Source organism: Psychrobacter sp. 4Bb (assembly GCF_002836735.1).
Classification (GTDB): domain Bacteria; phylum Pseudomonadota; class Gammaproteobacteria; order Pseudomonadales; family Moraxellaceae; genus Psychrobacter.
The window spans coordinates 1-96,502 of record NZ_PJAS01000077.1 but is presented as its reverse complement, the minus strand read 5'-3'; the positions used below and the strand labels follow the sequence as shown (position 1 = coordinate 96,502).

Genomic DNA, 96,502 nt, shown 5'->3' with positions numbered 1-96,502 from the left:
CAAGTCAGCCAATGTGGCTTATCCTATTTAGCGAGCTGACCATCATATCATGTTTTAATAGTCTGTCAACTTCTTTTTTTAATTTGTTTCAACAAGTTAACTGGGTTATTAATGTGCAATCTACACACTAGCTACTTCCAGCTCGTCTTGATGAGGTGCGTATTATAGACGCTATATTTATTTAGTCAAGAAGTATTTTCTATTTAATTTAAACAATCTACATCGTCCAAATTAGTAAACCACTTCCCTTTCGACTGGGTGGCATTATACGGAGTTTTAGATAGAAAACAAGGAAACTCTAGAAATAATCTCGGTTATTTTATATCAGCGATACTCTATTTACCTAACCTATTGTTATCGCTATCAAACTTTAAATACTGTCTTTTATATCTACAGATTTAGCTTTTTTATAGTGATTAACGTATTTCAGCAGTATATATAGCGCGTAAAAAAAGGAACTCACCTGACGGTAAGTTCCTTTTTGTAGAATCCAAATACAGCGTTTAACCTTTCACTTTCGTTTTAATCGTAGTCACGATACCTGATAACGCGTAGATAATGCCGATCGCTAAGATACCAACAGGAATATCATAGAGCACGATGCTCATGACTAGCACCCCAATGATAAGCACTACAAAAGGTACTTTCTTTTTATCAAACTCTTTAAAGCTATAGTATTTGACATTGCTGACCATCAGTAGACCACAAATCACTACCCAAGCTGCAAACAATAGCATGACAGCTGTATCGTATTGACCAATCCACTCGTTATGATCGACTGCGACCATCACAGCGGACGTTACCAATATAGCAGCCAGCGGACTTGCCAAGCCAACAAAGTACTTTTTATCGACGATGCCGACTTGAACATTAAAGCGTGCAAGGCGAAAAGCAGCACAAGCGGTAAAGACAAACGCACAGCCAATGCCGATACGACCCAATGGCTCTAAAGCGAAGCTATAAATCAAAATAGCAGGGGCAACACCAAACGCTAGCATATCTGCTAAAGAGTCGTATTGCTCACCAAATGGACTTTGCGCATTGAGCATACGTGCGACACGTCCATCTGCGCCATCAAGAATAGCGGATAAAAAGATAGCCAAAGCTGCCTTATAGAACTCGCCTTGGGTACTCGCCAAAATCGAGTAAAAGCCTGACAGTAGCGACAAGGTAGTGATCAGATTGGGTGCCAAATAAACACCGCGACTAACTACTCGCTTACCTTCGGCTACTTCAGCTTCAATCACCTCAAATGTCAAACCATCATAGCTGTCGTTATTCGCTAGGCGAATATTAAATTCGTGCTCATCAATAAATGGTGGCTGAGTCGCTGCATTATCTTGCAGCGAGCCGTCGTTTAGCGATGAATTGTTCAAAGGTGCATTATTCGGCTGGCCGATAGGTGGCTGAGTCGTCATCTTAATATCCTTATTGGCCGTTATTGCTATTCGCCGACGAGCCAGCGCACATTGGTCGCACTATCAGGCGTCAAGTTTGGCGCGTCTTCTACTTTTAGTACTGGCTGTAAGAAACGTAATATCTCACGTGCATGGTTATCAAACTGCCATGGCGGATTGATAACCAGTAGACCTGTACCGTTCAGACCAACTGCAACATCATTAGGATAAATGTTTAGCTCACAAACCAGCTGACGTCTCATTTCAGTACGTTTAAGCTTTTTGTAGAAGAGCTCTACGGCTTCGATATTTTTGATTGGGAACCAAAGCGCATAAGTTCCTTGTGGCCACTTGTTATAAGCCGCGACTAATAAATCGATCAGGCGCGTAAAGTCTTTATGCTCTTGCTCATAAGGGGGATCAAGGAAAATCAAACCGCGCTTTTCTTTTGGTGGAATAACAGCGGTGATACCTTCAAAAGCATCACGATGCTGAATACCAATTGGCAACTTATGTAGCTGATAGTTCAACGCATCGTATTCAGTCGCTTTGGCTTCAAAAGCCTCAGCACGCACGCCAGCATCAGGCTTTTTAGCTGCGGTTTTTTCGACGTGATGGGCTACCCACCATGGCGAACCAGGGTAGACTTTATTGTCGTAAGTGAATTTGGCTTGCTTAATGCCTTCCATATAATCTTTGACAGCAGCTGGCGCCTTTTCGGTATCTGCTTTTAGAAAAGCTTGAATACCGCCTTTGGCCTCACCTGTTTTGCGCGCTTCTTCACTGCTTAGTGAATACAGTCCACGACCGCCATAAGCGTCAAGCACATAAAAAGGTTTGTTTTTCTGCCCCAGTTGATTAAGCAGTTGTACCAATAAAATGTGTTTAACCACATCAGCAAAGTTACCAGCGTGGTAGGCGTGTTTATAGTTCATAATCTCAAAAGTTTAAATAAGAAAAATTGCATCTATGGTAGCATAGGCAGAGTAAAAGATAATGTGGTTTTAGTAAGTGCTTTCAATAAAAACGTATTGAATGACGGTATATTGACAGCTGATTGATAATAATGAGATGAAATGACGCAGATTATTAGCAACCTTAACAAGACAGCGTTGGTCATTGATCATCCGATAGGTCAGGATAATCCACCATTACTGCTGCCAGATACTCATAATGTTAGCCAAGAAACTCCTACTCAGCACGTATTGCAAATGTCTGACTTTGCAGTGGACTGGGAAGATAAGCTGACGGATAAACAGCTCGATACCTTTGTCACTGACGGCTGGCTCATTATTGATGATGTATTCAATAGTACTGCCTTATTAGCATTACAAGCAGAAAGCGGTTTTATTGACTATCGTGATGCAGAGCTGACCGCTGGTGTTCGCATCAGTGATATTCGCGGTGATAGAATACGCTGGATTACCGAAGACTTTTTTGCAGGTTATTACTATCTACAAAGCATTAATGCTTTGGCCTCGCTATTCAATCGTAGTTTATTTGCTGGTATTCGCCATAGCGAAGCGCATTATGCGTGCTATCCGACTGGCTTTGGCTATCAATGGCACAGTGACAACCCTACTGGACGTGATGAACGGGTGATCTCGGCAGTGTTTTATCTTAATGATAATTGGGAAGCAACCGATGGCGGTGCACTAGAGGTCGTTGACAAACATGGCACGCACCATGAAGTGATGCCAGTTGCCAATAGACTGATCATTTTCGACAGTGATTTACGTCATCAAGTACAAACTGCGCATCGCCAACGCTACTCTATCGCCACTTGGATGCGCCGAGATGGTTTAATACCTTTTGTTGAAGTAGCCATTTAGCATTTATCCTCTACTCTTTATTTATATTTACCATTTTAATTTATTATACAAAAGGCTTATCCATGTCTGACTCTCATAACCAATCAAGCGCATCTCAACACACAACTCATCAGCAAGAAACCTTAGATTTAAGTATTGCACTGTTAGAGCGCCCTTCAGTAACGCCCGATGACGATGGTTGCCAAGATATGTTGTCAGCACGGTTAGAACAAGCAGGCTTTGATTGCGAATTTATGTATTTTGGTGATAGAAAACAAAGCGGTGAACATGCTGAAGTCAAAAACTTGTGGGCACGCCGCGGTACTAGCGATCCAGTGATTTGTTTTGCTGGTCATACTGACGTCGTGCCAACGGGTGATGAGAAAAACTGGACATACCCTCCATTTACCCCAACTATCGCTGATGGGTATTTATGGGCACGCGGTGCCGCCGATATGAAAACGGGTATTGCAGCTTTTACTGTTGCAGCCGAACGTTTCGTCGCCAATCATCCCGAACATAATGGCTCTATTGCTTTTTTAATCACCTCAGATGAAGAAGGCCCGTCAATTAATGGTACGGTCAAAGTGATTGAGACTCTAGAAGCGCGTCAAGAAAAAATCACTTATTGTCTCGTTGGTGAGCCATCAAGTACTGATACGTTAGGCGATATCATCAAAAATGGGCGTCGTGGCTCACTAGGTGCAGAGCTTACCGTTACAGGTAAACAAGGCCATGTCGCCTATCCACATCTGGCATCTAATCCAATTCATGCGGCGATGTCTGCCCTTGCTGAATTGACTTCTACCGCATGGGACAACGGCAACGACTACTTCCCAGCCACATCATTACAAATATCGAATATCAACGGCGGCACTGGCGCAACCAATGTCATTCCTGAAACGCTAAACGTGGTTTTTAACTTCCGTTTCTCAACTGAAACGACTGAAGATGAACTAAAGGCAAAAACGCATGCTATCTTTGATAAGCACTTTGCCAACAGTAAAGCGAGCTACGATATTCATTGGAAGTTATCTGGTCAGCCGTTTTTGACCCCTGAAGGAAAACTGGTTTCGGCCTGTCAAAATGCCATCAAAAAAGTGACCGATGTCGATACCACCCTATCGACTTCTGGTGGTACCTCCGATGGACGCTTTATCGCGCCAACTGGTGCCCAAGTCGTTGAACTGGGTGTACGTAATGCAACGATTCACCAAGTAGATGAAAAAGTAGAAGTCGATGATCTAGGAAAGCTTGCGCGGATTTACGAAGGCATTTTGGAAAATTTATTGTTGGACTGATTGTAATGTTAGTTGCACCTATCTAATTGATTATATCTATCCAAAGAAAAAGCGCTACCTAATTTAGGTTAGCGCTTTTTTTGTCATTGTTTTATCGACAATGAATTGAGTGGCTTAAATTACTTAAGCCACTTACTAGATCTACTCGATACCAATATAGACATCAACTTGACCGTATTCTAAGTTACCACCGATATAATGCTCAAAGTCTACATTGAACGTTCGGGTATGCTCGCAATCGGGCGCATTGAAATATTCCCAAGCACTTTCCCATGCATTCATCACAGTGTTAGGCATATAACCTTCTTCAGAAAATACCAAGTACTTTCCTGCAGGAATATCAACCGTCACTACATTACTAGCATTGGCCACATTGTCGCTTTCTGACTGAGCATCTTGCTCGCTAGCTACTTTCCAACTGGCCACAACGTCAAACGCCCCTGCCAGATCATCGCTTTCGTAGTTGTGATAGACACCATAAATGTCTTCACCTTCAGGAAGTTCACCCGCGTGATTTTGATAAAATTTCTGCCATAATCTACCAAGTTTGGCAGTGTCATGGCTTATCTCAGCGTTATTGGTAGTACGAACGCTGATACCGCTACAAGCTATCGCTTCTGGTAGCTCTTTAATTTGTGAGGTCATGATGCGGCCTTTTTTATCTGTTTATTTAGTTTTCTGTTTGTAGCAATGCTGGCAGATCGAATCGATTAATCGGCTTCATCAATCCAGTTCATTTGAATGGCTTCTAGGATGCCTTCATTTGATTTTTGTGGATCATCATCAAAGCCTTCAAGTTCAGTGACCCAGCGATGCAAATCAGTAAAGCGAATGTACTGTGGATCTGTTTCTGGAAATTTTTCATAAAGCTCAATCGCGATATCTAAGCTGTCTGTCCATTTTAATTTTTGTGGGGTCATAACGGTACCTTATTTTTAGTCGTTTTGAGAATCATCGTCTTAAAAGTAATGCCATCGTCCTAATACTGACGACTTGATGGGCTCTATCCTACCAAAATTCAGCAAATGATTATAGCCAAGTTATTTTACGATGCTGTTTTTCAATACTGGGTTTCAATAATGGTTTGCGATATGGCTTAGACTGATTTAGTCGATTTTACCGCGACTTGGTGCTCATTCCATGTGTTAATCGTATCTGTCAATTGCTCGCCCATCATGTCTAATACTTCTGGTGTGCGCATACCTTTACTATCTGTAAAAACAAACTTGGTCATCCCAACGCCCATCAGCTGATTTTTAACAAAGAACCGATGTTCAAAATACACGTATTTATGATCCCATCCTGCGACTGCACTGCTAAGCGTCATTTTATCCAAAAATTTAATTTGCTTAAGGTAAATCATCTCCTGCATGGCAATCACCCAATTCAACGGTTTAATGCCTTTTTGGTGACAGCACGCCTTTACCCAGCGTGTGACGTTTAGCTCGATAAATGATAAATAACGATAATTGGGCAGATGATCGCGAAATCCCATATCGTGGGGCAAAATTCGATAATGACGGACGGTCGGTGCAGTCAATGTCTCTAGACTGATAGTTTCGCTCGTCGATTGATGCTTGAGCTGTTGTTTAAGTAAGCTGACCATAATAAAAAAACGCAGTAACATGTTCATAAATCTTTCTCTTATTTCATCGTATTTATAATTGGTAATCGTAAATCGTTAAAGCAGTTCAAATTAGCTAAAAAATTAATCAGGCGCATACCGTATAGTGAGTACATAAAGCGCAGTTAATATTGTGATCATTAAAAACTGACCGTAATTGGAAATAATCTCAATCCATAGTCGGCTCATAAATGTCGCCCACTTTAACGCAAAAAAAGCCACCTCAGTGACTTTCTTTATCTAAAAACTTATCTGTGCATAACAAGGATTAAAAACATAGCTTAGAGATTAATGACCGCCGCCATTGATAGTACGTACCATCTCTTCCACCATTTTCTTGGCATCACCAAAGATCATCATGGTTTTGTCCATGTAGAATAAGCTGTTATCCAGACCAGCATAACCGGTACTCATTGAACGCTTGATGACCATGACCGTCTGGGCTTTGCTGACTTCTAGAATCGGCATACCAAAGATTGGAGAAGTAGGATCATCTTTCGCAGATGGATTCACAACGTCATTTGCACCGATAACCAAGACCACATCTGTACTCGCGAAATCTGAGTTAATCTCGTCCATTTCTAAAATATCATCATAAGGGACATCAGCTTCAGCCAATAGGACGTTCATATGGCCTGGCATACGACCCGCAACTGGGTGGATAGCAAAACGAACGTTAACACCTTCTTCTTTTAACAACTCATATAGCTCTTTTACTGCATTCTGTGCGCGGCCCTGTGCCATACCATAACCTGGTACAATGACCACGCTACTAGCATTAGACATGAGAAATCCTGCGTCTTCTGCTGAGCCTGCTTTGTAGTTCTTCGGTGCTCCATCATCGCCGCCTGCTGCCACCGCTGATGTGCCCATGCCACCAAACAAGACATTAAGTAGTGAGCGGTTCATGGCTTTACACATGATGTAAGACAAGATCGCACCTGATGAACCGACCAGCGAACCTGCGATAATCAGCATCGAGTTGCCAAGGGTGAAACCAATACCTGCTGCTGCCCAACCTGAGAATGAGTTCAATAGTGATACAACTACTGGCATATCACCGCCGCCAATTGGCGCAATCCACATCCAACCGAAGATAACTGCAATCACTGCCATCGCGTAAAATGCTGGTAATGAATCAGTGACGAAATACACGCCACCGAACCCAATCATCGCAATGAATAGTAGCGCTTGGACCGGTTTTACCCAGCCCCCAACCAATGTTTTCGCCCAGCTTTTCGCTGCTAATTTACCAAAGGCAAAGACTGAGGCTGAGAACGTAATTGCACCGATGAAGCAACCGATAAATAGCTCGATGCGGGCAACGGCGCCATGCTGCTGTTCAGTGTGCAATACCGTCGCAAGTGCAATCGCAACCGCTGCCAAACCGACGAATGAATGCATTAAAGCAACCGTTTCTGGCATTTGGGTCATTGCGACTGTTTTTGCTTTCCACATACCAACAAGGGCACCCAACACCATCGCACCGATTATCAACCAAAGCACAGGGCCTTCTGCTAAAAAGAAGGTAGTCACAACGGCAATTGCCATCGCTGCCATACCAAAACGGTTACCGCGAATCGCTGTCTTTGGGCTAGACAAACCACGTAACGTTAAAACAAAGAGGATAGCGCCGACTAGATAGAACCAATCTGCATTTGCCGCAATCATTGTTGAGAAATCATTCATGCGTCACCTCCATTTTCTGTTGCTACAGGTGCTTTTTTCACTTTCGGCTTAAACATCGCAAGCATACGCTCAGTCACCGCAAAGCCACCGAAGATATTGATACTGGCTAAAAATACCGCGAAGGCACCAAGCAAGCTGGTCGGTGTAAACATTGAACCATCAATCGTGACAGTCTGTAGCATCGCACCCACGATGACGATACTTGATAGAGCGTTGGTTACCGCCATCAATGGCGTATGTAATGCAGGCGTTACGCCCCAAACCACGTAGTATCCGACAAAAATAGCGAGCACAAATACAGTGAAAATCGCTACAAATGGTGTGCTACTCATGGCCGCACCGGCTGGCGCTGCAGCTAAAATAGTGGCAATCATCTAATTCTCCTAAAAATTTATTCATTACTGGCAAATGTGTAGTGACAAAGTATGTGGTAATAGACTGTTCAAACTAACGTTTGGCTAGTCGTACCTGACTGTCATGTGTCACTGCCAGTGCGCCCTGAATCTCGTCTTCCATGTCTACGTTAAGTGCCAAGCTGGCTGATGCGTCATCGCTAGCAGGTGCAATCAATGTCGTAATAAAGTTAACAAGGTTATTGGCATACAAATCTGAAGACTGGGCGGCTAGCATAGATGGAATATTGGCAGCGCCAACGATACGTACGCCGTTGTCTGTCGTGATGGTTTGGTCCGGCACACTGCCTTCGACGTTACCACCAGTACCAGCCGCCATATCGATCAATACTGAACCTGCTTTCATTTTAGCGAGGGTTGCACCATGCACCAGACGCGGAGCATTACGACCAGGAATTTGTGCAGTAGTAATGACGATATCCGCATTGCTCAAGGCTTTGTCCACGACTGCCGCTTGATCTTTGACATACTGCTCGGATGGTGTCCACGCATAACCACCGGTAGACTTGGCTGTTTCAGCTTCCTCTGCACTCATCGGCACATCTAGCCACTTACCACCGAGTGACTCTACTTGCTCGCGAGCGGTCGGACGTAAGTCACTGGCTTCTACCACAGCGCCCAAACGCTTGGCGGTTGCGATGGCTTGTAGACCTGCAACACCAACACCTAGGATAACGACTTTGGCCGGCTTAACGGTACCTGCCGACGTCATAAACATCGGGAAAGGACGTGAATACTCATTGGCCGCGAGCAATACGGCTTTATAACCAGCAAGGTTGGCTTGTGATGACAATACATCCATATTTTGTGCACGTGACAGGGTGCGAGGCAATAACTCCATCGCAAAGACTGTCGCACCTTTGGCTGCATAAGTGTCAAGCTGAGTGTTGCGATACGGGTCAAGCATGCCAATGACGATCTGACCAGACGATAAGCTTTCAGTGGCTTCCGCTGGTAGGTCATTGACGGTGGTAATAATCTTAGACTGGGTGATCACCTCGGTGCGACTACTGGCAATGTCGGCACCCGCAGCCTGATACAACTCATCAGCATAGTATGCTGCTTGGCCTGCACCTGACTGAATGACGACTTCAAACCCAAGTTTACGCAATTTTTTTACTGCGTCTGGGGTTATGGCTACACGGCTCTCGCTCGTGATATCTGCACTGATTACACCGATTTTCATACCGTCTCCTTACTTACGTCCAATGACTATATTTACGTCTCACGACTACCTTTAATACCCTCAACGCACATCTAAAAAGCACAGGGGACAAAACCCATTGATCATGATTAATCCATTACAGCGACCAAAGGTTATCAATTTAATAAATGATAGCTACTTTACCATCATGCCTTTTTATTATAGAGATATCGTTCGTCAAGTTTCATTGTCTAATGATGACCCACAAGTAAAATAAAAATTTAGGTATTTACACCATTGGCATACTTTTTGTTGGTATATTAAAGCCTTTTATTTTTCCGAAAAACGCTTAGCCCTTATAGATACAGGCCTACCTCCATTTATTCTCTAACCCTAAATCTATTTTTTTATTAAAAATATAACGTCAATAAACATAAAATAAGCAAGGTGAAGTCAAGTTCCACCCATGCATACCGTATAATAAGAATACTTGACACTCGAAAAAACCCGTCATCGATTCATTATAATAAGGAATAACTATGTATTTTTTGCTTTCCCCTGCCAAATCCCTGAACGAAACAGACGCTATACCATTGAATTTAGGCAACTACTATAGCCAGCCCGAGCTAATCAAGCGCTCACAAGAATTGATGAAAGTACTGAAGTCAAAAGAGCCTGTTGACCTACAAGAGCTGATGAGCATATCTGACGATTTGGCTCAGCTTAATGCCACGCGCAATCAACAATGGCATTGGAGTGAAGAGCAGCCGTTTACTAACGATGCCTCTGATAATGCCGCCAAGCCTGCAGGCTATTTATTCGATGGTGATGTCTATACTGGGCTTGATATGTATCATATGGACAAAGATACCGCTACTTATGTCAATGAGCATTTAGGCATTTTGTCTGGACTGTATGGAGTACTAAAGCCCTTAGATCTGATTCAGCCATATCGCTTAGAGATGGGCACCAAGCTGAAAAATGAGCGCGGTGACAATCTTTATGAGTTTTGGGACGAGGAAGTGACTAACGTTATCAATGCGCGTATGGCTGACAGCGATAACAAGGTATTAGTGAATTTGGCTTCTAATGAATACTTCAAGGCGGTAAAGAAAAAAGCACTGAAGGCAGATATCATTACACCACGATTTGAAGACGAGAAAAACGGTCAATACAAAGTGATTAGCTTTTATGCCAAAAAAGCCCGTGGACTAATGGTGAAATATGCAGCTGATAATAAGCTGACCAATGCTGAACAGCTAAAGCAGTTTGACTTGGCAGGCTATTACTATTGTGAAGAAGCGTCCGATAATAAGACATGGACGTTTAGACGAGATGCGGCGGATCAGTAGCTTGAGATAATACGAGTCAAAATTATAAAAAACCTATCATAAGCCGAAACTTATCATGGGTTTTTTATTCTCCAACCACTAAATTTTTTAGGTCCTATACTCTAAAGCGCAACTTATCCCTTGAAACATCCAGTACCACTGTTTCATTATAAACATTATAGGTATGGAGACGATCAATGTCAGTCTCCCAATTCGGTTCGATATAACGTACAAAGGTTTCCTTATAAGAGATCGGTGTCAACTCTTCTACTAGGTATAAAGCCACCCTACGCCCATATCTAAGAGTACCATCCTGGGCAGTACGAAAGAGCTGACCGTTTTTTCGGAATAATGCGCCTGCTAATCGCGATCCACGCACGTCAATTTTTAGAGGCGCCGAGGGATGAATGGTCCAATTATCTGCTTGCAGCTTGTCAGACGTATAAATATACAACTCTAAATCCATAGTAAATGCTGAAATTGAACCGTGGGTTGTGAAAAGATACCATAATCCATTATGCTCAATCACGGCGCTATCCACGGCCTGAACGTCTGAAACTAACTCATGAACTTTTTCCCACTTACACGGAAAATCTGTCGCTTTTAATAAGCTAATACAATTGGTTTTTGCAGCCTCTGGAATCATATAGACAGCATCCTCATACTCGAATACATTGGGAAAGCTTAAGTGCGTGCTAATACCCAAATCAGCTTGTCCTGAACCAATAACTTGATGGCTTTCATTCAGCTCTATCCACTCTATTCGACCAACATTCTCTTTGTAATTTAAGCTTTCAAAAAATATGTAACGTCTTGAGTCGTGTTCAATATAAAAAGGATCGGCCCAAAAACATCCCTTTTCAGGCAGTATCTCCATGTATGTTTGTATCGGCTGATCCATAGAACCAATAAAAATACTCCAATTGTTTAGATAAAGACTTTTATAAAACCTTTTTATCATGTAGTTTTTGAGAAAATTCTGCAAATGTCGTACTGCTGTTAACTGTGGAGGCGTTTTATAAAGTGTGTGATCGTTAATTAAATTAATAAAATTCCCACTTTCGACGCCAATTTCATTTTTACGGAAGTACCAATACAGTACTGATGCTGCAACCCCTTTTAACTTGTCCTCAGTCAAATTATAGTCCCAGTAAAACAAAGTGCCATAACCTCTACCTACCACTTTGTGTACATCATGGTCATTACTCAATAGTTGCAGTGTCACGACGCTGTTCTCCCATTGTTCAGCAAACTGCCAATACAACGCAGGCTCACCTCGCTGTATCCTTTCATCACCATAATGAAGTAAGAGAATGCCATGCTTCGTAACACCTAGCGCTTTCCCTATTAAGGTTTGGAAATCCATACTCAGCAGGTAATCTAAATCTGTTGCCTGCAGTCTCTTAATCACTGAGACTTCAATTTCATCAGTGGATTTATTCTGTCTTGGTATTGATGTAATGACAGGCATTTTGCCATTAGGGACTAAATCATGAATAGAATAACGCTTGGTAGTCTTTTTAGCTCGAGAAAGAATAGAAAATAACTTTTGATTGATAGACGGTATAATCTTGGATATATGAGAGGGGTTAGACTGGTGGTCTGCACTTCGTTGGATGGCAATACAAACCTCAACTATACCTTCATCTACTAGAGACTTTAATGGCATAAATTTGTGCCATGCTAATGTTTCATCTTCTACAAATATTCCAAGCCTAATTTTTTTCATCGTGATCACATTAGATGGCACACGATAATTTGCGCATTCTGACCCGCAACACGTGTCCAAACTCCTTTTAATTGAATTATCATTCCACTATATATTCAAATAATAGCATATATAGTAGTACATGTTAAAAGAAACTTACCATTAAATTAGACACAAAAAAGCCCTGCTATCTTTCGATAACAGAATTTATAATAGCCAAATAGACTTTATGACAAAATCATACTTTTAGCGAAACGCTATTCATCGAGAAAGGTGAGAAAATGGTCAATATAAAGTGAAAGGCTGAGCAGCTAAAGCAGTTTGATTTGGCAGGATATTATTACTGTGAAGACGCGTCTGATGATAAGACGTGGACGTTTAGACGAGATGCGGCGCATCAGTAGCTTGATATAAAAACTATATTTACTACAATCGCTAGAAGTCACTAGAAGCATTGTATTCAGTGCTTCTAGTCCAGTCATTTAATATCTTTTAGTTGAACATATGAACAGATTACAACAATCCTTCTTGTGCCATCATTTCTTGTACCGAGGCACGGTTTAGCATGGCTTGATAATGTGTGTTTAAATGTGTCCAATCCTGTGCTCGACTCGCATATCGCTGACTCCAATGAGCAATCATAAATAAATGAAAATCAGCACCACTTAATTTATCGCCTAACAACCATGGACCATTATTTACTAATCCTTTTTCAACAATATCCCAGCAGTGGGTTAGTACATCATTCGCTTTATCTTTCACTTGCTGCAAATTGTGCTCGCCGTTGATGTACTGCTCGGGATGTGCCCAGTGATTGGCAGCTTCTTGTAGGGTAGAAGACATCCAAAACAAATATTGGTAATAAACACCGCGCCTAGGGCATCCTATGTCAGGTGCTAGCCCAGACTCTGAGTGCTGATCTAACACGTACATTAAAATTGCCGCAGACTCATAAATGACCTGCCCCTGATGCACCAACGTAGGTACTTTGCCATTTGGATTAATGGCTAGATACTCAGCTGATTTTTGCATGTTCTTAGACAGGTCTATTTCTATCATTTCATAAGACGCGCCTAACTCCTCAAAGACAGCATGGGTAGCCATATTGGCACCACCCTTATCCCAATATAAAGTATAAATAGTCGTGTCCTTCTTGCTGTGGCGATTGATGGATAAAACCATTGTACTGAGCGATAAAAATTAACCTCTAACGTGAAATAATCGACATGATAGCGTCAGCCAGTTGAGGGATTTCCGTCATTTTCAAACCTGCAATATTGATTCTACCATTTGGCATGCCGTAGATAGCGAACTCATCTTGCAGTATCAGCATTTGATTTTCTGTTAGCGGTAATAGAGAAAACATACCTTTTTGTTGCGAAATATCCAAAAACTCTGCAGGTGCACCTCTATCTTTTAATGCTGCGCACAATGCTTGGCGAATAGTATCTACCCTACTACGGTAGCTGGCCAGCTCGACTAGCCAAGCGTCTGGTTTGTCTAGCAAATAAGATGCCACTGCGGCACCGTGATTGGGCGGCATAGAGTAGTTGGCACGTGTGATGGTTTCTAAGAGTGTCTGTATATCTGCGTGACGCTCATGGTTCGTCGTTACCACAGTGGCAATACCCGTCCGCTCATTGTATAGACCCATATTTTTTGAACAGCTGGCGGCGATAAATGCAAAGTCAGCGTCTTCAATCATTAAACGAAGCCCTGCAGCATCGGTATCAGGATCATCTCCAAAACCTTGATATGCCATATCAATAAACGGGACAATATTTTTCTGTTTACACACATCAGAAAACAGTTGCCACTGCTCTAAAGAAGGATCTATACCCGTAGGATTGTGGCAGCACGCATGCAATAGCAGTACGTCCCCTTCTTTTGCTTTTTCTAGCTCGGCAAAACACGCATCAATGTCTAACTGGCCATTTTTATTTTGCCAAGGATACGTATTAACCGTTAACCCAGCCCCTTCCATCAGCGGACGATGATTGATATAGCCAGGGTCGCTGATCCAAACGGTTGAATATGGAGAGAGCGTGGCGATCAAATCCGCAATGAGTCGCAATGCACCTGATGCCCCAACCGTCTGAATCGTGCATTGGTTTTTTAGACTTGGACTGTCACCCAGTACAAATTTTGCTATTTGTTGATTAAAATTAGCGTTACCCGATAACATACCATAAGCCTTCGAATGAGCTTCATAAGCAAGATGTATTTCTGCATCTTGCACGGTTTTCATCACAGGTGTATTGCCATGCTCATCTCGATAGACACCAACCAATAGATCTATTTTATATTTACGCTGGTCAGCGCGAAACCTACCTAACAATGCCCATAGTGGATCACCATTGATGATAGGCATATTGTTTAACATCATGATACTTCCTTAATTAGTTTATTTCGCTCGATTGGACAAGATGACCCCAATGGTACTGAGTACGATGCCGCATATCATAATGACTGATAGAGACTCATTGAGTATCAGCGTAGCCAGTATAGCGGTTAATCCTGGCGACAAAGAGCCAAGTAATAAGGTACGAATGGAGCCCAGTTGTTTGACCGCATAAGAAAACGCAATGGTTGAAACCACCCCCACACCAAGTCCTTGTACTAGGATAAACGGAAGCGCTTCATCAAAAGATACAGAACCTATATTCGTCTCTACCATACCAGACAGAACCATCACTAATGTCAGAAAGAACGAGGTATAAGAAAGTACGATAGCGATAGCTATTGGATTTAACTTGGTGCTTTTTAACCCCAAGGTATAACCCGCCCAAATCAGGCTTGCCATCAACAATAACCCCACACCGTACAGAAGACTATTAGGCACTGACTGTGCACGCCCGCCAATCATCGTAGCGATACCAAAGAGAATAAGGATTAATGCGGCAAATTTCCTCAATGATATTCGTTGACGATAAAAAATAAAAGACAATATTGCGGCAAAGAAGACTGGCGTACCTGTCAAAATAGTACCAACGTAAGCTGCTGGTACCGTACTTGCACCAAAAGCGGCTAATAAAAGAAAAGGCACGCCACCAAGTAAAACAAACATGATATCTGGCAGTCTTATGTTTTTTACTTCATGCCAACTAGAGAGTACCCAAGGAGTCAATAAGACCAGCGGTACACTGAAGCGAATGAGCATGACATCCGCAATAGTTAGCGACGAGGCACTAACCGCTCGCACAGTCAAAGCAAATCCTGACCAAATCAACAATACGACGCTCATCGCCACATAGCCTTTGGTTAGTGGCGACATTACAAACAAAGGATTTTTGCGCGATGAGGGGTGGAATATCGTATTCATAGTCGTGTCTTATGCTTCTATACAAAGACCAATTATCGATTAAAATACGCGCTTTTATCTTTATTTATTCATTGCAATTTTGCAAATATTTGGTGGATAATGCTAACTAAATCAAAATTATTGGCTTAAAAAGCCAAAAGGTAAATTATGGATAAAATCGATCGCCATATTTTGGAAGTGCTCCAAAAAGAAGCGCGCTTATCTACGGCGGAACTGTCCGAACGTATAGGGCTGTCGCCGTCTCCTTGCGCGCGACGCCTAAAGCGTTTGGAAGACGAAGGCTATATAGAGAACTATCAAGCAAACGTAAATAAAGCCAAAGCGGGTATTGCGATGAGTTTCTTTGTGGAAGTCAGTCTCAACAGCCACCAAGAAGAATCTATCGCAGCCTTCGAACGCGCTCTGTCCAATATGGACGAGGTGATTAATGGACATGTGGTATCGGGTTCTTACGATTATTTACTAGAGGTAGTGAGCCCCAATCTCGATGGTTATGAGCGGTTCACCCGTAAGCTACACAAGCTTGCTAGCGTAAAAGATATACACACTCATCTATCGGTAAGAAAGGTAATCAATAAGACAACTTTACCTATTTTTGTGTGAGATTTTTTTATACCGACTAGCAGTACAATGTCTCGCTCGATAATTCGTGAGTAGCAAAACCCATAGTAAGTTCATTTGGATCTAACTAGATACGGTAAATTAGTGGATAGTAGCAGAGAAGATGTATATCTTATATTCCTTTTCTTGTATCAACCTTAATGATTTTTTAGTTTCTCTTTGAGCTGTTTCAGTGTAAGCGTAGGGTTATGGCGATGAATCATACGATGACAGTTTGAACAAAGTACACAAACATCGTCAGTTGAACTCTTATAGGAATCTTTTCTTTCAGATAAAGGGTTTAAATGATGGCACTCTATGTAATGTTTACCTAACTCTCCATAAGCTTCTTCAAAGTTGAATTTGCAAGCTTGGCATGTATAACCATAAATGTCTTTAGCAGCTTTTACTAACTGAGGATTTCTTGCAAAATAAGATACTTCCCTAAGCTTTCGTTCACCTTCTTCATATTCACTAGAGTAATCAGGGGCATCAATTTGGTACTGTGATACTGACTCACTTATCTTTAATCCATTTATTAAAAAATCAATGTATTTTTTAACATTGCCAAAATTTGATAGTTTATTGTCTGCTTCCTTAACTCTATACACATTACCACTAGGTCTAAAGTTCATCTTATAACCAACATGCTCTTTAAATTGATTCCAAGTGAGTTCAATTTCTTGTGTTTTAAAGAAAAAAACAAAAGGATAATGCCCACTCTCCCAGAGAAAGTTAGACAGTTCTGGCATTGGTTCTCGCCAAAACTCCTTAACTATGCAAAGAACTGGCAAATCTCCTAAACCACTTGTTGTTCTTATTAACAGCATTGCATCATTAATATTCAGATTTTTAACGACACTTTTAGCACCTTCAGGAACACCCCATACGTTGCAGAAACCATCAGGAAACCTCTCTCTTAATCGCTTACTCATTTCATCTTTTAAGTGAGTTGGAGCGTTCTGAAGAATATGCTCTACTGAGATTTCACTGAAAATAGTTCTAGGAAAATCTCTTGCTGAACCTTTCAAGCCAACATCATGGAAAAATAACTGCATATTTACTCCTTTAAAAACTTATTCATAATTATCTATATTTTAAGTCTAGTTTATACAATTATAATAATTTTATTTAAAATAATCGCTCGGTATGAAATTTAAACCTAAAAAACCCCAATAAGCCAATACTTATTGGGGTCTCATTTAGCAGAGTGCTATGAAACGAAAACTATAACACTAAGCCTTATATATGAATGGCATAAATTACATCATGCCGCCCATTCCACCCATACCGCCCATTCCAGCACCGCCGCCCATAGCAGCCATACCATCATCCCCTTGCGGTAAGTCAGTGATCATAACTTCAGTCGTTAGCATTAGACCTGCAACAGACGCTGCGTTCTCTAGCGCTGAACGAGCAACTTTAGCTGGATCAAGGATACCCATCTCTAGCATATCGCCATATTCGCCAGTCGCTGCGTTGTAACCGTAGTTACCACTGCCACTCTTCACTTCGTTAACCACAACTGAAGCTTCTTCGCCAGCGTTGGTTACAATTTGACGTAGTGGTGCTTCCATCGCGCGACGTAGGATGTTCATACCCGCGTTCTGGTCATCGTTGTCACCGCGTAGTTCAGACAATGCATTCATCGCACGAACTAAGGCAACACCGCCGCCAGGTACAACGCCTTCTTCAACCGCTGCACGAGTTGCATGTAGTGCATCGTCAACACGGTCTTTTTTCTCTTTCATTTCAGTTTCAGTTGCTGCGCCGACTTTGATCACTGCTACGCCGCCTGCTAGTTTAGCAACACGCTCTTGTAGCTTTTCTTTGTCATAGTCAGAAGTAGACTCTTCAATTTGACGGTTGATAGACTCAACACGGTTTTCGATGTCAGCTTTGTTGCCAGCGCCATCAACGATAACAGTGTTTTCTTTACCGACAGTCACTTTCTTAGCAGTACCAAGTTGCTCTAGAGTAGCAGTCTCTAGGCTTAGACCAATCTCTTCAGAGATTACAGTACCGCCAGTTAGCGTTGCGATGTCTTCTAGCATTGCTTTACGACGATCGCCGAAACCTGGTGCTTTAACGGCACAAGTTTTCAAGCCGCCACGCATGTTGTTCACAACTAGTGTTGCTAGTGCTTCGTTTTCTACATCTTCAGCAATGATTAGCAACGGCTTGCTCTGCTGCATTACTTGCTCAAGTAATGGCACGATTTCGCGAATGTTGCTGATTTTTTTGTCAACTAGCAAGATATATGGGTTTTCAAATTCAGCAGTCAGGCTGTCTTGCTTATTAGCAAAATACGGGCTGATATAACCACGGTCAAACTGCATACCTTCTACAACTTCTAGGGTATCTTCGAAGCTTGAACCTTCTTCAACAGTGATAACGCCTTGCTTACCTACTTTTTCCATCGCTTGCGAGATCAGCTCACCGATTTTGGTGTCTGAGTTTGCAGAGATAGAACCAACTTGAGCGATTGCTTTGTGATCGTCAGCTGGCGTTGATAGTTTATGGATCTCTTTAACTGCTTCACGTACCGCTTTGTCGATACCGCGTTTAAGATCCATTGGGTTCATGCCAGCAGCCACTGACTTCATGCCTTCTTGCAAGATTGACTGAGCCAATACCGTCGCAGTGGTTGTACCATCACCAGCGACATCGTTAGTGCGACTAGCCACTTCACGTACCAGCTGTGCACCCATGTTTTCAAATTTGTTTTCTAGCTCGATTTCTTTGGCAACGGATACACCATCTTTAGTGATGGTAGGTGCGCCAAATGATTTGTCGATAACAACGTTACGACCTTTAGGGCCTAGTGTTACACGTACTGCGTTTGCTAGAACGTTTACGCCGTCCATCATTTGTTTACGGGCATCAATGCCGAATTTTACGTCTTTTGCCATGTTAAATTACTCCACTATTATAAGTATGAGAATACAATTGATTGATTTGATAGTTGCTTATCAAAAGCGATTATCAGAAACTGCTATCAAAATGTGCTGAGTATAAAATAATACTCAAAAGGACTAGCCTTCTAGCACACCCAATACATCAGACTCTTTCATAATCAATAGTTCTTCACCGTCAACCTTTACGGTTTGACCAGCATATTGACCGAACAAAACTTTGTCGCCAGCTTTTACATCTAACGCACGAGTTTCACCGTTGTCACGAACTTGACCATTACCAACTGCAAGCACTTCACCTTGTGAAGGTTTCTCTTGTGCTGAACCAGGAAGCAAGATACCACCAGCAGTCTTTGTTTCTTCTTCTATACGGCGGACGACAATACGGTCATGTAAAGGACGAATGTTCATCGATATGACTCCAAAAGTTGGTTAATAAAATTAAGGGTTTATTTGAATTAATGGTCTCAATACCAGTATCTATAGGGAACACTGCCAAAAACAACGCTTTATAGATAAGCCTTGAGCTTGTAACAAAAAGTGGGGGCAAGGTGAGTTCGGTTCAAGTGTAAAGCCCAAAAATTTACAAGATTATTTTGCAAAAATTGATCAATCAACATCTCATATCGATGCTTTACGTTTAATAAAGCCGCTATGCTAGTTAGGTAAAGGACAAGAAGTAGGAATATTTAAAGATATTGAAGAGCTGAATTTGTATTTTAACCAATACTAAATTAACTATAGAAACATTTGCTACAAGCTCTACACGAAGCAGTATGACACCACGCTTGAAAATGTAACAGCGTATGACCATTATAGGTCTGGTAAACATAATAAGAACGAACGAAAAATAATTGCTATATCGGCAATAAATTACTGAAGGGGTATCTATGAGTTTTTCATCAATGCACAAAAAGTCATCAGGCGACAATGTTGATAATGCTAATAACGCAAAACGTAGTCCATCTAAATTTTTATCTGCCTTGGTAACAGGCATCAGTATCTCTACCGTTGGAGCTTTGAGTATGACCGCACCTACCCTTGCCAGCGCAAAAACTGTTCAACCATCGACTGCCAATTATAGTTTTACCGTTGAGGACAAATACAAAGGCACAGCAACTCGTACGCTAAGCAAATCTGGTAATACGTGGAAATATAACGTTAAGGCTCGCGTCGCTGGTGTGGCTAGCGCCTCGCAAAACAGCACTTTTATGATTAATGGCAACAATGTCAGTCCTACGCAGGCGAGCACCACTTACAAACTACTTGGCATGGGTCGCACGCATAAACTAGACTTCAACCCAAGCAGCAAAAAAGTCACCAGTAACTATAAGGGCAAGTCGACGACTATGAACATGTCGCAACAAGCCTTTGATGACTTGAGCCTTGAGGTACAGATTCGTCAGGATTTATTGAACGGTAAATTCTCTGGTAACTACTACATGGCGAAAAAAGACAAAATCGAGAAGACGCCATTTAAAAAATCAGGCAGCACTAAGATTACCGTACCAGCGGGTACCTTTGATACAGTACGTGTTGACCGCATCCACGATGACGATAGCCGCTCTACCAGCTTTTGGTTAGCCCCAAGCTTGGACTATATGCCAGTTAAAGTTAGCCAAATTAACGATGGCAAGAAAATGGATTTAGAGTTAACTAAGATTAACTAATCTACTTATCTTGAAAGTTATAAACAAAAAAGCGGTGCTCCAGACGGGGCGCCGCTTTTTTATGGCTTTAGATTAATGGATATAATTTATTAGGCTTCAGATAACTTCAATTATTGGCGAGGTTTCTTCACAACGTTGTTCATCGAAGGCAAACGTTTGAGCAAAATAAATAGCCAAATATTGATAGCAAGCAATAGTAGGAAATCCGCTAAATACACGGCGATTTCTGCCCAACTACTGCCATATATACGAGTAAACAGCACCACACCACTCGCACCCAAATATACCAAAGTAAACATACTGCTTATCAACAATGCATAAGGTGAACGACCGCGCAATATCCATGGCGTCAAAATCAACGCGGGCACTAGCCATAATGCCTGCCAAGCAATACCGCCAACAATATCAGGGCTACTAGGATTAAAGAAACTAATAAAAATAGGCAATCCGAGCAGTCTATAAACTAGCCAAATTAACCACGTCACCTTTAAGCGCTGTGCAATAGGTGCGATAGGCTTAACCGTTTTAAGAGGCTTTGTATTAGAGCGGGTTGTGGCCATTAGATATTTTGATTTCCTAAATGAATAATATACTGCTGAACATGAATAAGTAGCTCTTTGTTATAACCACTTGCTTGTAATCAGGTGGTTATAAACATTCAGTCATAGACTCTGAGACTCAGACGCTTCTAGACAGCAGGTTTATAAAAGTTACTTATAAGCTCCAATTAGCCTGTGCTAATGCAGCCGCCGTAATCGCTAAACGGCGACCCTGCGCAATACCCAAATCTCGCTCGTCAGCAGATATAGGCTGATCATGTGATGCACCGCTGACATGGCTGGCACCATAAGGCGTGCCGCCGCGATGAGTGCGGTTCAATGCTGGCTCTGCATAGGGCACACCTACGATGACCATACCGTGATGCATCAGTGGCAACATCATCGTCAACAATGTCGTTTCTTGGCCGCCATGCATAGAGCCTGTCGCCGTAAATACTGAAGCTGGTTTGTTTTGTAGGTTCCCTGCCAGCCATAGGGTCACGGTATTATCCCAAAAGTACTTCATGGGTGCGGCCATATTACCAAAGTGCGTTGGGCTACCAAGCGCAAGACCGCTACAGTCTTTTAGATCGTCCATTGTACAGTACAAATCACCTTCATCAGGTATCGCAGGCTTGCTTGACGTGGTTTCAGGTGCCACTGTCGGTACCGTACGGATACGCGCGGTCATGCCAGCATCCTCAATACCTTGAGCGATAGCATATGCTAATGTCTTAGTCGTACCGTAATTAGAATAATAAAGCACCAAAACATAAGGGTCGGTCTGACTCATTAGCAAAGCTTCCTTATAAAATCGTTTACCATACTAGCCACCAAAAATGCGGCGAAATATATGACTAACTGGCATTGTAGAATATGTGCACATTATGCCCGAGTCATTCACTGTCATGCAAATAACCATGATTGATAACCTGATTTATATTGTATCTGATGTGCTACGCAGTGCATTTTGACACAATTAAACCGCAGATGATAACCGTTCATCTTTGTTACACTATTGTCACTCTTACTTTTGCTTAATGGTCGACATGGAAAAATTATCTCAAAAACTCCCGTTTTTACAGCAGCGCTGGTTTCAGTTTTTACGGTTTTTGACTCGGCATTTTTTTGAAGATAATTGCCAGCAAAAGGCGGCTTCACTGACGTACACCACTATGCTGTCGATTGTGCCTGTATTGACGGTATTACTGATGATTTTATCATCCGTACCAGCACTCGCATCGGTTAGAGCGCAGATTTATGATGTCATTTATAGCAATTTGTTGCCGCAATCGAGCATGCAAGTTAGTGAGTACATTAATAGCTTTGCCGAAAAGTCATCTAACCTAACCATTATCGGTGCCATGATTTTATTCTTTACGACTATTATGACATTGACCACTATCGAGCGCGCGTTTAACCAGATTTGGCGAGTAGAAGATCGCTCTGGTGGCATCAAAAGCATGCTGCGTTATTGGACTATCGTTACTTTGGGACCATTGGTATTGGGCACCGCTTTTATCGCTTCAAGTACTGTACAGAGTCTGAGTTTTCTTAATCGTCAAATTGCTGGCTACGGTATCGACTGGAGCTTTTGGGTACAAATGGCATCGATTGGTATTACGATGGCGGGTTTTATCGGTATGTACTGGTTTATTCCAAAGGCGCGAGTACCAGCAAAAAATGCAGCCATCGCTGGCGTGTTCGTGGCCATTGTCTTTGAATTAATGAAGCATCTGTTTGGTACAGTGATGGCTAACTTTACTAGCTATGAAGCGATTTACGGCGCTTTTGCTGCCTTGCCTATTTTTCTACTATGGATTTATCTGTCGTGGAATTTGATTTTATTAGGCGTTGAAATCAGCTATACCTTGACGATTTTTGAGACAGAAGAAGTCTACCCTCGTCACCCGTTACTCAGCTTGTTAGATATGTTGAACTTGGTCTATACCCACCACTTAAAAGGTGAAGCCGTTAGCGAACAAGCGCTGCGTAATGTCTTAGGTCGCAAAGAGCTGCCGAAATGGTATACCTATATCAACTACCTGCAAGACAGCAATCTTATTACTATGACAGATGATGATGACTATGTACTCAAAAGAGACCTGAGTAGGATGACGTTATGGGACTTTTATCGTACCTTGCCCTACCCACTTCCTATCAAGGACGAGTTGGATGAGATGAAATTGGAAGGTCAAAAGCCTTGGCTAAGTTTATTGGTCAAACGTTTTGAGAATACTGAAGCGTACGCCAAACAGCAACTGCATCTGCCGCTAAATGCTATCTTTGCCAATAGCGAACCGCGTAAACAATCTACTAGTAAGCATGGCGATGACCGTAAGCTATTTAGAAAAACCTCTGCCGCCACTGAAAACGTACAACGACATGATAATCTAAATAGACATGGTGAGAGTGCTTACAACGGTAATAATCCACATCTAGAAGCCTCATCGCATCTAGAACCGATGGCTTATGACAAAGACAGTGATATTGAATATGACGATCACGACAATGAAGCCATCATACCTCTAGGGACTAGTGATAGTCATACTGAGACAGATATGACCAGACGTATGCACAAAAACGCTATTATTACAGAAGCAGATAACCCTAAGGCTCATCACAGTGAATAAAAATGATGGAGACAGTATCTGGATGCGTACGATCAATGCAGGTCAAAACAGGCTTAAGCAGTTCACTAAGTTGTGGTCAATACAAACGCTGACTGACTTACCTGATCGCCTAAATAATTTGTGGCAATGGCTGATTGGCTCCTATTGGTTTATTCCAACCGCTTGTGTCATTGTCGGTATTTTACTTGCTCCTTTGCTAGTCGCGATTGATCAGCATTTTGATCGTGAAACGGTAAAAGAGATCTCCTTTGCCTTTACTGGTGATGACGAGGCTGCGCGCGCGATTATGACTGCTATCGCTGGTGCGGTATTGGGCGTGGCCGGTACGACATTTTCGATTACAATCGCCGTCCTGTCGATGGCATCCTCACAGTTTGGTCCAAGACTGCTACGTAACTTTTTGACCGACACACCAAATCAGTTTGTCCTTGGCGCTTTTATCGGTACATTCAGCTATAGCTTACTGGTACTAAAGTCTATCCATAAGTCTGACGTGGCTTTTGGTGTGCCGCAATTGGCAGTGACCTTTGCTATTATCATGGCGATTATCTGTGCGCTGCTCTTAGTTTATTTTGTACAGCATATGGTGCATGCTATTCAGGCGTCACACGTCATTCAAAATGCTAGCAACGATGCAATCGCAAACATTTACTATTGGTATAATGATCGATGTGATATTCAACATCAACGCGATGCTGAGCACCATGATATCGAGCAGTTCCAAAACTGGCCTGCTATGCCGATTTATTCACCAAATTCAGGTTATCTACAGCAGATTTATCTTGAGTCATTGATTGCGCTGTCACAAGATTATGGTGGCGTGGTACAGATGCATGTCAACCTCGGTAATTACGTCACTGACAAAAACGTCATTGGTTACTTTTATCAGCGACCTGCATCTCATCCAAATAACCAACAGAAGACAGCGACCCCGCATCTAGCAGTAATACCGCGAGCGCCTGATGGACTATTTTTGCAACGTCTTGCAGGTTGCCTACGACTTGAGCAACGATTGGCGCACTCTAACGACATTGCCTATAGCTTAGGTCAGATGACGGAGATTGCTGTACGCGCGTTATCCCCTGGTATCAATGATCCAAAGACTGCGGTCAATTGCGTCCAATCTCTAACCAGCTGTCTAAGCATTATGATGCGTCGTCAGCCACCAAGCCCTTATCATTTTCACATACCGCAGTCAGACACTAACGATAGCTCTGAAACTACTATCAAACAGAAGCGACTGGCCATATTGGCACTAGTCACTCATATTCCAAAGATTTCTGACTTTATCAATGTATCACTCGGTGAGATACGTCGTTACGCAGCTGCTGACCTAATGGTCTTAAAAGCACTATGTCAGGCAATGGTCAATTTGAACTATGCACAAGTAAACAGCGCACAGCAGCAAACGCTATTACATGAATTGCATCTGATTCAGCGAGCTGGTGAAGAGAATTTAAATTATCAGGAGCTGGTCGATGATTTGGTCGCTATGTGCGAACAAGCCAAGCAATTTATCCTTGATAAGGATGCGCAGCACAAGCATTTTATTTATGTTAGCGAGTTTGAAGCGGATATTCGTCAAGCGTTACAGACACAGTCTAGTTAATGATATGACCAATTAGCTGTTTAAATATATGGCAATATCAGCCCTTATAAGCACTTTACTTATAAGCACTTTACTTATAAGCACTTTACTTATAATCACAAAACCGATAGCTAAAAACACTTATAACGTCCCTATAAGCCCTGCGCTTTAGATACTTTTTATATTCATATGAGACCTACTTTTTATGGCATCTGCAACCAGCCTTACTATCCTAGAAATCAGCGCCATATTTTTGTCGATTACTGCTTCGTTAACTTATATTAATCACCGTTTTATTGGTCTGCCGACCACTATCGGTGTCATGGTCATCTCTATCTTACTGTCAATCGGTGCGATATTTTTGGGCTTCTTAGGGTTTGATCAGCTGATTGATTACGAAGTCAGTTTATTGGAGCAACTTGATTTTACCGAAGTACTCTTAGACGGCATGCTATCGATGTTGCTATTTGCAGGCGCATTACACGTCAATATTGGTGACTTGAGACGCTACAAGCTACCTATCGGCATCCTTGCAGGACTTGGTACGATCATATCGGCGATGCTCATTGCGACCGCAATTTACTTTATGTTGCCGCTCTTCGGTTTCGGCCTGCCGTTTCTCTGGTGTCTGTTGTTTGGGGCGCTTATCTCCCCTACCGATCCTATTGCCGTCATGGGTATCCTGTCGTCAGCAGGCGCTCCAAAGAGCATCGAGACCGTCATCGCTGGCGAGTCATTGTTCAATGATGGTATCGGCGTGGTTATTTTTGTCTTACTGCTGGGGATTTTATCTAGCGGTGATATCCCTACTGCCAACTACGTCGCTCATACATTAGCGGTTGAAGCTGGTGGCGGCGTTGTATTCGGACTGGTACTTGGGGCGATTTTGTATTACTTGCTCAAGAGCATTGATAGCTATCAAGAAGAGGTGCTATTAACATTAGCAGGCGTCATCGGTGGCTACGCGCTGGCCAGTCATTGGCATTTATCAGGGCCACTCGCCATGGTCATGATGGGCCTAATGGTTGGTAATCGTGGTCGCGAGCTAGCCATGAGTGATAAGACACGGCACTATATTGATTTGTTTTGGGAATTGATTGACGAGATTTTAAATGCCATTTTGTTTGTGCTCATCGGTCTAGAAGTGGTGATGATTGCTTATTCAGGCAATTTATTTATCGCGAGCGGTTTGACGATTTTGATTGCGCTCGTTGCACGGTTTATCGTGGTAGGCATGACGACAAAAACCTTTCATCGTCAGCTTGATTTGCCTACGGGCGCATGGAAAGTCCTGACATGGGGCGGTTTACGCGGAGGTATCTCAGTCGCGTTAGTATTACAGCTACCGATCGGGGCTGAACGAGAGATTTTATTGGCACTCACTTATGCAGTGGTGATTTTCTCCATCTTGGTACAAGGTTTAAGCGTTGGAAAAGTCGCTAAAAGCATTCGTACGGATGAAAAAACAGTAGACGTATAAGCCAAAAATATAGCAGGCACAAAAAATCCAGCATAAGATACTTGTCTTATGCTGGATTTTTTAACTTAAATTTAAACGCTATATCAAGCCCTTTCGTTTCATATTACGATAAACCACAATAATAATGAGTAGATTAGAAACCAATATCCCAAGCTTAAACCAATCAAATGGGCTAACGATCAGATAGTAAATCTCTATAGGAATAAATACCCCGTAGCCTAATACCCCAAACCAATACGCCCATGTTTTGTCATGCCATAAGCCATAGGCTTCTAGGAAGCGCAAACTGGCATAAGCGAATATCAATAATAAAAACATCGGCCAGTTTTTACTTGCCTGCTGAGCAATACGTACGGCACTGTCAATTTGCGGGGCAAGCATATGGCCGAAACTGTGCTGCCAAGTAACGGTTGCGGTCGTCAGCCAATGCTCAAGATTGGTATGCCACCACCATAATGCCCCTGCTCCTAGTAACGCACCAACACCTTTGACTACCTCATAAATGGCCACCGCTTTGATAGACTCACTCGCCGTACTGCGCGATTTTTCTTGCTGACCATTCATAGTAACCCCTTTATCCTTCAAGGATGGCGGCAGACGGTCATCCTGTCGGGGCAAATTAGCCAAAGAATGTCTCCACAACACGTCCTTGCAACTGCTGATTGAAAAATGGCGTGTTTTTACCACTTGATAGCATAGATTGTGCCGTTACTTGCCACTCAAGGTTAGGATCGACTAATACTGCACCGCCGATAGCTTCATACTGCTCGCTAATACCTGCGATTTTTGCAGGATTCAGGCAGATTTTATCTACTAATTGCGAGAGTGTTAATACCTCATCATTGACCAGCTGACAAGCCAACGCCATAAACGTATCAAAGTTTGAGATACCGGGCGTACTCTCAGCAAACGGTGCTTTTTTGGCGGTACTATTCAGTGGCTCGTGATGACTACAGATAGCGTCGATAGTGCCATCTTTTAATCCGCGGCGGATTGCCTGCTGGTCCGTGTTACTACGCAGTGGTGGTAACACATATGCCTGAGCATTAAAGCCTTCAAGATTGTCATCAGTTAAATACAGCTGATGCATCGCAACATCACACGTAACAGGCAAGCCTTTATCTTTTGCCCAGCGCATAAGCTCAATGGAAGACTTACAGGATAACTGGCTAAAATGAGCAGCGATTCCGGTCTCTTCAACCATCAGTAGCTGCGTAGACAGTGCAACAGTTTCCGCAATCCAAGGAATCCCTTGCAAACCATGATAAGAAGCAATATAGCCCTCATGTGCCACGCCATCTCCAGACAGACTTGGCTCATCAGGATAAAAGAATACTTTCATACCAAAAGTTGCCGCGTACTCTAGTGTACGTAGCAATACTAAATCATTGCGAAAAGGTCTACGCGCATTAGATACTGCGATACAGCCGCCCTTTTTAAGCCCTGCGATATTAGACGGTCGTTCGCCCTCTAACCCTGTGGTCAATGCACCCAAAATATGCAAGTAAATCCCGCCATCACTCAAGGCTCGCTCACGTAAACCTTTCAAGAGTGAGCCATTTTCTAAAATAGGATTGGTATCAGGCGGCGTCACTACATGCAAAAACCCATTACCACGAGCAGCGCTGCCTTCTGATTTTAGCGTACCGTGTTGCTGTTGGCCTGGCTCACGCAAGCGCGCGCATAGATCTACCAATGGTGGTAATAACCACATCTCACGGCCAGAATCGAGTGTAGACAGTTTTTCTATTGCAGTTTGTGGCAATGCATCTTTAAATGCTTTTGGTAAATGGTCAAGAATGGGTGCATCCGTATTAAGCATGGTAGACATAACGTTATTACCGTATCAATAAAATGAAATAAATGAGAATAAGTCGCGCGGCAGCCTGTTACTTGCCAGCCGCTTGATGAGCACGCTGACCTTCCATCGCAAGTGATAAGACCGCCATACGAATGGCAATACCGTTATTTACCTGCTTTAAGATAACGGATTGCGCGCCATCAGCCACACTAGAGGCAATTTCAACACCGCGGTTCATCGGCCCCGGATGCATCACTAATGCATCAGGCTTAGCGAGAGCTACCCGCTCTGGCGTAATCCCATAATGCTTATAGTATTCACTTGAGGATGCCAAGAGCGGCGAACCGATACGCTCATTTTGTATTCTTAATCCCATGATCACATCACAGTCAGTGACACACTCATCCATGTTTTCATATACTTGTACACCGAAACGCTCGATACCTTTGGGCAGTAGAGTGCGCGGCGCACAAACACGGATGTCTGTCACACCTAGCGTTTGCAGTGCACTGATATCAGAGCGTGCTACGCGTGAGTGTTTAATATCACCAACGATTGCGATAGACAGCTCTTCAAATGGTCGCGGTGCTTCACGGTGAATGGTCAACATGTCGAGCATTCCTTGAGTAGGATGCGCATGCCAGCCATCGCCACCATTAATAATAGCAATATCAGGCGTCACTTCTGTCGCCATAAAATGCGCGGCACCTGATGCTGAATGTCGAACCACAAAGATATCCGCGGTCATTGCCTGTAGATTCCAAAGCGTGTCGCGCAGACTCTCGCCTTTTTTGGTACTAGAACGTTCGATATCGATATTGAGTACATTGGCACCCAAACGTTTTTCTGCCACCTCGAATGTCGTCCGTGTACGAGTCGATGGTTCAAAGAACAAATTCATGACCGTATAGCCGTCTAACTCAGGACGATTAATTAACTGTCCGTTTTCATCAAAGAAAGTCTCTGCTTTTGCGATAATAGCTTTGAGCTGTGCTTTGTTAAGACCTTCAACACCTAAGAAATGCCGGATACTGCCATCAGTGTTGAGCTGCGGACGACTTAGTGAAGTATTGAGCCTTTGATGAATCGTATTGGGATCAAATTTTGCATAATCAGTCGGTGAGACTGGTTGTGTAGCGCTACTATCGATAGGATTTGACATAATGGCGAGTCTTTATTGTGGGTTTATATGAGTCTATAGTAATCACTTATTCATCTTTGTTCGATCATTTATCACTGATAGGCATAGATACAAAGGACATTTTGACGCTTATTTGCTACAATTTACCGTAATCAAATTCGACCGAAAAATAGCCTCAGCAGACAATCAGAAAGCGTGAGTAGACATGCTGTATTCTCATAGAGAATAATTCTGACAAAACTATAAATGAATAACAATAGATATAGTGTAGCCGATTTTGTGGTCGGGACAAAGATGCCGTATTAGCTATTTAAGAATTTACCTATTTCAGGTGTGCTAAATGCCACCTACTTCTTTACTTTGACATCTATCCGTTCTTTTACTTTCCATACCATTTATTAGGAAGCCTTATGACGACCTTAGCAGACTATCTAAACCAACATGCCACTAGCCCTGCACTCAATGACGTGATTACCACTGTCACTGATGTCGGTAAGACGATTTCACAGTTGCTCAGAAAAGGCGCTCTGGCAGATATCTTGGGCGAAGCAGGTAATCAAAACGTCCAAGGCGAAGATCAGAAAAAGCTCGACGTACTAGCCAATGACTTATTGCTAGATGCATTGGCAAAAAATATACATTGTGCTGGTGTCGCTTCAGAAGAGCTTGATGACGCGACCCCTGCTAATGACGATGGTAGCCTATTGGTACTATTTGACCCATTAGATGGCTCATCAAATATCGATATCAATATGGCAGTAGGTACGATTTTTTCTATCTTACCGTATGAACGTCAAGGTCAAACCAGTGAAAACAGCGACTATCTACAGGCAGGTAACAAACAGCTAGCAGCCGGTTATCTGCTATATGGTACCTCTACTGTCCTAGCGTTAACCGTCGCTGATAAAGTTGTGATGTTTAGCCTAGATCCAGAGACTTCTGACTATGTGCTGATAGAAGACAATGTTCAAATCGATGCCGATACGAGCGAGTATGCTATCAATAGCTCAAATTATCGCTACTGGCGTGCGCCGATGCAGCAGTACATTGATGAGTTAATCGCTGGTGAAACAGGTGTACGTGGACGCGATTTTAATACGCGCTGGGTAGCAGCCATGGTTGGTGACGTCCATCGTATTTTATGTCGCGGTGGTCTGTTCACTTATCCGTTTGATACCAAATACGCTCATAAAGCGGGTAAACTACGCTTGATGTATGAAGCCAACCCAATGAGCTTATTGATTGAACGCGCGGGTGGCGGTGCGACAGACGCGGTCAATCGTATCTTAGATATCGAACCGACTGATATTCATCAGCGTGTTCCTGTGGTACTCGGTAGCAAAAACGAAGTCAATTACGTGAAAGACTTACACGTCAATTATTCTGAATAAATAATTAGGGCGTGTCCTCAATTCAAACGAGTGTCCTCTAAATGGGCTAAAAACAGCTAAATTTTGCCAAACATCGTCAAATAGTTGGTCAATATCTCGATATTATCTGCACTATTTTCCTCGTTTGACGGCAATTTATCTCATTTTTATCACCATTTTTAAAATGAGGACACGCCCTAATTTGCGCACCTGTTAAGAACAGCCAGCAGAATGCTAAATTAATAATAGGCATTGTGTTGGTTATCTAAACGACTCCTTTACTCTTCTCTAAGCGATCCACTATGGTATTAAATCCCACCGAGCTGATTACCTCAGATAAGAACACAACAGTGAAGCTTGTAAAAGCACTGTTGTCCCAAGCACGCCAGCGTAAAAAGAACGGTCAGACAGTCATAGAAGGCGTCCATTTGATAGATGCTGCGCTGCGTAGTGACTATCCTTTCGCCCAAATACTACTGTCTGAGTCAGCGCGTAGTCACCCTGAAGTTCGGCAGGTATTGACTCGCCTGCCCACTTATACGCCTATTCTTACTTTGTCAGACGCACTTTATGAGAGTATTCGTAGCTTAGGTACTGGCATCGATATCATGGCAGTGATCAAAGTGCCAACGCCTAGCCTATCGATGATCGATGAGGACTGCTTAATCTTGAACGACGTACAGGATAGTGGGAATGTTGGTACGCTACTACGCACAGCTGCAGCCGTTGGTATCCGCAATATCTTATGTACCAGTGCGACCGCTCAAGCTTGGTCTCCCAAGACGCTACGAGCAGGTATGGGTGCACAGTTTGCCCTGACTATCTATGAGGGCTTGAGTACGCAAGATATTTTGGATCACGTACAAGTGCCGCTTTTGGCGACTAGCTCACATACAGATACTATCATTTACGATCACGACTTATCTGCGCCTGTAGCTTGGATTATGGGTCATGAAGGCCAAGGCGTTAGCGACGAGCTAATGCAATGTGCCACGCCGATAGCATTACCGCAGCCAAATGGTCAAGAGAGCTTAAATGTAGCGATTGCAGGGTCTTTATGTCTATATGAGACCTTACGCCAAAGACAATACTCTTAGCCTGCATTTATAACTACTATCAAAACCCTATCTATCAAGCATAAAAAACCCACTACCAATTGATAGTGGGTTTTTTATTATACGTCTACTACTGATATAGTCAAAGAAGTCTAAAACGGATACAAGGCAGCCGACTACAGATTATACAAGTAGTAAATCTAAGGAGGGTAACGCCGTAGCCGTTTAGTAGTTCTGTGACTATATATTAAACCTTGCTAGTTAGCTCAGGCAATGCTTCGAACAAATCGGCTTCTAAGAAGTAGTCAGCAACGCTAGCGATAGGTGCTTCTGGGTCATTGTTGATAGCAACGATGACTTTAGAATCTTTCATACCAGCCAAATGCTGAATCGCGCCTGAGATACCAGCTGCGATATATAGCTGCGGTGCAACGATTTTACCCGTTTGACCGACCTGCATATCGTTTGGTACATATCCTGCGTCAACAGCAGCACGTGATGCACCAACAGCAGCGCCTAGCTTGTCAGCCAATGGCTCAATGTACTTGGTGAAGTTTTCACCGTTTGCCAAGGCACGACCACCAGAAACAACGATACCAGCTGAGGTCAATTCTGGACGATCAGACTTAGCCATTTCTTCGTTAACGAAGCTAGCTTTACCAGTTTCTTGTACGTTATCGATAGTTTCAACAGTAGCTGAACCGCCTTCGCTCGCCACTGGGTCAAACGCAGTAGTACGTACTGTTAGTACCACTTTGTCTTCTGTGGTTTTTACTGTCGCTGTTGCATTACCTGCATAGATAGGACGCTCAAACGTTTGCGCATCTACTACACCTGATATTTCAGACAGCATGCTGACGTCAAGTAACGCAGCAACGCGTGGCATAAAGTTTTTGCCAGTCGTGGTCGCAGCCGCTAGGATATGGCTATAATCACCAGCGATATCAGCAACCAATAGCGCCACGTTACCTGCCAATTGATGCTCATAAGCAGCATTGTCAGCCAATAGTACTTTAGTCACGCCTTCTGCTTTTGCCGCTTCATCAGCAACAGCTTGGCTACCACTACCAGCAACCAATACATGGATATCATCACCCATTTGTTTAGCAGCAGCGATGGTGTTTAAAGTTGCCTTTTTTAGACTGGCATTGTCATGTTCTGCATATACCAAAATTGCCATGGTTTTAGTCCTTTATATATTCGTATTATCTATTCATGCGGTTGTTTGCGTACAAAGCTATTTGAGCAACTATCGTTTAATATAAGATAAAGCAGTCAAATTTATAGCCTTGTACAGGATATGCCGTAGCGAAGTATCCAATCATTAAAACATTAAATGACTTTTGCTTCGTTTCTTAGCTTATCGACCAACTCATCAACTGACCCTACTGTAATACCAGCTTTACGGTCAGCAGGTGGCACGACTTTAATAATCTCTTGCTTAGATGTCATATCAACACCGAAATCAGCTGGCGTTTTCTCATCAAGTGGCTTTTTCTTCGCTTTCATGATATTAGGCAATTTAGCATAACGTGGCTCATTCAAACGTAGATCAGTCGTGATGACTGCTGGCAAATCAAGTGCAACAGTTTGTAGGCCACCATCGATTTCACGCGTTACGTTTACTTTATCGCCTTCAACTTTCATTTCTGATGCAAACGTACCTTGACCGATACCCATCAATGCCGCTAGCATCTGACCCGTTTGGTTGTTGTCATCATCAATCGCTTGCTTACCTAATAGGATAATATCAGTGCTTTCAGCTTCAGCGATACTTTTTAGAATCTTAGCAACTTGTAGTGGATATGGTTTTTCGTCACTTACGACTAATACACCACGGTCAGCACCTAGCGCTAGGGCTGCACGAATCTGCTCTTGTGACTCTTTTGGACCGATTGAAGCAACAATGATCTCATCAATGATGCCAGCTTCTTTTAGACGAACCGCTTCTTCTACTGCGATTTCATCAAAAGGGTTGATTGACATTTTAGTGTTTGATAAGTCAACGCCAGAGTTGTCGGCTTTTACACGAACTTTTACGTTATAATCAATGACACGCTTGACCGCTACTAATGCTTTCATACGTTCCTCGTTTATTAATGTTATGAGTTAAAAATTGTCAGTTAAGAACCAAAGGTTCGTTGTGGTTCAAATTGTCGTTCAAAATACTGCTCAAGGTTATTACTACATCAACAGAATATAGTTAACTAAGAAAGATGAGCCAATACCTAAGAGCATATTAGCATTGTATCTCTTACTAATGAAATCTGCTAAAGCTAAGCCGACCGTTATTATCAGACCTATGTATCTTGCGTCAGCAGGCAGATAAGGTCAAGACAACGCCGTGAATAATGCGTCATAAATTTGTCAACACTCTACAATAAATACTCTATAAGCGCATCGTTTCAAGATTTTTATGGTTCAACAGCTCAAAATGCTCATACCCTTTATAGCATTCTAAGCCTTAGCTTTACTTAATATTTTGTTATTATTTATCTCTTCAAAGTTAACGGATAAGAATAGTTAATCGAGTCAGACCTGCGACTTACCATTCTTACTAGCACCAAGCAATAATTCGCTATCACGTATATCGTCAAATAAAGACCAATCAGGTTCGACATCATTGTTCTTGATGACACTCATATCACCTGTCGTCTCCATAATCACTGCAAACACTTCTGTTTTCGCTTTGATACCATTTTTACGTAGCACTTCCTGCACATCGCTGGTACTAAGATTAGCCTCTTTTAGATTATCATCTAAATACTCGCCATGAGCCATTAGGATAATAGCTTGATTATCTATCAGAGCTTTTAGTGGTTTTATTTTGCGTCTGATAATTGAAATAACACCCTGTATCAAGAATAGCACCGCAACAGCAAACAATCCTTGAAGTAGAGAGGGCTTATCTGACAACACTGTCGACGCTAATATACTACCAATACCAACGGTCATGGCAAAATCATGGCTTGATAACTTAGAAAAACTGCGTAAACCCATCAATCGAGTAAACAACATCAGCCCTACATAAAAGCCTACAGCAGATAAAGAAATCCCGAGCACCTGTTGCCAGTCAATTGAAAGCCAATTTTCCCACTTCATAATACAACCTTATCTATTACATTTTTATTAAATCATTGTTCGCTATTACCTGATGATGTTGACCGTCAAAATCAATAGTACCTTACATTACCAACACTTTGTCATGCCAAAAAAGCCCCATAAAAAAAGCAACCTGATAAGAGGTTGCTTTTTTTTAAAGTCGATACAGTATTTTTATTGTTTTAACAAACAAAGTAATCAATGCGTATTGATAATCTTATTGTCATTAAGCTTACTGGCAAGCAGTTAGCCTAATAATAAATGAGATTAGATAGCTTCGATTTGCTCAGCTTGTGGGCCTTTTTTGCCATCACCTAAGATGAAAGACACTTTTTGGCCTTCGGCTAGAGTTTTGAAACCGTTACCTTGGATAGCGCTGTAGTGAGCGAATACGTCTTGTCCGCCGTTGTCTTGAGCGATAAAACCAAAACCTTTAGCTTCATTAAACCACTTTACAGTGCCTTCAACTTTATCTGACATAAATTTTCCTGACTCTTTAACTGTTGGCGAGACTTGTGTCATCACCGATTAATTGATATATACCCTAATATTTTCTGCTAAATGCGGCGGCCAAAAATGCTAAATAATCTTAAAGAAAATTTGCATTTTTTGCCTCAAATATTTTGAGTACAGTCTGATTATAACAGTTTTCTATGGTAGGAACAGTCTAAATTGCTGATTTTTGTAAATAAATACTCACTATTGTTGCAAGCTAACATCGATATTAATCAGATCCATATCTTATTGATATGAAATAGTTTTTATTTATAAATGCACCATAACTCCATCAATAAACCACTAATTAAATAAGTCGACATAGATGATAGTAGGTTGGAATATCAATCACTGCAATGGTGATGTTGGTAACCATGCTGAACTCAATACGAGCAAACATAACGCAAAAAACACCAATGAAAATGACTGACTGTAGGCAATATATTTCGCTGGAATGACCAAGTCTTTAGGAGAGTCAGGGATGCCTTTACGCTTCAGTAGCTTGGTACCATATATCCAGCCAAAGGTCGTGTATATGCCATATGCTGCTGGCACTGCGATAGCTAATGGGGTCAAATCAATAACGTATAAAATCACCACTGATATGAAGAACCATAGAGTATCTAACAATGAACTGACTTTGAAGAATTTAGATTGAGGCAGTTTGCCATCAGTCTGTTTGAGCATCTCCCCTTCTATCCAAATTAAAACTGCTACCACAGCGCTAAGAGTAATATATACGAATTGCGGCGTTAGCCAGTCTGAATAAGATATTTGCACAGCATACAACCTATTATCTATAGAAAGTGAGAATGAAGCATCCGCCCGCTTCGAATATTTAGAAACGGGTAAGAACAATGATAAATGTTGATCGCAAAGGCGCTTTGGCCAATGTTAAGGTGCCTGCTTATATTGGGTAGCAATTAATAGTTTTCAACCGATAACCCCGATTCAAATCAAAGCGCAAAGCGCCTATCAAATACTTTGCATAAAAAAACCCATGCTATCAAGTGATAACATGGGCTATTTAATCTAAATCAGATTTTTATCTAAATAAGACTTTCATTTGTATAAAACTTAGTTTTTGTCTTTATCGATGATTTTGTTACCACCGATCCATGGCATCATGCCACGTAGCTTAGCACCAGTGATTTCGATTTGATGATCAGCGTTGTTACGACGACGCGCAGTCATTGATGGATAGTTGGTTGCGCCTTCAGAGATGAACATCTTCGCGTATTCACCAGACTGGATGCGTTTTAGTGCATTACGCATGGCTTCACGTGACTGCTCGTTGATAACTTCAGGGCCAGTAACATATTCGCCGTATTCAGCGTTGTTACTGATTGAGTAGTTCATGTCAGCGATTCCGCCTTCATACATCAAGTCAACGATAAGCTTTAGCTCATGTAGACATTCGAAATAAGCCATTTCTGGTGCATAGCCCGCTTCTGTTAGTGTCTCAAAGCCCATTTTAACTAGCTCTACTGCACCACCACAAAGTACGGCTTGCTCACCGAATAGATCCGTCTCAGTCTCATCTTTGAACGTTGTTTCGATGATGCCTGAACGACCACCACCTACGCCAGCAGCATACGATAATGCTAACTGTTTGGCTTGACCAGAAGCGTCTTGATAGATAGCGATAAGATCAGGAATACCGCCGCCTTTAGCGAACTCTGAACGTACAGTATGACCTGGTGCTTTTGGTGCAACCATGATGACATCAAGATCACCACGTGGGACAACTTGGTTGTAATGGATTGCGAAACCGTGAGCAAAAGCTAATGTCGCGCCTTCTTTAATGTTTGGCTCGATCACATCATTATAAAGCTCTTTTTGGAACTCATCAGGCGTCAAAATCATGATAACGTCAGCAGCTTTTACCGCTTCTTCTACTTCAGCGACTTTTAGACCCGCATTTTCAGCTTTTTTCCATGAGCTTGAGTTTGCACGTAGACCAACAGTTACATCGACGTCTGAATCTTGTAGGTTAAGCGCGTGTGCATGGCCTTGTGAACCGTAACCGATAATGGCAACTTTTTTACCTTGGATAATAGATAGGTCACAATCTTTGTCATAATAAACGTTCATAAATAGAGTCCTTGTTCTCAAGCATGGCTTGCCATGGATAGTAAACGCTTATGCTGTAGTCAATATAATAACTAAGATAAGCGCTTTGTTGATTAGATAAATAAATATTGGTTTAAACTGGTTTTGATAAATAATTAAATGCTTAGAGTCTTTTCACCGCGGGCAATACCGATAACACCTGAGCGAACCACTTCCATAATGCGCTCACGGCCAATCACATCGATAAAACCATCAAGTTTGGCTTTGTCACCCACGATTTGAATCGTATATAAGTTAGAATTTACATCGACGATTTGTGCGCGGAAAATGTCTGCGCTACGTTTAATCTCTTCACGCACACCGCCTGTTGCGCGGACTTTGATGAGCATCAATTCACGCTCAACGTGTACGTTCTCCGTCAGATTAAGCACTTTAACCACTTCAATCAATTTATGCAATTGTTTGGTGATCTGCTCAATTCTTTCAGGTGACGTAATGGTCGTAACTGTTAGACGTGAGATACTTGGATCATCAGTAGGCGCGACGTTCAAAGTTTCGATATTGTAGCCACGTTGTGAGAACAAGCCGACTAACCGCGACAACGAACCCGCTTCGTTTTCCATCAATACCGAAATCAGATGTTGTTGTTGCATTAGGTACGCTCCCCTTTTGTTAACCACATATCACGCATGGCCTGTCCAGCGATTTGCATTGGATATACATGCTCATTACGATCGACGTAAACATCGATAAATACCAGTTTGTCTTTCATAGCCATTGCTTCAGCCAATTGTGCTTCCATGGTTGCAGGGTCAGTAATTTTGATACCGACATGACCATAGCTTTCAGCCAATTTGACAAAATCTGGTAAGGAGTTCATATAAGACTGGGCATGACGACCTTCATACAGCATATCTTGCCACTGCTTCACCATACCAAGCTGCGCATTGTTAATGTTCAGAATTTTAACTGGTAAGTTATACTGTAAGCAGGTCGATAGCTCTTGGATATTCATCTGAATAGAGCCTTCACCAGTAATACAAACCACATCACGCTCAGGATTGGCAAGTTTGGCAGCCATTGCATACGGCAGACCAACACCCATGGTACCAAGACCACCTGAATTCAGCCATTGACGTGGCTCATTGTAAGTATAGTAAAGAGCTGCGAACATCTGATGCTGACCGACGTCACTTGTGATAATAGCGTTACTATTAGTCACTTTATCTAGAGCTTGTACGACACTTTGTGGCTTAATGCCATTATCTGTGCTGGTGTCATAACGTAAGCCATGACGCTTACGCCACTCATTAATTTGTGACCACCAATCGAGCAATGCGTGCTGCTCTAGCTGCTTGTCTTGACCAACAATCTCTAGCATGTCCGTTAAGACCGACTTCACATCACCTACGATAGGAATGTGCGCAAGAATCGTTTTTGAGATCGAAGCAGGATCGATATCGATATGAATGATGGTTGCGTTAGGGCAGAATTTTTTAACGTTGTTGGTCACACGATCATCGAAACGCGCGCCGACGGCCAAAATCACATCAGCATGGTGCATACTCATATTGGCTTCGTAAGTACCGTGCATGCCAAGCATACCTAAGAACTGACGATCAGAGCCAGGGAACGTACCAAGACCCATCAAGGTGTTGGTCACTGGTAAATTCAGACGATGTGCAAGATCTGTTAATTCTTCGTGCGCATTGCTCCAAATCACACCGCCGCCTGCATATACAACTGGACGCTGCGCTGCTAATAGCGTTTCAATGGCTTTTTTGATTTGACCACTATGACCTTTGAGTGAAGGCTGATACGAGCGTATAAATACTTCTTCTGGATATTCGTAAGCAAACTTTTCGCTAGGCGCAGTCATGTCTTTTGGCACATCAATGACTACAGGGCCTGGGCGACCAGTCTGGGCAATATAAAATGCCTTTTTCACAATCATTGGAATTTCGCTAGCATGGCGTACTTGAAAGCTATGCTTAACGATAGGACGTGATACACCTACCATATCTGTTTCTTGGAAAGCATCTTCACCGATTAGGCTGCTTGGTACCTGACCTGCGATTACAACCATTGGTACAGAATCCATAAAGGCAGTAGCAATAGCTGTCACGGTATTGGTCGCACCAGGGCCTGATGTGGCCAACACGACACCAGTATTACCAGTCACTCGCGAATAAGCATCGGCCATGTGGCCCGCTGCTTGCTCATGACGTACTAAGATGTGCTCAATATTTTCTTGCTGAAACAGCGCATCATAAATGTGTAAGACCGCACCACCTGGATAGCCAAAGATGTATTCGACACCTTCGTCAGTCAGTGCTTGCACCAGCATTTCAGCGCCCGATAGCATCACAGGCTGTGCACTACCTTCTGCAAGACGTTGTTGCTTTTGTTCAAAATTTTTGGCGGCATTACCCGTTTGGGTATGTCCCGTCATGTTCGGACTTTGCGTGGTTTGCGTCACTGTCATCACCTTTTTTTGCGGCGAGAATTTGCGGGATTCTATGAGTAAAAATAATTACTTACCGTCGTTATTTCCACTTACTGAATGATCGCTAATTCTTGTCCATATCAAGAATATCTGCCTAATAGGTTTAATTAACACTGTCTGATAGGACAATACTAATCAAACATAGCAGTGTATTTTAGGTCAGCTTTGTGATGGATGTTTATCGATATACAGTGACAAGATGCGAGTGCATCTATAAAAGAAGACGCTTATTATTGAGATTCGATACTAGCAAGTACCTATTGTGACTTTATTCGTGTGACTTTATTTGTACAGATGCATCGATATACACAGATATACACAAGCAAAAAAACTTCATAACCAATGCTAAATTATAAGATCTTTAGAACTTACAACAGGCTTTAGTGAAACCTCTTAACGGCGTACTATATCGCGTTTGATACAACTGCTAAAAACACATTTAGCACATTTCAAATAATAAGTTTATCTTAGTCATTGTAGACAGATAAGTCCGGAGACAATGTATCGCTATCAACAGTGGTCGTTATGCCACTATGCTTGCTATATCATTATCACAAAGGAAATAAAACTGCGTAAGCTACCGATAAGTAACTCGTCGTTTTCTTTCTCAAGTGCCACGGCAACATCGTAAAAGCCGCTCACTGACCAATCAACTGCTATTATATTCGATGGTTTACGAGTTATTGTCAAGAAAAACTTCTAAAGCCTATCCCAAACTATTAGTTATTAAATAATATACATTGATAAGTATTATTTGCTAGAATCGATAGTCGATACATTATTACTACCAATAAAACGTTCAAGTGTTATATTTACACCCATATACATTTGATTTTTATTAAATAAAAGGATTGCTACTATGGCATATGCGTCTAAGATAAATACCGCTGCCAAACTGTTGATGAGTACTGCGTGTATGCTAATGCTGTCCATGAATGCCAGTCAGGCTATTCAAGTTTATAAATCTATTGGGGCACATGGTGAAGTAAAATATAGCCAACATGCGCCGCAAGTCGGCAAAAATATTGAACTGATTGAGTTTCGTAGTGACGGCAGACAGAACAATGCAGGACAAATGGCAGGAAAAACAGATCCCAACCAGAGCAGCAATGCTCAAACGGCAGAAGAACAACGAGTAGCAGCACTTGAAGCACGTATTAAAGAACAAGAAGCTCAGGCTAATGCTCAACGCTGCCAATCACTACGTAACAATTTAACTAACCTCAATGTCGGCGGCCGTATCTATGAAATGGATGCCAACGGTAAACGTCAATACCTAGATGGCCGTGAGATTGAGCTTAAGCGCGAGCGTGTACAGCAAGCAATTACTCAGTATTGCTCCAACCCTTCTACCTAGTCAGACCTCTTGAAAGCAAATATTAAATTATCATAAGCTGCATGACGTGACGAATGGCTGCTGGCATATCTTGAGCTTGTAGCCCTCTTTGCCCCACTAGCAATGTATTGATATCGCTATTCGCTTGATTCACCAATACATCTCCTGCAAACCCATGTATAAGAACTGCTTGATGTAAGCTACGTGCCTCTGCTGATAAATCTTGCTGTGCCAATAGTCCAGCGGTTACCCCAGATAGCACATCACCCATGCCAGCGGTTGCCATACCAGCATTACCCACATCACAGACGTATACATTCTCTCTTCCCTCTTCTTGTTCTAGCACTAATGATCCTGCCCCTTTTAATACCCAGTTACCACCATATATTGCAGCGCACTGTTTTATAGCTTGCAGTCTATTGGACTCAATCTTACTTATCTTTTGATCAAGTAATCTAGCTGCTTCCCCACTATGTGGCGTCAAGCAAACCCGATGATTAGTACTATATTCTCGTAGCTCTGCTATTAGCTCATGATTGTCCATGTGCAGCGATGCCAAGTGATAAAGTCCATCTGCATCGATCACAATTGATTTTTCATTCTCTATAGCAGCCTGTACATAATCAATAAATAATGCTTTGGCTTTTTCGTCACGGCCAAGTCCCATCCCAATAGCAACGACACTAGCCTGCTTAATCAGACCTTTTACGCCGCTTGCGTCATGTAGATTAATAGTCATCGCATCTGGCAATGAAGTCAGTAACGACCCATGAAAAGCCTCATGACAGGCAACTGTTATTTTACCAGCACCTGTCGCCATCGTACTGGCCGCAGACAGTATGGCAGCTCCGCCCATACCTTGAGAGCCATCGACGCGATTTCCGCCAATGATTAATACATGACCATAGCTGCCTTTGTAGCTGTTCTGGCGACGTGGCTTCATACTATGTGCAGCCGTCAGCAGCGTAGCAACTGGCTCAAATGCTTGACTGGCATTTTTCTCAGCTATCGTATGATGGCTAGCTATTTGCTGGCATGCTTTTTGATAAGGTATCAACGGTATATCGATTACGTCTCCGCTATAATCTGTACCATCTTTAGTATGCAGACCAAACTTACGCGCAATCAAACATAGAGTCACGTCAGCTTGTATTGCTATGCGCTCGAACACTTCACCAGTAGAAGCCACTAAACCACTTGGAATATCAACTGCTATTGCTAGTGCGTTATTTTGCTGAGTAACGTTGTTAAAAGCGTTAATAGCTGCTTTATAGGCTCCCTCTGGTGCACGATCTAAGCCAATACCAAATAATGCATCGATATAAATGTCAGCTGGCAAGTTTACTTTATTCGCATCATCGTGATTAACAATGTCTTCAAACCGTTGATAGTGACAGCTGCTAGCTAGGGCTATTCGTAACGCCCTTGTCGCGTCAGTAATATTGCTACTATCGCTATCTTTATCGCTAGGAGTTTTAGAAGTTACTGATTGATCATGGAGATCAAAATCATCTTTAATAAAACCAACCGTTATTACTTCTACTTGCCAGCCAGCTTGCTGTAAATAATGAGCGATGAGCCAGCCATCACCACCATTGTTGCCTTTCCCTACCCAGATACTTGCTCGACGTGGATGAGCACTACGGTGATAAACGTTAGTATTGGCAGAATGGCTGGCACTGACGGTTTTTCGCTCATAAATCTGCTCTATTTGCTGTGTCATTTGCCAAGCGGCTTGTTTCATCAAACCAAAACTATCGTACCCCTCTGCAAACCAAGCCTGTTCCATCGCATAAATCTGCTTACTACTATATAGCGCAATAGGTTTTGTATTTTTTATAGGTGATAAATTGGTATTATTTCTCATAACTTATCCTTGGTGTTTCTACTCATTTTTTATTTTATCTAAATTTGGTTGCTCATTTCTCATATCAGCTTAGCAAAAGCTTATCTCGACTTATGTATCAATATGAATATGAGTTTATTTTCTTTTATACTTGCACTCATTGCTCACTGGCTTATCATAGCGGTATTTACATTATCTCTGATTGTCAGATATGAATAATCTGATTAAAACAAACGAGAAAACCATCTAATAAGCACCTACTATCTATGCCTACTGATAAAAACAAAATCACCATTACGAACCCAACTGTATTTGCAACCACAGCAGATGTTAAGCAGTGGATCAAAGCGCAAGCACAAACGCTGGGATTTGCTGACTGTGGATTTTTATCTGTCCACCATCCTTTGTTCACCCAGCAAATTGAACAGCTACAGCAGTGGCTCGGTAAAGGCTACGAGGGTCAATTACAGTTTATGCATAACAATCATCATCTGCGTGCTCACCCCGAGGAATTAGTAGATGGTGCAAAGACCATTATCAGTGTACGAATGGATTATCTAACTCAGGCACCGACACCACGTGCTGTCGCGGACAACGATCACCCTAATCAAGGCATCATCGCACGTTACGCCAGAGGACGTGACTATCATAAGACGATGCGTAGCCGTTTGAAGCAGTTGGCCTTGAATATTGAAGCAATGCTTCCTGCATGGCAACATCTAGGTATCGGTGCAGAAAGAGAATTTGTCTTCAGACCTTTTAGCGATTCTGCGCCTATATTTGAGCGGCCTATCGCAGATGCTGCAGGTCTTGGCTGGACAGGCAAGCATACGTTATTAATCAATAAACAAGCGGGCTCATTCTTTGTGCTGGGTGAGTTGTTTTTGAGCCTTGAGTTACCCGATGACGAACCTGTCAAAGAACACTGTGGTAGTTGCAGCGCTTGTATTGACATATGCCCTACTCAAGCAATTGTAGCGCCCCATGAGCTCAATGCATCTGCCTGCATCTCTTATTTAACGATTGAGCACGACGGTATTATCGATACTAAGTACCGACGCGCAATTGGCAATCGGGTTTTTGGCTGTGATGATTGTCAGTTAATCTGTCCATGGAATCGCTATGCAAACCTTACGACCGTCAATGACTTCGCACCAAGGCATGGATTGGATAATAGTAGCTTGCTTGAACTATGGCAGTGGCAAGAAGCCGACTTTATGAAGAACACTCAAGGTAGCCCACTAAGACGCACCGGCTATGTGAATTTTTTGCGCAATATTGCGATTGGTCTTGGTAACGCTAATGCCAGTTTAGAGGTGGTTGAGCAGTTGAAGTCCAAGTTAACTCTACATAACACTATGCTTGACGAACATATCGAATGGGCTCTAGCTGAGCAACATAATAAGCTAGACTTAACCAATTAACCAATTGTTTTATGATTATCAAATCTCCCTGAGATAAAATGGTTATTTGAAGTGTACAACATAAAAAAAACCTCTTAATAATAAGAGGCTTTTTTTATTAGAATATCATATTTAAAGTATTATTTTTCTATACGCTTCTCTTAACATTATGGCTTAGGAATACGTAGTACTTGACCTGGATAGATTTTATCTGGATCAGATAACATTGGCTTGTTCGCTTCAAATATTTTCATATAGTCGCCAGATGAACCATAAACTTCTTTAGCAATCTTAGATAAGCTGTCACCAGACTTTACCGTATACATTGTAGATTCAGGTGCATCTTCTTCAATATCGATGTTATCAATAACTTTTGCAACGTTTTGCACGTTACCGATAGCGATAATTGCTTTTTCACGATCAGCTTGAGTTTTAGCATTACCACTGATTTCTGCAGTATCTGTAGAACCATTATATTTGATTTTTAGGTTACTGATATTGAGGTTTTGCTGCTGAATACGGCGCAACAAAATATTTGCCACTGATTGTGCACTCGGCTCACTGCTTTGTACTGGTGTATTGGCATCTGCTTTCGTTTCTGTCTTAGCATCATGCTTTTCGTCATCACGGTTAAAAATCTTATCACCGATATCTTTTGCAAAGCTAAACATACCCATATATCTACTCCTTGAAATATTATTATTTATCATTCTTTTCATAAAACACATAGTCAGACAATATACTGAAAATCTAACTGGCGTCTTTTTCTACGACTTACTGTTATGAGTATAGATAAAAGGAGTCGATGTAGATAGTAATAGTATGTTGAATAATGTTGAATTGACGTAGTCAATGTTAAATTCGATTGCTGCATTTGAAAATAACAATCACGCACCCATAAAAAAACCGCCTATCTAATCAGATAAGCGGCATTATAAATCTGCTAAATAAGTAGCAAATTATAGTTGGGCTTGTACGTAATCGATTGCTTTTTGAACAGTAGTCAATTCTGCAGAATCTTCATCAGGAATAGTGATACCAAAATCACTTTCAAATGACATAACCAATTCAACTAGATCTAAAGAATCTGCACCTAGGTCTTCCATGAATGAAGCATCGTTGTTGATGTCTTCAACATTCATACCTAGTTGCTCAGCTACTGCTGCTTTTACTCTTAGCTCGATATCATTACTCATGTAGATCACTCCGTTATCATCTATTATTTTTAATAAACTGCTATATCGCCTTATTTAACGCTATAGCATGGTATATAAAATGCGTTTGCCAGACCAGCAATGCTGTCTGAGTACTCTATGACATGTTATACAGTTTGTCTGATGTCTAATAAAGCCCTGTTATCATACAGGGCTTTGACTCAAAAGTATCCGTCATTATAGCACCCTTTATTATAGTTTACACTCGTTCACACAGTTTTTTATTATAACTATGTAACGCTCGTATATTGACTACATATACATGCCACCATTGACAGGAATGACAGCACCTGTGATATAGCTGGCCTCATCGCTAGCTAAGAAATGTACCGCTGCAGCGATGTCTTCTGGCTGACCAAGACGACTAATAGGTACAGCATCTAACATAGAGTTCAATAGACGCTCATCAAGCTCATCTGTCATATCCGTTTCGATCAAGCCTGGTGCCACGCAGTTAATGGTCACTTGGCGTGAACCAATCTCACGTGCAAGCGTACGGCTAAACCCTTCTACGCCAGCTTTGGTCGCCGCATAGTTAGATTGGCCTGCATTGCCCATTTGAGCTACTACTGAGGTGATGTTGATAATACGGCCGCGGCGTGCTTTCATCATACCGCGTACGGCACGTTTGCTCATGCGATATACCGATGTCAGATTGGTATCAATAACGTTTTCCCAATCTTCATCTTTCATGCGCATCAGTAGACCATCTTGAGTGATACCGGCATTGTTAACCAATACTTGTACCGCGCCATAAACGCTTTCGATCTCTTCAAATAATTTGTCAATTTGAGCAGTATCACGTACGTCTAAAACACGACCAATACCACCAGTGTCATGAAGGTAGTCATCGATAAGCTCTGCGCCCTTTTCAGTGGTCGCAGTTCCAATGACAAAATGTCCTTCTTTAGCAAAACGTTTGGCCACTGCTTTGCCAATACCTCGGCTAGCGCCAGTCACTAATGTAATCGTACGGCTCATAATAACACCTCCAATAATTTTTCTAGACGGGCAGGCTTATCAGTAGGATAGCTTGCGATTGGCTGCGCTTGACGCTTCGCCAAATTGCTCAGTACATTACCACTGCCACATTCGATTAAGATATTGATTTGCTTGTCAGCTAACTCTTGCATGGTTTTTGACCACAGTACTGGCTCGCTCAGCTGTTCGGTCAATGCTTGCTTGATACCGACCGCACTGGTTTCAACGCGTGCATAACGATTTTGTATAACAGGAATGGTTGCCTGATCAAACTTGATACCCGCTAGTATTTCAGCCAATGCATTGCTGGCAGGTTCCATAAGTGCGCAATGAGACGGCACACTCACTTTTAGAGGAACAGATTTTTTGCCAGTATTTTTGACTTTATCAATAACAGCATTGACACCAGCAGCGTTACCCGAGATAACCACTTGTCCTGGACTATTAAAGTTGGCTGCACCGACTACTGCATCTTCGACATGTTCGGTTGCTTGCTCACACAAGTTTTCGACTCGGTTATCTTCTAGTCCTAATACTGCAGCCATAGCAGTATCAACACCTACAACGGCCTCTTGCATCAACTGACCGCGCTTATGTACTAAAGTGACTGCATCACCCAGCGATATCACATTGGCAGCACACAGGGCACTGTACTCGCCCAAAGAGTGACCAGCTAAATAACAAGGCGTCTCTTCTATTTTTTGTTGTAGGACACGCCAAATAGCAATACTAGCTGTCAAAAGCGCAGGCTGAGTATATTGGGTTTGATTGAGTTTTTCTTCGTCCTGACAGATTGCCCACAAATCCTCACCAAGCGCCTCACTCGCTTCGGTAAATGTATCGCGTATCTCTGGATAGATTTCAGCAAGCTCACTCGTCATTGCGACTGCTTGAGATCCTTGTCCAGGAAAAATAACCGCGATACGAGCGGGTTGCTTTTTTACCATATCGGGTACAGAAGCCATAACCAATATTCCTTATCTGATTAGAAATATCCCTAAAAACAATGGGGTGTATTATATTATTAGATGCTATACAAAGCCGCTACTTCAAGTATTTATGCAAGAAAACGGATTGTCAGTAAACTATACACTGACAGACACTATTATCATAGCGGATGCAAACCAAACAGCAAGAGTAACGCTGCCCAAATTAAACGAGCAGATTATATCAGCACATTTTTAAATCTACTAAAAATAACAAGCGAATTAAACAACAAGCCTAGCTATAAATAACAAAAAGCCAAGTTATCCAGCCACATAATATATGATAGCGAAATAACTTGGCTTTTTTTAGCTCAAAGCTTATTGACTAATAATAACTAGGCAAAAACAATAATAGTCACCAGTACTATTACTATCTTCGCCTAAGCTATCGTAGAGCCAATGTCTTAGGCGTCTTGGCTGACTTTGAACAGTTGACGACCACGGTAGAAACCATCTTTAGTCATGTGATGACGACGATGTTTTTCACCAGTAGTAGCATCTACGCTTAGTTCAGCAATTTCCATACGGTGATGTGAACGGCGCATGTCACGACGAGAACGGCTTTTACGACTTTTTTGAACAGCCATGATATAGCTCCTATACTTAAAAGGGATAAGCTTGAAATTCAGCTTAAGTCGATACTGACAGAGGCTATATAATCACAACAACCTAAGTCTTAAGCATCATTAGTTAAATAGATTGCCACTCACATAAAGCACTGACCAAGGCTGAATCTTATAAAAAATTTACCCAGTCAGTTTCTATCAGCAAGCAACAGGTTGCTCGAATGCAATAAACCGGACATTATACGCATGTTTATTAAATTAATAAAGCCCTGCCTCGCACTCTTCTGTACAAAGCTGATAAAAGGTTTTTTAAATGCATCGAGTAGATAGTTTTAGTGCTTATAGTTTGCCTTTTAGCGAGGCTAAAGCAGCGAAAGGATTTTCACCTTCCTCTTCTTCTGGTATTTCACCAAACTGCTCAACAGACATTTCACAATCGTCATGCTTTGGTGCCATTGGTGTTTTGAGCAAGATTTCGTCTTCTACCAATTTCTTAAATGGTAACAGACGCTCTGGAGATTGCTCGGTAACGATTTCATCCAGTAATAAATAATCTTGTTCATCTTTAACTAAACGAACCTGACTGTCGTTTTCGAGTAGCGCGATGTCATAATCATCAGACAAGTCTATCGCGATTGGTTGTAAACAGCGCTGACAAGTTAGCCAAACATCACCTGTCAAAGTAAATGCTAGATGCAAGACGTTGTTACGACGATATAAGTTAGCGTTGAGCTGTATGTCTGACTGCTCATGTTCAGTACTCAAAGTAGTAGCAAGACGATCAAACGAGCTTGGCTTGACCTCTCCTGACCATTCGTAACCAGTGTCTGCCCACTTATCTAAGGAGATGTGCTCAGGCATGCCAGTAGATACAGGCGCTTTTTTATTGTCAGCGTGAGGTGCTGACGGTTTAGTTTCTGGAGTGCTTGACATGCGCGGCCTCATTCATAAAAACGGTGTATAATATTGCCTGCCATACTAACGGAAAGTGCCATATTCTGCTAGCGCTAGTATGTTAAGATTTTTTGATAGTAAATTTGTTTAAGCTCTTCTACTACTTACCTTTTACCTAAAGTTTTTTGTCTTTAGTATTTATTAAGTCAATGTCTTCTCTATGAATCTATCCGATAATAAAATTAATTTTTCTGATTTACTTTCTTCTACTGGAGCAAGTTCATTGCTACAACAGCTCATTCAATTAAAGAATCATACTGAAAAATCATCTAACAATATACTCTCTCACAATAAAAATGAGTATTTAAAAGAATGGAGAAGTCAGTGGCAAAAATTGTCTAGTACTCAATCTGACAATACTCACACAGCAGAATTGATAATTGATAGCGAACGATTAGCTACCGACTGGCTCATACAATTATTTAATACTTTATTCGCTGATCAGCAAGTTATATTGGCTCGTAGCAATGATGAACCCGAGTATTTTCCAGCTCAAGATAATGAACCCGCTCGAATTGAATTTGCTCACGGATTTTTTGCCAGTGCTCTGCATGAAATCAGTCATTGGTGCGTAGCTGGTGACGCTCGTAGACAACTATCTGACTTTGGTTACTGGTATGCACCAGATGGACGATCAGCGGCGCAGCAACAAGCGTTTGAGCGTGTAGAAATCAAACCTCAAGCATTAGAGTGTCTATTCACCTTGGCGTGTGGACGAAATTTCCAAGTCTCACAAGATAACTTGTTTGCCGACTTCGACACCAGTAGTAGCACCTTTGCTATTGATGTCTATCAGCAAGTCCAAAGCTATATAGCCAAACCTCATACTCTGCCGCGTGACGCTAAGACTTTACTGATTGCTTTACTTAGCGCTTGCATTTCTCCATCTGAAATCAACGCTTAATTCAAATTACTAAGTGTTCCTACTTATTAACGATTTTCTACGGTTGGTAACGCCTTGCCACTAAACTTATATCTACTTTGAGCTATACTGATAACTGAAGTGGTATTTTGAAAATATTAATCTGCTTTAGTTCTAGAATAGTTTTTCTAATATATCCAGTGATTGAACCACATCTAATTAATGAAAAATTTGTCTCAATTAAAAACCAATAATTATAAAATAAGGAACCACTATGGAAGTCTTTTATATTCATCCCGATAATCCGCAGCCACGTCTCATTGAGCAAGCCGCTGACCTATTGCGCAGAGATCAGTTAATCATTTATCCAACGGATACCAGTTATGCTTTTGGTTGCCGTTTGGGTGCAAAGGATGCCCTAGCTAAACTCAAGCAAATCCGTGAACTCGATGATAAGCATCAATTTACCTTGCTATGCCGCGACCTAAGCGAAATTGCCAATTATGCAACAGTTGATAACGTGCAATTTAAACAGCTGAAAGCCCACACACCTGCCCCAATTACTTTTATTCTTACTGCCACCAAAGACGTACCGAAAAAACTGGCGCATGCAAAGAAAAAAACCATTGGTATTCGTGTACCTAGTAACCCCATTGCTCAAGCATTATTAGAAGCGATGGATGAACCTATCTTAACCAGCTCACTGATTTTGCCTAATCGAGACGATATTTTGGATGACCCATTTGAGATTGAAGATTTGCTAGGCAATCAAATCGACGGTCTCATCAATGCAGGTATAAAGACAACCAAGCTTACTACTATCGTGGATATGACTAGCAGCGTTCCTGAAGTTATCAGACAAGGTGCTGCCAATGTCGATTCGTTGTTACTCTAAACAGCTAGTTATTGCTTTAAACAACTACTAGTATATCTAGTCAAATTTAAGACAAAAAAAAGCTCCAATTGCATTGGAGCTTTTTTATGGGAATATGTCTTAGGTGTAAAACTAGTCACGATCAACCAATTCTACATAAGCCATTGGCGCATTGTCACCATCACGGTAACCGCATTTTACGATACGCAAATAACCACCTGGACGCGTCTGGTAACGAGGACCTAACGTGCCAAATAATTTGCCTACCATAGCTTTGCTACGCATACGGCTGAACGCTAAACGACGGTTAGCAACGCTGTCTTCTTTAGCCATAGTGATCAATGGCTCGGCAACGCGACGTAGTTCTTTAGCTTTTGGTAAAGTTGTTTTGATCAGTTCATGCTCAAATAATGAGTTAGTCATGTTCTGAAACATTGCCTTACGATGACTGCCGGTACGACCCAGCTTGACTCCACTCTTACGATGGCGCATAGTCAAAAATCCTTAAAGTTTAACGGCTACGATAAGAAAAGCGATCATCAACACGTAAATCAGCTGGTGGCCAGTTATCTAGGCGCATACCGAGCTCTAAATCTTTAGACGCTAATACGTCCTTGATTTCTGTCAATGATTTCTTACCAAGATTTGGGGTTTTTAGAAGTTCAGTCTCTGAACGCTGTACCAAATCACCGATATAGTAAATGTTTTCAGCTTTCAAGCAGTTGGCTGAGCGAACCGTTAGTTCAAGATCGTCCACAGGGCGTAATAGCACCGGATCAACCTCTTCTTTCTCTTTCACAGGCTCAGGCGCTTCTTCAGCTTCTAGGTCAACAAAGATAGAAATCTGTTGTTGTAAAATAGTGGCTGCTTTACGAATTGCTTCTTCTGGATCTATAGTGCCATTAGTTTCAAGCTCAATGATAAGACGATCAAGATCAGTACGCTGCTCTACACGAGCGTTCTCAACCTGATAAGCAACACGAAGCACAGGACTAAAACTTGCATCAAGCTTTAAGCGTCCAATTGCTTTAGTATCACCATCTTCACGGCGCTGGTTTGCTGGCTCATATCCACGACCCATCACTACACGCAAACGCATCTTAAGATGACCACGATCGCTCAATGTACCCAAGACCAATTCTGGATTGATGATGTCAACATTGTGCGGCAACGCGATGTCTGCAGCAGTAATAGTGCCTGGACCTTGTTTATCCAAGGTCAAAAATACTTCATTTTGGTCATGAAGCGTAATTGCTAAGCCTTTTAGGTTCAAAAGCAAATCAAGTACGTCTTCTTGCAGGCCTTCAAGCGTTGAGTATTCATGGTCAACACCATCAATCTCAGCTTCAATGACTGCAGCACCAGGTAATGAAGATAACAAGATGCGACGCAGAGCATTACCTAGGGTATGCCCAAAGCCGCGTTCTAACGGTTCGAGCGTGACTTTCGCAATCGTTTCGTTAACCGTATCCACATTAATGGCATTCGGCGTTAGAAACTCAGTTGCATTTAGCATCATGATGTCACCTCGATTTATTAAACTGGTTTAATTAACGTTAATTGCTCAATGCCATTTTCATAACATTGAGCATTACGTCATTACTTAGAGTATAGCTCAACGATCAAGCTTTCGTTGATTTCAGCAGGTAGATCAATACGATCAGGCGCATGTTTAAACGTGCCTTGTAGTTTGCTGTGGTCAACATCAAGCCATTCTGGAATACCACGTTGTGTCGCTAATTCGATAGCGTTTTTAATACGTAGCTGTTCGCGAGATTTCTCTTGGATAGCGATGACATCACCATCTTGAAGCTGAATTGAAGGAATGTTCACACGAACAAACTCATCACGACCAGCTTTTTTTACCATAACAGTACGATGACTGACTAGCTGACGTGCTTCTGCGCGAGTTGAGCCAAAGCCCATGCGATATACAACGTTATCTAGACGGCTCTCAAGCATTGCTAGTAGGTTTTCACCAGTAGCGCCACGCTTACGAGCAGCTTCTTTATAGTAGTTCGCGAATTGACGCTCTAGTACACCATAAATACGCTTAACTTTTTGCTTTTCACGCAACTGTAGAGCATATTCTGAGGTCTTATTACGGCTTACGCCATGCTGACCTGGTGGACGGCCAGCTTTCTTCGTTTTTACGTCATACGGTTTAACGCCAGACTTAAGGCCTAAATCCGTACCTTCACGACGTGATAATTTCAGTTTTGGTCCAATATAGCGGGCCATTGTTATGTCTCCTATAAGCTTTTAGTATAAAAAGCTTCGTCTTTAATATTAGACGCGGCGCTTTTTCGGCGCACGGCAACCATTGTGTGGGATTGGGGTTACATCAGAGATGCTGTTAACTTTATAACCCAATGCACCTAGTGCTCTTACCGCAGACTCACGACCCGGTCCTGGTCCTTTGACCAAAACATCGATATTCTTAACACCATATTCTTGGGCCGCTTTACCAGCGACTTCAGCTGCAACCTGAGCTGCAAATGGTGTAGATTTACGTGAACCACGGAAGCCTTGTCCACCTGAAGTGGCCCAAGCCAATGCATTACCTTGACGATCGGTAATCGTAACAATGGTGTTATTAAAAGACGCATGGATATGGGCAATGCCCTCCGATACTGAACGACGAGCCACCTTTTTGCGACTGCGAGTGTCTTTTGCCATCTTTTAGCTTCCTAAGTTAATTATCTTTTGAGAGGGCGTGTCGGACCCTTACGAGTACGAGCGTTGTTCTTGGTGTTCTGACCTCTAACTGGTAGGTTACGACGATGACGGATGCCACGGTAACAACCAAGATCAACTAAACGCTTGATGTTCATTGAAACTTCACGACGAAGGTCACCTTCAGTCATGTAGTTTGCAACTTGTGCACGGATAGCATCTAACTGTGTATCATCTAACTGACTGACTTTAGTAGTAGGGACGATGCCAACTGCTTCTAAGATTTTCTGAGCAGTGGTACGACCTACACCAAAGATGTAAGTTAGTGAAATAACAGCATGCTTATTATCCGGAATGTTTACGCCGGCAATACGAGCCATTGATTTCTCTCCATTAAAGAAAAATAAGCGTTATCTAGCGATAAGGCTTTACTCTTCAGATTTGTTGCTGTTAATACTAGAGCTTTTATAGTCATTATCGATGTTTTGACTATAAGTCTGCTCATCGATTCTATTATAAAAGATTTTGTATAAACACGGCAAGTGGCGGATGATATCGCATCCGCCGTTATTTTTCAAGTATTAATTTAATTAGCAGCGAAAACTAGATGTTTTCTAATACTAAATATTAACCTTGACGTTGCTTGTGGCGAGGTTCTGCTGTACAAATAATATGTACACGGCCTTTACGGCGCACAACTTTACAGCTACCACAAATCTTTTTAACTGATGCTTGAACTTTCATAGCATGCTCCTTGAAATATCGTACCGCTCATTTAAGGTTGAGTGGGCGATTGAATTAACGTCTGATCATGATATTGATGGGTCATCAAATGCGCTTGAATCTGCGAAATGAAGTCCATTACCACAACCACCATAATCAGTAAAGACGTACCACCGAGTTGAAACGGCACACCAAACGATGACTGGACGACCATTGGCATTAAACAAATAACCGTCATATACATCGCGCCAATAAAGGTCAGTCGGTTTAATACATGATCGAGGTAACGCTGAGTTTGTTGTCCTGGGCGAATACCTGGGATATACGCACCACTACGTTTAAGGTTCTCTGCTACTTCACGCGGACTAAATACCAATGCCGTATAAAAATAACAGAAGAAGATAATCATTGCGCCAAACAGTACTAAATATAGCGGCTGTCCTGGAGACAACACCAATGCCATATTTTGAAGTATTTTCTGTACAAAGGTAGGATCAGTCGATTGACCGACCCACTGCCCTAAACTTGCAGGAAACAATAACAAAGAACTGGCAAAAATAGCTGGGATAACCCCTGCCATATTTAGCTTAAGCGGCAAATGTGATTGCTGCTGAGCATAAATTTTGCGACCTTGTTGCTGTTTTTGTGCGTAGTTCACAGGAACACGGCGTTGAGCACGTTCAATATAAACGATACCCGCAGTAACCGCGATACCTAGCAGTACAAAAATAAATAGCACAATCAAGTTCATCTGACCTTGATTGACCTGTTCAATAGACTGCGAAATGATACCTGGAGTACCAGCCACAATACTCGCAAAAATGAGCATTGAAATACCATTACCTACGCCGCGTTCTGTAATTTGCTCACCAAGCCACATTAAGAACATTGCGCCTGCTACCAAAGAAGTAACAGCTGGAATATAAAAGGTAAGACCAGTAGATAAAGTAAGGTTTTGGCTGATTAAGCCGGCACACATTCCTAATGACTGTACTAGGGCTAAAGCAAGCGTTCCCTGACGGGTATACTTGTTTAACTTGCGTCGTCCCGCTTCACCTTCTTTTTTGAGGGCTTCAAGCGATGGCAATACTGCAGACATCATCTGTACGATAATCGATGCTGAGATATATGGCATAATGCCAAGTGCCATGATAGACATACGCTCTAGCGCACCACCTGAGAACATATTAAACATGCTCAAAATGGTGTTTTCGTTGCGCGAAAACAGATCAGCCAAGTTAACTGGGTTGATACCCGGAACTGGAATATGTGACCCTAAACGATAAACAATCAATGCGCCGATTAAAAATAATAAACGCGTCCATAACTCATCATACTTACGTATAAATGCGAATGGATTAAGCGGTATACCAGCCGATGACATTGATTGTTTTGACACGTTACTACTCCTCGATGCTACCACCAGCAGCTTCGATAGCTTGCTTAGCACCTTTAGTCACTTTAATACCTTTGAAAGTATAAGCTTTAGTGACTTCGCCTGATAGCATTACACGAGCACGTTTCATATCGTGACGGATAAGGTTAGCAGCTTTAAGTGTTTCAAGGCTAACTACATCGCCTTCAATTTTATTCAGTTCAGAAAGACGTACTTCAGCAGTCTTCATAGCCAGTTTACTGGTAAAACCAAATTTTGGTAGACGGCGATATAAAGGCATCTGACCACCTTCAAATCCTGAGCGAATGCTAGAACCTGAACGAGATTTCTGACCTTTTACACCACGACCACCAGTCTTACCAAGACCTGAACCGATACCACGACCACGACGTTGGGCAGTTTTCTTTGCGCCAACACCTGGTGATAATTCATTTAATCTAAGACCCATTACGCTTCCTCCACTTTTACCATGTAGTTAACGCGATTGACCATACCACGAGTCGAAGGAGTATCTTCTACTACTACAGTATGATTAATGCGGCGTAAACCCAATCCTTTCAAGCTCGCTTTGTGGCTCTTTAGGCGATGGGCACCCGATTTAAATTGAGTGACTTTCATTTTTTTCATCGTAACTCACCTAGTCTAAGTTAACCCAAGATTTCGTCTACAGATTTACCACGTTTAGCTGCCATCTTCTCTGGAGTTGACATATCACGTAAACCGTTAAACGTTGCGCGAACAACGTTAGCAGTATTGGTAGAACCATAACATTTAGTCAAAACATCTTTGACACCAGCAACTTCTAATACAGCACGCATTGCGCCACCAGCGATTACGCCAGTACCTTCAGATGCAGGTTGCATGTAGACTTTACTAGCACCATGACGTGCTTTGATTGGATGATGCAAAGTTGCATCATTTAGCTCAACAGTAATCATATTACGTTTGGCAGCTTCTAGTGCTTTTTGGATAGCAGCTGGCACTTCACGTGCTTTACCGCGACCAAAACCTACACGACCATTGCCATCGCCCACTACAGTCAATGCAGTGAAAGAGAAAATACGACCACCTTTAACAACTTTCGCTACGCGATCAACGGTAACTAAGCGTTCTACTAGACCGTCAGTCTGTTCATTTTTATCATTTTTATCATTTCTAGCCATGATTAAAACTCCAATCCGTTTTCGCGAGCAGCTTCTGCTAAAGCTTTAACTCGACCATGATATTTGAAACCACTACGGTCAAAGGCAACTTTAGTAATGCCAGCTGCTTTTGCGCGTTCTGCGATCATTTGGCCTACAGACGTTGCTGAATCAGCATTACCAGTCGCGCCTGAACGCAAGCTGCTGTCTAAGGTAGATGCCTGAGCAATCACTTCACCACCATTTGGAGAGATAATCTGGGCATAAATATGTTTTGACGTGCGGTTAACCGTTAAGCGATGAACGCCTAAGAAACGGATATGCGCGCGTGTTTTCTTAGCTCGACGCAGACGAGCTGCTTTTTTATCAAACATTTCAACTCACCTTATTTTTTCTTAGCTTCTTTGCGAATCACATGCTCGTCACTATAACGAATACCTTTACCTTTATAAGGCTCAGGTGGGCGGAAACCACGGATGTTGGCGGCTGCTTGACCAAGCTGCTGTTTATTGTTTGATTTCAAAACAATTTCAGTTTGCGTTGGTGTTTCAGCTGATACACCTTCAGGTAACGTATACTCTACTGGATGAGAATAACCAACGTTCAAGGTTACCTTGTTACCAGTAACTTGCGCGCGATAACCAACACCAATCAACTGAAGACGTCTTTCAAAGCCTTCATTTACGCCAGTAACATAGTTGTTAACAAGAGCGCGCATGGTGCCAGTGTGCATCATAGCTTCTTTTGAATCGACTGTAGGTGAGAAAATGATAGCATCATCTTCCTGTTTCAGCTCGACCAATTCATGCAGGCGTAAAGACATAGAACCGTTCTTGCCTTTAACTTCGACCTGCCGATCGTTCAAAGTAACGCTTACGCCGTTTGGCAGCGTCACTGGGGCTTTAGCCACACGAGACATAGGAATATTCCTTAAAAAATTTAACTTCTTTATATTAGCGAAAAAACTAACAGGCTAAAAAGCGTGTTAGTTTAGCATAGTTGACTGTGTTAGACATCTATCAATTCAAAATAATTTAATATTACTCAACCGATAGAAGCCTAACAACCATCAAATAGACTTCATCGTCGTATAGCTTACGCTACAAATGCGACGATTTCACCACCGATACCAGCAGCGCGTGCAGCACGATCGCTCATGATACCTTGGCTAGTAGATACGATAGCAACACCCATACCTTGCTTAACAGTAGGGATAGCGTCTTTACCGCGGAACTGGCGTAAACCAGGACGGCTATAACGTTGGATAGTTTCGATGACAGCACGGCCTTCGAAATATTTCAATTCAATAGTAAGGGTTGCTTTGTTGTTTTCTTCTTCAGCAACAACAGCGCTAGCCACATAACCTTCGCTAACTAGTAAATCAGCAATTGATTTACGTAATTTAGAGCTCGGCATTGCTACCGATACTTTGTTAGCCATTTGTGCGTTACGGATACGGGTTAGCATATCCCCAACGGTATCTTGCATACTCATATAGTTACTCCTTACCAGCTTGCTTTACGAACACCAGGCACATCGCCTTGCATGACACGCTCACGCAGCATATTGCGTGACAAGCCAAACTTGCGGAAGTAACCGTGAGGACGACCGGTGATAGCACAACGATTACGCAGACGTACTGGTGATGAGTTACGTGGAAGAGCTTGTAGCTCTAACATCGCTTCCATACGAGTTTCGTCACTTGCAGTCATATCACTGATAGTTTCTTTTAGCTTGATACGCTTTTCAGCATATTTAGCAACCATTTTTTCGCGCTTTAATTCGCGGTTAATCATGCTCTTCTTTGCCATAACGTCTTTACCTTATTTAAATGGGAAGCCGAATGCTTTAAGCAACGCACGACCTTCTTCATCAGATTGAGCTGACGTAGTGATTGTCACATCCATACCACGGATACGATCAATCTTGTCAAAATCTACTTCTGGGAATACGATTTGTTCTTTGATACCCAATGAGTAGTTACCACGTCCGTCAAAGGCTTTAGGTGAAAAACCGCGGAAATCACGAATACGAGGAATTGCAATGGCAACGAGACGATCTAAAAATTCGTACATTTGCTCACCGCGTAGCGTTACTTTACAGCCAATTGGCCATTCTTCACGAATCTTAAAGCCAGCAACTGATTTACGCGCTTTGGTGACAACAGGTTTTTGACCAGCAATCGCGGTCATATCAGCTACAGCACCTTCCAACAATTTCTTGTCTTGAGACGCGCCGCCTACACCCATGTTAAGTGTGATTTTAGTGATTTTAGGCACTTGCATCACATTTGCCAAACCAAGCTCTTCTTTGATTTGCTGCTTTAGTTCATCGTTATATAAAGATTTTAATCTTGCCATTACCATTACACCCTTAGTGTCTTACGCAGTCGCCACTACTTCACCGCTTGAACGATAGACGCGTTGTTTCTTGCCGTCTTCGCCAAACTGATAAGTAATACGGTCTGCTTTTTGGGTTTGCGCATTTAAGATTGCGACATTTGAGATATGCAGAAAAGCTTCTTGCTTAAGAATGCCACCTTCAACGCCAGTTGCCTGATTTGGCTTCTGATGTTTAGTAACAATATTAATGCCTTCAACTTTAATACGATCGTTTTTTACAGCTTGTACAGTACCTTGCTTGCCTTTGTCTTTCCCAGCAATCACGATAACTGTATCGCCTTTACGTAATTTTGACATGGATTACCTCACAATACTTCTGGTGCTAGGGATACAATTTTCATAAACTGATCACCACGTAGTTCACGAGTTACCGGTCCAAAAATACGAGTTGCAATCGGTGCTTTGTTTTGGTTCAACAATACCGCAGCATTGTCATCAAAACGCAGAACAGAACCATCAGGACGACGAACGCCTTTTTTGGTACGTACAACTACTGCATTCATCACGTCGCCTTTTTTAACACGACCGCGAGGAATGGCTTCTTTAACCGTTACTTTAATAATGTCGCCAACTGATGCATAACGACGATGAGAACCACCCAGTACTTTAATGCACTGAACTCGCCTTGCACCGCTATTGTCTGCAACTTCCAGCATTGACTCAACCTGAATCATAGCGTTACTCCACACGTATGAGCAATAAAAACCAGTTGCTGCCGCTAGCACAGAATGAGTAGGACGGCATTTTAATATAAATAACCGCGACTTACTCTTAATGTGAGTGATATACGCTCGGCGCAATCAGCATCCTTAAAAAGGCGGCTATTCTAACAGCTTCTGGCTTTTAATGCAATTTACTTAGATTTTTTCTACTTTTTCAACCACATCGACTAAAGTCCAAGACTTAGTTTTTGAGATTGGACGCGTTTCTTTGATGCGGACAAGGTCGCCTTGTTGGCAAACGTTGTTCTCATCATGAGCTTTGATTTTCGTAGAACGACGAAGCTGCTTGCCATACAAAGGATGACGAACCAGACGCTCAATCAAAACTGTGATGGACTTGTCCATCTTGTCGCTGACAACTCGTCCTGTCAATACGCTAGCATTGGTAGCTGTTTGATTGTTATCGCTCATGAGTCGCCTCGTTGTTTCTCGTTAATCAAAGTCTGAAGCTGGGCAATCGTGCGACGATTGGCTCTAACTTCATGGGTATTACCCAACTGACCAGTTGCTTTAGCCATACGAATACGGAAAGCATCAAGTTGCTTTTCATCAAGTAACTGGGTCAGTTCTTCTAATGATTTATCACGTAATTCACTGATCTTCATTACATTATCGTCCGCTTAACAATGGTAGTTTTAAAGGGCAATTTTGCTGCAGCGAGCGTTAATGCATCACGAGCAAGCTCTTCAGATACCCCTTCAATTTCATATAGCACTTTACCAGGTTTGATTTCGCATACCCAATATTCTACTGGACCTTTACCTTTACCCATACGTACTTCTAATGGTTTGTTGGTAATTGGTTTGTCAGGGAATACACGAATCCAAATCTTACCGCCACGCTTAATTTTACGAGTGATGGTACGACGTGCTGCTTCGATTTGACGAGCTGTCATACGACCACGCGTCAATGATTTTAGACCAATTTGTCCGAATGCAACGGTGCTTCCACGATGAGCTAGCCCAGTGTTACGACCTTTGTGCATTTTACGAAACTTGGTACGTTTTGGCTGTAACATAGTTTAACCTCTGTCTGAGTTTCGACGGTTTCCACGACCACGGCGTTTTGGCGCACGAGTCTGCTCTTCTTTGACGGGATTATATACACTGTTCATACCGTCAAGGATTTCGCCACGGAAAATCCAAACTTTAACACCGATGGTGCCGTAAGTTGTCTCTGCACGAATTGACGAGTAGTCAATATCAGCACGGAGTGTATGCAATGGCACACGACCTTCACGGTACCATTCACTACGAGCAATCTCAGCACCGCCTAGACGGCCAGACAGCTCAACCTTGATACCTTTAGCACCAGAACGCATGCTGTTCTGTACCGCGCGTTTCATCGCACGACGGAACATAACACGACGCTCAAGCTGGCTACCAATGCCGTCTGCTACCAAACGTGCATCAAGGTCAGGTGACGTGATTTCTTCAATGTTGACCTGAGCAGGTACGCCCATAATTTTGGTCAATTCTTTTTGAAGTCTTTCGATATCTTCGCCTTTCTTACCGATAACAATACCAGGACGCGCAGTGGCGATGGTAATCTTAGCAGCGCCAGTAGGACGCTCGATCATGATGTTGCTGATCATAGCGTTGTCTAGCTTTTTGCGTAGATATTCACGAACTTGAATGTCGTTGATTAGGTATTCTGAGTATTGTTTAGGGTTAGCATACCAGTTTGCGTTATGCTTTTTTACAACACCAAGACGAATTCCGATTGGATGTACTTTTTGACCCATAACTTATTCTCCTACCTTTATAGTGATGTGACAAGTACGCTTACTGATACGATCAGCACGGCCTTTGGCACGTGGTAGGATACGTTTTAGCGTAATGCCTTCATCAACATAGATAGTAGCGACTTTTAGGTCGTCAATATCTAAGCCGTGATTATGTTCGGCATTGGCGATGGCTGAGTTAAGGCATTTCTTAACAAACACAGCGCCTTTTTTATTGCTATACGTTAGGATATCCAAAGCACGCTCAATAGATTTGCCACGAACTTCATCAGCAACGAGTCTAACTTTTTGTGCCGATATGGCGGCACCGCGTAATTTTGCAGTTACTTCCATGGTAAGCACCTTATCTCTTAGCTTTTTTGTCAATGCCGTGACCACGATACGTACGAGTCGGGGCAAATTCACCTAGTTTATGACCAACCATCTGCTCGCTCACGATAACCGGTACATGAGTACGGCCGTTGTGAACAGATAAAGTTAGGCCAACCATTTGTGGCAGAATCATCGAGCGGCGCGACCAAGTCTTAATTGGCTTGCGTGAGTTGGTGTCTAATGCATTCTCAACTTTAGCAAACAAGTGCGCGTCTATGAATGGACCTTTTTTCAATGAACGAGGCATGAAATTCTTCCTTTATTTCTTCTTGGCGCGACGGCGGATGATCATGTTGTCAGTACGCTTATTGTGACGCGTTTTAAGTCCTTTAGACTTCTGACCCCAAGGGCTGGTTGGATGGCGACCTTTGTTACGACCTTCACCACCACCGTGCGGGTGATCAACCGGGTTCATAGCGACACCACGAACAGAAGGACGAACACCACGCCAACGTGAAGCACCGGCTTTACCAAGTGATTTCAAGTTGTTTTCAGTGTTAGAAACTTCACCAATAACAGCGCGGCAATTTACGTGTACACGGCGAGTTTCGCCAGAACGCATACGTAGAATAGCATAAACACCGTCACGACCTAGTAACTGAACGCTAGCACCCGCAGAGCGAGCCATCTGTGCACCTTTACCGATTTTAAGCTCGATATTGTGAATCACAGTACCCAATGGGATATTTTTTAGCGGTAAGCAGTTACCTGGACGAATTGGAGAAGTCTCGCCTGACATTACTGTATCACCAACTACTTGTTTCTTAGCAGCGATAATGTAACGACGTTCGCCATCAGCATACTTAAGTAAAGCAATATGAGCAGTACGGTTAGGATCGTATTCGATACGCTCTACCGTTGCTGGGATATTGTCTTTAGTACGTTTGAAATCGATAATGCGATAATGTTGCTTATGACCACCGCCAATGTGACGAGTAGTAATGCGGCCATTATTGTTACGACCACCTGACTTGCTTTTTGATTCTAGAAGTGCTGCAAACGGACGACCTTTATAAAGGTGTGGATGCACTACTTTTTCAACAAAACGACGGCCTGGTGATGTTGGCTTTGCTCTTACGATAGGCATGAGTGTAATCCTTATTCGTTATTCGCTGTTTCACTAGTAGAATCAGTAGTATTCGCTACTTCTTCACCAGCATCAGCCATTTGTACATCTTGACCAGCTTTTAAGGTAACATAGGCTTTTTTGTAGTCGTTACGACGGCCAATGCTTTTACCAAAACGCTTTGTCTTACCTTTAACATTCAAAGTGTTTACTTTAGTGACTTCAACACCTTCAAACATCAACTCAACTGCTTTCTTGACTTCAAGCTTAGTAGCATTAGAATCAATTTTAAATACCTGCACACCAAGTGAGTCGCCAAGCATTTGAGATTTTTCTGAGAATACAGGCCCTCTTAAGACCTGATAAAGTCTTGCGTTATTCATGCTAGTGCTTCCTCAAATTGTTTCGCAGCTTCAACTGACATGATCACTTTATCAAATGCGATCAAGCTCACTGGGTCCACTTCATTTGTACCAAGTACATTGACGTGTGGAATGTTGCGAGCAGCTAAGTATAAGTTTTCATCAACTTCTTTAGTAACGATTAGTGCGCGAGGTGCATTCAAATCGTTTAACTTAGCAATCAGTTCTTTGGTTTTCGGCCCAGAAACGCTCAACTCTTCTACCAAAATCAGACGCTCTTGACGAATCAATTCTGCTAGGATGCACTGCATCGCACCGCGATACATTTTACGGTTTACTTTCTGTGACCAATCTTGTGGTTTTGCAGCGAATGCACGACCACCTGAACGCCAGATTGGGCTACGAATAGAACCCGCACGAGCGCGACCAGTACCTTTTTGGCGCCATGGCTTAATACCACCGCCAGAAACTTCGGCACGTGTTTTTTGTGCGCGTGTACCTTGGCGAGCACCAGCTAAATAAGCGGTGACGACTTGATGCACTAGTGCTTCGTTGAATTCACGACCAAATGCCGTATCAGAAAGCTCAACCGCCGCACCTGTAACTGTTTTTAAATCCACGTTAATCCCCTTGCTTAGGCTTTGACTGACGGACGTACGATAACATCGCCACCGGTGGCACCTGGGATAGCACCCTTGATGACAAGTAACCCTTTTTCGGCATCAACCGAAATCACTTCTAGGCCCTGAACGGTAACACGTTTGTTACCCATCTGACCCGCCATCTTCTTGCCTTTGAATACTTTACCTGGTGACTGGTTTTGACCAGTTGAACCATGCGCACGATGAGACACTGAGTTACCATGAGTAGCATCTTGCATACTAAAGTTGTGACGCTTAACAGGGCCTTGGAAACCTTTACCTTTGCTCTGTCCTGTCACATCAACCATCTGACCTTGTTCGAACAAGTCAGCTAGAATCTCGCCACCAATCTCACGACCTTCAAGATCGCTTTCATTGGCACGGAATTCCCAAACACCACGGCCAGCTTTAACACCAGCTTTAGCGAAGTGACCCTTTTGTGCAGCTGTTACGCGGCTGTCACGACGAGTACCTGTGGTAATTTGGATGGCTTGATAACCATCTACATCAGTATTTTTTACTTGAGTAATGCGGTTTGCATCGACCTCAACAACTGTTACAGGGATAGATGCGCCTGTTTCAGTGAAGACACGGGTCATGCCGCACTTTTTACCGACTAAACCGATCGCCATTTTAGACCTCTTTATATCTTATATTAATGGGTTGGGTGTTTAATGTGCATTAACCCAAAGCAATTTGAACGTCAACACCCGCCGCTAAATCTAATTTCATTAGCGCATCCACAGTTTTGTCAGTTGGCTGAACGATATCAACCATACGCTTATGAGTACGGATTTCGTACTGGTCACGAGCGTCTTTGTTAACGTGTGGTGAGGTTAGAACGTTGAAGCGCTCAATGCGAGTCGGCAACGGTACAGGACCACAAACTTGCGCACCGGTGCGCTTTGCAGTATCAACAATCTCTTGTGCAGATTGATCAATCAGACGATGATCAAAAGACTTAAGACGGATACGGATTCTCTGGTTAGCCATGCCAGCAAGCTCCTAATATGTGCCTTTGTCATTCTTGCGTCGCAAGACCATGATCAAAAGCAGTTTGGTTAAATATTCACTTAAAGCGGCCTTCTGTTCTTAACCAGAATGAGTTCTTTATCCGAACTTATAGCGTGCCAAAAGCAAAATAGTTTAAAGCCCCGCCAACCCTCCTATTAAATGGAAAGTAGCAAAGGCATAATGAAATAGTGCTAGAAACGATGCTCTAGCTGTCATAGCGCCAGCTTTTTTTATTCAGCTGCGCATATATAATTCAGTGGTGTATATTATACATAGTATTTTGGGTATTGCAAGAGCAATCTCTAGTATCATTAGAGATGCTCCTTCTTATACTGGCCATTAACCAAACAAATATTTTCATCTAAAATTATCATTTGTTTTGAATAATATTAATCTAAAACAATATCATACTGCTCTTGGGTATATAGGTTCTCTACATCAAAAGTAATCACCCTACCCAGTAAATACTCTAAATCAGCCACTGTATCTGACTCTGTTGTAAGTAGTAAATCAATGACTGCTGCATGAGCCACCACTGTGAATTTCTTAGGAGAGTTATAAGTGCGCGCACAGCGCATAATCTCACGGAAAATCTCAAAGCAAACCGTCTCTGCCGTTTTGACGAACCCACGACCTTGGCAAGTTGAGCACGGCTCACAAAGCTGCTGACCCAATGATTCACGCGTGCGCTTGCGTGTCATTTCTACCAATCCAAGCTCACTGACCTGTGTAATCTTGGTTTTTGCATAATCTTGGGTAAGTTGCGCCTGTAAGCTCTCAAGCACATCATCTTTGTGTTGTTGCTCAAGCATATCGATAAAATCTAGAATAATAATGCCGCCTAGATTACGTAAGCGCAACTGTCGAGCGATAGCATGTGTGGCTTCTAGATTAGTCTTATAAACCGTATCCTCTAATGAGCGACCACCCACAAAAGAACCTGTATTGACATCGATCGTGGTCATAGCTTCGGTCTGATCGATAATCAGATAACCGCCAGACTTTAGATCGACACGGCGCTTTAGTGCGTCACGTAAGTCATCTTCTACACGGTGTACATCGAATAGCGACTGCTCAGCGGTATAATGCACGATTCGGTCATAGACGAATGGAACAAACTCTTTGGCAAAATATCTGACTTGCTCATAAATCTGCGTATTATCAATGATGACTTTTTCGGTATCAGCGTGAACCAAGTCACGGATAGAACGTAATGGTAATGACAGTTCTTGATAGATCAGCTCTGAGCTCTGATGATGATTAATCTCTTGACGACGAGCACAGATAGTACGCCACAGCTGCAATAGATAATAGATATCCTCTTCTAGCTTATCGACAGGGACACGTTCGGCTGCAGTACGGGCAATCAGTCCACCTTTTAAATTGACCGTTTGCATTAGGCTGCTAAGTTCGGTCTTTAATCGGCTACGCTCTTCTTCACCATCGATACGCTGCGATATGCCAATATGATCACTCGATGGTAAATATACTAAATAACGTGATGGTAGTGAGATGTTGGTCGTTAGACGAGCACCTTTGCTCCCCAACTGGTCTTTGGTTACCTGTACCAAAATACGTTGACTTTCATGCAGACGATGCTGAATCAATGTTTTAGACGCTGGTACGATCTCTGTGCTTTGCGCACTGACAATAGGCGGTGTCACAGCCAAACTATCAGCAGAAGCATTGGTAGTTGCATCGTCCTCATTTATCTCGTGCTTAGTGGCCTTAGCCGCTTTGTTTTTTTCTGCAACAGGACGTGGTTCGCGCTGCATATCATTGACATGTAGAAATGCGGTTCGTGATTGACCAATATCCACGAAGGCTGCCTGCATACCAGGAAGGACACGTACGACCGTCCCTAGATAGATATTGCCGACCAATCCCAGTTTGTGATGTCGTTCAATATAAATCTCGCCCAAAATACCATTGTCTAAAACCGCAACACGGGATTCCATTGGACTAATATTAATCAGCAGCTCTTCGGACATAGTTTTTTCTCTTATCTCTCAGCTTTCTTATTAGACGGTCATCGCCTATTAGATTGACAGTGTAACAAATGCGACTTGCTCTTGCCCATTACCCTACCGTGTCATTATGTGCATATCCCATTATAACGGGTTGACTGTGTCCATACTGCCTTCTGTCATTTCTTTGATTAGTGCCAGCGTTTGTGCCAGTGGCAGACCAACAACATTGGTGTAGCTGCCGTTGATACGACTGACCCAAGCAGCACCCAGTCCTTGAATGCCATATCCACCCGCTTTATCAGCGGGTTCGCCACTGTCCCAGTAGTCGCTCATCATCTGTGCCGTTAATGGTATAAAGGTCACTTCCGTACGCTCAGTGATTCGCTGCTGATTAATAATTTGCAAGGACTGTGTAGGTTCTGATGGGCTTGGTTCTGCTATAGGCAATAGCTGTACTTGAGTCGCTTGAACGGCAGTCCATACTTCGTGAACGTTATCAGACATACGCTGCCACATACTATATGCGTGCTCACGACCGACGGGCTTGACCAATACTGTCTTACCATCTGACAGCACGCCAATAGTATCAGAAGTCAAAATAATAAACGGCGATGTAGGGCTATCGTGATTTGCTTGAGATGTGTCACTTAATTGTTGTATCGCGGCATCGGCTTTGGTTGCGACCATGCGTTCGATATAGTCTGTTGGCGACTCATTATCTAACGGCGTCTCATCAATATCCACACTCAAGATAGTAAAGTCTAGTTGCGCTCTTTCTAGTAGCTCACGACGACGCGGAGAGCCAGACGCTAAAACTATATTCATCTATATTCTCTTTATTTATAAATTTATGGTATGTGTGGTCATACAGTCTTGTGGACAGAGCAAGCTAAACTGTTAATCAGAGTAATAGCTATAGCTAGTGACTCATTAACGCGAAAACTTGCGTAAAGCAAACAGCACGAGTGGCCAGCTAATAATACTCATAAACAGTGACAAAGCAGACTGAGCGACAAAGACGTTTTGAATAAACATCTGTAGTATCCATAGATTTAACTGAAAGACAATCAGCCCTAGACTAGCAATTAACCAAGCGCTAACGGTATTCAACTGTCTGACGTAGATACTGGTAATTTTGATAACCAGTGCAACCACAACAGCGGCGAAAGCTTGCTGTCCTAAATGGGTATCCATCAATAAATCAGCAATCAGTCCAACCGTAAATGCGGTAAAAATACCTACATAGCGCGGCTGAAACAGTAACCAATAGATCAACACCATGATCATGACCATGGGACGCAGTGTGGCCATGCTTGGGCTTAATGGATAGACATTGAGTGATGATGCAGCGATGAAACTCAGAACAATCACAACTATCAATAGTACCGTGGCATTCTCAGAATCAGGATACGACATGGGTACTTACCTTAGCGAGTGTTTGATGGTTGCGGTTATATTGTTGATTGGATATTGGCAATGTGAATACCATAAATGGAAAGCTTTAAAACATTAATAAGCCAGCTAATTAGCCGTCAATACCATGGCTTACGTCATTATCTATGGAGCACTAGCAGCAGCATTGTTCTCATTTAACAGCTTGTCTTGAAGTATTAAAACATAGGCATTGTCGATAAAGTTGGCTGCTGGAGTAACTTCGATCGTTCTAAAGTTATCGGTTTGCTCGTCTTTGACATGCGCGATACGCCCTACTCGATAACCTGCCGGAATACGTCCGCCCAATCCTGACGACACTAGCTCATCACCTACCCGCACATCCGATGTTTTGAAGACGTAATTGAGACTCAATGAAGATGGGATACCTTGGCCTGTAACGATGGCGCGCTGACCAGTACGCTTAACAGTAACCGCAACTGACTGCTGCTCATCTGTAATCAACAACAGACGGCTAGTATTCGGATAGACATTGATAATCTGTCCTAATACACCGTCTTCATCGATGACCGTTTGCCCAACTTGCACGCCATCTTGCTCACCTTTATTAAGCACCACAATCTGTCTGAGCAAGTTGGTATCTGTGCCGATGACTTGCGCCAAATTAAGATCGAACTGCTCAGGCTTGGTGGTAGATAAGATACCTTGCAGGCGTGCGTTCTGCGCCAAAATATAATCTTGCTGTTGTAACTTGGCATGCGCGTGTATCAATTGCGATTTTAGCTGCATGTTTTCGCGACGCAGTGCTTCTTTTGATTGCAGGCTGCCACCAGCCCAATGCTTGGCATAGCTTGGCAACAGAGACAGCTCATAGATTGGCTGCATGGCGGCATGGCTGGTGCTACGTACTGGCTTAAACCAATCAGAGTTTTTGCTATCAAACCACATCAAAATTAAGGCTGCTATCAATACAATAACAGTCTTACGAAGTGATAACGGCTGGCGCGCAAAAATACTTGGAGTCATAAGTCGTCTGATTTAAGGATTCTAAAATGAACAATAGCACTTATTTACAGCATGAGTGTTTATCGAGGATATTGGGTTCTAGCATAAATGAATACAATTAAAGGTAGCACAATCGGCTACCTTTAATTTTATATATAGTCAATTTTCTATAAATTGGATACGGTGTCAGTCTCGCTCAGCCTACTACTTATAGTACTTTCGCTCGGCTTCCTTATATCCAAATTATATTGAACCGACTATATTTATAGTTTCATCATTCAAATACATCATCATATATTGCCAAGGCTACAAGGCAATTAAGGATAAAGATGACTTAAACAAAAATCATGTTTAAACTTTTGTTATTGATGAAATCAAGCGCGATACCACCGCCACGGCTAACGCAGGTTAATGGGTCTTCTGCTACCGTTACTGGTAAACCGGTCTCTTGTGAGATAAGTTTGTCTAAGTCACGTAATAGTGCGCCGCCACCTGTCAATACAATGCCACGCTCAGCGATATCTGATGACAACTCTGGCGGAGTCTGCTCAAGTGCTACTTTTACAGCGCTAACAATACCGCTCAATGGATCAGTCAACGCTTTTTGCACTTCTTCTGAGTTGACAGTAAAGGTCTTTGGCACACCTTCTGCCATGCTACGACCACGCACTTCTACTTCTAGTTGGCTGTCTTCATTCAATGCAGAACCGACTTCTTTTTTGATGCGCTCAGCGGTTGTCTCACCGATGACACAGCCATGCGTACGGCGTACATGAGTAATGATCGCTTCATCAAACATATCGCCACCGATACGAATAGACTCAGCATATACGCAACCAGATAGGGCGATAACAGCAATCTCCGTTGTACCACCACCGATGTCCACCACCATAGAACCACTGGCTTCATGAACTGGCATACCAGCACCGATAGCAGCAGCCATCGGCTCTTCTAGCAATAGGACTTTGCTCGCACCTGCTGATGACACTGCTTCACGAATCGCCTTGCGCTCAACTAGAGTAGACTTGCATGGTACACAAACCACAACATTAGGCTGTGCCATAAAACGCTTGGCTTTTACTTTAGCGATAAAGTGCTTAAGCATTTTTTGCGTCACTTCAAAATCAGCAATCACACCGTCTTTTAACGGGCGAATTGCTGTGATGTTCGCAGGCGTACGACCTAGCATCTGCTTGGCATCGATACCAACAGCGGCGACGGTCGGGTTCTGAGTACGATTGCTTCGTAACGCGACCACCGTAGGCTCGTCAAGCACGACGCCTTTATTAGGAATAAAAATTAGGGTGTTCGCAGTACCGAGGTCGATAGCGATATTATTTGATAAAAATCCAAACAGGTTCATGACTAATATATCCAGCGTCTTACGAATGAGGCGAATGAGATTGACTGAGGTGTTACTCGTCAGTGTTGAGCAGGTCGTCGTTAAACATTACTTGTGGCAACAATTAATCATCCCAACAAGTCAAAATCCAAACAATAATGATGAAATGAAAAAACTGAGCTAAATTATACCGATTTAGCTAAAAAAAAACATAGATATTTGCATCAGTAAGTAAGGATTTTTGTCTTAGACGCCAAAAGTTGTTACAAAGTTTGAAATAGTAGTGAATATCATTCAACTCAATGAAACATCATTTAATCTGATAACTAACAAGGCTCTACAGGCAGATGAATGTTTTGCTTAATAGCAGATGCATACTGTAACGTATTTTAGAAGCTAATTGGAGAGCAATTAAGGAACAATGATGAATTAGGGGGTCAGTTTTGCAATTCTCTGTAAATCATTGTGTCTGAATTGGCATTATGGCTCGGCTAGCACTATATCTTATTTAATATTACGTCTTTATCAATTCAGGCTGTTGGTTGAGATTGTGCATCAATCAAGCGTCATGCTCTGTAAACTTGAGTCAGATGCTTTATAATAAGCCCACTTACTATTTATTTCTATTTTAGTTGTTTCTATTTTAGCGCTTACGTATTTTCGTTTTCGTAATCAACTACTCTAACAAAAACTGTCCTTAACTGGAGAAACTATGTCTCAGCAACCAGCAACGTCTGACAGCAACGTCAGCCGTGAAGAAATCCTAGAAGTTGCCAACCTTGCCCGCTTAGGTGTCGATGAAAGTACAGCCGATAGCTATGCTGATGATATCAGTAAAGTATTAAAACTGATGAATACGCTATCTAACGTTGATACCACAGACATTAAGCCACTAGCCAATATCCATGAAGCTTGCCAAGAGTTGCGTGCTGATGTAGCAAAACACGATATCAATCGTGAGCGTAATCAGTCAGTCGCGCCTGCCGTAGAAGAAGGCTTATACCTTGTACCTCAGGTGATTGAATAATAGTGGCTGAATAACACAATTACGCATTTGCCATTATCCTATTTTATTTTATGCTATTCACATTTTGACGGACGACACCTTATGTCTGAACTTCATTTATTAAGTACCGAGCAGCTCATTACTGGCTTGCAAAACAAACAATTTAGCAGCGCAGAATTAACCGAACACTACATCAAGCGTATCGATGCGCTAGATAGCAAGATTAACAGCTTTATCACTCATACTTCTGAGACAGCACGCGCACAAGCAAAAGCGGCAGACGGGATGCGTGCACAGGGCGACCAACGTCCACTACTTGGCGTACCAATGGCGCACAAAGACATCTTTTGTACTCAGGGCGTACTGACCACTTGTGGCTCAAAAATGCTACATAACTTTGTCTCACCATATGACGCGACCATCGTTTCTAACATCGACAAAGCTGGCATGATTAGCTTAGGTAAACTCAATATGGATGAGTTTGCGATGGGCTCAGACAACAGTAGCTCTTACTACGGCACGGTACAGAACCCTTGGAATCTAGAGCGCGTTCCTGGTGGCTCATCAGGTGGTAGTGCTGCTGCTGTTGCCGCTGGTTTTGTCCCTGTTGCTACCGGTAGTGATACGGGTGGCTCTATTCGTCAGCCTGCTTCATTCTGTGGCCTAACGGGTATTAAGCCTACTTATGGCCGTGTGTCACGCTTTGGTATGATTGCCTATGCCTCAAGTCTAGATCAAGCGGGTAGCATGGGACGCAGCGCTAAAGATTGCGCCTATCTGCTCCAGCCAATGATTGGTCATGATCCGCGCGATGCAACTTCTATCAAATACGAGATGCCTAACTACGTACAAGACATCAATGATGCCCAAGCTGCTGCTGGTGATAAGCCATTTGACGGTCTTCGTATTGGTGTAGCAAAAGAATACTTTGGCACAGGGCTTGATAGCGAAGTTGAGCAAGCCGCCCGTGCCGCTTTAAAGAAGTACGAAGAGCTTGGCGCAACAATTGTAGAAGTAAACATCACTGATCCTGAGATCACGCTTGCCACTTACTACATGCTAGCGCCTGCTGAAGCGTCATCGAACTTGTCACGCTTCGATGGTGTACGTTTTGGCTATCGCTGTGAAAACCCAACGGATCTGATCGATCTATACACGCGCTCACGCTCTGAAGGCTTTGGCGCTGAAGTACAGCGCCGTATCTTGACAGGGACTTACGCGCTATCGGCTGGCTACTTCGATGCTTACTATACCAAAGCACAGAAGATTCGCCGCTTAATCGTCAAAGACTTCGATGAAGCATTTGCTAGCTGTGATGTGATTGCTAGCCCGACTGCACCGACTGCGGCTTATAAGCTCAGTGAAGACCTAGATCCTGCAACGATGTACTTAGGTGACGTTTATACCATCGCGGTCAACCTAGCGGGTCTACCTGCACTCAGTCAGCCAGTTGGTTTGACGACAGAAGGCCTCCCTATTGGCTTGCAATTAATCGGTAAGCACTGGCAAGAAAGTCAGCTGCTCACGACTGCACATCTGTTCCAGCAGCATACCGATCATCACTTACAACACTCTACCATCGCAAAGGAGACGGTATAATGAGTACAGCTACTACTGATAACAATGCCGTCCGTGAACACGCCGTGCGTAAAGAGCTATTTGTCGATGGCTATGAAGTGGTCATCGGTATCGAGATTCACTGCCAGCTAAATACGGAAAGTAAGATTTTCTCAAGTGCGCCGACTGACTTTGGTCATGAGCCAAACAGTCAAGCAAGTATCGTCGATCTAGGTTTGCCTGGTGTATTGCCAGTATTAAATGCTGGTGTGGTCGATCGTGCATTAAAATTCGGTATCGGTGTCAATGCTGAGCTAGGCCTATTTAATACGTTTGACCGTAAAAACTACTTTTACCCTGACTTGCCTAAAGGCTATCAAATTACCCAGATGGCCAATCCTATCGTGGGTGAAGGCTACATCGATGTCGTGGTCAATGAGGGCGAAAAGAACGAATATCCGAAACGTATGGGTATCACTCGCGCACATCTAGAAGAAGATGCGGGTAAATCTGTCCATGACGCAGTCGATGGTATGACGGGTGTGGATTTGAACCGTGCTGGTACACCACTAATCGAAATCGTCTCTGAGCCAGATATGCGCTCAGCTCACGAAGCACTTGCTTATATCAAAGCCATCCATCAGCTAGTCACTTGGCTAGGTATCTCAGACGCAGTGATGGCCGAAGGCTCATTCCGCTGTGACTGTAACGTCTCTGTGCGCAAGCCAGGCGCTGATCTTGGTACACGTACTGAGCTAAAAAACCTAAACTCGTTCCGCTTTATCGAACGTGCTATCAATCGTGAAATCGAACGTCAAATCGATATCCTAGAAGATGGCGGCAAAGTCGTACAAGCAACGATGCTATATGATCCAGAGCGTGATGAAACGCGTACCATGCGTACCAAAGAAGACGCCAACGACTATCGCTACTTCCCTGATCCTGACCTGCTACCTGTCCGTATCGAGCAGCATACGGTTGATGCGATCAAAGCAGCAATGCCAGAATTACCAGTCGCTCGTCGCGCACGCTTTGAAGAAGCGCTTGGTCTGTCAGAATACGACGCTCGTATCTTGACTGGTAGTCGTCAAATTGCTGATTACTTCGAAGATGTAGTGGCTGAAATCGGTCAACAAGATGCTAAAATGGCTGGTAACTGGGTCATGGGTGACTTGCTCGGCGCGCTAAACAAAGATGACACAGATATCATCGACTCTCCTATCAGCGCCAAACAATTGGCTGGCATGCTCAAGCGTATCAAAGATGACACGCTATCTGGCAAATTGGCCAAAAAAGTCTTTAGTGCCCTATATGAGCGCGAAGGCGGCGATGGCGATGATGCAGCAGATAAAATCATCAAAGACAAAGGCCTCAAGCAAGAAACCGATACTGGCGCTATCAAAGCGATGGTCGAAGAAGTCATCGCAAAAAATGAAGCGATGGTAGAAGAGTATCGCGGCGGTAAGGAAAAAGCCTTTAACGGTCTAGTCGGTCAGGTCATGAAAGCCAGTCGCGGTAGTGCTAACCCACAGCAAGTGAACCAAATTCTAAAAGAATTATTGGGTTAACATTGGCTGCTAAACGATTATACTGACTATGCTAGGCAGAATAATATTGTAGATTTTTGCTGCTAGAAATAGCCCTTGCAATATACATAATTTTGCGTAAAATAGTCAGTCACTCGGGGCGTAGCGCAGTCTGGTAGCGCACTACACTGGGGGTGTAGTGGTCGCAGGTTCAAATCCTGCCGTTCCGACCAAACACAATAAAAGGGCAGACCGTCATTGACCGTCTGCCCTTTTATTTGCAAGCCATTCAGCTGAATCAGCCTTTTTTAAAGGCATTTGTTATCCGTTATAGAACGTGGTAATCCGTCTAAAATGTTGGTATTATACGATACCATAATAGATAATACCAACATGAGTCTAAATAATACACAGATAAAAAATCTTAAGCCTACCCAAAAAGCGATAGACTCAAAACGACCTGATAAACATAGTGATGGTCAAGGGTTACAATTATGGGTGCGTTATACAGGCGTTAAGTCATGGATCAGCGCCTACCGCTGGCAAGGCAAACAGCAAACCCTTACTATCGGTACTTATCCAGTAATGAGCCTACAAAGTGCACGCCAGCGCAATCTTGAGATCAAAAGATTAATAGTTGATGGCATTAACCCAAAAGACGATAAGAAAAAAACACGAGCAGAAAATGACGGATCAAAGGCTTTCGATACGATAGCTCAGTGTTGGCATAATGACCGTAAAGCACATATAGCACCTACTACCCATAGCCGTGACTACTCACAATATCAGCGCGACATTAAGCCCGTCATTGGTCACATGAATATAAATGAGATAACTGCGCCTGATGTTTTGGCTATTGGTAAAGCTATCGAAGCTAGGGGCGCTAGTGATATGGCAAGACGCGCAATACGTCAAACAGGGCAAATCTTTAAACAAGCCATACGTGAGGGCTTAACCAACCTCAACCCAGCCGACGACCTAACTGAAGCACTAAAACCGCATAAGGTAAAGCACCATAGTCGCATCACCAGCCAGCAATTACCAAAGCTATTACAAGACATTAACGCCTATGATGGTGATGTACTGGTAAAGCTAGGCCTATGGTTTATGTGCTATACGTTTGTGAGAACGCAGGAATTACGCTTTATGGAATGGAGCGAAATAGACTATAAAGACAAGTTATGGCGCATACCTGCCGATAAAATGAAAATGGATAGACCGCATTTATTGCCGCTTACACCGCAAACAATGGCGATCTTAGAGCAAATCAAGACGCTAGGCTTTTCGGACAAGTATGTCTTCTTTAATCCATCGACGCGTAAGCCATACAGTACCAATGCTTTTATTACTGCCCTATGGCGCATGGGCTATAAAGGCAGAATGACAGGGCACGGATTTCGCGGACTTGCCAGCACTACCTTACATGAACAAGAGTTTATGCACGAAGCTATAGAGCTACAGCTGGCACATGAAAAAGAAAACAAAATAAGCAAAGCCTACAATGGAGCTCAACACTTGCCTTATCGTACCGACATGATGCATCAATGGGCTAATTATATTGATGATGCGTTTGCTGGCAAGACTGAAGATAGGATAGATTGTTCAAAAGTGTAAGATGGTTGAGACATATGTGTTTAAGTAAACAAAAATATTGAGCCTTTCCTAAAAACTGTGTAACAGCTTATAATCTCCCAACAGGAGAATAAGCAATGACTACTCAATCTGACATTAAAAAACTGGCCGAGCAAATGGCCAGCAGCATGAGCAGCTTCGATGACATCAAAGACTTCCAAAAGCAACTCATGCAATCCTTTATAGATACCGCTCTCGAAGCTGAGATGGAAGATCATCTTGGCTATCCTAAGCATGAGAAAGCTGATAAACCCAATAAGCGCAATGGGCACACTAAAAAGACCGTCCGCAGTGACACAGGCGATCTTGAGATATCTACCCCAAGAGACCGCGATAGCAGCTTTGAGCCTGCATTAGTGCGTAAGCATCAAACCCGTATTAGTGGCCTTGATGATAAAATAATCATGTTTTATGCCAAGGGTCAAACCACCACTGAAATTGTTGAAACCATCAAAGACATCTACGACGTTGATATATCAAGCTCTCTTGTCTCAAGAGTCACTGTGTAGTGGCATAATAAACTTGGACAGCGCATAAGAGGTTTATACTAACCCAAAGAAGGAAAATAGTATGACCACCAAACGCAATCAATATACCCGAGAATTCAAATTAGAAGCCATCAGCTTAGTCGTTGATCATAAGCGTAAAATACCTGACGTGGCCGATTCTTTAGGAATAGGTAAATCCACTCTACAAAAATGGCTGAGTCAGTACCGTCAAGAAATGACTGGCCAAGCACCTAAAGTCGGCAACGCCTTAACGGATGAGCAGCGCGAGCTTCAAGAATTGCGCAAACAAGTTAAGCGGCTGACTATGGAGCGTAACATCTTAAAAAAGGCTTCCGCTCTGCTAGCCTTGGACAGCCTGAACGGCTATCGCTAATCAGTCAGCTTGCAGAGCAAGACAAGCATGTTAATAAAAGTCTTCTGTGCAAACTGTCTGGCGTGATAAAAAGCAGTTACTACTATGGCATGCAGCCCAAGCCCATCAGTCTTGAAACCGTCAAGCACAAGGCATTAATTCGTCAAATATTTAACGACTCAAAGCGCTCAGCAGGCGCTCGCAGCATTGCCGCCATAATAATGAATGAACACAACATCAAGCTATCACGCTATATGGTAGGTAAACTTATGGCGCAGATGAGGCTTAAAAGCTGTCAATTGAAGACGCACAAATACAAGCACGCTGACGAGGCGCATAAAACGCATGACAATATCCTAGCTCGCAACTTTAGCCCAACAGCGCCCAATCAAGTCTGGACGGGGGATGTGACTTACATTCGTATCAAGGGTGGCTGGTGCTACCTAGCCGTTGTTTTAGATTTATATGCTCGGCGTGTGGTGGGCTTTGCTGTATCAGATTCCCCTGATAGCGTGCTGACCGCTAAAGCCCTACAGATGGCGTATCACACTAGGCTCAAACCCAGTGGCGTGCTGTTTCATTCCGATCAGGGAACCCATTACACCAGTAAGACATTTGCTGAATCCGTTGCCAGTTGTGAGGGCATGACGCAAAGTATGAGCCGTTCAGGTGTCCTAAATTAGTTGACCACTACAATTGTGGGTGGCGGACAGCAAGATGGACTACGAGCTGGAACTCTGGCTACTCCTTTAATAGTCGGCTTTCAAAAAGCGGCTGAGATAATGTGCGAGAATAAAGAGGTAGAAGCTGAGTCGCTCAAGCAGCTACGCCAAATACTCCTCGAAAACTTAAGCAAGAAACTTGATGTTGAAGTTATTGGAGATGCTGAGAGCCGCCATCCAGGAAACTTGTATCTTGCAATATCAGGTGTAGATAGTGTTCAGTTATTGAACAACCTACAACCCCATCTTGCCTTTTCTCTTAGCTCAGCTTGTGATGGGCTGAATCGGGAATACCCTCCACTTTTAAAAGCAATAGGTATAAATAAAGAAAAAGCTGAAACGACATTACGAATTTGTGTGGGTCGTATGACTACTGAAGCAGAAATTACACAAGCAGCAAATATGATTGTTAGTACTGCGCATAAAGTAAATAAAATGACTTTATAATTAATGTTGGGGTTCTACCAGAATCTGAGATGGGCTCCTCCTCTTAGTTAGTTAACCCCAGTTCGGGATAAGAGATCCATTAAGCTACTGATAGTATTGATACTTCCTATCACTCTTGAAGATCAGCTAACTCTTTGAAGGCAAGCTTCCCTATAAACAACTGTCATAAGCATGACTTTCTAAGCTCAGATATTTATTATGCAAATAATATCAATAACTTAAAAACTAGCTTATCCCGAATTCAGGTTAGTTACTAACACCATCAACAAATATCCTAAGTACTTGAGCACCCCCGATGATGCATAATAGTGATCAGTGGTAGCCAAGTTTTTGTCAGAGTGTTTACGTTTTTTCTGTACTACCCTTACCTCATAGCCATGAAAACTCTCACGAGAACCGACACGTATTGAGCTGCTCAAACTCAAGTATTTTTTAACATCACTTACAGCTTGCTCGCTATATGCCCTAACCTGCCAATGACTGGCATCAATAAGCTGACAACCTACTACCATAAAACTCTGTAGCATCTCCAGCTGGATCTCCTTAATACCAAAATGAATCGATGAGTTATTTAAGTTTTGTTTGTGTGCAAATATCTTAATAAACATTTTCAACTTCTCAGGATCCTTTATAGACATCTGATATGCTCTATCTAATGCTCTAATTATTACTTCCTGATTCTTACTACCTTTAGGCCTACCTAGTAATAGCCTGTCATCGTCGAACAGCTCACTAGCGCGCAGATATAAACATTTAGATTCATTTAGACTTACACCATGTCTAATAGCAGCTTCAGGCAACAGCTGAACTCGAGAGTTTTCTTTTAACTCTTGTAGCTCCTCTAGAAAACCTATTACGTCCGCATATTTAGGATGAATGAAAATTGAATTTATATTTGACTCATTAAATCCATTCAAGTTACCGTTTAACAGTTGCTGGCTAGCATTGATATTAGGTTCATCTGCATTCTTAAATAATGGTGTTTTATTAACAGCTGTTTTTTTAAGAAAATATTTTCTTATCTTATTTAACTTTACAGTCTTTGTCGTTGCATCATAAGCAGTTTTGTCTTGCCTATAAATGATTGAGTAATCTAACCCTGTTATTAGCTCTAAAACTGTTATAGGTAGCTCCAAGCAAGCATTACTCAGCCGCTCCCCTGCCAGCAGATGAGCAGTATGAATATAGTGCTCGAAGGTTGTGTCGCACGTTAAATGTCCTGAAAGGCTGGCCAACCCAAACCAAGAGCCCTGCTTTTTATGATAGCCCAGGATACCTTTTATGACTTTTTCGCACTGCTCATTATCATAATCAGTCATCACCTGTGCTAATGGTGAATTACTTAGTACTAATGCCAGCTGACTAATAGCAGTATGCCTAAAGCTGTGAAATGTGAAGTCATGCTCCCCTAGCAATTTATCCCAAATCAGCTTCATGAGATTTCTAAAGAATATACTAGGTAACGGCTGATCGCCTGAACCTTGAGAAAATAAGTAATGACGCTTCAGTCTTTTCTGCTGACGATATAACTGAGTAAATTGTTCTAGCTCGTCTTTTTTAAGCAGGCAGTTAATTGGTATAAGGCGGCTTGCACTGCTACTTTTCAATCTCCGATAGCGATTTGGTCTTAACCATATTTGCGGCTGCTCTATTCGCTGTCCATACTCATCAATATAGATATCAGCTATATCACGAACTTTAACACCGATAAGTTCTTTGATACGCATTCCTGTTCGATACGCAAGACTTAAGACTACTAAGCAAAGGTTTTTCTGTTCATCATCTAAATCCGAGGTGACCAAATACTCTTTCATCGCATGATAGATCCGAGGTGATATCATGTTCGCATTTACCACTTGGCGTTTATTACCCCACGGAAAATACACAAACGGCGCATTATAGTACGCTCTCTGATAATCATGGAAAGCTCGTAGTCTGCCGTAAGTAAATTTTTGAGTATCTTTGAGCTTATCCAGATATGAAACTTTGTTTTTCTTTACGTGCTCATTCTTTAAGCCATTGAGACTACCTTTACTTAACACATCGTCTGTACAGCCAACTAAGTCATCATCCGCATCTAGATTGTCTTCGCCAAAGCCTGAGTCTTTGTTCAAAATAGACTGCTTTCTTCCATCCTTAATCTTACTTTGAATGATCTCCTCATATACAGCTTCAAAGTCCTCACCAGACCATTCATCAAGATTCTCATCCATTGTTAGCATCAGCCAATCCCGACCAATACATCCCAGATATTTGCTGATGGTATTTAACCTGTTATTGCTATCATTCAATAAGCTCTTTACCCATCCTAAAAGACGCATGCCGTTGGGTTGGGTTAACTCCTGCTGTAACAGCTCTACTTGTATAATAGCGGATGCTTTACTGCCCTTAAGTGCGTCTTGAACCTCTTTAATAAGATTCTTACCAAAGCTTGGATAAACCCTACTATTGGTACTTTTTTTGTCTGATTCTGAATAACTTGCTACAAATAACTCTTCCCAAGTGAGCGGCTGTGGGTTTGATTTAATCACCTCTTGATTATAATTAATAAGCTTATTTGTGGTTAAGCCCGTCGTTTTAATCTTGCCCTGTCTAACAATAGCCAGTGCAGTGTCTATATCGCCTCCCTTCATCTGCCGCCAATGATAGTCAGCGTATTTTATTAACTGTGATAAATGCGGTTTACTTTTATCTTTATTTTGTAGTTTTAGCTTCTTACAAATATCACTGATAATGGTTTCAAACGACTTCACATCTTCTTTTTTTAACTTTTTATCTTTTAGTGCGTATAAAAAGCAAAGTGTCATATCATCAGGTATGTACTCTACATAGCGCTGTAAGCTTGTAGCAGATACATCCTCTGAGGTATGACTTTGCGTATAAGAACAACCGTAATTGTCATCATCAATACTGAGCAAGATTAGCGCCAAACTCTTGCTGCTGACACCTGAACCTGGTAATTCATCAGTTGCTGGTAGCTGCAATTGATATATGTCACGTTCGCCTAGGAGCCATTGATACAGTGCTTTTAACACATCTATGTCATTCAATCCCCCATACATCACACTACAGTAGAGCACTGACTCAATCAAATCATTGTTTGAGAACCTTCTTTTCCGTTGCCATATCTCAATCATTTGCTGGCTAGCAAGGCTTACTTGAGCACCATTTACCATCCAATCATAGGATATTGTTAAATGATCACGCTCTGCTGTGACTGGCACAACTGGTTCATCTAGATTCAGTTCATGAGCTTTGTTGTAACTTCGTATGTATTCTAAAAAACCTTGCCTGGCTAAGTAATAGGTATGCGCAGTATCAAAATGCATCTCAAGCACGCTATCAATAGCTTGATAATATTCAGTTAAGTCTGTTCCTGTGGGTATGTGATTGTCATCAACATAAGACGCTATCAAAACTTTCGCCTCATTTTTGATACTCTCATGACTTTTACTTTTATTTGCTTCTCTTAACTGATGAGCAACGGCGTTATCCATATATACTCACCTCAAATTGTCGTAGGTTAAGCTCAACTGCAACTTTTTTATCTAAGTCAGCGGATAACGCTTTTAGCTCATTAATGGATAATGACGACATGGGATGCATAGTCTCTTGATCTGAATGTTCATGACCATATAAGGCGCAGATCAAATGCTCAGGAGACCTATTCGTGAGTAGTGCACGTAATTGATGTCTTAGCCAATTATCTTGATGACTAAAAAAATGTTTTATCTGATAGCGAATTTTACTAGGCGTGATACCGGTAAAGCCTTTGGGATTTTGGCTAAATAGCTGAATAAGTGGCTGACTAGAGTTCAAAATTTTATTTATAGGAAATTGATCATTGGGATATATAGAATTATGCATGACCGCAAATTGTTTGATATATTCAATATAATTCTGAATCGCTGTGATTAAGAAATCACTAAGAGGAATAAGTCTTCCCTGCCCTTGTCCCTGACGCTCTTCTTTATCCGACACCCATAATAGCTTTTGCCTAAAATCAAATTGATTTAAAAGCCCAGGCGCATGCTTTACAGGTCTAATCCCAGTCTGAATAAATATGATATGCCATAGCCAGACACCATAAGCATTAAACTGCTCAACATAACGGTCCTTCCTTATGCTTACGTTCCGCTTTAATCGACCGTTATAACTCTCAGCTGCCTCAGCAAGTTCATCAAAGAACTTTTGACAGATATCAGTATTTAAGGCCATGTCACTACCGACATATTTTTTATACCGATTACTTTTCGTGCTAGACATACTAAGCTGTCGCAGCTCACCTTGGCTGTCCGCAGTACAGTATTCGGTCAATAGCTGTATAGCGCTGTAGTAGGTCTTCTCTAAGCTTATCGTCTCAATACTGGTGTAATACAAGGGCGAGCTGTGCTTCACATCAACCCCAGTAATCATGTCGGCATGTAATGGCTCTTGCAGCTCATTCTTTATAACTATATATAAACAAGCGTCAATATGCTGATTAGATAACACTGGTAGCTCTAGTTGCGTTTTTAAGCTTGCTAGCACTTCAGAGACCTCATCACTATCCACCAAAAACTTATTTGCAATAACTGCTTGCAGCCTAGCAGGCAGAGGTAATTTAAATTCATTATCATGGCTTTGACGATGCGGTAATAAGTGGCTTCTACGATTCGAAGTTACGTTAATAGTATTACTCATAGCATAACTATCAACAGCCGAAGCGCTCTCATGACTCAACCACTTGCGCTGACTTTTATCCAATTCTAGCTCATAAATCACGTCTTGGATCTTCCGACCACTTAGAATTGATAGCAATATGACTGCATAAACCTGACGCTGCCTATAACTGACAATAATAAAAAGCTGCCACACCCGAGCAAATAGCATTTGATAGCTTAGTAGACTTAGTTGACGTAGATTGGTAGGAAAATGAAACTGATTACGGCGGGCATGTCGATAATTGTTTTTTAGCTTCCATTGCTGCAACTCTGAGGATTTAGCGGTTGTCCTGGAAGGTTTAAAGTCATTATCTAAAAGCGCAGGCGGGTCGTCATCAGCAATATTTTCAGCGTCCGCCACGTTATCATTTTTATGGGGTCTACCAAATATTGTGACTCGTATTGGCTCATCAGCACTATTAAGGTATCGCTTATTAGCGTGTTCCTTACTAAGCTCATTGTTTTGTGAGTTGGTATAGGTTTTACCTACAAACGCTTTGTTCTCTGCAACAACTTCATAAGCCAGTCTTATCTGGCTTATTTTTCCAGCCAGCTTTTGATTAACCACTTTGCCTGACTCTTCATCACTTCTTATCTTAGCTTCATATACGCGTAATGCTGCTAGTGCATTCGTCAGTGAAGCACGTTGCGCATGGATATCAATCAGTTTTTTAACAATCTCAGACTGTGGGTTATTATCTTTTAAGCCCATCCTTAGACGCACACTTAGCTGATTAACTTTGGCAGAGTGCTCATCCTTACGTATAGCAATCATAATGATTATTTGCAGATATGCACTCATAAACTGCCATGCTTCATTACCAGGAGGTACTTGGCCATACCTCTGGTAAAACAAGATCAGCATATAAGTGACTGCCCAATCTTCAATCTTTTTCTCTTTGATTACCATAGCGACAATAGCTTCACATTCAGATAATGCAAATACTGGCATATCTATGTTGGCCTGCTCACCAATATGTAGGCAAAAGCCTGGATTAATATAAAAAATATTAATAATCAGGTTTTGTACTTTTATACAGTACGGTGAATCTAGTGGCACTAGATGATCTAAAACCCTCTGTAATTCACTGTTATCAAACTGCTTGATATTCATTAGGGCGCACCACCCAACCAGCTCATACTTTGGGGTATACCTAGAACTCGCTCTTCTATCGCAAACTTACATTGGCGATATTCATAACTACTCTGGCTAATACCTGCAAAATGGCAATATTCCTTTACAGTCAGATGTCTAATTCCCATTAGCTGAAATATAACACTTTGAGGTGCAATACTTTTAAGTGCTTTAAACAAATCAGGATGGTGAATATCTTTCAGGAATATCAAGTCTATAACTTCCATCCATGCGAGATTTTGAAGATCTTTAATACTTTCAGGGATTATTAAACATGGGTAATCACTATTATTCTCAAGCCTTAAGACCTGATCGACTCTTTGGAAATCATTAAAGAAATAAAAAGCACTGCCCCCTCCATCAACTAAGCGCAGTGGTGGACGGTAGAAATTATCCAAAAACTTCATATTGATATAAGTCGTTTTAGGTCTCAATCTCTGCCAAACACATAAAGCGGCCCTAGCATACGGATGTACATACAAATCATCCTTACTAGGATTGGCAAGTTTTTGCCCAACCTTAAGTTTATTATTTTTCATCATTTTAATAATAATAGTGAATATAATTCATGTTATCCAATAATCACTTAGGTGTCAAACGCTTTATTATTGTGGGGCTTAATATCATAAAATAATCAATATTATTAAATAGTTAATATAATTTAAGACACAAAAAAACCCCTTAATACTATAAAAAATATAGCTTTAAGAGGTTATTACATTTTATGTTTTTGTTAGGTGCGAAGGTTAAACTCGGGGTTTGAATACTTTAAGTTTGCTTTTTCAGATTAGGGACACGCCCTAATATTTTATTTATGCATGACTAAAATATTCTAGATCAAACGCCATCATAGATTGGCTACCTGATTGAGCCATCTCTATATGCGTTTGCATTCGCGGTAAAACATGGTCGATAAAATAGTCTGCCAATTTAAGCTTATTGGCATAAAATACCTCTTTCTTATACTGGCTGGACGCCACCATCATGGCATACATATAGGCAAAACACAGATACCCAGTGGCGTGTAGATAATTGACCGCACAGCCATTCACATCATCGCTCCGCTCATCCATATTACCTAATAATGTATTGGTCATGCGCTCAAGGTCATCAGCCGCCGTCAGTGTGGCTTGCTTTATGCCATGTTCCCCTGACATATTGGCAATAAAACGGCGTATTTCAGTTAAAAAATCAAACAGCATGGCACCACCATCTTTGGCAACTTTGCGCCCCAGTAAGTCTAACCCCTGAATACCGTTTGCCCCTTCGTAAATTTGAGCAATGCGCGCATCGCGTACGATTTGCTCCATCCCCCAATCACAGATATAACCATGCCCGCCAAATACTTGCTGGCAGTCAACCGTTGCCTCAAATCCTTTATCACTCAAAAAGGCTTTGGTAATCGGGGTCAATAATGCGACACGCGCATTGGCCGTGTCGATCAGTTGCTTATCATGACTGTATTTTGCAATGTCCAATTGTTTGGCAACATACATCGCAAAGCAGCGCGACACTTCAGCATGAGATTTAGCATTGAGCAGCATGCGGCGTATATCGGCGTGATGGATCAAGGCGTCTGCTGATTTATCAGGGTTTTTTATCCCTGAATCACTACGTGACTGCAGTCGATCGTTGGCGTAGGCCGCTGCATTTTGATACGCCAATTCTGTGACGGCAATGCCTTGCATACCGATAGCTAGACGCTCGTAGTTCATCACCAGAAACATAGAGGCAAGTCCTGTATATTCTTCACCGACCATCCAGCCTTTGGCCTGATCAAAATTGAGCACGCACGTTGCTGAGCCTTTGACGCCCATTTTATGCTCGACAGCACCAACCGAAGCGGCGTTTCGTGCCCCAATTTGATAGTCACCACAACCATCTTCTTCAAGCAAATATTTGGGTACAATAAATAAAGAAATACCCTTCGAGCCTGCAGGGGCATTGGGTGTTTTTGCCAATACCAAATGAATGATGTTTTCTGTCAAGTCATGATCACCACCGGTCACAAAAATCTTGCTGCCAGTGATGTCGTAGCTGCCATCTTCATTAGGAACCGCTTTGGTTTTGATCAGTCCCAAATCGGTCCCCGCATGTGCTTCCGTTAAACACATCGTGCCTGCCCATTCGCCAGCGTATATTTTCTCCAGATACATGTCTTTTTGTACCTCGGAAGCTGACTTCAGTAAGCACAGGCCTGCACCCAACGCAAGGTTGGGGTAAAGCGCGAACGCTTGATTAGTACTAAACATCATCTCTTCTTGAAACATCGATACCATTTTAGGAAACCCTTGCCCGCCATACTCTGGCGTTGCCCCTAGGCCAACCCAGCCGGCCTCTTTATACTGATCATAAGCCTGTTTAAAACCCGTCGGCGTACTGACTGCGCCATAGCCTTCTTCATCATACGAAAAACTAACCCCTTCTTCATCGCCGCTGCGATTCAAAGGCAGCAATACATTTTTGGTGAACTTGGACAATGCTTCAAGCACGATATCCACAGTATCCATCTCAATATGGTTCAGGCTTTTGTTGACCTGCCAAAATGATGGGGCATCAAAAACATCCGTCAATAAAAAACGTATGTCTTGTAGCGGGGCATTATAGATATGCATAAATATTCCTTCTGATAAAACCTAACATCAAATAATGGGGCGTAATGATCTACTCAAGCATTTTTACACCTTACAGGCTTCACTAGCCGCTTTTACCTTCTCATATACTGCATCGGCATCGACCCCATTTTGATTTACAGAATTGAGGTATTTTTGCGTGCCTTGCTTTAAAAGACCTGACCATGCTGGGTCATTGAGTGGATCAGGAATATCAACAATAGTATTACCCGCATCTTTGGCAGCTTGCAGAGCTTCCCTATCGTCTTCAGTCAGCATGTCCCCCACTTTTTTGGCAAATACCATGCCAGAGTTATCATCAATAACTTTTTGCAAGTCAGGTGATAGTGAATCGTACTTGTCTTTATTCATATTGATGACCACGCTAGAGGAATAAAGCGGAATATTGGTGTGATTGTCGACCAGCTCATTCACACGAAATATGGGTACGCCATCCCAAGGCAAGCTCAACCCATCGATGACCCCACGCTGTAAAGAGGTATAGATATCGGTCGCAGGTAACCCGACTGGCGCGGCGCCCATACTTTCTATGATGTCACCAGCCACGGCAGAGGGGCGGCGTATACGTAGGCCTTTCATGTCGTCAGGTTTGGCAATCAATTTAGTGCTATGAAGTACGCCAGGTCCAAGACCGTAAAGCGATATGACATGAGAATCTTCATACTCGCTTGCGATAGTCCCGTTGTCATACAACGTCTGCATCAGACAGCTCATCTGAGACCCTGAGTTTGATAGACCTGGTAATTCAGCGATTTGTGACAATGGAAAGCGGCCACTAGTGTAACCCTGCAACTGTATGCCGATATCTACCCTACCGTTTACCACAGCCTCATACGTATCAGAGGGTTTGGTGAGTGTAGATCCAGGAAAATTCTCGATTTTGATACGACCATTGGATTCTTCTTCGATTTTTTTGGCCCAAGGTTCAAATATCTCCGCATTCATGGCCGATGGTGCAGGCATGAAATGTGACATACGCAAGACTACCACCTCATCCGCGCCGCCATTTTTGGCTTCTGAGCCACTGCTGCACGCCGTCAGACTCAGTGGTAATACCAGTGATAATGCCAACATAGAAAGGCCGTGGCGTAAATTGAGAGTAGCCTTAGTACGAGTATTTCTGAAATGCGCGTTATCGCTAGACATGATCAAATCCTTTTGATTAATAGAGTGAGGGCGACATCATATTTGTTTCTTGTATTACAAAGCGGATAACCCAAATATACCCTCTCATTTGAGCCTTAATTACTACGTAACCACTCATAATATTATAAACCTTCTTTATAATATAATTTTAATAATTAATCTAAAAACTTATAAATCCTTTATTATTGGTACATAATACGGTTTAACGTATAAATATGTCAAACAATTCTATAAAGAAGCTTGACAATTATTTAGATAAGTTGCTATCTTGTAATACGAGTTAACACAAACTTAATAACTGGTAAACAGCTGCATTGTTCTTATCAGTCATAAGGAGGTTTACTACGCGCTCAGTAGTACGTGTCATACACCGCTATCATCATACGGCGAACAATAAGGTTTTGTTTCCTGTCGTGATGTCATATGAGCGAGCGTTGAAGAGCTGTGGTTAGCGCATAAAGGCAGAAAACAAAAGGAATTGGTTAGTGCCAGATGACATGATCTGCACTATTTTTTTATAGGCTAAAGTCGCTATAAGCACTAAGCAGTAGCGAATAGCGCGCGTGATTTTTGGCACGCGTGACTTTGGTTTTAAAATAAACACGGAGTGTGAAGTATATGCGTAATCTAAAAACGGTATTGTTTGCGGTATCCACCTTATCCCTATGTAACCACGTACAAGCAATAGATGTTGTCACGACAGGTGATACCACGCTAAGCATCGGCGGTTATGTTAAAGCCGAAGGGATGTTTATTTCGCCTGATGACAAAGATTCTGATTTTGAAGGCAATATCAGAGAATCAAGGATCAATCTCAAAGCCACTACACTCGTGGATGACAAAAAACTGACCGGCTTTATTGAAGGCGATTTTTATGGCGATTTTACAGGCTATGATAGCGGTACGCCTGAATTAAGGCTACGCCATGCTTTTATGCAATATGACAAATTTACGGTAGGTAAGACCTGGAGCGGTCAGTTTTTTGCTGTTGCCCCGCGCCTCACAGAACAGCTTGATTTCTATGGCACAGGCTTTGGTACCATCGCGGGTAGTGGGCTTTATGTTCGTCCAGACCTGACATTTCATTATGTGAATGACGGACTACGAGTGACCGCGCAAGATCCTATCTATGACGATGCCAACTTACCCGATATGGTGGTCAGCTATAGCGACAATATTGCTGATTTTGGCTACACTGCCGCCGTGACTGGCCGTGAAGCGGGTACGAGTATTGAAGATGAGTCGGATTCAGACATCGGTATTGGTGCGTCATTAGCAGGTAAGTACAAGATAGGCAATGGGGCGCTACATGGTAGTGTCTATACTGGCAAAGGTATGGGAGTATACTCAGGCGTTTGTACGACAGGGGCGCTCACCCCAGTCAGTGTCAACTGTGATGCCGAGAATGGTAAGCTGGTCTCGCAAACGGGATTTAGCGTCGGCTATAGCCATACTTTTACGCCAAAATTGCGCGGTAACATGCGCTATGGTGAGGTCAATGTGGATGATGAGGCGGACAACTCAATCGATATAAAAAGTGCCAACCTTATTTATACCTACTTACCGGATCTTGATGTTGGTATTGAATGGCGCGATCGCAGCGATACCACCCTACCATGGCGCTTAAAAGGTCAAGAAGTCGAGGTGATGGCCAAATATAAATTCTAAGCGGTCATTCTTTTAAACCACACGCTGCTAAACCGCATAGCCACATAGTTATTAGCCCAAAATAAAACCGATACGTTGTCATAAACGTATCGGTTTTATTTATAGGTTTGCTTATACTTTTGAGTTTGTTTTGAGAGGTATCCCTATTTAAAAATGGTGATAAACTTTTGAATTAGGGACACGCTCTAGGCGTCTTGTTTTAAGTTCGCAATCAATCTCTGTATGGTGGCTTTTAGCATCATAACATTCTCAGCAGGCAGCCCCGCGAGCATCTTATTTTCAAAACCCATCGCTTTTGCCTTACATCGCTCGTACACTGCTTGCCCATCTAGCGTGAGACCGATCAGTAAAATACGTCCATGATTGGGATCGTCACTTTTACTGATCCACCCCTTCTCTTCCATCGTTTTGATGATTTGATTAGAGGCTTGCGGACTGATAAATGATCGTGAAGCCAGTTTGGCATTTGCCATTTCACCATGCAGATGAAGGTTTGATAGCATGGTGAATTGGGGCAAACTGACATCCAACTCTGAGAGTAATTCACTGAGCTGTTGACTAACGAGCTTGTCGAGCTTACCAACGCTATAGCTAACGGTTGGCGCATTGCCAGTAGGCTTGCTTGACTGTATGTTATTCAATGGATTTTCCTTGCTCGACAGTATTAGGTACTCTAGAGCGTGTCCTCATTTAGGCACTTTCGTTCAGATTGAAGGCACACTCTAGCGTGTCATGTTAAGCTATTTGGCCAAAAACCTCAATTTATCTGCTTTGTCTCCGTATAATTTATCCGTTTCTTTCACTCTATTATTGCGCAGTTTTCGTTGATTGAGAGTGCCTTTGTCGGTTTTCTCACCTTCAACCACATTGGGCGGAGTTTCCATCAAATAGATACGGGCAATTATTTTTGAGCTGGCTTCATAGCCGTCATTGATGGTACTCATGAAGTCGCTAAACCATGCCTGCAATCGATCATGCTCTAGCACCTGCTTAAGTTCAGTATCATGCAGCTCGGTTAATTTACGTGCCACTTTTTCTTTTACAAACACAAAAGCCCCAATTTCACTTTTTCCTTCACCCGTCAATACCACATCTTCGATCAGCTCCATACCTTTTAATACCATACGGTTACGCAGTTCGCCCACGTTGACAAAAGTTCCTGTGGTTAATTTAAAATCCTCAGCGATACGGCCATCATAGACCAAACCCTCTGAAAGATCGTTAGGGTTGTAAGGCAGTACGCCATCACCGCTGCAGTAAAATCCTTCGTCATCAAAACTGTCTGCTGCCTTGGATGTGCCAGTATCATGCCGCCAATACCCTGGCATCACATGGGGGCCTTTGATACGCAGCTCTATTTTGTCCTTTATCGGTACCAGTTTGATTTCAACACCTGCTGCAGGCACGCCCAAAAAGCTTGGCGTGTCGTTTGATAGACCCGTGGTAAAGGTACAAGACGGTGAGGTCTCTGTCATACCGATGCCCGACATAATGCGGATTCTTTCGCCGCAGTGTTGATAGCTGATATCGCCCAGCTGTTGCCACAGCTCTGCCGATAAACTGGCACCGCCAAAAAAGTACAAATCGACCTTTTTGAAAAAGTTATCGCGCAGTGCCTCATCTTCTTCTAAGGCATTGGCAAGCATCGACCACCCAACGGGTACGTTAAAGTACTTACTGGGAGAGATTTCTTTAAGATTGCGAATGGTCTCATCAAACTTACCGGCAACAGGACGACCATCATCAATATAAAACGTCCCGCCATTATATAATGCAATGCCAAGGTTGTGACTGCCACCAAAGGTATGATGCCAGCTGAGCCAATCGACTAATACCAGCGGATCTTCTTCTGTCAGACATAGTCCTTGCTTGAGCATTTGCTGATTACTGCACAGCATACGGTGGGTCGTGGGCACAACTTTTGGGTTGCCTGTGGAGCCTGAGGTAAAGAGGAACTTGACAATGCTGTCTGCTGACATTTGCTTATGGGTTTGCTCAACCGCATCCGTCGCCTCAGTTGCTAGCAAATCATTCAGATTCAGGCACGGCTCGCCATCAATATTGCCCGTCGATGTGATGATCGGTTTGTCCATCTGACCACAAGCCTTGAGCTGACGCAAAAACCCTTTGCCATCACCCGCATAAAACAGAGCTGGCGTGAGCTTGTCGATCACGTACTGCAACTTATCGGGGTTTTTGGCCACCAATGAATAGGCAGGTACGACCAAGGCATAAGGCACATTTGCCAGCATCGCGCCGCACATGAGTAAGAACACCTCAATTGAGTTCTCAGATAAGATCATCAATGGGCGCTCTTCTGAGAGATCATATTCAAGTAATGCCTGAGCAATGCTACGCGCCTTTTTTAACACATCGCTGTAGGTCAGTTTGACCCAATCGCCACGCTCATTGGTGGCGACATTTAGCTCACGTCGTGCAATCAGTACTCTATCGGGATATTTTTTGGCATATTCGTATAATTTATCAAATAAAAAATCGGGATAATCGTCCAGCGGTGTTGTAGCGTTTATGTAGTGAATATCGCCTTCTGAATCATACTTTTGATGAACGACAGCATCGCTGCTACCGACAGCAACGGCACGTTCTGGATAGCTGTGATAGGTAAATTGGGTCATGAAATATTCCTTTATTTCTAATTATTTGCTTCCTTTTCGTACTTTGTTTTTCCTTACATCAAATCGGATAATGTTTTGGCGTACTACGTATGGTGACCCAGCGAAGTTCAGTAAATTCGCTGATTGAAGCTTTGCTACCAAAACGCCCATAGCCGCTAGATTTGACACCGCCGAATGGCATAGGTGCTTCATCGTCTACAGTGGCAGAATTGATATGACATATGCCGCTTTCAATGCGTTTGGCAAGATTCATAGCGCGTCCAATATCTTTGCTAAAGATAGCAGCAGACAGCCCAAACTCTGAGGCATTGGCTTTCATGATTGCTTCATCATCGTCTGCTACTCGCTCTAAGGTACAGACAGGACCAAAAGACTCTTCCGTATAAAGCTGCATTTCTGGAGAGATATGCTCTAACAGGATTGGGCTAACAGCCGTACCGTTAAAAGTGTAATCAGTAATGGCATTAGCGCCTTTATCTTCTGCGTCTTTTACCAGAGCCTTGATACGATCAGCGGCTTGCTGACTTATCACATGGGCAATATGTACTTGGTCTGTTGGCAAACCAGTAACAAAACCATCAATCTTTAATTTAAGATACTCAATCAGTTTGTCCGCAACTTTCTCATTGACCAAAACACGCTCTGTACTCATACAGATTTGACCTTGATTAAAAAAAGCACCAAAAGCAATAGCATTGGCGGCTTCTTCGAGATCTGCATCTTCACAGACAATAACGGGCGCTTTTCCTCCCAACTCTAGGATGACTGGTTTTAGATACTCGGCACATTGTTTGGCAATGATTTTTCCGACATGCGTTGAACCTGTGAAGTTGATACGCTTGACGGCTGGGTGGGCGATCAGAGCCGTCACAACGCTTGGTGCATCTTCGCTACTATGCGTCACCAAATTAACAACCCCTTCACCCAAACCTGCCTCATTTAGCGTTTGGATCAATAGCTCATGGGTAGCAGGACAGTTTTCAGAGGCTTTAAGCACTACTGTATTTCCACAAGCCAACGGCATGGCAAGGGCCCGCGTCGCCAATATGATAGGCGCGTTCCAAGGCGCCATTCCTACCACTACGCCGCAAGGTACACGCCAAGCCATCGCCATACGGCCTTCGGCATCGCTCGGAATAATATCACCTTGAATTTGAGTGACCATTCCTGCTGCATCACGCAGCATATTGGCAGCTACCTGCACATTGAAATCGTACCATGCACCACTTGACCCCATTTCAGTCATGCCGATATCAATAAACTCCTCTGCCCGTGAGGCAAGTAAATCGGCAGCTTTTAGTAACCGTATTCTTTTTTCACTCGGTGGTAGCGCTGACCACATTGGAAAAGCGGCGGCGGCGGCCTCAATCGCTTTATTTGCATCATCAGCCTTTCCAGCAGCTGCTTTGGTGACAACGTCACCAGTAGTTGAGCCAATATGGTCAAAGGTACTGTTGTCGGTTGCGGGGCATGATTTACCATTAATAATCATTTGGACGTGATACATATTGGAGTTCCTTTTCCAGATAGAAGTAGACGCTATTTAGATTTTATCTTTCATTTTTTATTTAATAAAATACTGAAAGCCCTGTTATAGAAGGGCTTTACAGCAAAAAAACTATTGTATTTTTAATCGGTTATTTCACAAGTCTATAACTGCAAGACGCTTACCGCTTGTACGTTTGTAGCCCAGGCTTAATGCTTTTTTCGTCAAGGAACTGACGCATACCTTCAGCGCGTCCATTTTCTGGATCACGCATAGCGCACTGATCAATCTTGGCGTAGAGATAGTCTTCATTTTGATCCCATGTCAGCTCACGACAGCGCTTAAAGCCATTTTTTGCATAGCGCAGCACGACTGGGTTTTTTGCGAGTAGCACTTTTGCTACTTTCTCTACTTCGGCCTTTAGCTCATCAAGTGGGACACTTTTATTAACCAAACCCATCTCTGCCGCTTTTTTACCTTTAAACGGTTCGCCCGTCATAATGTAATACAACGATTCGCGGTGGCCCACCGTATCCGCCATCGCTTTACTGACTAGATTACCCGGTGGAATACCCCAGTTCACCTCTGACAGACCAAAGGTCGCTTCATCAGCACAATAGGCCAGATCACAGGCCACCAGCGGCGAGAAAGCACCACCGAAACACCAGCCATTAACCATAGCAATGGTCGGTTTGCTGTACATGCGCAGCAGTTGCCACTGCCAGCGGCAAGCGTCTCTGCGCGTTCTTTCTTGCACAATCTCAGGCTGGCCATCTGTCTCACGGAAGTATTCTTTTAGATCCATCCCAGCGGTCCATGCACTGCCTTCGCCGGTGATTACTACCACCCCTGCTTCTGGATCTTGCTCTAGCGTTTCTAGTATGTCGATCATTTCTCGGTTGAGCGTTGGGCTCATGCAGTTGCGCTGATCTGGACGATTGAAAGTCACCCAAGCAATATTTTCGGTCACTTCTACTTTGACGGTTGTCCAGCGGTTTTTATAATCTGACATAGTGTGCTCCATGATGTGTATTGTTACTTTCCTGATGGTATATAGATAAATATTATTCAAAGAATCAACGTCAATTCTTGAGCAGGCAACTAAGACTAGCTTAGATAGTCACTGATAACGTGCTGCTGATCTCGACTTAATATTATCAATAAAGTTGATAACATGTAAAGCTATTTCTAACAGGAATTTGATGTTTGAATACTTTATTTTTGATAAATATCTATATGAAGCGATAATACTTATCACTTTATTACCAAAAAAAGCGATTTACAGGGATTTAATTATCATTGAGTCAGAATACACACTATAATAGTTCTATGAATATCTATGACAATTAATATTTTTAATAAATCTAGTTGATAATAAACTGTATATTTATAGGATAAAAACGTATCAAACAGCAATAGTTACAGTGAGGTCAGCATAAATTTATTCCCCCTTATGTTATAAATCAAGTTACTGGAACCTTTGACTATCAACATGAGCTTAAAATACAAAAAAACCATGCCGTCATTGAGGCGGCATGGCGAAAAAATAGAGATAAGGGACTGAGCGAAGACCATTGCATCGTACTCAGTCCTATCAATAAGGCGTTAATTCAACAACACCAGCGAAATCGCAGGGAACGCTACT

At 42.5% G+C, this 96,502-nt stretch carries 100 protein-coding genes, 1 tRNA gene and 1 pseudogene; 25 read left to right on the top strand and 77 right to left on the bottom strand.

Annotation, left to right across the window (positions count from 1 at the left end; genetic code table 11):
• Nucleotides 1-503: 503 nt before the first annotated feature.
• Both pssA and CXF60_RS14310 read right to left on the bottom strand, forming a co-directional pair.
• Nucleotides 504-1,418, bottom strand: coding sequence for a CDP-diacylglycerol--serine O-phosphatidyltransferase (gene pssA, locus CXF60_RS14315; RefSeq protein ID WP_228707157.1), 915 nt, complete (start codon nt 1,416-1,418; stop codon nt 504-506).
• 26 nt (nt 1,419-1,444) lie between these two features.
• Complete coding sequence (locus tag CXF60_RS14310; RefSeq protein ID WP_057758888.1) at nt 1,445-2,332, bottom strand: 23S rRNA (adenine(2030)-N(6))-methyltransferase RlmJ; 888 nt, start codon at nt 2,330-2,332, stop codon at nt 1,445-1,447.
• A gap of 141 nt (nt 2,333-2,473) precedes the next feature.
• Between CXF60_RS14310 and CXF60_RS14305 the strand changes: the two genes are divergently transcribed.
• Both CXF60_RS14305 and dapE read left to right on the top strand, forming a co-directional pair.
• Nucleotides 2,474-3,229: a 2OG-Fe(II) oxygenase gene (locus tag CXF60_RS14305; RefSeq protein ID WP_102092436.1), complete on the top strand. Its 756-nt coding sequence runs from the start codon at nt 2,474-2,476 to the stop codon at nt 3,227-3,229.
• A 62-nt stretch (nt 3,230-3,291) separates the two neighbouring features.
• The gene (dapE, locus tag CXF60_RS14300) at nt 3,292-4,509 is read left to right on the top strand and encodes a succinyl-diaminopimelate desuccinylase (RefSeq protein WP_102092435.1); all 1,218 of its coding nucleotides are present in this window, start codon (nt 3,292-3,294) and stop codon (nt 4,507-4,509) included.
• 141 nt (nt 4,510-4,650) lie between these two features.
• Here the strand turns inward: dapE and CXF60_RS14295 are convergent, their stop codons facing one another.
• The 6 genes from CXF60_RS14295 to CXF60_RS14270 all read right to left on the bottom strand — a co-directional run bounded on the left by CXF60_RS14295 (nt 4,651) and on the right by CXF60_RS14270 (nt 9,421).
• Nucleotides 4,651-5,154, bottom strand: a complete 504-nt coding sequence (locus tag CXF60_RS14295) for a GyrI-like domain-containing protein (RefSeq protein ID WP_102092434.1) — start codon at nt 5,152-5,154, stop codon at nt 4,651-4,653.
• Nucleotides 5,155-5,219: 65 nt separating this feature from the next.
• The gene (gene iscX, locus CXF60_RS14290) at nt 5,220-5,429 is read right to left on the bottom strand and encodes a Fe-S cluster assembly protein IscX (RefSeq protein ID WP_021812734.1); all 210 of its coding nucleotides are present in this window, start codon (nt 5,427-5,429) and stop codon (nt 5,220-5,222) included.
• 176 nt (nt 5,430-5,605) lie between these two features.
• Nucleotides 5,606-6,142 (bottom strand): acyl-CoA thioesterase, encoded by a 537-nt coding sequence (locus CXF60_RS14285; RefSeq protein WP_102092433.1) that lies wholly within the window; start codon nt 6,140-6,142, stop codon nt 5,606-5,608.
• A gap of 279 nt (nt 6,143-6,421) precedes the next feature.
• Complete coding sequence (locus CXF60_RS14280) at nt 6,422-7,822, bottom strand: NAD(P)(+) transhydrogenase (Re/Si-specific) subunit beta (RefSeq protein WP_102092432.1); 1,401 nt, start codon at nt 7,820-7,822, stop codon at nt 6,422-6,424.
• Complete coding sequence (locus CXF60_RS14275) at nt 7,819-8,154, bottom strand: proton-translocating transhydrogenase family protein (RefSeq protein ID WP_219621845.1); 336 nt, start codon at nt 8,152-8,154, stop codon at nt 7,819-7,821. Before CXF60_RS14275 ends, CXF60_RS14280 begins: the two co-directional genes overlap by 4 nt.
• A gap of 115 nt (nt 8,155-8,269) precedes the next feature.
• Entirely contained in the window at nt 8,270-9,421 is a 1,152-nt protein-coding gene (locus CXF60_RS14270; RefSeq protein ID WP_102092430.1) for a Re/Si-specific NAD(P)(+) transhydrogenase subunit alpha, read from the bottom strand.
• A 497-nt stretch (nt 9,422-9,918) separates the two neighbouring features.
• Here CXF60_RS14270 and yaaA point away from each other — a divergent pair, with 497 nt between their 5' ends.
• Nucleotides 9,919-10,731: a peroxide stress protein YaaA gene (gene yaaA / locus CXF60_RS14265; protein ID WP_102092429.1), complete on the top strand. Its 813-nt coding sequence runs from the start codon at nt 9,919-9,921 to the stop codon at nt 10,729-10,731.
• 94 nt (nt 10,732-10,825) lie between these two features.
• On the opposite strand, the gene CXF60_RS14260 is transcribed toward yaaA, so the two are convergent.
• The 4 genes from CXF60_RS14260 to CXF60_RS14245 all read right to left on the bottom strand — a co-directional run bounded on the left by CXF60_RS14260 (nt 10,826) and on the right by CXF60_RS14245 (nt 15,740).
• Nucleotides 10,826-12,439: a glucosamine inositolphosphorylceramide transferase family protein gene (locus CXF60_RS14260; protein ID WP_102092428.1), complete on the bottom strand. Its 1,614-nt coding sequence runs from the start codon at nt 12,437-12,439 to the stop codon at nt 10,826-10,828.
• 492 nt (nt 12,440-12,931) lie between these two features.
• Complete coding sequence (locus tag CXF60_RS14255; protein WP_102092427.1) at nt 12,932-13,600, bottom strand: glutathione S-transferase family protein; 669 nt, start codon at nt 13,598-13,600, stop codon at nt 12,932-12,934.
• Nucleotides 13,601-13,625: 25 nt separating this feature from the next.
• A complete protein-coding gene (locus CXF60_RS14250) occupies nt 13,626-14,804 on the bottom strand; it encodes an aromatic amino acid transaminase (protein WP_219621843.1) in 1,179 nt (392 codons plus the stop codon).
• Nucleotides 14,805-14,822: 18 nt separating this feature from the next.
• On the bottom strand, nt 14,823-15,740 hold the full coding sequence (locus CXF60_RS14245; RefSeq protein WP_228707156.1) for a DMT family transporter: 918 nt from the start codon (nt 15,738-15,740) through the stop codon (nt 14,823-14,825).
• A gap of 147 nt (nt 15,741-15,887) precedes the next feature.
• Between CXF60_RS14245 and CXF60_RS14240 the strand changes: the two genes are divergently transcribed.
• Nucleotides 15,888-16,343, top strand: coding sequence for an Lrp/AsnC family transcriptional regulator (locus CXF60_RS14240; protein WP_057758867.1), 456 nt, complete (start codon nt 15,888-15,890; stop codon nt 16,341-16,343).
• A 155-nt stretch (nt 16,344-16,498) separates the two neighbouring features.
• Here the strand turns inward: CXF60_RS14240 and CXF60_RS14235 are convergent, their stop codons facing one another.
• The 3 genes from CXF60_RS14235 to groES all read right to left on the bottom strand — a co-directional run bounded on the left by CXF60_RS14235 (nt 16,499) and on the right by groES (nt 19,666).
• On the bottom strand, nt 16,499-17,398 hold the full coding sequence (locus tag CXF60_RS14235; RefSeq protein ID WP_102092426.1) for an HNH endonuclease: 900 nt from the start codon (nt 17,396-17,398) through the stop codon (nt 16,499-16,501).
• Nucleotides 17,399-17,602: 204 nt separating this feature from the next.
• Nucleotides 17,603-19,252, bottom strand: a complete 1,650-nt coding sequence (gene groL / locus CXF60_RS14230) for a chaperonin GroEL (protein ID WP_101204842.1) — start codon at nt 19,250-19,252, stop codon at nt 17,603-17,605.
• Between the two features lie 123 nt (nt 19,253-19,375).
• The gene (groES, locus tag CXF60_RS14225) at nt 19,376-19,666 is read right to left on the bottom strand and encodes a co-chaperone GroES (RefSeq protein ID WP_057758860.1); all 291 of its coding nucleotides are present in this window, start codon (nt 19,664-19,666) and stop codon (nt 19,376-19,378) included.
• A gap of 479 nt (nt 19,667-20,145) precedes the next feature.
• Between groES and CXF60_RS14220 the strand changes: the two genes are divergently transcribed.
• Nucleotides 20,146-20,925, top strand: a complete 780-nt coding sequence (locus CXF60_RS14220) for a DUF3108 domain-containing protein (protein ID WP_102092425.1) — start codon at nt 20,146-20,148, stop codon at nt 20,923-20,925.
• Between the two features lie 110 nt (nt 20,926-21,035).
• Here the strand turns inward: CXF60_RS14220 and CXF60_RS14215 are convergent, their stop codons facing one another.
• Together CXF60_RS14215 and wrbA are read right to left on the bottom strand one after the other, a co-directional pair.
• Nucleotides 21,036-21,485: a hypothetical protein gene (locus tag CXF60_RS14215; RefSeq protein WP_102092424.1), complete on the bottom strand. Its 450-nt coding sequence runs from the start codon at nt 21,483-21,485 to the stop codon at nt 21,036-21,038.
• A 154-nt stretch (nt 21,486-21,639) separates the two neighbouring features.
• Entirely contained in the window at nt 21,640-22,257 is a 618-nt protein-coding gene (gene wrbA / locus CXF60_RS14210) for an NAD(P)H:quinone oxidoreductase (RefSeq protein WP_102092423.1), read from the bottom strand.
• Between the two features lie 256 nt (nt 22,258-22,513).
• On the opposite strand from wrbA, the gene CXF60_RS14205 reads away from it, so the two are divergent.
• The 3 genes from CXF60_RS14205 (at nt 22,514) to CXF60_RS14195 (ending at nt 27,165) form a co-directional block, all read left to right on the top strand.
• Nucleotides 22,514-24,097 (top strand): YihY/virulence factor BrkB family protein, encoded by a 1,584-nt coding sequence (locus CXF60_RS14205; protein WP_102092422.1) that lies wholly within the window; start codon nt 22,514-22,516, stop codon nt 24,095-24,097.
• Nucleotides 24,090-25,706 carry a DUF2254 domain-containing protein gene (locus CXF60_RS14200; RefSeq protein WP_228707155.1) on the top strand — a complete coding sequence of 539 codons (1,617 nt, stop codon included), beginning with the start codon at nt 24,090-24,092 and terminating at the stop codon, nt 25,704-25,706. Before CXF60_RS14205 ends, CXF60_RS14200 begins: the two co-directional genes overlap by 8 nt.
• 184 nt (nt 25,707-25,890) lie before the next feature.
• On the top strand, nt 25,891-27,165 hold the full coding sequence (locus CXF60_RS14195) for a cation:proton antiporter (RefSeq protein ID WP_101204848.1): 1,275 nt from the start codon (nt 25,891-25,893) through the stop codon (nt 27,163-27,165).
• A 78-nt stretch (nt 27,166-27,243) separates the two neighbouring features.
• Here the strand turns inward: CXF60_RS14195 and CXF60_RS14190 are convergent, their stop codons facing one another.
• From CXF60_RS14190 to CXF60_RS14180, 3 genes are read right to left on the bottom strand one after another with little or no spacing between them, the layout of a single operon-like run.
• Nucleotides 27,244-27,729 (bottom strand): DUF2127 domain-containing protein, encoded by a 486-nt coding sequence (locus tag CXF60_RS14190; RefSeq protein ID WP_371548220.1) that lies wholly within the window; start codon nt 27,727-27,729, stop codon nt 27,244-27,246.
• Between the two features lie 55 nt (nt 27,730-27,784).
• Nucleotides 27,785-28,996 carry a dihydroorotase gene (locus CXF60_RS14185; protein WP_180958159.1) on the bottom strand — a complete coding sequence of 404 codons (1,212 nt, stop codon included), beginning with the start codon at nt 28,994-28,996 and terminating at the stop codon, nt 27,785-27,787.
• 58 nt (nt 28,997-29,054) lie between these two features.
• Nucleotides 29,055-30,128 (bottom strand): aspartate carbamoyltransferase catalytic subunit, encoded by a 1,074-nt coding sequence (locus tag CXF60_RS14180; protein ID WP_102092420.1) that lies wholly within the window; start codon nt 30,126-30,128, stop codon nt 29,055-29,057.
• A gap of 389 nt (nt 30,129-30,517) precedes the next feature.
• Here CXF60_RS14180 and CXF60_RS14175 point away from each other — a divergent pair, with 389 nt between their 5' ends.
• Together CXF60_RS14175 and CXF60_RS14170 are read left to right on the top strand one after the other, a co-directional pair.
• Nucleotides 30,518-31,498 carry a class 1 fructose-bisphosphatase gene (locus CXF60_RS14175; protein ID WP_102092419.1) on the top strand — a complete coding sequence of 327 codons (981 nt, stop codon included), beginning with the start codon at nt 30,518-30,520 and terminating at the stop codon, nt 31,496-31,498.
• Nucleotides 31,499-31,779: 281 nt separating this feature from the next.
• Nucleotides 31,780-32,574, top strand: a complete 795-nt coding sequence (locus tag CXF60_RS14170) for a TrmH family RNA methyltransferase (RefSeq protein WP_102092418.1) — start codon at nt 31,780-31,782, stop codon at nt 32,572-32,574.
• A gap of 205 nt (nt 32,575-32,779) precedes the next feature.
• Here the strand turns inward: CXF60_RS14170 and CXF60_RS14165 are convergent, their stop codons facing one another.
• The 8 genes from CXF60_RS14165 to CXF60_RS14130 form a co-directional block, all read right to left on the bottom strand.
• A complete protein-coding gene (locus CXF60_RS14165; protein WP_057758839.1) occupies nt 32,780-33,712 on the bottom strand; it encodes an electron transfer flavoprotein subunit alpha/FixB family protein in 933 nt (310 codons plus the stop codon).
• Between the two features lie 152 nt (nt 33,713-33,864).
• Nucleotides 33,865-34,614, bottom strand: coding sequence for an electron transfer flavoprotein subunit beta/FixA family protein (locus CXF60_RS14160; protein WP_102092417.1), 750 nt, complete (start codon nt 34,612-34,614; stop codon nt 33,865-33,867).
• Nucleotides 34,615-35,064: 450 nt separating this feature from the next.
• Nucleotides 35,065-35,634, bottom strand: a complete 570-nt coding sequence (locus CXF60_RS14155; RefSeq protein ID WP_102092416.1) for a DUF421 domain-containing protein — start codon at nt 35,632-35,634, stop codon at nt 35,065-35,067.
• A 267-nt stretch (nt 35,635-35,901) separates the two neighbouring features.
• The gene (locus CXF60_RS14150; protein ID WP_057758834.1) at nt 35,902-36,114 is read right to left on the bottom strand and encodes a cold-shock protein; all 213 of its coding nucleotides are present in this window, start codon (nt 36,112-36,114) and stop codon (nt 35,902-35,904) included.
• Nucleotides 36,115-36,477: 363 nt separating this feature from the next.
• Complete coding sequence (locus CXF60_RS14145; protein ID WP_101204855.1) at nt 36,478-36,909, bottom strand: hypothetical protein; 432 nt, start codon at nt 36,907-36,909, stop codon at nt 36,478-36,480.
• A gap of 297 nt (nt 36,910-37,206) precedes the next feature.
• The gene (ilvC, locus tag CXF60_RS14140; RefSeq protein ID WP_101204856.1) at nt 37,207-38,223 is read right to left on the bottom strand and encodes a ketol-acid reductoisomerase; all 1,017 of its coding nucleotides are present in this window, start codon (nt 38,221-38,223) and stop codon (nt 37,207-37,209) included.
• 134 nt (nt 38,224-38,357) lie between these two features.
• Complete coding sequence (ilvN, locus tag CXF60_RS14135) at nt 38,358-38,855, bottom strand: acetolactate synthase small subunit (protein ID WP_057758828.1); 498 nt, start codon at nt 38,853-38,855, stop codon at nt 38,358-38,360.
• Entirely contained in the window at nt 38,855-40,567 is a 1,713-nt protein-coding gene (locus tag CXF60_RS14130) for an acetolactate synthase 3 large subunit (RefSeq protein ID WP_197411831.1), read from the bottom strand. Before CXF60_RS14130 ends, ilvN begins: the two co-directional genes overlap by 1 nt.
• Before the next feature lie 1,000 nt (nt 40,568-41,567).
• On the opposite strand from CXF60_RS14130, the gene CXF60_RS14125 reads away from it, so the two are divergent.
• A complete protein-coding gene (locus tag CXF60_RS14125) occupies nt 41,568-42,065 on the top strand; it encodes a DUF4124 domain-containing protein (RefSeq protein WP_102092415.1) in 498 nt (165 codons plus the stop codon).
• A 22-nt stretch (nt 42,066-42,087) separates the two neighbouring features.
• Here CXF60_RS14125 and CXF60_RS14120 read toward each other — a convergent pair whose 3' ends face one another.
• Nucleotides 42,088-43,911 (bottom strand): NAD(P)H-hydrate dehydratase, encoded by a 1,824-nt coding sequence (locus CXF60_RS14120; protein WP_102092414.1) that lies wholly within the window; start codon nt 43,909-43,911, stop codon nt 42,088-42,090.
• A 245-nt stretch (nt 43,912-44,156) separates the two neighbouring features.
• Between CXF60_RS14120 and queG the strand changes: the two genes are divergently transcribed.
• The gene (gene queG / locus CXF60_RS14115) at nt 44,157-45,314 is read left to right on the top strand and encodes a tRNA epoxyqueuosine(34) reductase QueG (protein WP_102092413.1); all 1,158 of its coding nucleotides are present in this window, start codon (nt 44,157-44,159) and stop codon (nt 45,312-45,314) included.
• Between the two features lie 146 nt (nt 45,315-45,460).
• Here queG and lysM read toward each other — a convergent pair whose 3' ends face one another.
• From lysM to CXF60_RS14085, 6 genes are all read right to left on the bottom strand, one after another.
• Entirely contained in the window at nt 45,461-45,970 is a 510-nt protein-coding gene (gene lysM, locus CXF60_RS14110) for a peptidoglycan-binding protein LysM (protein WP_057758817.1), read from the bottom strand.
• Nucleotides 45,971-46,252: 282 nt separating this feature from the next.
• On the bottom strand, nt 46,253-46,489 hold the full coding sequence (acpP, locus tag CXF60_RS14105) for an acyl carrier protein (RefSeq protein WP_057758815.1): 237 nt from the start codon (nt 46,487-46,489) through the stop codon (nt 46,253-46,255).
• Between the two features lie 270 nt (nt 46,490-46,759).
• Nucleotides 46,760-47,488: a 3-oxoacyl-ACP reductase FabG gene (gene fabG / locus CXF60_RS14100; RefSeq protein ID WP_057758813.1), complete on the bottom strand. Its 729-nt coding sequence runs from the start codon at nt 47,486-47,488 to the stop codon at nt 46,760-46,762.
• The gene (gene fabD, locus CXF60_RS14095) at nt 47,485-48,453 is read right to left on the bottom strand and encodes an ACP S-malonyltransferase (RefSeq protein WP_102092412.1); all 969 of its coding nucleotides are present in this window, start codon (nt 48,451-48,453) and stop codon (nt 47,485-47,487) included. The genes fabG and fabD overlap by 4 nt, the downstream gene beginning before the upstream one ends.
• Before the next feature lie 425 nt (nt 48,454-48,878).
• A complete protein-coding gene (rpmF, locus tag CXF60_RS14090; protein ID WP_057758809.1) occupies nt 48,879-49,061 on the bottom strand; it encodes a 50S ribosomal protein L32 in 183 nt (60 codons plus the stop codon).
• 318 nt (nt 49,062-49,379) lie between these two features.
• On the bottom strand, nt 49,380-49,973 hold the full coding sequence (locus CXF60_RS14085) for a YceD family protein (RefSeq protein WP_102077932.1): 594 nt from the start codon (nt 49,971-49,973) through the stop codon (nt 49,380-49,382).
• Between the two features lie 181 nt (nt 49,974-50,154).
• Between CXF60_RS14085 and CXF60_RS14080 the strand changes: the two genes are divergently transcribed.
• Nucleotides 50,155-50,898, top strand: a complete 744-nt coding sequence (locus CXF60_RS14080) for an elongation factor P hydroxylase (RefSeq protein ID WP_102092411.1) — start codon at nt 50,155-50,157, stop codon at nt 50,896-50,898.
• A 232-nt stretch (nt 50,899-51,130) separates the two neighbouring features.
• Nucleotides 51,131-51,751: an L-threonylcarbamoyladenylate synthase gene (locus CXF60_RS14075; RefSeq protein WP_102077934.1), complete on the top strand. Its 621-nt coding sequence runs from the start codon at nt 51,131-51,133 to the stop codon at nt 51,749-51,751.
• Between the two features lie 111 nt (nt 51,752-51,862).
• On the opposite strand, the gene rplQ is transcribed toward CXF60_RS14075, so the two are convergent.
• The 33 genes from rplQ to CXF60_RS13910 form a co-directional block, all read right to left on the bottom strand.
• The gene (rplQ, locus tag CXF60_RS14070) at nt 51,863-52,222 is read right to left on the bottom strand and encodes a 50S ribosomal protein L17 (RefSeq protein ID WP_021813387.1); all 360 of its coding nucleotides are present in this window, start codon (nt 52,220-52,222) and stop codon (nt 51,863-51,865) included.
• Between the two features lie 19 nt (nt 52,223-52,241).
• Entirely contained in the window at nt 52,242-53,249 is a 1,008-nt protein-coding gene (locus CXF60_RS14065; protein WP_021813386.1) for a DNA-directed RNA polymerase subunit alpha, read from the bottom strand.
• An 80-nt stretch (nt 53,250-53,329) separates the two neighbouring features.
• Nucleotides 53,330-53,971: a 30S ribosomal protein S4 gene (gene rpsD / locus CXF60_RS14060; RefSeq protein ID WP_057758723.1), complete on the bottom strand. Its 642-nt coding sequence runs from the start codon at nt 53,969-53,971 to the stop codon at nt 53,330-53,332.
• Nucleotides 53,972-54,019: 48 nt separating this feature from the next.
• Nucleotides 54,020-54,409, bottom strand: a complete 390-nt coding sequence (rpsK, locus tag CXF60_RS14055) for a 30S ribosomal protein S11 (protein ID WP_010196728.1) — start codon at nt 54,407-54,409, stop codon at nt 54,020-54,022.
• Nucleotides 54,410-54,429: 20 nt separating this feature from the next.
• Complete coding sequence (rpsM, locus tag CXF60_RS14050; RefSeq protein WP_102092410.1) at nt 54,430-54,786, bottom strand: 30S ribosomal protein S13; 357 nt, start codon at nt 54,784-54,786, stop codon at nt 54,430-54,432.
• A 247-nt stretch (nt 54,787-55,033) separates the two neighbouring features.
• Nucleotides 55,034-55,150, bottom strand: coding sequence for a 50S ribosomal protein L36 (rpmJ, locus tag CXF60_RS14045; RefSeq protein WP_010196721.1), 117 nt, complete (start codon nt 55,148-55,150; stop codon nt 55,034-55,036).
• 31 nt (nt 55,151-55,181) lie between these two features.
• Entirely contained in the window at nt 55,182-56,513 is a 1,332-nt protein-coding gene (gene secY / locus CXF60_RS14040) for a preprotein translocase subunit SecY (RefSeq protein WP_180958160.1), read from the bottom strand.
• Between the two features lie 19 nt (nt 56,514-56,532).
• A complete protein-coding gene (gene rplO / locus CXF60_RS14035) occupies nt 56,533-56,973 on the bottom strand; it encodes a 50S ribosomal protein L15 (protein WP_057758719.1) in 441 nt (146 codons plus the stop codon).
• The gene (gene rpmD, locus CXF60_RS14030; protein ID WP_057758718.1) at nt 56,973-57,152 is read right to left on the bottom strand and encodes a 50S ribosomal protein L30; all 180 of its coding nucleotides are present in this window, start codon (nt 57,150-57,152) and stop codon (nt 56,973-56,975) included. The genes rplO and rpmD overlap by 1 nt, the downstream gene beginning before the upstream one ends.
• A 20-nt stretch (nt 57,153-57,172) precedes the next feature.
• A complete protein-coding gene (gene rpsE / locus CXF60_RS14025; RefSeq protein ID WP_057758716.1) occupies nt 57,173-57,688 on the bottom strand; it encodes a 30S ribosomal protein S5 in 516 nt (171 codons plus the stop codon).
• A gap of 2 nt (nt 57,689-57,690) precedes the next feature.
• Nucleotides 57,691-58,041 carry a 50S ribosomal protein L18 gene (rplR, locus tag CXF60_RS14020; RefSeq protein ID WP_057758713.1) on the bottom strand — a complete coding sequence of 117 codons (351 nt, stop codon included), beginning with the start codon at nt 58,039-58,041 and terminating at the stop codon, nt 57,691-57,693.
• An 11-nt stretch (nt 58,042-58,052) separates the two neighbouring features.
• The gene (gene rplF, locus CXF60_RS14015) at nt 58,053-58,586 is read right to left on the bottom strand and encodes a 50S ribosomal protein L6 (RefSeq protein WP_057758710.1); all 534 of its coding nucleotides are present in this window, start codon (nt 58,584-58,586) and stop codon (nt 58,053-58,055) included.
• 176 nt (nt 58,587-58,762) lie between these two features.
• Nucleotides 58,763-59,161, bottom strand: coding sequence for a 30S ribosomal protein S8 (gene rpsH, locus CXF60_RS14010; protein WP_101204864.1), 399 nt, complete (start codon nt 59,159-59,161; stop codon nt 58,763-58,765).
• Nucleotides 59,162-59,172: 11 nt separating this feature from the next.
• Complete coding sequence (rpsN, locus tag CXF60_RS14005; RefSeq protein WP_010196705.1) at nt 59,173-59,478, bottom strand: 30S ribosomal protein S14; 306 nt, start codon at nt 59,476-59,478, stop codon at nt 59,173-59,175.
• Nucleotides 59,479-59,490: 12 nt separating this feature from the next.
• On the bottom strand, nt 59,491-60,027 hold the full coding sequence (gene rplE / locus CXF60_RS14000) for a 50S ribosomal protein L5 (protein ID WP_101204865.1): 537 nt from the start codon (nt 60,025-60,027) through the stop codon (nt 59,491-59,493).
• 21 nt (nt 60,028-60,048) lie between these two features.
• Nucleotides 60,049-60,366, bottom strand: coding sequence for a 50S ribosomal protein L24 (gene rplX / locus CXF60_RS13995; protein ID WP_101204866.1), 318 nt, complete (start codon nt 60,364-60,366; stop codon nt 60,049-60,051).
• Nucleotides 60,367-60,374: 8 nt separating this feature from the next.
• Nucleotides 60,375-60,743, bottom strand: coding sequence for a 50S ribosomal protein L14 (gene rplN / locus CXF60_RS13990; RefSeq protein WP_010196702.1), 369 nt, complete (start codon nt 60,741-60,743; stop codon nt 60,375-60,377).
• Nucleotides 60,744-60,926: 183 nt separating this feature from the next.
• The gene (gene rpsQ / locus CXF60_RS13985) at nt 60,927-61,202 is read right to left on the bottom strand and encodes a 30S ribosomal protein S17 (protein ID WP_021813375.1); all 276 of its coding nucleotides are present in this window, start codon (nt 61,200-61,202) and stop codon (nt 60,927-60,929) included.
• Nucleotides 61,199-61,396 carry a 50S ribosomal protein L29 gene (rpmC, locus tag CXF60_RS13980; protein ID WP_025644397.1) on the bottom strand — a complete coding sequence of 66 codons (198 nt, stop codon included), beginning with the start codon at nt 61,394-61,396 and terminating at the stop codon, nt 61,199-61,201. Before rpmC ends, rpsQ begins: the two co-directional genes overlap by 4 nt.
• Nucleotides 61,396-61,809, bottom strand: coding sequence for a 50S ribosomal protein L16 (gene rplP / locus CXF60_RS13975; RefSeq protein WP_025644399.1), 414 nt, complete (start codon nt 61,807-61,809; stop codon nt 61,396-61,398). Before rplP ends, rpmC begins: the two co-directional genes overlap by 1 nt.
• 3 nt (nt 61,810-61,812) lie before the next feature.
• On the bottom strand, nt 61,813-62,535 hold the full coding sequence (gene rpsC / locus CXF60_RS13970) for a 30S ribosomal protein S3 (protein ID WP_057758704.1): 723 nt from the start codon (nt 62,533-62,535) through the stop codon (nt 61,813-61,815).
• 3 nt (nt 62,536-62,538) lie between these two features.
• On the bottom strand, nt 62,539-62,868 hold the full coding sequence (rplV, locus tag CXF60_RS13965) for a 50S ribosomal protein L22 (RefSeq protein WP_021813373.1): 330 nt from the start codon (nt 62,866-62,868) through the stop codon (nt 62,539-62,541).
• A 10-nt stretch (nt 62,869-62,878) separates the two neighbouring features.
• Nucleotides 62,879-63,154 carry a 30S ribosomal protein S19 gene (rpsS, locus tag CXF60_RS13960; protein WP_010196682.1) on the bottom strand — a complete coding sequence of 92 codons (276 nt, stop codon included), beginning with the start codon at nt 63,152-63,154 and terminating at the stop codon, nt 62,879-62,881.
• A gap of 12 nt (nt 63,155-63,166) precedes the next feature.
• Nucleotides 63,167-63,994 (bottom strand): 50S ribosomal protein L2, encoded by an 828-nt coding sequence (rplB, locus tag CXF60_RS13955; protein ID WP_057758702.1) that lies wholly within the window; start codon nt 63,992-63,994, stop codon nt 63,167-63,169.
• Between the two features lie 11 nt (nt 63,995-64,005).
• Nucleotides 64,006-64,356: a 50S ribosomal protein L23 gene (rplW, locus tag CXF60_RS13950; RefSeq protein ID WP_057758700.1), complete on the bottom strand. Its 351-nt coding sequence runs from the start codon at nt 64,354-64,356 to the stop codon at nt 64,006-64,008.
• A complete protein-coding gene (gene rplD, locus CXF60_RS13945) occupies nt 64,353-64,955 on the bottom strand; it encodes a 50S ribosomal protein L4 (protein ID WP_057758698.1) in 603 nt (200 codons plus the stop codon). The genes rplW and rplD overlap by 4 nt, the downstream gene beginning before the upstream one ends.
• A gap of 14 nt (nt 64,956-64,969) precedes the next feature.
• A complete protein-coding gene (gene rplC, locus CXF60_RS13940) occupies nt 64,970-65,608 on the bottom strand; it encodes a 50S ribosomal protein L3 (protein WP_057758696.1) in 639 nt (212 codons plus the stop codon).
• A 49-nt stretch (nt 65,609-65,657) separates the two neighbouring features.
• On the bottom strand, nt 65,658-65,969 hold the full coding sequence (gene rpsJ / locus CXF60_RS13935) for a 30S ribosomal protein S10 (RefSeq protein WP_010196670.1): 312 nt from the start codon (nt 65,967-65,969) through the stop codon (nt 65,658-65,660).
• A gap of 410 nt (nt 65,970-66,379) precedes the next feature.
• On the bottom strand, nt 66,380-67,981 hold the full coding sequence (locus CXF60_RS13930) for an Rne/Rng family ribonuclease (RefSeq protein WP_102092408.1): 1,602 nt from the start codon (nt 67,979-67,981) through the stop codon (nt 66,380-66,382).
• 120 nt (nt 67,982-68,101) lie between these two features.
• Complete coding sequence (locus CXF60_RS13925) at nt 68,102-68,785, bottom strand: Maf family protein (RefSeq protein WP_102092407.1); 684 nt, start codon at nt 68,783-68,785, stop codon at nt 68,102-68,104.
• Nucleotides 68,786-68,890: 105 nt separating this feature from the next.
• Nucleotides 68,891-69,376, bottom strand: coding sequence for a rod shape-determining protein MreD (gene mreD / locus CXF60_RS13920; RefSeq protein ID WP_057758689.1), 486 nt, complete (start codon nt 69,374-69,376; stop codon nt 68,891-68,893).
• 141 nt (nt 69,377-69,517) lie between these two features.
• A complete protein-coding gene (gene mreC, locus CXF60_RS13915) occupies nt 69,518-70,378 on the bottom strand; it encodes a rod shape-determining protein MreC (protein ID WP_102092406.1) in 861 nt (286 codons plus the stop codon).
• A 313-nt stretch (nt 70,379-70,691) separates the two neighbouring features.
• Nucleotides 70,692-71,729, bottom strand: coding sequence for a rod shape-determining protein (locus CXF60_RS13910; protein WP_057758685.1), 1,038 nt, complete (start codon nt 71,727-71,729; stop codon nt 70,692-70,694).
• A 25-nt stretch (nt 71,730-71,754) separates the two neighbouring features.
• Between CXF60_RS13910 and CXF60_RS14680 the strand changes: the two genes are divergently transcribed.
• The 10 genes and pseudogenes from CXF60_RS14680 to CXF60_RS13865 all read left to right on the top strand — a co-directional run bounded on the left by CXF60_RS14680 (nt 71,755) and on the right by CXF60_RS13865 (nt 79,450).
• The gene (locus CXF60_RS14680; protein WP_259358613.1) at nt 71,755-71,883 is read left to right on the top strand and encodes a hypothetical protein; all 129 of its coding nucleotides are present in this window, start codon (nt 71,755-71,757) and stop codon (nt 71,881-71,883) included.
• A gap of 528 nt (nt 71,884-72,411) precedes the next feature.
• A complete protein-coding gene (gene gatC / locus CXF60_RS13905; RefSeq protein WP_057758683.1) occupies nt 72,412-72,726 on the top strand; it encodes an Asp-tRNA(Asn)/Glu-tRNA(Gln) amidotransferase subunit GatC in 315 nt (104 codons plus the stop codon).
• 81 nt (nt 72,727-72,807) lie between these two features.
• Nucleotides 72,808-74,304 carry an Asp-tRNA(Asn)/Glu-tRNA(Gln) amidotransferase subunit GatA gene (gatA, locus tag CXF60_RS13900; RefSeq protein ID WP_102092405.1) on the top strand — a complete coding sequence of 499 codons (1,497 nt, stop codon included), beginning with the start codon at nt 72,808-72,810 and terminating at the stop codon, nt 74,302-74,304.
• On the top strand, nt 74,304-75,830 hold the full coding sequence (gene gatB / locus CXF60_RS13895; protein ID WP_102092404.1) for an Asp-tRNA(Asn)/Glu-tRNA(Gln) amidotransferase subunit GatB: 1,527 nt from the start codon (nt 74,304-74,306) through the stop codon (nt 75,828-75,830). Before gatA ends, gatB begins: the two co-directional genes overlap by 1 nt.
• A 114-nt stretch (nt 75,831-75,944) precedes the next feature.
• Nucleotides 75,945-76,021, top strand: a tRNA-Pro gene (locus CXF60_RS13890).
• Between the two features lie 160 nt (nt 76,022-76,181).
• Entirely contained in the window at nt 76,182-77,402 is a 1,221-nt protein-coding gene (locus CXF60_RS13885; protein WP_102092403.1) for a tyrosine-type recombinase/integrase, read from the top strand.
• 95 nt (nt 77,403-77,497) lie between these two features.
• A pseudogene (locus tag CXF60_RS13880) lies at nt 77,498-77,923 on the top strand (transposase); the annotation flags it as partial.
• Nucleotides 77,924-77,990: 67 nt separating this feature from the next.
• Nucleotides 77,991-78,302: a transposase gene (locus CXF60_RS13875; RefSeq protein WP_102092402.1), complete on the top strand. Its 312-nt coding sequence runs from the start codon at nt 77,991-77,993 to the stop codon at nt 78,300-78,302.
• Complete coding sequence (locus CXF60_RS13870; RefSeq protein WP_145990217.1) at nt 78,302-78,964, top strand: IS3 family transposase; 663 nt, start codon at nt 78,302-78,304, stop codon at nt 78,962-78,964. Before CXF60_RS13875 ends, CXF60_RS13870 begins: the two co-directional genes overlap by 1 nt.
• Nucleotides 78,965-79,450, top strand: a complete 486-nt coding sequence (locus CXF60_RS13865; RefSeq protein WP_102092400.1) for an aminotransferase class V-fold PLP-dependent enzyme — start codon at nt 78,965-78,967, stop codon at nt 79,448-79,450. It begins immediately after the preceding gene.
• Nucleotides 79,451-79,680: 230 nt separating this feature from the next.
• On the opposite strand, the gene CXF60_RS13860 is transcribed toward CXF60_RS13865, so the two are convergent.
• The 5 genes from CXF60_RS13860 to CXF60_RS13840 all read right to left on the bottom strand — a co-directional run bounded on the left by CXF60_RS13860 (nt 79,681) and on the right by CXF60_RS13840 (nt 88,995).
• Nucleotides 79,681-82,947 carry a site-specific integrase gene (locus CXF60_RS13860; RefSeq protein WP_102092399.1) on the bottom strand — a complete coding sequence of 1,089 codons (3,267 nt, stop codon included), beginning with the start codon at nt 82,945-82,947 and terminating at the stop codon, nt 79,681-79,683.
• Nucleotides 82,940-85,267 (bottom strand): hypothetical protein, encoded by a 2,328-nt coding sequence (locus CXF60_RS13855; RefSeq protein WP_102092398.1) that lies wholly within the window; start codon nt 85,265-85,267, stop codon nt 82,940-82,942. Before CXF60_RS13855 ends, CXF60_RS13860 begins: the two co-directional genes overlap by 8 nt.
• Complete coding sequence (locus tag CXF60_RS13850) at nt 85,267-85,830, bottom strand: hypothetical protein (protein WP_102092397.1); 564 nt, start codon at nt 85,828-85,830, stop codon at nt 85,267-85,269. The genes CXF60_RS13855 and CXF60_RS13850 overlap by 1 nt, the downstream gene beginning before the upstream one ends.
• 270 nt (nt 85,831-86,100) lie before the next feature.
• Complete coding sequence (locus tag CXF60_RS13845; RefSeq protein ID WP_102092396.1) at nt 86,101-87,903, bottom strand: acyl-CoA dehydrogenase C-terminal domain-containing protein; 1,803 nt, start codon at nt 87,901-87,903, stop codon at nt 86,101-86,103.
• A gap of 63 nt (nt 87,904-87,966) precedes the next feature.
• Entirely contained in the window at nt 87,967-88,995 is a 1,029-nt protein-coding gene (locus CXF60_RS13840) for a TRAP transporter substrate-binding protein (RefSeq protein WP_228707158.1), read from the bottom strand.
• A 690-nt stretch (nt 88,996-89,685) separates the two neighbouring features.
• Here CXF60_RS13840 and CXF60_RS13835 point away from each other — a divergent pair.
• On the top strand, nt 89,686-90,735 hold the full coding sequence (locus CXF60_RS13835; RefSeq protein WP_102092394.1) for a hypothetical protein: 1,050 nt from the start codon (nt 89,686-89,688) through the stop codon (nt 90,733-90,735).
• Between the two features lie 185 nt (nt 90,736-90,920).
• Here CXF60_RS13835 and CXF60_RS13830 read toward each other — a convergent pair whose 3' ends face one another.
• The 4 genes from CXF60_RS13830 to CXF60_RS13815 all read right to left on the bottom strand — a co-directional run bounded on the left by CXF60_RS13830 (nt 90,921) and on the right by CXF60_RS13815 (nt 95,869).
• On the bottom strand, nt 90,921-91,376 hold the full coding sequence (locus CXF60_RS13830; RefSeq protein ID WP_102092393.1) for a MarR family winged helix-turn-helix transcriptional regulator: 456 nt from the start codon (nt 91,374-91,376) through the stop codon (nt 90,921-90,923).
• Between the two features lie 99 nt (nt 91,377-91,475).
• Nucleotides 91,476-93,371 (bottom strand): feruloyl-CoA synthase, encoded by a 1,896-nt coding sequence (locus CXF60_RS13825; protein WP_102092392.1) that lies wholly within the window; start codon nt 93,369-93,371, stop codon nt 91,476-91,478.
• A 58-nt stretch (nt 93,372-93,429) separates the two neighbouring features.
• The gene (locus CXF60_RS13820) at nt 93,430-94,878 is read right to left on the bottom strand and encodes an aldehyde dehydrogenase (RefSeq protein WP_102092391.1); all 1,449 of its coding nucleotides are present in this window, start codon (nt 94,876-94,878) and stop codon (nt 93,430-93,432) included.
• A gap of 160 nt (nt 94,879-95,038) precedes the next feature.
• Nucleotides 95,039-95,869, bottom strand: a complete 831-nt coding sequence (locus CXF60_RS13815; protein ID WP_102092390.1) for a p-hydroxycinnamoyl CoA hydratase/lyase — start codon at nt 95,867-95,869, stop codon at nt 95,039-95,041.
• Nucleotides 95,870-96,502: the final 633 nt, after the last annotated feature.

What these genes read in the sequence shown, in the direction of transcription:
- pssA (WP_228707157.1), bottom strand. Translation starts at nt 1,418, where the DNA reads ATGACGACTCAGCCACCTATCGGCCAGCCGAATAATGCACCTTTGAAC.
- CXF60_RS14310 (WP_057758888.1), bottom strand. Translation starts at nt 2,332, where the DNA reads ATGAACTATAAACACGCCTACCACGCTGGTAACTTTGCTGATGTGGTT.
- CXF60_RS14305 (WP_102092436.1), top strand. Translation starts at nt 2,474, where the DNA reads ATGACGCAGATTATTAGCAACCTTAACAAGACAGCGTTGGTCATTGAT.
- dapE (WP_102092435.1), top strand. Translation starts at nt 3,292, where the DNA reads ATGTCTGACTCTCATAACCAATCAAGCGCATCTCAACACACAACTCAT.
- CXF60_RS14295 (WP_102092434.1), bottom strand. Translation starts at nt 5,154, where the DNA reads ATGACCTCACAAATTAAAGAGCTACCAGAAGCGATAGCTTGTAGCGGT.
- iscX (WP_021812734.1), bottom strand. Translation starts at nt 5,429, where the DNA reads ATGACCCCACAAAAATTAAAATGGACAGACAGCTTAGATATCGCGATT.
- CXF60_RS14285 (WP_102092433.1), bottom strand. Translation starts at nt 6,142, where the DNA reads ATGAACATGTTACTGCGTTTTTTTATTATGGTCAGCTTACTTAAACAA.
- CXF60_RS14280 (WP_102092432.1), bottom strand. Translation starts at nt 7,822, where the DNA reads ATGAATGATTTCTCAACAATGATTGCGGCAAATGCAGATTGGTTCTAT.
- CXF60_RS14275 (WP_219621845.1), bottom strand. Translation starts at nt 8,154, where the DNA reads ATGAGTAGCACACCATTTGTAGCGATTTTCACTGTATTTGTGCTCGCT.
- CXF60_RS14270 (WP_102092430.1), bottom strand. Translation starts at nt 9,421, where the DNA reads ATGAAAATCGGTGTAATCAGTGCAGATATCACGAGCGAGAGCCGTGTA.
- yaaA (WP_102092429.1), top strand. Translation starts at nt 9,919, where the DNA reads ATGTATTTTTTGCTTTCCCCTGCCAAATCCCTGAACGAAACAGACGCT.
- CXF60_RS14260 (WP_102092428.1), bottom strand. Translation starts at nt 12,439, where the DNA reads ATGAAAAAAATTAGGCTTGGAATATTTGTAGAAGATGAAACATTAGCA.
- CXF60_RS14255 (WP_102092427.1), bottom strand. Translation starts at nt 13,600, where the DNA reads ATGGTTTTATCCATCAATCGCCACAGCAAGAAGGACACGACTATTTAT.
- CXF60_RS14250 (WP_219621843.1), bottom strand. Translation starts at nt 14,804, where the DNA reads ATGATGTTAAACAATATGCCTATCATCAATGGTGATCCACTATGGGCA.
- CXF60_RS14245 (WP_228707156.1), bottom strand. Translation starts at nt 15,740, where the DNA reads ATGAATACGATATTCCACCCCTCATCGCGCAAAAATCCTTTGTTTGTA.
- CXF60_RS14240 (WP_057758867.1), top strand. Translation starts at nt 15,888, where the DNA reads ATGGATAAAATCGATCGCCATATTTTGGAAGTGCTCCAAAAAGAAGCG.
- CXF60_RS14235 (WP_102092426.1), bottom strand. Translation starts at nt 17,398, where the DNA reads ATGCAGTTATTTTTCCATGATGTTGGCTTGAAAGGTTCAGCAAGAGAT.
- groL (WP_101204842.1), bottom strand. Translation starts at nt 19,252, where the DNA reads ATGGCAAAAGACGTAAAATTCGGCATTGATGCCCGTAAACAAATGATG.
- groES (WP_057758860.1), bottom strand. Translation starts at nt 19,666, where the DNA reads ATGAACATTCGTCCTTTACATGACCGTATTGTCGTCCGCCGTATAGAA.
- CXF60_RS14220 (WP_102092425.1), top strand. Translation starts at nt 20,146, where the DNA reads ATGAGTTTTTCATCAATGCACAAAAAGTCATCAGGCGACAATGTTGAT.
- CXF60_RS14215 (WP_102092424.1), bottom strand. Translation starts at nt 21,485, where the DNA reads ATGGCCACAACCCGCTCTAATACAAAGCCTCTTAAAACGGTTAAGCCT.
- wrbA (WP_102092423.1), bottom strand. Translation starts at nt 22,257, where the DNA reads ATGAGTCAGACCGACCCTTATGTTTTGGTGCTTTATTATTCTAATTAC.
- CXF60_RS14205 (WP_102092422.1), top strand. Translation starts at nt 22,514, where the DNA reads ATGGAAAAATTATCTCAAAAACTCCCGTTTTTACAGCAGCGCTGGTTT.
- CXF60_RS14195 (WP_101204848.1), top strand. Translation starts at nt 25,891, where the DNA reads ATGGCATCTGCAACCAGCCTTACTATCCTAGAAATCAGCGCCATATTT.
- CXF60_RS14190 (WP_371548220.1), bottom strand. Translation starts at nt 27,729, where the DNA reads ATGAATGGTCAGCAAGAAAAATCGCGCAGTACGGCGAGTGAGTCTATC.
- CXF60_RS14185 (WP_180958159.1), bottom strand. Translation starts at nt 28,996, where the DNA reads ATGTCTACCATGCTTAATACGGATGCACCCATTCTTGACCATTTACCA.
- CXF60_RS14180 (WP_102092420.1), bottom strand. Translation starts at nt 30,128, where the DNA reads ATGTCAAATCCTATCGATAGTAGCGCTACACAACCAGTCTCACCGACT.
- CXF60_RS14175 (WP_102092419.1), top strand. Translation starts at nt 30,518, where the DNA reads ATGACGACCTTAGCAGACTATCTAAACCAACATGCCACTAGCCCTGCA.
- CXF60_RS14170 (WP_102092418.1), top strand. Translation starts at nt 31,780, where the DNA reads ATGGTATTAAATCCCACCGAGCTGATTACCTCAGATAAGAACACAACA.
- CXF60_RS14165 (WP_057758839.1), bottom strand. Translation starts at nt 33,712, where the DNA reads ATGGCAATTTTGGTATATGCAGAACATGACAATGCCAGTCTAAAAAAG.
- CXF60_RS14160 (WP_102092417.1), bottom strand. Translation starts at nt 34,614, where the DNA reads ATGAAAGCATTAGTAGCGGTCAAGCGTGTCATTGATTATAACGTAAAA.
- CXF60_RS14155 (WP_102092416.1), bottom strand. Translation starts at nt 35,634, where the DNA reads ATGAAGTGGGAAAATTGGCTTTCAATTGACTGGCAACAGGTGCTCGGG.
- CXF60_RS14150 (WP_057758834.1), bottom strand. Translation starts at nt 36,114, where the DNA reads ATGTCAGATAAAGTTGAAGGCACTGTAAAGTGGTTTAATGAAGCTAAA.
- ilvC (WP_101204856.1), bottom strand. Translation starts at nt 38,223, where the DNA reads ATGAACGTTTATTATGACAAAGATTGTGACCTATCTATTATCCAAGGT.
- ilvN (WP_057758828.1), bottom strand. Translation starts at nt 38,855, where the DNA reads ATGCAACAACAACATCTGATTTCGGTATTGATGGAAAACGAAGCGGGT.
- CXF60_RS14130 (WP_197411831.1), bottom strand. Translation starts at nt 40,567, where the DNA reads ATGCTATCGGGCGCTGAAATGCTGGTGCAAGCACTGACTGACGAAGGT.
- CXF60_RS14125 (WP_102092415.1), top strand. Translation starts at nt 41,568, where the DNA reads ATGGCATATGCGTCTAAGATAAATACCGCTGCCAAACTGTTGATGAGT.
- CXF60_RS14120 (WP_102092414.1), bottom strand. Translation starts at nt 43,911, where the DNA reads ATGAGAAATAATACCAATTTATCACCTATAAAAAATACAAAACCTATT.
- queG (WP_102092413.1), top strand. Translation starts at nt 44,157, where the DNA reads ATGCCTACTGATAAAAACAAAATCACCATTACGAACCCAACTGTATTT.
- lysM (WP_057758817.1), bottom strand. Translation starts at nt 45,970, where the DNA reads ATGGGTATGTTTAGCTTTGCAAAAGATATCGGTGATAAGATTTTTAAC.
- acpP (WP_057758815.1), bottom strand. Translation starts at nt 46,489, where the DNA reads ATGAGTAATGATATCGAGCTAAGAGTAAAAGCAGCAGTAGCTGAGCAA.
- fabG (WP_057758813.1), bottom strand. Translation starts at nt 47,488, where the DNA reads ATGAGCCGTACGATTACATTAGTGACTGGCGCTAGCCGAGGTATTGGC.
- fabD (WP_102092412.1), bottom strand. Translation starts at nt 48,453, where the DNA reads ATGGCTTCTGTACCCGATATGGTAAAAAAGCAACCCGCTCGTATCGCG.
- rpmF (WP_057758809.1), bottom strand. Translation starts at nt 49,061, where the DNA reads ATGGCTGTTCAAAAAAGTCGTAAAAGCCGTTCTCGTCGTGACATGCGC.
- CXF60_RS14085 (WP_102077932.1), bottom strand. Translation starts at nt 49,973, where the DNA reads ATGTCAAGCACTCCAGAAACTAAACCGTCAGCACCTCACGCTGACAAT.
- CXF60_RS14080 (WP_102092411.1), top strand. Translation starts at nt 50,155, where the DNA reads ATGAATCTATCCGATAATAAAATTAATTTTTCTGATTTACTTTCTTCT.
- CXF60_RS14075 (WP_102077934.1), top strand. Translation starts at nt 51,131, where the DNA reads ATGGAAGTCTTTTATATTCATCCCGATAATCCGCAGCCACGTCTCATT.
- rplQ (WP_021813387.1), bottom strand. Translation starts at nt 52,222, where the DNA reads ATGCGCCATCGTAAGAGTGGAGTCAAGCTGGGTCGTACCGGCAGTCAT.
- CXF60_RS14065 (WP_021813386.1), bottom strand. Translation starts at nt 53,249, where the DNA reads ATGATGCTAAATGCAACTGAGTTTCTAACGCCGAATGCCATTAATGTG.
- rpsD (WP_057758723.1), bottom strand. Translation starts at nt 53,971, where the DNA reads ATGGCCCGCTATATTGGACCAAAACTGAAATTATCACGTCGTGAAGGT.
- rpsK (WP_010196728.1), bottom strand. Translation starts at nt 54,409, where the DNA reads ATGGCAAAAGACACTCGCAGTCGCAAAAAGGTGGCTCGTCGTTCAGTA.
- rpsM (WP_102092410.1), bottom strand. Translation starts at nt 54,786, where the DNA reads ATGGCTCGTATTGCCGGCGTAAACATTCCGGATAATAAGCATGCTGTT.
- rpmJ (WP_010196721.1), bottom strand. Translation starts at nt 55,150, where the DNA reads ATGAAAGTTCAAGCATCAGTTAAAAAGATTTGTGGTAGCTGTAAAGTT.
- secY (WP_180958160.1), bottom strand. Translation starts at nt 56,513, where the DNA reads ATGTCATCGGCTGGTATACCGCTTAATCCATTCGCATTTATACGTAAG.
- rplO (WP_057758719.1), bottom strand. Translation starts at nt 56,973, where the DNA reads ATGGGTCTTAGATTAAATGAATTATCACCAGGTGTTGGCGCAAAGAAA.
- rpmD (WP_057758718.1), bottom strand. Translation starts at nt 57,152, where the DNA reads ATGAAAAAAATGAAAGTCACTCAATTTAAATCGGGTGCCCATCGCCTA.
- rpsE (WP_057758716.1), bottom strand. Translation starts at nt 57,688, where the DNA reads ATGGCTAGAAATGATAAAAATGATAAAAATGAACAGACTGACGGTCTA.
- rplR (WP_057758713.1), bottom strand. Translation starts at nt 58,041, where the DNA reads ATGTTTGATAAAAAAGCAGCTCGTCTGCGTCGAGCTAAGAAAACACGC.
- rplF (WP_057758710.1), bottom strand. Translation starts at nt 58,586, where the DNA reads ATGTCTCGTGTGGCTAAAGCCCCAGTGACGCTGCCAAACGGCGTAAGC.
- rpsH (WP_101204864.1), bottom strand. Translation starts at nt 59,161, where the DNA reads ATGAGTATGCAAGATACCGTTGGGGATATGCTAACCCGTATCCGTAAC.
- rpsN (WP_010196705.1), bottom strand. Translation starts at nt 59,478, where the DNA reads ATGGCAAAGAAGAGCATGATTAACCGCGAATTAAAGCGCGAAAAAATG.
- rplE (WP_101204865.1), bottom strand. Translation starts at nt 60,027, where the DNA reads ATGGCAAGATTAAAATCTTTATATAACGATGAACTAAAGCAGCAAATC.
- rplX (WP_101204866.1), bottom strand. Translation starts at nt 60,366, where the DNA reads ATGTCAAAATTACGTAAAGGCGATACAGTTATCGTGATTGCTGGGAAA.
- rplN (WP_010196702.1), bottom strand. Translation starts at nt 60,743, where the DNA reads ATGATTCAGGTTGAGTCAATGCTGGAAGTTGCAGACAATAGCGGTGCA.
- rpsQ (WP_021813375.1), bottom strand. Translation starts at nt 61,202, where the DNA reads ATGAGCGATAACAATCAAACAGCTACCAATGCTAGCGTATTGACAGGA.
- rpmC (WP_025644397.1), bottom strand. Translation starts at nt 61,396, where the DNA reads ATGAAGATCAGTGAATTACGTGATAAATCATTAGAAGAACTGACCCAG.
- rplP (WP_025644399.1), bottom strand. Translation starts at nt 61,809, where the DNA reads ATGTTACAGCCAAAACGTACCAAGTTTCGTAAAATGCACAAAGGTCGT.
- rpsC (WP_057758704.1), bottom strand. Translation starts at nt 62,535, where the DNA reads ATGGGTCAAAAAGTACATCCAATCGGAATTCGTCTTGGTGTTGTAAAA.
- rplV (WP_021813373.1), bottom strand. Translation starts at nt 62,868, where the DNA reads ATGGAAGTAACTGCAAAATTACGCGGTGCCGCCATATCGGCACAAAAA.
- rpsS (WP_010196682.1), bottom strand. Translation starts at nt 63,154, where the DNA reads ATGCCTCGTTCATTGAAAAAAGGTCCATTCATAGACGCGCACTTGTTT.
- rplB (WP_057758702.1), bottom strand. Translation starts at nt 63,994, where the DNA reads ATGCCTATCGTAAGAGCAAAGCCAACATCACCAGGCCGTCGTTTTGTT.
- rplW (WP_057758700.1), bottom strand. Translation starts at nt 64,356, where the DNA reads ATGAATAACGCAAGACTTTATCAGGTCTTAAGAGGGCCTGTATTCTCA.
- rplC (WP_057758696.1), bottom strand. Translation starts at nt 65,608, where the DNA reads ATGGCGATCGGTTTAGTCGGTAAAAAGTGCGGCATGACCCGTGTCTTC.
- rpsJ (WP_010196670.1), bottom strand. Translation starts at nt 65,969, where the DNA reads ATGGCTAACCAGAGAATCCGTATCCGTCTTAAGTCTTTTGATCATCGT.
- CXF60_RS13930 (WP_102092408.1), bottom strand. Translation starts at nt 67,981, where the DNA reads ATGTCCGAAGAGCTGCTGATTAATATTAGTCCAATGGAATCCCGTGTT.
- CXF60_RS13925 (WP_102092407.1), bottom strand. Translation starts at nt 68,785, where the DNA reads ATGAATATAGTTTTAGCGTCTGGCTCTCCGCGTCGTCGTGAGCTACTA.
- mreD (WP_057758689.1), bottom strand. Translation starts at nt 69,376, where the DNA reads ATGTCGTATCCTGATTCTGAGAATGCCACGGTACTATTGATAGTTGTG.
- mreC (WP_102092406.1), bottom strand. Translation starts at nt 70,378, where the DNA reads ATGACTCCAAGTATTTTTGCGCGCCAGCCGTTATCACTTCGTAAGACT.
- CXF60_RS14680 (WP_259358613.1), top strand. Translation starts at nt 71,755, where the DNA reads ATGAGATTGACTGAGGTGTTACTCGTCAGTGTTGAGCAGGTCGTCGTT.
- gatC (WP_057758683.1), top strand. Translation starts at nt 72,412, where the DNA reads ATGTCTCAGCAACCAGCAACGTCTGACAGCAACGTCAGCCGTGAAGAA.
- gatA (WP_102092405.1), top strand. Translation starts at nt 72,808, where the DNA reads ATGTCTGAACTTCATTTATTAAGTACCGAGCAGCTCATTACTGGCTTG.
- gatB (WP_102092404.1), top strand. Translation starts at nt 74,304, where the DNA reads ATGAGTACAGCTACTACTGATAACAATGCCGTCCGTGAACACGCCGTG.
- CXF60_RS13885 (WP_102092403.1), top strand. Translation starts at nt 76,182, where the DNA reads ATGAGTCTAAATAATACACAGATAAAAAATCTTAAGCCTACCCAAAAA.
- CXF60_RS13875 (WP_102092402.1), top strand. Translation starts at nt 77,991, where the DNA reads ATGACCACCAAACGCAATCAATATACCCGAGAATTCAAATTAGAAGCC.
- CXF60_RS13860 (WP_102092399.1), bottom strand. Translation starts at nt 82,947, where the DNA reads ATGGATAACGCCGTTGCTCATCAGTTAAGAGAAGCAAATAAAAGTAAA.
- CXF60_RS13855 (WP_102092398.1), bottom strand. Translation starts at nt 85,267, where the DNA reads ATGAATATCAAGCAGTTTGATAACAGTGAATTACAGAGGGTTTTAGAT.
- CXF60_RS13850 (WP_102092397.1), bottom strand. Translation starts at nt 85,830, where the DNA reads ATGATGAAAAATAATAAACTTAAGGTTGGGCAAAAACTTGCCAATCCT.
- CXF60_RS13845 (WP_102092396.1), bottom strand. Translation starts at nt 87,903, where the DNA reads ATGCATATCTATAATGCCCCGCTACAAGACATACGTTTTTTATTGACG.
- CXF60_RS13840 (WP_228707158.1), bottom strand. Translation starts at nt 88,995, where the DNA reads ATGTTGGCATTATCACTGGTATTACCACTGAGTCTGACGGCGTGCAGC.
- CXF60_RS13835 (WP_102092394.1), top strand. Translation starts at nt 89,686, where the DNA reads ATGCGTAATCTAAAAACGGTATTGTTTGCGGTATCCACCTTATCCCTA.
- CXF60_RS13825 (WP_102092392.1), bottom strand. Translation starts at nt 93,371, where the DNA reads ATGACCCAATTTACCTATCACAGCTATCCAGAACGTGCCGTTGCTGTC.
- CXF60_RS13820 (WP_102092391.1), bottom strand. Translation starts at nt 94,878, where the DNA reads ATGTATCACGTCCAAATGATTATTAATGGTAAATCATGCCCCGCAACC.
- CXF60_RS13815 (WP_102092390.1), bottom strand. Translation starts at nt 95,869, where the DNA reads ATGTCAGATTATAAAAACCGCTGGACAACCGTCAAAGTAGAAGTGACC.